This is a genomic window from Bacillus zhangzhouensis, assembly GCF_000715205.1.
GTDB classification, from domain to species: domain Bacteria; phylum Bacillota; class Bacilli; order Bacillales; family Bacillaceae; genus Bacillus; species Bacillus zhangzhouensis.
Genome location: NZ_JOTP01000002.1, coordinates 1 through 115,343 on the forward strand (window position 1 = coordinate 1; position 115,343 = coordinate 115,343).

At 41.1% G+C, this 115,343-nt stretch carries 110 protein-coding genes; 4 read left to right on the top strand and 106 right to left on the bottom strand.

The window, feature by feature from the left end; all coding sequences use genetic code 11:
- Positions 1-97 precede the first annotated feature (97 nt).
- The 6 genes from BA70_RS01925 to BA70_RS01950 form a co-directional block, all read right to left on the bottom strand.
- A complete protein-coding gene (locus BA70_RS01925) occupies positions 98-313 on the bottom strand; it encodes a hypothetical protein (RefSeq protein ID WP_034317504.1) in 216 nt (71 codons plus the stop codon).
- Complete coding sequence (dnaB, locus tag BA70_RS01930; RefSeq protein WP_034317505.1) at positions 310-1,635, bottom strand: replicative DNA helicase; 1,326 nt, start codon at positions 1,633-1,635, stop codon at positions 310-312. The genes BA70_RS01925 and dnaB overlap by 4 nt, the downstream gene beginning before the upstream one ends.
- The gene (locus BA70_RS01935) at positions 1,632-1,991 is read right to left on the bottom strand and encodes a replicative helicase loader/inhibitor (protein ID WP_034317508.1); all 360 of its coding nucleotides are present in this window, start codon (positions 1,989-1,991) and stop codon (positions 1,632-1,634) included. The genes dnaB and BA70_RS01935 overlap by 4 nt, the downstream gene beginning before the upstream one ends.
- On the bottom strand, positions 1,984-2,754 hold the full coding sequence (locus BA70_RS01940) for a hypothetical protein (protein WP_034317511.1): 771 nt from the start codon (positions 2,752-2,754) through the stop codon (positions 1,984-1,986). Before BA70_RS01940 ends, BA70_RS01935 begins: the two co-directional genes overlap by 8 nt.
- A gap of 10 nt (positions 2,755-2,764) precedes the next feature.
- Positions 2,765-3,175 carry a hypothetical protein gene (locus BA70_RS01945; RefSeq protein WP_034317514.1) on the bottom strand — a complete coding sequence of 137 codons (411 nt, stop codon included), beginning with the start codon at positions 3,173-3,175 and terminating at the stop codon, positions 2,765-2,767.
- Between the two features lie 193 nt (positions 3,176-3,368).
- Positions 3,369-4,136 carry a hypothetical protein gene (locus BA70_RS01950; RefSeq protein ID WP_034317518.1) on the bottom strand — a complete coding sequence of 256 codons (768 nt, stop codon included), beginning with the start codon at positions 4,134-4,136 and terminating at the stop codon, positions 3,369-3,371.
- A 131-nt stretch (positions 4,137-4,267) separates the two neighbouring features.
- Between BA70_RS01950 and BA70_RS01955 the strand changes: the two genes are divergently transcribed.
- Complete coding sequence (locus tag BA70_RS01955) at positions 4,268-4,627, top strand: hypothetical protein (RefSeq protein ID WP_034317521.1); 360 nt, start codon at positions 4,268-4,270, stop codon at positions 4,625-4,627.
- On the opposite strand, the gene BA70_RS01960 is transcribed toward BA70_RS01955, so the two are convergent.
- The 5 genes from BA70_RS01960 to BA70_RS01980 all read right to left on the bottom strand — a co-directional run bounded on the left by BA70_RS01960 (position 4,599) and on the right by BA70_RS01980 (position 6,801).
- Complete coding sequence (locus BA70_RS01960; protein WP_034317523.1) at positions 4,599-4,787, bottom strand: hypothetical protein; 189 nt, start codon at positions 4,785-4,787, stop codon at positions 4,599-4,601. The genes BA70_RS01955 and BA70_RS01960 overlap by 29 nt on opposite strands.
- Entirely contained in the window at positions 4,784-5,134 is a 351-nt protein-coding gene (locus BA70_RS01965) for a hypothetical protein (protein ID WP_034317526.1), read from the bottom strand. Before BA70_RS01965 ends, BA70_RS01960 begins: the two co-directional genes overlap by 4 nt.
- Before the next feature lie 391 nt (positions 5,135-5,525).
- Positions 5,526-6,176 carry a Rha family transcriptional regulator gene (locus BA70_RS01970; RefSeq protein ID WP_034317529.1) on the bottom strand — a complete coding sequence of 217 codons (651 nt, stop codon included), beginning with the start codon at positions 6,174-6,176 and terminating at the stop codon, positions 5,526-5,528.
- Positions 6,177-6,328: 152 nt separating this feature from the next.
- Positions 6,329-6,598, bottom strand: a complete 270-nt coding sequence (locus BA70_RS01975; protein WP_034317531.1) for a group-specific protein — start codon at positions 6,596-6,598, stop codon at positions 6,329-6,331.
- A complete protein-coding gene (locus BA70_RS01980; RefSeq protein ID WP_034317533.1) occupies positions 6,598-6,801 on the bottom strand; it encodes a helix-turn-helix domain-containing protein in 204 nt (67 codons plus the stop codon). Before BA70_RS01980 ends, BA70_RS01975 begins: the two co-directional genes overlap by 1 nt.
- Before the next feature lie 303 nt (positions 6,802-7,104).
- On the opposite strand from BA70_RS01980, the gene BA70_RS01985 reads away from it, so the two are divergent.
- The 3 genes from BA70_RS01985 to BA70_RS01995 are packed head-to-tail and all read left to right on the top strand — an operon-like array spanning position 7,105 to position 9,134.
- Complete coding sequence (locus BA70_RS01985) at positions 7,105-7,524, top strand: helix-turn-helix domain-containing protein (RefSeq protein WP_034317534.1); 420 nt, start codon at positions 7,105-7,107, stop codon at positions 7,522-7,524.
- A gap of 18 nt (positions 7,525-7,542) precedes the next feature.
- Positions 7,543-7,986 carry an ImmA/IrrE family metallo-endopeptidase gene (locus BA70_RS01990; RefSeq protein ID WP_051691105.1) on the top strand — a complete coding sequence of 148 codons (444 nt, stop codon included), beginning with the start codon at positions 7,543-7,545 and terminating at the stop codon, positions 7,984-7,986.
- Between the two features lie 35 nt (positions 7,987-8,021).
- Complete coding sequence (locus BA70_RS01995) at positions 8,022-9,134, top strand: site-specific integrase (RefSeq protein WP_034317537.1); 1,113 nt, start codon at positions 8,022-8,024, stop codon at positions 9,132-9,134.
- A gap of 50 nt (positions 9,135-9,184) precedes the next feature.
- Here BA70_RS01995 and mutL read toward each other — a convergent pair whose 3' ends face one another.
- The 95 genes from mutL to flgB all read right to left on the bottom strand — a co-directional run bounded on the left by mutL (position 9,185) and on the right by flgB (position 115,216).
- Positions 9,185-11,065, bottom strand: a complete 1,881-nt coding sequence (gene mutL / locus BA70_RS02000; protein ID WP_034317540.1) for a DNA mismatch repair endonuclease MutL — start codon at positions 11,063-11,065, stop codon at positions 9,185-9,187.
- Positions 11,066-11,086: 21 nt separating this feature from the next.
- Positions 11,087-13,663 carry a DNA mismatch repair protein MutS gene (mutS, locus tag BA70_RS02005; protein WP_034317542.1) on the bottom strand — a complete coding sequence of 859 codons (2,577 nt, stop codon included), beginning with the start codon at positions 13,661-13,663 and terminating at the stop codon, positions 11,087-11,089.
- A gap of 125 nt (positions 13,664-13,788) precedes the next feature.
- Positions 13,789-14,334: an outer spore coat protein CotE gene (gene cotE / locus BA70_RS02010; RefSeq protein WP_003212450.1), complete on the bottom strand. Its 546-nt coding sequence runs from the start codon at positions 14,332-14,334 to the stop codon at positions 13,789-13,791.
- A 271-nt stretch (positions 14,335-14,605) separates the two neighbouring features.
- Entirely contained in the window at positions 14,606-15,040 is a 435-nt protein-coding gene (ricA, locus tag BA70_RS02015) for a regulatory iron-sulfur-containing complex subunit RicA (protein ID WP_034317546.1), read from the bottom strand.
- Position 15,041: 1 nt separating this feature from the next.
- Complete coding sequence (gene miaB / locus BA70_RS02020; protein WP_034317548.1) at positions 15,042-16,568, bottom strand: tRNA (N6-isopentenyl adenosine(37)-C2)-methylthiotransferase MiaB; 1,527 nt, start codon at positions 16,566-16,568, stop codon at positions 15,042-15,044.
- Between the two features lie 161 nt (positions 16,569-16,729).
- Positions 16,730-17,908, bottom strand: a complete 1,179-nt coding sequence (locus BA70_RS02025; RefSeq protein ID WP_034317551.1) for a glycine C-acetyltransferase — start codon at positions 17,906-17,908, stop codon at positions 16,730-16,732.
- Positions 17,908-18,972 carry an L-threonine 3-dehydrogenase gene (tdh, locus tag BA70_RS02030; protein ID WP_034317553.1) on the bottom strand — a complete coding sequence of 355 codons (1,065 nt, stop codon included), beginning with the start codon at positions 18,970-18,972 and terminating at the stop codon, positions 17,908-17,910. The genes BA70_RS02025 and tdh overlap by 1 nt, the downstream gene beginning before the upstream one ends.
- Before the next feature lie 176 nt (positions 18,973-19,148).
- Positions 19,149-22,193, bottom strand: coding sequence for an efflux RND transporter permease subunit (locus tag BA70_RS02035; protein ID WP_034317554.1), 3,045 nt, complete (start codon positions 22,191-22,193; stop codon positions 19,149-19,151).
- A 202-nt stretch (positions 22,194-22,395) separates the two neighbouring features.
- The gene (gene spoVS / locus BA70_RS02040) at positions 22,396-22,656 is read right to left on the bottom strand and encodes a stage V sporulation protein SpoVS (protein WP_003211281.1); all 261 of its coding nucleotides are present in this window, start codon (positions 22,654-22,656) and stop codon (positions 22,396-22,398) included.
- Positions 22,657-22,858: 202 nt separating this feature from the next.
- Positions 22,859-23,653: a TIGR00282 family metallophosphoesterase gene (locus BA70_RS02045; RefSeq protein WP_034317556.1), complete on the bottom strand. Its 795-nt coding sequence runs from the start codon at positions 23,651-23,653 to the stop codon at positions 22,859-22,861.
- 89 nt (positions 23,654-23,742) lie between these two features.
- On the bottom strand, positions 23,743-25,305 hold the full coding sequence (rny, locus tag BA70_RS02050; protein ID WP_003211958.1) for a ribonuclease Y: 1,563 nt from the start codon (positions 25,303-25,305) through the stop codon (positions 23,743-23,745).
- 492 nt (positions 25,306-25,797) lie between these two features.
- On the bottom strand, positions 25,798-26,841 hold the full coding sequence (gene recA / locus BA70_RS02055; protein ID WP_034317559.1) for a recombinase RecA: 1,044 nt from the start codon (positions 26,839-26,841) through the stop codon (positions 25,798-25,800).
- Positions 26,842-27,018: 177 nt separating this feature from the next.
- Positions 27,019-28,296, bottom strand: coding sequence for a competence/damage-inducible protein A (locus BA70_RS02060; RefSeq protein WP_420834669.1), 1,278 nt, complete (start codon positions 28,294-28,296; stop codon positions 27,019-27,021).
- Positions 28,286-28,867, bottom strand: coding sequence for a CDP-diacylglycerol--glycerol-3-phosphate 3-phosphatidyltransferase (gene pgsA, locus BA70_RS02065; RefSeq protein ID WP_034317561.1), 582 nt, complete (start codon positions 28,865-28,867; stop codon positions 28,286-28,288). Before pgsA ends, BA70_RS02060 begins: the two co-directional genes overlap by 11 nt.
- A gap of 74 nt (positions 28,868-28,941) precedes the next feature.
- Positions 28,942-29,856 carry a helix-turn-helix domain-containing protein gene (locus BA70_RS02070; protein WP_034317564.1) on the bottom strand — a complete coding sequence of 305 codons (915 nt, stop codon included), beginning with the start codon at positions 29,854-29,856 and terminating at the stop codon, positions 28,942-28,944.
- A 23-nt stretch (positions 29,857-29,879) separates the two neighbouring features.
- Positions 29,880-30,671, bottom strand: coding sequence for a DUF3388 domain-containing protein (locus tag BA70_RS02075; protein WP_034317567.1), 792 nt, complete (start codon positions 30,669-30,671; stop codon positions 29,880-29,882).
- Between the two features lie 131 nt (positions 30,672-30,802).
- Complete coding sequence (locus BA70_RS02080; RefSeq protein WP_034317570.1) at positions 30,803-31,060, bottom strand: DUF3243 domain-containing protein; 258 nt, start codon at positions 31,058-31,060, stop codon at positions 30,803-30,805.
- Positions 31,061-31,133: 73 nt separating this feature from the next.
- Positions 31,134-31,862: an elongation factor P 5-aminopentanone reductase gene (gene ymfI, locus BA70_RS02085; protein ID WP_034317572.1), complete on the bottom strand. Its 729-nt coding sequence runs from the start codon at positions 31,860-31,862 to the stop codon at positions 31,134-31,136.
- A 29-nt stretch (positions 31,863-31,891) separates the two neighbouring features.
- A complete protein-coding gene (locus tag BA70_RS02090; RefSeq protein ID WP_034317575.1) occupies positions 31,892-35,011 on the bottom strand; it encodes an MMPL family transporter in 3,120 nt (1,039 codons plus the stop codon).
- Positions 34,989-35,465 carry a MarR family winged helix-turn-helix transcriptional regulator gene (locus tag BA70_RS02095; protein ID WP_034317578.1) on the bottom strand — a complete coding sequence of 159 codons (477 nt, stop codon included), beginning with the start codon at positions 35,463-35,465 and terminating at the stop codon, positions 34,989-34,991. Before BA70_RS02095 ends, BA70_RS02090 begins: the two co-directional genes overlap by 23 nt.
- A gap of 152 nt (positions 35,466-35,617) precedes the next feature.
- Complete coding sequence (gene yfmH, locus BA70_RS02100) at positions 35,618-36,910, bottom strand: EF-P 5-aminopentanol modification-associated protein YfmH (protein WP_034317581.1); 1,293 nt, start codon at positions 36,908-36,910, stop codon at positions 35,618-35,620.
- Entirely contained in the window at positions 36,907-38,187 is a 1,281-nt protein-coding gene (gene yfmF / locus BA70_RS02105; protein ID WP_034317584.1) for an EF-P 5-aminopentanol modification-associated protein YfmF, read from the bottom strand. The genes yfmH and yfmF overlap by 4 nt, the downstream gene beginning before the upstream one ends.
- Before the next feature lie 145 nt (positions 38,188-38,332).
- Positions 38,333-41,449, bottom strand: a complete 3,117-nt coding sequence (locus tag BA70_RS02110; RefSeq protein WP_034317587.1) for an MMPL family transporter — start codon at positions 41,447-41,449, stop codon at positions 38,333-38,335.
- A gap of 315 nt (positions 41,450-41,764) precedes the next feature.
- On the bottom strand, positions 41,765-42,994 hold the full coding sequence (locus BA70_RS02115) for a bacillibactin exporter BcbE (RefSeq protein WP_189318091.1): 1,230 nt from the start codon (positions 42,992-42,994) through the stop codon (positions 41,765-41,767).
- A 103-nt stretch (positions 42,995-43,097) separates the two neighbouring features.
- Complete coding sequence (locus BA70_RS02120) at positions 43,098-43,823, bottom strand: GntR family transcriptional regulator (protein ID WP_034317592.1); 726 nt, start codon at positions 43,821-43,823, stop codon at positions 43,098-43,100.
- 164 nt (positions 43,824-43,987) lie between these two features.
- Entirely contained in the window at positions 43,988-46,357 is a 2,370-nt protein-coding gene (locus BA70_RS02125) for an FtsK/SpoIIIE family DNA translocase (RefSeq protein ID WP_034317595.1), read from the bottom strand.
- Between the two features lie 110 nt (positions 46,358-46,467).
- The gene (locus BA70_RS02130; protein WP_034317598.1) at positions 46,468-46,704 is read right to left on the bottom strand and encodes a YlzJ-like family protein; all 237 of its coding nucleotides are present in this window, start codon (positions 46,702-46,704) and stop codon (positions 46,468-46,470) included.
- Complete coding sequence (locus BA70_RS02135; RefSeq protein ID WP_034317601.1) at positions 46,701-47,429, bottom strand: ClpP family protease; 729 nt, start codon at positions 47,427-47,429, stop codon at positions 46,701-46,703. Before BA70_RS02135 ends, BA70_RS02130 begins: the two co-directional genes overlap by 4 nt.
- 120 nt (positions 47,430-47,549) lie before the next feature.
- Positions 47,550-49,217 carry a ribonuclease J2 gene (rnjB, locus tag BA70_RS02140; RefSeq protein WP_034317604.1) on the bottom strand — a complete coding sequence of 556 codons (1,668 nt, stop codon included), beginning with the start codon at positions 49,215-49,217 and terminating at the stop codon, positions 47,550-47,552.
- Between the two features lie 171 nt (positions 49,218-49,388).
- Entirely contained in the window at positions 49,389-50,255 is an 867-nt protein-coding gene (gene dapA / locus BA70_RS02145; protein ID WP_034317608.1) for a 4-hydroxy-tetrahydrodipicolinate synthase, read from the bottom strand.
- A 30-nt stretch (positions 50,256-50,285) separates the two neighbouring features.
- Complete coding sequence (dapG, locus tag BA70_RS02150; protein WP_034317611.1) at positions 50,286-51,500, bottom strand: aspartate kinase; 1,215 nt, start codon at positions 51,498-51,500, stop codon at positions 50,286-50,288.
- Positions 51,501-51,592: 92 nt separating this feature from the next.
- Complete coding sequence (gene asd, locus BA70_RS02155; protein WP_034317614.1) at positions 51,593-52,612, bottom strand: aspartate-semialdehyde dehydrogenase; 1,020 nt, start codon at positions 52,610-52,612, stop codon at positions 51,593-51,595.
- 139 nt (positions 52,613-52,751) lie between these two features.
- The gene (gene dpaB, locus BA70_RS02160; protein ID WP_034317617.1) at positions 52,752-53,345 is read right to left on the bottom strand and encodes a dipicolinate synthase subunit B; all 594 of its coding nucleotides are present in this window, start codon (positions 53,343-53,345) and stop codon (positions 52,752-52,754) included.
- The gene (gene dpaA, locus BA70_RS02165; RefSeq protein ID WP_034317620.1) at positions 53,342-54,244 is read right to left on the bottom strand and encodes a dipicolinic acid synthetase subunit A; all 903 of its coding nucleotides are present in this window, start codon (positions 54,242-54,244) and stop codon (positions 53,342-53,344) included. Before dpaA ends, dpaB begins: the two co-directional genes overlap by 4 nt.
- Positions 54,245-54,619: 375 nt before the next feature.
- Positions 54,620-54,886 carry a YlmC/YmxH family sporulation protein gene (locus BA70_RS02170; RefSeq protein ID WP_034318119.1) on the bottom strand — a complete coding sequence of 89 codons (267 nt, stop codon included), beginning with the start codon at positions 54,884-54,886 and terminating at the stop codon, positions 54,620-54,622.
- Positions 54,887-54,957: 71 nt separating this feature from the next.
- On the bottom strand, positions 54,958-55,884 hold the full coding sequence (locus BA70_RS02175) for an aminoglycoside phosphotransferase family protein (protein WP_034317622.1): 927 nt from the start codon (positions 55,882-55,884) through the stop codon (positions 54,958-54,960).
- Between the two features lie 73 nt (positions 55,885-55,957).
- Positions 55,958-57,187, bottom strand: coding sequence for a M16 family metallopeptidase (locus tag BA70_RS02180; protein WP_034317625.1), 1,230 nt, complete (start codon positions 57,185-57,187; stop codon positions 55,958-55,960).
- Between the two features lie 33 nt (positions 57,188-57,220).
- Positions 57,221-58,174: a polysaccharide deacetylase family protein gene (locus tag BA70_RS02185; RefSeq protein WP_034317628.1), complete on the bottom strand. Its 954-nt coding sequence runs from the start codon at positions 58,172-58,174 to the stop codon at positions 57,221-57,223.
- A 126-nt stretch (positions 58,175-58,300) separates the two neighbouring features.
- Positions 58,301-60,418: a polyribonucleotide nucleotidyltransferase gene (gene pnp / locus BA70_RS02190; RefSeq protein WP_034317631.1), complete on the bottom strand. Its 2,118-nt coding sequence runs from the start codon at positions 60,416-60,418 to the stop codon at positions 58,301-58,303.
- 181 nt (positions 60,419-60,599) lie between these two features.
- Positions 60,600-60,869, bottom strand: coding sequence for a 30S ribosomal protein S15 (rpsO, locus tag BA70_RS02195; RefSeq protein ID WP_008354438.1), 270 nt, complete (start codon positions 60,867-60,869; stop codon positions 60,600-60,602).
- Positions 60,870-61,009: 140 nt separating this feature from the next.
- A complete protein-coding gene (gene ribF / locus BA70_RS02200) occupies positions 61,010-61,975 on the bottom strand; it encodes a bifunctional riboflavin kinase/FAD synthetase (RefSeq protein WP_034317634.1) in 966 nt (321 codons plus the stop codon).
- An 18-nt stretch (positions 61,976-61,993) separates the two neighbouring features.
- Positions 61,994-62,923: a tRNA pseudouridine(55) synthase TruB gene (gene truB, locus BA70_RS02205; protein ID WP_034317637.1), complete on the bottom strand. Its 930-nt coding sequence runs from the start codon at positions 62,921-62,923 to the stop codon at positions 61,994-61,996.
- Positions 62,924-62,991: 68 nt separating this feature from the next.
- A complete protein-coding gene (rbfA, locus tag BA70_RS02210) occupies positions 62,992-63,342 on the bottom strand; it encodes a 30S ribosome-binding factor RbfA (RefSeq protein ID WP_003210803.1) in 351 nt (116 codons plus the stop codon).
- A gap of 17 nt (positions 63,343-63,359) precedes the next feature.
- Complete coding sequence (locus tag BA70_RS02215) at positions 63,360-63,638, bottom strand: DUF503 domain-containing protein (RefSeq protein ID WP_034317640.1); 279 nt, start codon at positions 63,636-63,638, stop codon at positions 63,360-63,362.
- Positions 63,635-65,746, bottom strand: a complete 2,112-nt coding sequence (gene infB, locus BA70_RS02220; RefSeq protein ID WP_034317643.1) for a translation initiation factor IF-2 — start codon at positions 65,744-65,746, stop codon at positions 63,635-63,637. The genes BA70_RS02215 and infB overlap by 4 nt, the downstream gene beginning before the upstream one ends.
- 19 nt (positions 65,747-65,765) lie before the next feature.
- Entirely contained in the window at positions 65,766-66,068 is a 303-nt protein-coding gene (locus tag BA70_RS02225) for a YlxQ family RNA-binding protein (RefSeq protein WP_034317646.1), read from the bottom strand.
- On the bottom strand, positions 66,061-66,345 hold the full coding sequence (gene rnpM / locus BA70_RS02230; protein WP_008344742.1) for an RNase P modulator RnpM: 285 nt from the start codon (positions 66,343-66,345) through the stop codon (positions 66,061-66,063). Before rnpM ends, BA70_RS02225 begins: the two co-directional genes overlap by 8 nt.
- Positions 66,346-66,360: 15 nt before the next feature.
- Positions 66,361-67,476, bottom strand: coding sequence for a transcription termination factor NusA (gene nusA, locus BA70_RS02235; RefSeq protein ID WP_034317648.1), 1,116 nt, complete (start codon positions 67,474-67,476; stop codon positions 66,361-66,363).
- Positions 67,477-67,508: 32 nt separating this feature from the next.
- Positions 67,509-67,982, bottom strand: a complete 474-nt coding sequence (gene rimP, locus BA70_RS02240) for a ribosome maturation factor RimP (protein ID WP_003211398.1) — start codon at positions 67,980-67,982, stop codon at positions 67,509-67,511.
- Between the two features lie 240 nt (positions 67,983-68,222).
- Positions 68,223-69,353: a glycoside hydrolase 5 family protein gene (locus BA70_RS02245; RefSeq protein WP_034317651.1), complete on the bottom strand. Its 1,131-nt coding sequence runs from the start codon at positions 69,351-69,353 to the stop codon at positions 68,223-68,225.
- Between the two features lie 21 nt (positions 69,354-69,374).
- On the bottom strand, positions 69,375-70,601 hold the full coding sequence (locus tag BA70_RS02250) for an endo-1,4-beta-xylanase (RefSeq protein ID WP_034317654.1): 1,227 nt from the start codon (positions 70,599-70,601) through the stop codon (positions 69,375-69,377).
- Between the two features lie 74 nt (positions 70,602-70,675).
- A complete protein-coding gene (locus BA70_RS02255) occupies positions 70,676-72,784 on the bottom strand; it encodes a glycoside hydrolase family 48 protein (RefSeq protein WP_034317657.1) in 2,109 nt (702 codons plus the stop codon).
- 33 nt (positions 72,785-72,817) lie between these two features.
- Positions 72,818-74,668 carry a glycoside hydrolase family 9 protein gene (locus BA70_RS02260; RefSeq protein ID WP_034317659.1) on the bottom strand — a complete coding sequence of 617 codons (1,851 nt, stop codon included), beginning with the start codon at positions 74,666-74,668 and terminating at the stop codon, positions 72,818-72,820.
- 413 nt (positions 74,669-75,081) lie between these two features.
- A complete protein-coding gene (locus BA70_RS02265; protein WP_034317661.1) occupies positions 75,082-79,395 on the bottom strand; it encodes a PolC-type DNA polymerase III in 4,314 nt (1,437 codons plus the stop codon).
- Positions 79,396-79,468: 73 nt separating this feature from the next.
- Positions 79,469-81,166: a proline--tRNA ligase gene (locus BA70_RS02270; protein WP_034317664.1), complete on the bottom strand. Its 1,698-nt coding sequence runs from the start codon at positions 81,164-81,166 to the stop codon at positions 79,469-79,471.
- Between the two features lie 80 nt (positions 81,167-81,246).
- Positions 81,247-82,512: an RIP metalloprotease RseP gene (rseP, locus tag BA70_RS02275; protein ID WP_105927476.1), complete on the bottom strand. Its 1,266-nt coding sequence runs from the start codon at positions 82,510-82,512 to the stop codon at positions 81,247-81,249.
- Positions 82,513-82,518: 6 nt separating this feature from the next.
- Positions 82,519-83,670 carry a 1-deoxy-D-xylulose-5-phosphate reductoisomerase gene (gene dxr / locus BA70_RS02280; protein WP_034317670.1) on the bottom strand — a complete coding sequence of 384 codons (1,152 nt, stop codon included), beginning with the start codon at positions 83,668-83,670 and terminating at the stop codon, positions 82,519-82,521.
- Positions 83,671-83,709: 39 nt separating this feature from the next.
- Complete coding sequence (locus BA70_RS02285; protein ID WP_034317673.1) at positions 83,710-84,504, bottom strand: phosphatidate cytidylyltransferase; 795 nt, start codon at positions 84,502-84,504, stop codon at positions 83,710-83,712.
- A 12-nt stretch (positions 84,505-84,516) separates the two neighbouring features.
- Positions 84,517-85,299, bottom strand: a complete 783-nt coding sequence (locus BA70_RS02290) for an isoprenyl transferase (RefSeq protein WP_034317676.1) — start codon at positions 85,297-85,299, stop codon at positions 84,517-84,519.
- Between the two features lie 129 nt (positions 85,300-85,428).
- Positions 85,429-85,986 carry a ribosome recycling factor gene (frr, locus tag BA70_RS02295; RefSeq protein WP_034317679.1) on the bottom strand — a complete coding sequence of 186 codons (558 nt, stop codon included), beginning with the start codon at positions 85,984-85,986 and terminating at the stop codon, positions 85,429-85,431.
- Position 85,987: 1 nt separating this feature from the next.
- Positions 85,988-86,710, bottom strand: coding sequence for a UMP kinase (gene pyrH, locus BA70_RS02300; RefSeq protein ID WP_003210919.1), 723 nt, complete (start codon positions 86,708-86,710; stop codon positions 85,988-85,990).
- A 134-nt stretch (positions 86,711-86,844) separates the two neighbouring features.
- Positions 86,845-87,726, bottom strand: a complete 882-nt coding sequence (tsf, locus tag BA70_RS02305) for a translation elongation factor Ts (RefSeq protein ID WP_034317682.1) — start codon at positions 87,724-87,726, stop codon at positions 86,845-86,847.
- A 91-nt stretch (positions 87,727-87,817) separates the two neighbouring features.
- Positions 87,818-88,552 (bottom strand): 30S ribosomal protein S2, encoded by a 735-nt coding sequence (gene rpsB / locus BA70_RS02310; protein ID WP_034317684.1) that lies wholly within the window; start codon positions 88,550-88,552, stop codon positions 87,818-87,820.
- A gap of 154 nt (positions 88,553-88,706) precedes the next feature.
- Positions 88,707-89,246 carry a hypothetical protein gene (locus BA70_RS02315; RefSeq protein WP_034317686.1) on the bottom strand — a complete coding sequence of 180 codons (540 nt, stop codon included), beginning with the start codon at positions 89,244-89,246 and terminating at the stop codon, positions 88,707-88,709.
- Positions 89,247-89,267: 21 nt separating this feature from the next.
- Complete coding sequence (locus BA70_RS02320; RefSeq protein WP_034317687.1) at positions 89,268-90,035, bottom strand: FliA/WhiG family RNA polymerase sigma factor; 768 nt, start codon at positions 90,033-90,035, stop codon at positions 89,268-89,270.
- A gap of 24 nt (positions 90,036-90,059) precedes the next feature.
- The gene (locus tag BA70_RS02325) at positions 90,060-90,560 is read right to left on the bottom strand and encodes a chemotaxis protein CheD (protein ID WP_034317688.1); all 501 of its coding nucleotides are present in this window, start codon (positions 90,558-90,560) and stop codon (positions 90,060-90,062) included.
- Positions 90,560-91,186 (bottom strand): chemotaxis protein CheC, encoded by a 627-nt coding sequence (locus BA70_RS02330; RefSeq protein ID WP_034317690.1) that lies wholly within the window; start codon positions 91,184-91,186, stop codon positions 90,560-90,562. Before BA70_RS02330 ends, BA70_RS02325 begins: the two co-directional genes overlap by 1 nt.
- A 12-nt stretch (positions 91,187-91,198) precedes the next feature.
- Positions 91,199-91,660: a chemotaxis protein CheW gene (locus BA70_RS02335; RefSeq protein ID WP_034317693.1), complete on the bottom strand. Its 462-nt coding sequence runs from the start codon at positions 91,658-91,660 to the stop codon at positions 91,199-91,201.
- A 24-nt stretch (positions 91,661-91,684) separates the two neighbouring features.
- Positions 91,685-93,715, bottom strand: coding sequence for a chemotaxis protein CheA (locus BA70_RS02340; RefSeq protein ID WP_034317696.1), 2,031 nt, complete (start codon positions 93,713-93,715; stop codon positions 91,685-91,687).
- 5 nt (positions 93,716-93,720) lie between these two features.
- The gene (locus tag BA70_RS02345; RefSeq protein WP_034317702.1) at positions 93,721-94,794 is read right to left on the bottom strand and encodes a protein-glutamate methylesterase/protein-glutamine glutaminase; all 1,074 of its coding nucleotides are present in this window, start codon (positions 94,792-94,794) and stop codon (positions 93,721-93,723) included.
- The gene (locus BA70_RS02350) at positions 94,791-95,696 is read right to left on the bottom strand and encodes a MinD/ParA family protein (protein ID WP_034317705.1); all 906 of its coding nucleotides are present in this window, start codon (positions 95,694-95,696) and stop codon (positions 94,791-94,793) included. Before BA70_RS02350 ends, BA70_RS02345 begins: the two co-directional genes overlap by 4 nt.
- Positions 95,693-96,808, bottom strand: coding sequence for a flagellar biosynthesis GTPase FlhF (flhF, locus tag BA70_RS02355; RefSeq protein WP_034317707.1), 1,116 nt, complete (start codon positions 96,806-96,808; stop codon positions 95,693-95,695). Before flhF ends, BA70_RS02350 begins: the two co-directional genes overlap by 4 nt.
- The gene (flhA, locus tag BA70_RS02360) at positions 96,808-98,841 is read right to left on the bottom strand and encodes a flagellar biosynthesis protein FlhA (RefSeq protein WP_034317709.1); all 2,034 of its coding nucleotides are present in this window, start codon (positions 98,839-98,841) and stop codon (positions 96,808-96,810) included. Before flhA ends, flhF begins: the two co-directional genes overlap by 1 nt.
- Before the next feature lie 29 nt (positions 98,842-98,870).
- Positions 98,871-99,959, bottom strand: a complete 1,089-nt coding sequence (gene flhB / locus BA70_RS02365) for a flagellar biosynthesis protein FlhB (RefSeq protein WP_034317712.1) — start codon at positions 99,957-99,959, stop codon at positions 98,871-98,873.
- The gene (fliR, locus tag BA70_RS02370; RefSeq protein ID WP_034317716.1) at positions 99,956-100,735 is read right to left on the bottom strand and encodes a flagellar biosynthetic protein FliR; all 780 of its coding nucleotides are present in this window, start codon (positions 100,733-100,735) and stop codon (positions 99,956-99,958) included. Before fliR ends, flhB begins: the two co-directional genes overlap by 4 nt.
- 6 nt (positions 100,736-100,741) lie before the next feature.
- A complete protein-coding gene (fliQ, locus tag BA70_RS02375; RefSeq protein ID WP_003211206.1) occupies positions 100,742-101,011 on the bottom strand; it encodes a flagellar biosynthesis protein FliQ in 270 nt (89 codons plus the stop codon).
- A gap of 16 nt (positions 101,012-101,027) precedes the next feature.
- A complete protein-coding gene (gene fliP, locus BA70_RS02380) occupies positions 101,028-101,693 on the bottom strand; it encodes a flagellar type III secretion system pore protein FliP (RefSeq protein WP_007499580.1) in 666 nt (221 codons plus the stop codon).
- Positions 101,686-102,345 (bottom strand): flagella biosynthesis regulatory protein FliZ, encoded by a 660-nt coding sequence (fliZ, locus tag BA70_RS02385; RefSeq protein ID WP_034317719.1) that lies wholly within the window; start codon positions 102,343-102,345, stop codon positions 101,686-101,688. The genes fliP and fliZ overlap by 8 nt, the downstream gene beginning before the upstream one ends.
- 18 nt (positions 102,346-102,363) lie before the next feature.
- Positions 102,364-102,726, bottom strand: a complete 363-nt coding sequence (locus tag BA70_RS02390; RefSeq protein ID WP_007499584.1) for a response regulator — start codon at positions 102,724-102,726, stop codon at positions 102,364-102,366.
- Positions 102,727-102,753: 27 nt separating this feature from the next.
- Positions 102,754-103,878, bottom strand: coding sequence for a flagellar motor switch phosphatase FliY (gene fliY / locus BA70_RS02395; protein WP_034317721.1), 1,125 nt, complete (start codon positions 103,876-103,878; stop codon positions 102,754-102,756).
- Positions 103,868-104,866, bottom strand: a complete 999-nt coding sequence (gene fliM, locus BA70_RS02400; protein ID WP_034317724.1) for a flagellar motor switch protein FliM — start codon at positions 104,864-104,866, stop codon at positions 103,868-103,870. Before fliM ends, fliY begins: the two co-directional genes overlap by 11 nt.
- A gap of 32 nt (positions 104,867-104,898) precedes the next feature.
- Positions 104,899-105,327: a flagellar basal body-associated protein FliL gene (gene fliL / locus BA70_RS02405; protein WP_034317727.1), complete on the bottom strand. Its 429-nt coding sequence runs from the start codon at positions 105,325-105,327 to the stop codon at positions 104,899-104,901.
- The gene (swrD, locus tag BA70_RS02410; protein ID WP_034317730.1) at positions 105,324-105,539 is read right to left on the bottom strand and encodes a swarming motility protein SwrD; all 216 of its coding nucleotides are present in this window, start codon (positions 105,537-105,539) and stop codon (positions 105,324-105,326) included. Before swrD ends, fliL begins: the two co-directional genes overlap by 4 nt.
- A gap of 37 nt (positions 105,540-105,576) precedes the next feature.
- On the bottom strand, positions 105,577-106,368 hold the full coding sequence (gene flgG / locus BA70_RS02415) for a flagellar basal body rod protein FlgG (RefSeq protein ID WP_034317733.1): 792 nt from the start codon (positions 106,366-106,368) through the stop codon (positions 105,577-105,579).
- A gap of 21 nt (positions 106,369-106,389) precedes the next feature.
- Entirely contained in the window at positions 106,390-106,833 is a 444-nt protein-coding gene (gene flgD / locus BA70_RS02420; RefSeq protein WP_034317736.1) for a flagellar hook assembly protein FlgD, read from the bottom strand.
- Positions 106,833-108,155: a flagellar hook-length control protein FliK gene (locus tag BA70_RS02425; RefSeq protein ID WP_034317739.1), complete on the bottom strand. Its 1,323-nt coding sequence runs from the start codon at positions 108,153-108,155 to the stop codon at positions 106,833-106,835. Before BA70_RS02425 ends, flgD begins: the two co-directional genes overlap by 1 nt.
- A complete protein-coding gene (locus BA70_RS02430; protein ID WP_034317742.1) occupies positions 108,156-108,842 on the bottom strand; it encodes a MotE family protein in 687 nt (228 codons plus the stop codon).
- A 12-nt stretch (positions 108,843-108,854) separates the two neighbouring features.
- Entirely contained in the window at positions 108,855-109,298 is a 444-nt protein-coding gene (gene fliJ, locus BA70_RS02435; RefSeq protein WP_034317744.1) for a flagellar export protein FliJ, read from the bottom strand.
- Between the two features lie 7 nt (positions 109,299-109,305).
- Complete coding sequence (gene fliI, locus BA70_RS02440) at positions 109,306-110,622, bottom strand: flagellar protein export ATPase FliI (protein ID WP_034317747.1); 1,317 nt, start codon at positions 110,620-110,622, stop codon at positions 109,306-109,308.
- Positions 110,619-111,383, bottom strand: coding sequence for a flagellar assembly protein FliH (gene fliH / locus BA70_RS02445; protein WP_034317750.1), 765 nt, complete (start codon positions 111,381-111,383; stop codon positions 110,619-110,621). The genes fliI and fliH overlap by 4 nt, the downstream gene beginning before the upstream one ends.
- On the bottom strand, positions 111,376-112,392 hold the full coding sequence (fliG, locus tag BA70_RS02450) for a flagellar motor switch protein FliG (RefSeq protein ID WP_034317753.1): 1,017 nt from the start codon (positions 112,390-112,392) through the stop codon (positions 111,376-111,378). The genes fliH and fliG overlap by 8 nt, the downstream gene beginning before the upstream one ends.
- A gap of 11 nt (positions 112,393-112,403) precedes the next feature.
- Entirely contained in the window at positions 112,404-113,996 is a 1,593-nt protein-coding gene (gene fliF / locus BA70_RS02455; protein ID WP_034317756.1) for a flagellar basal-body MS-ring/collar protein FliF, read from the bottom strand.
- A 49-nt stretch (positions 113,997-114,045) separates the two neighbouring features.
- On the bottom strand, positions 114,046-114,363 hold the full coding sequence (gene fliE / locus BA70_RS02460; protein WP_034317759.1) for a flagellar hook-basal body complex protein FliE: 318 nt from the start codon (positions 114,361-114,363) through the stop codon (positions 114,046-114,048).
- 11 nt (positions 114,364-114,374) lie between these two features.
- Positions 114,375-114,827, bottom strand: coding sequence for a flagellar basal body rod protein FlgC (flgC, locus tag BA70_RS02465; RefSeq protein WP_024424179.1), 453 nt, complete (start codon positions 114,825-114,827; stop codon positions 114,375-114,377).
- Entirely contained in the window at positions 114,827-115,216 is a 390-nt protein-coding gene (gene flgB / locus BA70_RS02470) for a flagellar basal body rod protein FlgB (protein WP_034317762.1), read from the bottom strand. Before flgB ends, flgC begins: the two co-directional genes overlap by 1 nt.
- Positions 115,217-115,343: the final 127 nt, after the last annotated feature.

Below are 115,343 nucleotides of genomic sequence, written 5' to 3' on the forward strand. Positions count from 1 at the left end.
TCCTTAATTTATATACATGATCGCTAAAGCGGACAGCGATCCGAACACAATATAAAAGATTAGTAGTCGCTTTGTCATTGATGCACCTTCTTTTGATTCATATGCCCGATTCCTCCAATTGAATTTTTGTATGATAAATCTTCAAATGCTCATTCATCCTTGAATGGAATTTCGGTTGTAAGTAAAAGAGTAACTTCTCTTCTTGATCCGTCATTTTTAACACTGCCTTTTCGTATACAAGAAATTCGATCAGCAATATCAAGGCGTATTGATTGAACTTTATCGCCTCTGCGTACCAATCTTTCACCGTCATGAAGGACCATGATCCAAGTTGACAAATTTCCCAAATTCCTTGATGAAAGCCAGTGACACAGTACCGACGGGACCATTCCGCTGCTTTGCTATGATAACTTCAATTATGTTTTTGTTCTCTGACTCTTTGTCGTAATAATCATCACGATAGAGGAACCCGATAACATCAGCGTCTTGCTCGATCTGCCCCGACTCTCTGATATCTGACATCATAGGGCGTTTTTCCTGACGTTGCTCGACACCTCTTGAAAGTTGACTCAATGCTATGACAGCAATATCCAATTCTCTTGCCATTTGCTTGAGCATACGGCTTATTTCTCCGATTTCTGCTGTTCTATTTCCTCTGTGGACTGGATTGCCAACGATCAATTGCAGATAGTCAATAATGATCATCATATCCTTGCCTTCAAATTCCCTTTTCATCTTGCGTGCCTTCGCCCAAATGTCATTGACAGTCATTCCGGGTTGATCAAATATTCGTAAAGCGGCACTATCTAAGACACCGTTCACTTTGCTAAGACTGCCCCACTCATCAACGTTTAAATTACTAGCTCTAATGGATTGAGCGTTAATGTTACCTATGCTAGACTGCATTCGTTTAAGTAAAGACTTGCGACCCATTTCAAGCGAAAAGATGCCAACCGCTCCACTCTTATTTAAATTGATTGGGCTTTCCATAAAGTTTTTGGCAACATTCAAACAAAAAGCGGTTTTCCCTACAGACGGACGAGCAGCAATAATAATTAATTCTTGACGCTGAAAACCTGACGTCATTCGATCCAATTCAGTGAAGCCGCTTGGCATTCCAGTAATATCACCTTTTGGCGTTTCTAACTCTTGATAGATTTCAACAAGATCATTATTGATAGACCCGTCATCGTCCGTGCCTGTCGCATCCTCTAAACTCATGAGAGAGCTAATGCCTTCTTGAATAACTTGACTTGTGTCCTCACTTTTGGATGATTCTTTAAGGTCAGCGGCTATTTTTGCGATCTCTCGTTTTTGCCAATATTCAATGATCACATTTTCAAAGAAGGATTGTCTTGAAGTAGTGGCTGCGGTGTTCATCAGCCCGGATAAATATTCTCTGCCGCCGATACTTTTTATATTTTCACGTCCAACATGTTCAATGATAGCGACTAGGTCAATAGGTTCGCCGTTCTTATCAAGCTCTTGAAGGGTTTTGAAGATGGATTGATTTTGTTGTCGATAGAAATGCTGCGGCTTGAGTTGGGTATATTTAATTAAATCAGGATCTTGTAAGATAGCGCCTAGATATTGCTGTTCTGCTTCGTCGTTGTAATAAAAAATATTTCCTGTCATGATGGATCACCTATCCCAAGCACCTTTCGTATCTCCGCTTTATGCCGCTCGATCTGTTCTTGTTCTTCCTCGGTCGGTTCAGCCTTGTCCATTTCAGAAAGGTAACTATGAGTTTCCTCTACATTGGGTATAGCTGCGGACCGATCTGTTCTTGTTTCTTTCGCTTTGATTAGATCAGCAACTTTTGGCGGAAACTGATTGTATTTCACATAAACGATTAAATTCGCCTCGATCTTCTCGTAATTTTCAGGCTTTAAGATTCTTGCCCATGCGTCTAGCTTTGTTTGATCAAACTCAAAATGTTCAAAGTATGTCTTGATCAATTTAAGTAGCTCCAATGTCTCTGCTTTAGTCATCAGTCAAATCAAACTCCTTTTCATTCACAGCCGATTTTCTCTTTGCTGCTTCTCTATCGCTTTTAATTTTTACGGTCAATTTATCGAATTGTTTTCTAAGGCTTGCAGGACTCAATATATTTGATTTCCAAAAGCTATCTTTTTGCGTCCAATTAATCAAATACTTCACCTGTGCATCCGTCCGCTTATCGATCTGCCTAATCAATCTAAAATCACTCGCCCATTTTTCCAGGTTCGGTTTTTTAGCTTGCGGATTATTTTCAAGTATTTTTTGATAAAGCAAATTGGCATTCTCCATGTCACAAGGTTCGTACTTGTGACGAGAATTATTTAACTTCTTTTCATTCTTTACATTCTTTACATTCTTGTTTGTATGTTTTTGTGTTCGGTTCGTGTCTTTTTCGTGTTCGATTTGTGTCTTTTTTTCATTTTCCGAATCATGATAAACCCCATAATTGACAATGGTTATAAGCGTCTTTTTTGTGTCTTTTTTATATTCGATCATCCCGTCGCTTTTTAACAGGTCGAGAAACTGCGAAACCTTTGTATTTGACCAAGACCAATGAATACCAAGTTTGCGAATAGAAGTAACTAGCTCGCCCTTTTTCAATTCGTGCAAGTCATTACCTGACACGAATTTATAATCTTTATGACTGGCTTTCATAAGTAAATCGAGCCAAGCTTCATATTTAGAAAACTTCCTTTTTTCTTGGTATATCCAATGATCTTGTATGCTCCGATGAAGCTTAATCCAACCAATCATCACAATCACCTTACTTTAGAAAATTTACGTTCTTGCTGTATGCCGCTTCATCCATCAAGTAGCGGAAACCTGCTACAAATCCAGTTACAAAAGCATCTTCAATCTCAAAATTTGCCTTCGCTGCGTGTGCTGAATCAAGGTCTTGCAATAGCTTCGCAAGATCATTTGAATTAGATAAAAACCCTTCTAGCTTCTCGTATAATTCGTTTACGGTATGTTGTGTTTCTAAAGACGAGTCAGACCACTCGATTTCTGTTGTAAGCGCCCCTTGAGGACCATAAAGGATTTTGGCAGCAACAAATTTTAAGACTGATACCATGCCCGCATCATACATATGAGCCTCTTTTTCATCTTGACGACCGATATGCTCTAGCTTCGCTCTTGCTTTAAAAACTTTTGAAGGTGTCCCCATTAATTTCATTTTAAAAATCCCCTTTTTATCTCAAATTTGATTATTGTATTTTTTTGTTAATCATGTTAAAGTCGATTCAATATCGGGAAGTGTAGGAGCTTCCCGATACCCTTCCTTACTTGCATGACCCTATAATGATGACAAGTAAGAAAATGGGCTGATTCTGATAACTTTGACCTATCTCTAGATCAGAATCAGCTTTTTAATTTGTTCTACTCGACTTAACTTGATCTAACTTATATTTGTCATATCTTTGAACCGCTGCCTCAACATTAGTGTGTGAAAGGATTGTAAAAAACACGTCATTGTTTTCATCTTCTAACACCCAATCATGAACAAAGTGACAAAACGTATTAAAATCGACTTTTGCCGGAATAGAATCAATGTGACTTTTCACTTCTTCCGCTCTTTCTTTACTGTGATCAATTGACAGCAATGACAAGAAGTCGTTTTTAGTCATTGTGAAGAAGCACATTTCTATAAGATAAGCAATGTCCGAAACCCGTTGAGGTCTCAAGAAAATGAGGTATGTCACTTGGTGCATCAACTCAAAGACTTTTCTAACTTTTTTCTTTTCGTTATTCTTTCTATACGCTTCCTCTAATTTTTCAAGCAAAGAATGAATTTTCCATAAACGATTTCGATAATACCTAATGACTGCATCCTGCTGATCCAGTTCTCTTTGAATACGTTTAGCCCAAATCAAAGCATTGAATTTGCTGTATTTCTCCACTGGAAGAATATCATCCCACTCAAACACATCTAGTAACTTTGGACCCAATAATTCAACGGCTTCTTCCTTTGGCACTCCTGCCATAATCTCTTTCAAGTTAGCCTGCATGATCTTTTTCACACCGTGCGAATACATGCTTTCATACTGTTTGATAGCAGCGGTTAAGAGCGGTTCAATTTCCTTTACCTCTGTGTAAACTTTCTTTAGTCTCTTATTCCATGTCGTGATAGTTGTCATTTGTTTTTTCCTCCTGTTTTAACCGCCCCAAAATTGGGTTGGTTTGATTAGAAAATATTTCAATTCTATCTTTTTGCTAATCTCTTACACTGGTATAATGTTCCTATCTGTTTAGATAGGGGGTGAATTAAATGGTTGATACACAAAAACTTAAAACGATAAGCTATTTCGTTGTATCGGGGTGGCACAAGATTGAACGGTGCTATGAATTGATTGAAGAAGAGAAACACACAATAGCTGTTGCTTACCTAAATCAATCAAGCGCCCTAATTCAAAATGCTTATAGTGTATATAAACAAAACTTTGAAGATGGTGAATCGCAAGAGTTTGAAAGTTTCTATGCTCAATTTGACATTTTTAACGATGAAGTTTTAGATTCTGTTGCAACTGATCATGGCGATCATTACATCTCAATTTATTTTGAAGAAGTAAAAGAGAGATATGAAAATCTGCCTACAGTCTTTAAGACGATTTCTGATTCGAATTCTTAATTAGATATTTTAAGTGTTCAATAGCAACTGACATTTCGGTTATTTTTTGTTCGAGTTTGATGATTTTTTTCGACTGCCATAAAATTTCTTTTTTTAATAAATCATTCTGATTTTCAACCTCTGTTGCCGCAGGGGTTGTTTTATTATGCTTATCGCTCATGCCGTTACCTCCTGTGTTTCGATATTTCCCAATGAAATTGCTGGTTCTATCGGAATATACGCCCCTTCGCCTTGAGCTTTCAATTTTGCCTTGACGTCTAGTATTTCTTCTACTGACGCTTCTCTCAACCGCAAGACACAGGGAACGCCGTTCACATTGAAGCTACTAATAGCGGCGCCACGCTCATGATGAACCTGTTCCACAACTTCAAAGATAGTACCGTTGTTGTTGCTTTCCGATTTATAGCATAGGACGAAACCTTTTAATCTAATAACAGATTGAATGTTTCGGATAAAGCTCTCACGGTCTACTGGATCGGGACAAATGTTTTCTATCAACAATTCCATTTGATTTACCTTCTTTCCGTTTGTTTTGACTTCACAACTTTGAGGAGTGAGTCTTGCATCGTTTAAAACTACGGTGTGTCATTTGAGATGACATCAGCTCATAGCTTCTTCATAATTTGACGGCTCAAATTTGAGCTGTGAGATTTAATCAACATTTGACGGCGCAAAATTGCGCTGTGAGGGTGTCACAAATGGTACTTCAAAAGTCGGAAAATGCGACCTTTGAGGGTGTCGGTTAAAACTACTCCCTATGTTCAACATAGTCCGTCATCTGCGGTAAATGAATACACTCATTTGAAATGAGAGTAATACGAGTACCATTTTGGTACTTGAGCCGGGCTCAAATTTGAGCGGGGCGAAAATGCACAAAGCTCAATTTTGAGTAATGCGATTAAATCAACGGTCTCCACGTGCCAATCCATGAAATAGCTTCCTCGAAGTCTAGCTTTCTTAAATCCTTGTATGTCGGTACTGCAAAAGCGTCCCTAAAATTGCGGTGAATGCTCGAAAACATACGACGTTTGCCTTCTGCATCTTCTCCATATCGCTCTACAAGCTCATACACACGTTTGTTAATTCGCTTTTGAATGACCGTTTGTTGATACGCATTGATACCTAGATTGTTTTCTAGCTTGCCGATCCGTTGATCTGCTTCGTTCTGTTTTTGCTCAAGACAAATCATTTGTTGAAGCTGAGGACTAAGATTGGAAAAGTTTTGTAGGTTCTGTTCCATCTGATTGAATTGGGTAACGTAAGCAGCGGTGAACAATACACCCTTCTCGCCAGTCATTTTGTTGGCGACCATTTCACAACCTTGTTTAGTTAGAAGGTAATGAGGTCTTACTTCGCCTTTGTTATCCTCATAAGTTGAAGAAACGAAGAAATCTAACGAACGCAATTTTGCGTCGGTTAAAATCGTGTCAATATAACCTTTAATTGTTCTAATTAAATCCGAGTGACGCTTTCCAGTCATTTCAGCTACTTCCCGACTATCGACTAGATATTGTCCATTCTGCTCAATTACTTGTAAATTGTTATTCATGTTGTTCCTCCTATTGAAATAATGTCTTAATTCATTTGATTCAAAACTTACCCGTACATAAGAAAGAGTGACCAATCAACAAAACGAGTTGCAGCGAATTTGAAAACTCTTTAATTTGCGACTTTCCCCGTTTTTGGGGAACACTCCAAACTCTATCCCCTGGATTGTTCTTTCAACCAAGTTATTAAAAACTGTTCACATTCTTTTGCAGGAAAAAGCCATTTTGTGCCGACTCGATATTTTGGAAATCTCGGATCATAAAAAAATGTTTCTTTTATGAAGTTGAGACTCATATTTGTTTGCTTACACAATTCTTTTGTGTCCCAAAATGTAACCCTGTGTTCAATCGCTTCAAGTCGTTTTGAAAGCTCTTTTGAAACCTGTTCTTCTAAGAGGTTTTGATCAATTTCAAAAGTGATCATTAATCCCATCCACCCCTCTCGGATATCCCTAATATTTTGCAAATGTGTTTAGCGTGTTCTTGTGCTTTTCTTCCCGTTTTTTTACCGTTGATGATGTCGCTGATATAAGGGGCAGACACACCCAACATTTCTGCTAACTGCTTTTGCGTCATACCTTGCACATACATTTCTGACTTAACTCTAGCGGCTGTGAGAAATTGCATTTAAAGTCTTGCCTCCTTCCAAAAAATATAAAAAGCTAATTAATTAGCTAAATTCCATTGACCTTTTTATGCGTATAGTTTAATATATACCCATAGCTAAATAAGACTTTAAAAAGCCTGTAATTGTACATTTCATTGCTCCCCAGCGTCTAAAATGTATTATTCGTAGGTCGTATTTTTTATTGTCTTTTAGCTAACTAATTAGCTTATGTCACCAATATTAAACTATAAGCATAATTTAATCAAGTGTTTTTTTATGCTTAAAATTTAATTTTGTTTGACTAGCTCATAAGGATGGTTGATATGACGGTTTTTGACAAAGTGAAAGAGTTATGTAACGAAAGGAAAATTTCAATCAATGAGTTAGAAAATTCTTTAGGATATTCAAAGAACACACTATACAGATTAAAAACTCAAATTCCTGGGGCTGATAAACTCCAAAAAATTGCAGACTATTTTGACGTATCAACTGATTACCTATTAGGACGCACCGAAATTAAAAGAAGTATTGAATTAACGGAAAAAGATGAGAAAGACATACAAAAGGAATTGCAAAACATTATAAACGGACTTGAAGGAAATAGTTATGCTGCTTTTGACGGTCAAACCATTGATGACATGGAAGAAGAAGATAAAGAGCTTTTAATCGCAAGTCTTGAGAACACTTTGAGAATAGCAAAAAAAATAGCAAAACAAAAATACACTCCTAAAAAATATAGATAAGGAATGATATTTTAAATCATGGGCGATATTACTGAAACTGTTTCAACATTACAAAATAAATTTAAGTCATCTGATCCTTTTTTCATTGCTAATAAACTAGATATTATTGTAATTCATGAAGATTTAGGGAATACCCTGGGATACTATAGCAAACATTTCCGTACTAAATTCATTCACATTAATGAAAAGGTGAGTGAAAAATCTAGTTTCTTCGTTTGCGCTCACGAGCTAGGACACGCTTTGCTTCATAGTAACTCTAATACTCCATTCTTGAAAAGAAACACTTTCTTTTCAACTGAAAAAATTGAACTGGAAGCAAACTTTTTCGCAATGCATTTATTGTTTTCTTCCGTTCAAAGGAGTATCACTTATTGTGAATTCAATGATTATGGCATTCCGAAACAACTTGTACAGAATTACCGTAGTATTTTTTTAAACAAAAAATCGAACAAATGTTCCTGAATAGATCTAAAAATAAAAGCAGGGAGTGAACTATCTTGGCTAGCTTTAGACAACGGGGTAAGAGTTGGGAATACCGTATTATCTTTACTGACTCTAAAGGAAAACGAAAAGAAAAAAGCAAAGGAGGATTTAGAACAAAGAAAGAGGCACAAATTGAAGCAGCAGAAATTGAAAAACAGATTTATTTAGGTCAACATGAAATAATCCAAAGTAAAGAGGTATTATTAAAAGACTGGTTATATGAATGGCTTGATGTTTACGGTTCTCAATGTCAGCCTAGCACCTTAAAGAACCGTAAGTTGTATATTGAAAAGAATATCATCCCCCATCTCGGACAGAACAAATTAGGTCAATTAAAAAGAGTTGATTACCAAAGATATATCAACAATCTATTAAACAAGTATGCTAAATCTACAGTTCAAACCATACATTCAATATTTTGTTCAGCAATAAATAAAGCAGTAGAACTTGAAATGTTAACGCATAATAAGTATTCAAATATTTCTATAAAAAAAGATAGTAATGTAAATGATGACAAGATAAATTACCTTACAAAAGATGAGGTGAATATATTTATTAATGCTGCAAAAAAGTCCCGTTTCCATCATTACATCATTGCATTAATTTTATTAAGAACTGGGATAAGAAAAGGAGAGTTGATCGCTCTTCAATGGGGTGACATTGATTTTAACCAAAAGACGATACGGATTAATAAATCAAGAAATGAATATGGGGTAAAGATACCTAAAACAAAGTCTAGTATTCGTACAATCGCAATTGATGACACATTAATAACTGAACTAAAAAAGTATCGTACATGGCAAAAGAAAAACAAAATTAAATATGGGGTTGCATATCAAGAACCTAAATTTTTGATAGCCTCACCCAATGGAAAAGATATAGGAACGTTTGGTATTAATAAAGCTATTGACTCGATCCTATCGAAAACAAATTTACATCATCTTACTCCTCATGGGCTAAGACACACTCATGCAATTATGCTTCTTGAAAGTGGAGTCGATATAAAAACAGTGAGTGACCGCCTCGGGCATGCTACCATCAACATGACAGCGGATGTTTATCTTCACGTTACAAAAAAACACGAAACAGAAAGCGTTTTGCGTTTTGAAAAGTATCTTGAAAATTAATCGGTGGGCAAATGGTGGGCAAACCTATTCACCCACCATCTAAAATACTGCTACATCACCCGTTTAAACATTTTCTCCATTTCATATGTGGAGTGATGAATGATGATCGGCCGGCCGTGCGGACATGTGAATGGGTCTTTCGTTTGCCGGAGTTCATCTAATAAGGCTTTGATTTCATCATGACGCAAATGGCGATTTGCTTTAATAGAGCCTTTACAGCTCATCATGATCGCCGCTTCTTCTCTCAGTTTTTTTATATCTACACGCTTCTCATCCAGCACTTGTTGAATGATCTCTTCGATCAGTTCAGCTTCTTCTCCTTTTGGAAACCACTGCGGATGCGATCGAACGATGTAGCTTCCTGATCCGAAGGGTTCTAAGAAGACGCCCACTTTTGCTAAAATATCTTTATGCTCTTCAATAATCAGCATGTCGTTTTTAGAGTAGTGAAATGTTAATGGAACGAGCATTTCTTGTACTTCCTGTTCGATCTCTCCTACCTTCTCACGATAATACTCGTATTTGATTCTTTCTTGAGCCGCATGCTGATCTACGATATAGAGCCCTTGTTCATTTTGAGCCAAAATATACGTGCCGTGCATTTGCCCAATCGGATACATCACTGGGACTCGCTCGTTTTCTGAAATGTTTTCGCCTACATCTTCTTTTAGCACTGCCTCATCATATTCAAGAGAAGCCGCCGGTTCCTCTACATGAACACTCGCAGCTGGCTTTTCTTCATCCGTACTTTCCAGTACAGGCATCCCGTATGTTTCATTTTGATTTGTCTCATATACAACCGATTCGATCGGGACCGGCTGATAGGATATAGGTGTTTCCATTCGGCCTGTATTTGCTTGTTTTGATTCGAAGGTTAAGGATTGCTGCTCATTTTTCACGGCTGGTATTGGTGCTTTTTTCGGCACCGAAGCACTTGGTATGAGCTGCTGCTTTTGAAACACTTCCTTAATTCCTTGTTTGAGTAGCTCATGAAGTTCCTGTTCTTTACTAAGTCTCACTTCAAGTTTTGACGGGTGCACGTTCACATCCACTAGAATGGGGTCCATCTTCATCTCAATAAATGTAATTGGATGGCGACCGATCGGCAGCAACGTGTGATACCCTTCATGGATGGCTTTCACAAGCGGGAAATGCTTGACATATCTGCCGTTTACAACAGAAGACATATAATTCCGCGAGGCTCTCGTCACTTCTGGTAAGGAAATATACCCTTTCACTTCAAAATCAAGTGATTGTACGTGAAGTGGCAGCATTTTTTTCGCCACAGCCGTTCCATAAATGGCCGCAAGCACATGCCTCACATCTCCGTTTCCATTTGTCTGAAGTAAGACTTTCCCTTGATGACGCAAACGAATCGATACTTCTGGATGAGCAAGTGCAATTCGGTTGACGACATCCGATATATTACCAAGCTCTGTATGAACGGTTTTCATGTATTTTAAGCGGGCTGGTGTATTATAAAATAAGTTGGTGACCACAATTTCGGTGCCGCGCCGGCCAGAGGTTTTTTGCTCTGAAATGATCTTCCCGCCTTGGAGAGCTAAGTGCGTTCCAGCTCCTTCACCGGTACTTGTTTTCATTTCTAAGTGAGAGACGGACGCGATACTTGGCAGCGCCTCTCCCCTAAAACCTAGTGTTCTGACACGGAACAAATCATTTTCATCTTTGATTTTACTCGTTGCATGGCGCTGGAAGGCGAGCTTACAATCTTCAGCATCGATTCCAACACCATTATCAATGATTCTAATAGAAGAAAGACCTGCTTCTTCTACATCGATTTCAATGACTGTACTACTTGCATCGATCGCATTTTCCACAAGCTCCTTTACGACAGAAGCCGGCCGTTCGACCACTTCACCAGCAGCAATTTTATTTGATAGGTCATCGGATAACTGAATAATCTTTGCCATTTCTGCTCACCTCACCTTACATTATAATTTCTTTTGCAATTCATATAGCTTTGTCATGGCTTCCAGTGGTGTCATATCCATTAAGTTAAATGACTTTAATTCGTCGATCACCGCTTGATCTTTGTGTTTAAGAACAGCCTTGGCTTGTGGTTTTTCTTCCACTTCAAAGAAAGAGAGCTGTTGTTTCTCCTCGGATTTTTCTATTTTTGGAGATGCAGCCACATGCGGAATCACTTCATGTGATCCGCTCTCAAGTTCTGTTAAGATCGTCTGGGCTCTATCAATGATGGCATCAGGCAATTCAGCAAGCTGCGCTACATGAATGCCGTAGCTTTTGTCAGCTGCACCTTCTTTGATTTGATGTAAGAAAACGACCGTTCCTTCATGCTCTTCAGCTCGTACATGGACATTCTTCAGCTCAGTTAATTGGGATTCAAGTACCGTCAGCTCATGGTAATGTGTGGAGAAGAGGGTTTTGGCACCAATATGATCATGAACAAATTCAATGATCGCCTGTGCAAGAGCCATTCCATCATAGGTGCTTGTCCCGCGTCCAATCTCATCAAATAAAATCAAACTGTTTTTCGTTGCATGCACCATCGCATTTTTTGCTTCGAGCATCTCTACCATAAAAGTACTTTGGCCAGAAATCAAATCATCTGCCGCACCAATACGTGTAAAAATTTGATCGAATATCGGAAGGGTCGCCTTTGATGCCGGCACAAAGCAGCCAATTTGCGCAAGAATTGAGATGAGCGCCATTTGTCTCATATACGTGCTTTTCCCTGACATATTCGGGCCAGTAATGAGTAAGGTTTGTCTGCCTCTTCCCATATAGCAGTCATTCGGCACATACTCCTGGTGATCCAACACTTTTTCAACGACAGGGTGACGGCCATCAATGACATCCACCTCATCCTCTGAGAATTCCGGACGGACATAACGGCGCTTTTCACTAACAGTCGCAAAGCATTGCAGCGCATCCAGCTCACTCATTTGTTTTGCGAGCAGCTGTAATCTAGGAATATATGTTTTCACTTGTTCCCTAAGAGCTGAAAATAGTTCATATTCCAACTCGCTAATATTGGATTCTGCCTCAAGAATAAGGGCTTCTTTTTCTTTCAAGTCAGGCGTAATATACCGCTCTGCATTGGTAAGAGTTTGTTTTCTTTCATAACGGCCCTCTTCCAGCAGATGCGTATTCGCCCGGGTTACTTCGATATAATAACCAAATACTTTATTAAATCCGACTTTTAAGGAACGAATGCCCGTATATTCTCTTTCTTGCTGTTCAAGCCGTGCAATCCAGTCCTTACCGTTTCGGCTGGCATCACGATATTCATCTAATTTTGCATTGTAGCCATCTTTAATCAAATTGCCTTCTTTTAACGTCATCGGCGGATTCTCATAAAGAGCATCTTCTAATAAATCAAGCAAGTCACCACAAGGGTCAATATCATTCGCTCTTGATTTCGCCATTTCCTCTGGCAGTGAATGGACGAGTTCTTTAATGGCCGGTACTTGTTTTAAGGATTCCTTCAGCTGAATGAGATCACGGGCATTCACATTTCCAAATGCCACACGGCCCGCTAGACGCTCAAGATCATATACTTGCTTTAATCGTTCACGCAGATCCTCTCGTTCAAAGAAATGATCCATGAGAATTTGCACCATTTCTTGGCGTTCCTTAATTTGCGAAAGGCGAATGAGCGGCCGATCGATCCATTGCTTAAGCAGTCTTCCGCCCATCGCTGTTTTTGTTTCATCTAGCAGCCATAATAAAGAGCCCTTTTTGCTTTTTGAACGGATCGTCTCTGTTAATTCAAGATTTCGCTTTGAGTAAAGATCAATTTTCATCGTTTGTTCAAGCTCAAACACTTGAACTTGCTGAAGATGATCAAGACTTCTTTTTTGCGTTCTTCTTAAGTAGGCATATAGCGTTAAAAATGCTGATCTCAGATTTTCGTCAAGATGGGAAACAAGCGGTTCAGCCTCATCCATTAATTCGCCGCTGTCTTCGTATGAAATCGTTGCATGACAGCGTTCTTTAAGGGTCTTCACTGTTTCCTCATCCAGCTGCTTTGAAACCACAATTTCCTTTGCACCGACAGAATAAATTTCAGACACTACCTCATCTAATCGATCGATGAAAGCAGCCATGTTTTCCCCTGTTGATAAATCGGAAAGTGCAAGGCCGTATCCATTTTGAAAGCTGGAAACAGACGCAATAAAGTTGTTCTCATTTTCACTAAGCCCTTTGCCATCCATGACCGTACCTGGTGTAATCAGTTGAACAACTTCTCTTTTGACCACACCTTTTGCCGTTTTAGGATCTTCCACCTGTTCACAAATAGCGACTTTGTAGCCCTTTGAAATCAACTGTTCTATGTATGCAGAAGCAGAATGATAAGGGACGCCGCACATTGGGATCGTCCCGCCGTCTCTGCTTGTTAACGTAATTTCTAGTTCTTGTGCCGCTTCTTTTGCGTCATCAAAAAACATCTCATAAAAATCGCCTAAGCGAAAAAATAAAAAGGCATCTTGATAATCTGCCTTGATCTTTAAATATTGCTGTATCATGGGCGTATAACTTGCCATATTTCTAATCCCTCACTATATCACTTTCGAATTCATACCATCTTACATTATAGCATAAAAAAGTACCTTTTTTCCCCTAGATCGAGGCACAAAAAAACTAGGGGGATATGCGCCCTAGTCATCAATTACTCTTCTGGATCACCTGCTAGGAATTCTGGATGAATATCCTCTAACTCCTCATCCACTTCTTCTTCCCACTCGTGATCATCTTTTTCTTTCCAGCTTGAATTGACCTCTACAACAATTTTTGTTTCTCCTACCACTTCAGCAATGAATTCACGCTCTGCCTGAACGATAATTTTATTGCCATTTGGAGAAATGGTCACCTCTAAGCAGTTGGGCTGCTGCAACACTTTCGCAATCACTTCGTGTTCATCATCAAGGAAATTCTTATCTTTATATCTCAGTTTGATGATGTCTACATATTTCACACGTTCTGTGACCACTTCTGTTTTTGTGTTGTCAGCATATGAATACCACACGTTAATATCAAATGTTCCTTCAATTTCAACAGTTTTACCGACCTTTTCAGCATCATACTTATGATTAATGATCCAACCACCTAGGATGCTGGTTGGTTTTTGCGATGGAGAAATGGTGTGTGTGCTTTGGGTGAATTTCCTCCCTTTTGCAACCACCGCTTTTGTAATAATCTCTCTGTATTCAGACATTCCGGCATGCCTCCTTGTTCTTGATCGTTTTATCTTATGCTGGGCATTCGTCTAGTGTGTCACGATTTTGAGCTTCATGTTCAATTAAATTCATTTCTGTTTCAGTGTATGCATGGTCGCCCATAAACTTGCCTTGAAAATTGGAAAAGTTGGAGAGTGAAAGATTGGGGGTTGATGGAGCTTTGATGTAGAGCGGGGAATTCAAATTTTAAATTGTTTCAGAAATTAAATATCGTAAGGTAACAAAAAACCCCGCAGATGCGGGGTTTTCTCATTTAATGGAGCAACTTGGTGATGAGTTTTTCACTTTTGAACCAGTTTCTCCTAATAATAGGTCACCGCCGGTTGAAAGAATGATTTCATCCGTTACTTGATTAGAAATCGTGTGCGCTACAAGCTGAAGCAGGGAATTGACCTCAATTTGTGATTCTTTGAATTCTTGAATCACTGGGATGTCATCCAGCTCTTCTTGCAGGGCATCGATTTTTTCTTCGACTTGCTTTAAGGCTTCGTGTTTGCCGTAATGCTTTAAATTCACAGCTTGTTTTTGAAGCGCCTTAATTTGATTAATGATCGTCGAAATTTTTGTATTTTCATTGATTTGTGCTTCTGCTTTTTTGAAGAAATCAACTTCTTCTGTTTCAGAAATCATTTTAGCGAGCTCTCTTGCGCGCTCGACAATCTCTTTCTTTGAATAAAGTGTCATTTTAATTCACCTCGATAGCTTCTTCAACCATTTCTCCGTCAAGAGACCAAGTTTTCGCTTGTGTGATTTTCACTTTGACGATGTTGCCAATCGCTTCTTTTGGTGCTTTAAAATTCACAAGCTTGCTTTTACTTGTATAACCGGCTAGGACCTCAGGGTTATTTTTACTTTCACCCTCTACTAATACTTCGACAGTCTGCCCTTCATATTCCTTCATTTTTTTCGCGGAAATTTCATTCACGAGTGCATTCAGGCGCTGAAGGCGTTCTTTTTTCACACGCATTGGCACATTGTCTTTCATTTTGGCTGCTGGTGTTCCTTCTCTTGGAGAGTAAATGAACGTATAAGCTGCATCAAACTCAACCTCACGATAGAGGGTAAGGGTTTCTTCAAACTGCTCATCTGTTTCATTTGGGAACCCAACAATAATGTCTGTTGTCAGGGAAGCATTTGGCATCGCTTCTTTGATTTTGCGCACAAGATCAAGGTAACGTTCACGGTCATATTTTCTCGCCATTAGTTTCAGCACAGAAGAACTTCCTGATTGAACTGGTAAGTGAATATGATCGAGCAAGTTGCCGCCCTTTGCAAGCACCTCAATTAAATGGTCATCAAAGTCACGCGGATGACTTGTTGTAAAACGGATACGCGGAATATCGATTTTACGTAGCTCATCCATGAGATGGCCAAGACCATATTCCATGTCTTCAAAATCTTTTCCATACGCATTCACGTTTTGACCAAGAAGGGTGATTTCCTTATATCCTTCTGCCGCTAAACGTCTTACCTCTTGAATAATTTCATCTGGCCGGCGGCTTCTTTCCTTACCGCGTGTGTAAGGTACGATACAGTATGTACAGAACTTATCACAGCCGTACATAATGTTCACCCAGCCTTTGATTTTACCTTGGCGGGCTCTTGGAAGGTTTTCAATGACATCCCCTTCCTTCGACCAAACCTCAATGACCATTTCTTTTGAAAGATAACATTCAGATAAAAGCTCCGGCAAGCGGTGAATGTTGTGCGTTCCGAAAATCAAGTCAACAAATGGGTGTTTTTTCAAAATACGGTTGACGACAGATTCTTCTTGTGACATACATCCGCAGACACCTAAGATCAAATCTGGCTTTTCGCGTTTTAAAGCTTTTAGATGACCAAGCTCTCCAAACACTTTGTTTTCAGCATTCTCACGAATGGCGCAAGTGTTTAATAGGATGACATTCGCATCTTGAGTAGAGTTTGTCGGTTCATAGCCTAGCGCCATAAAAATACCAGCCATCACTTCTGTGTCATGCTCATTCATTTGACAGCCATAAGTGCGAATATAAAACTTGCGGCCGTTCCCTAACCCTTGAAACCGCTCATCAATTTGAAATTGATTGTATTCAACTTCTTCTTTACCCCGTTTTTTTGCATCTTTTAAGGAAGGCGGAATGTAAACAGCTTCAAAATATTGGCTGTAGTCCTTCTCGGATTTTTTGTCCGATGAACTTACTTGTCCGCTCGCTTTTCTCTGTTCTTCATTCATGAATTTGTACTCCTTTCAAACCAAGCTCCACCCTACAGTATAGACTATTTTGTTATGAATTGAAAATAAATTCATATACGGTTTTTCTATGAAAAATGCCTATTTAGCAGGACAGTCATAACCATTCTCTTTATAAAAAGAAAAAGAGAGCCCGCGCTCTCTCAATCAAGTATGTTCAGTTTTTTCGCTTCTTCTTCAATGATTGTCAGTGCACGATCAAGTTCTTCTTTTGTGTGCTCTGCTGTGATGATGGCTCTAATTCTTGCTTTTCCTTTCGCCACAGTTGGGAAGGCTATGCCCTGAGCAAAGACGCCTCGCTCTATTAATGCCTTTGAAAAACGGAAAGTAAGTGCCTCGTCTCCAATCATTATCGGAATAATCGGTGTCTCTGTTGGTGCAACCTGAAATCCCAGACTGATAACCTTTTCTTTAAAATAGGCAGCGTTTTCCCAAAGCGTATCAATTCGCTCTGGTTCGTCTAAGAGTACTTCAATCGCTTCTTCACACGCTCTTGTCACAGCTGGTGGATGTGAGGTACTGAATAAAAACGGTCTTGCTTTATGCTTTAAGTAGTCGATTAAAACTGCAGAACCAGCCACGTAGCCGCCAAGCACACCGACAGCCTTACTAAGTGTCCCAACCTGAATATGCACTCTGCCGTCGAGTTTAAAATGGTTGACTGTCCCGCGTCCGTTTTCACCAAGCACTCCTGACGCATGTGCATCGTCAACCATTACAAATGCGTCATATGCTTCTGCGAGTCTCACAATCTCAGGAAGCGGTGCAATATCTCCATCCATCGAGAATACACTATCTGTTACGATAAGCCGGACGCGGTAATTCATAGATTTCTTTAAAATTTTCTCAAGCTCTTCCATATTGGAATGAGCGTATACTTTTTTATCTGCCTTTGTTAATCGAATGCCATCGATGATCGAGGCATGATTGAGCTCATCTGAAATCACAATATCATCTTTTGTTAAAATACTTGATAAAACCCCTTGGTTGGTCGTAAAACCTGATTGAAACACAAGGGCTGCCTCTGTCTTTTTAAATGCAGCGAGCTTTTTTTCAAGACGTTCATGCATCGTCATTGTACCGGCAATGGTTCGTACAGATCCTGTCCCAGCACCAAACTCATCAATCGCCTCTTTCGCTGCTTTCATCAGTCTTGGATGTGAGGTGAGGCCTAAGTAGTTATTTGAGGAGAGTTGTATGACGGATTGGTCATTTAATGTGACCGTGGATGATTGTTTTGAGTCGATCTCTTTAAGCGTTTGGTGGGTGCCTTGCTGCTTCATTGCTTCTAATTCATCTTGTAAATACGTGAATTCTTTCATCATTTCTTCCCCCTTTGATATGATGGCATCATAAGTACGACCTTTCCGCATGTACCATTTCTCATGAGTTCAAACCCCTTTTCGAAATCTTCAAATGGTAGCGTATGGGTGACAACCGGCTGTACATCAATTGTATTCGTTCTTAAAAGCTCTGATACTTGACGCCACGTTTCAAACATTTTTCTCCCCGTGATCCCTTGAACAGTTAATCCCCTAAAAACAATTTGATTCGTAATATCAATTGTCACTGGCCGTTCTGGCAAACTCAGTATATTGACTTTCCCTCCATTTGCACAAGCTTCGAGTGCTTGATTAATCGCAACTGGGTGTCCTGACATCTCACACATCACGTCTGCCCCTTCCATTCGCGTGAGCTGCTTAATCATCGCAACAGGATCATCTTTTCCGATATCCACGATATGGTCTGCGCCCATTTTCCTTGCAAGCTCAAGCCTGTATTCGTTTTTATCAACGGCAAACACTTGGACAGCCCCGGAGGCTTTTGCGACTGCGATCGCCATTAAACCAATTGGTCCGCAGCCAAAAATCGCCACTGATTTACCTGAAACAGATGTGTGCAAAACCGTATGAACTGCATTTCCAAGCGGCTCTTGAATGGACGCAAGCTCTACAGGCATTTGGGCTGGATTATGCCACACATTTTGTTCAGGCACCTTCACATATTCAGCAAAGCAGCCATCAATGTCTACCCCTAAAATCTTTGTTTCACTGCACAAATGCTGCTGGCCTGTTAAACACATATAGCATTGATTACATACAACATGCGTCTCTGCCGATACAAAGTCCCCTATTTTTGCGCGTGAGACTTGCTTGCCCACTTTGACAACTTCCCCAGTAAATTCGTGTCCGAAAATGTAAGGTGCTTTGACTCTTCCCTTTGCCCAATCATCCCAATTATAAATATGCACATCTGTTCCGCATATCGATGTGGCTTTCACCTGGATCAATACTTCATGATCATTGATTTCTGGAATCGGCATGTCTATCAACACCGCTCCGTAAGCGCTTTCTTTTTTAACAATCGCTTTCATCGTTCCACACATGACGTACAACCCCTTTGTTAAAAAACTTCTCCCAATCAGATTTTAACACGTCTTATTTTAGTCGTAAACACCACTGTCCACTAGATAGAGACAAATGAACACTCCACATATTTTTTAGGATATTTTTTTAATAGAAAAAAGCAAATCTCCGAATAGAAGGAGATTTGCTTTAGCTGTCAGCGTTTTTTTGAAACGGCAACATATAGGGCCGGCACAATTAATAGTGTCAGAATTGTTGAGAAAAAGACACCTGACACAATGCAGATTGCAAGCGGCTTAAAGAGTGGATCATTACTTAACGCAACAGGCATAAGGGCAACTAGTGCTGTAAATGCCGTTAATAAAATGGGTCTAATCCTTGCTCTTCCCGCTTCAATCACTGCTGTCCGTTGATCAAAGCCTAGTTTTCGCCGCTGTTCAATAAATTCGAACAAGACAACCGCATTTCGAACCACGATGCCAGCTAATGATACAATCCCCATTGTCGCCATAAAGCTGAACGGCGTTTGCGTGACAAACAGCCCGATAATAGCTCCTGATATCGCTAAGTAAACGGTTCCTAGCACTAAAAGCGGAAGCATCAATGAATTGAACTGGAAGGCGATCGTCACATAAATGAGCAGCAAGACAACCCCAAATAAAAGACTAATTTCAATAAAGAATTGGGTCTGATCTTCATTTTCTCCACCTTGAGAAATGGTCAAATCCTTCGCTGTATCACTTTTTTCGACTTGATTGACGACTTCTTTCATATCGTCTTTAAATGTATCTGACGTTCCAGGGTACGCCTTTAACGTGATGGTTGGAATACCATTTTCATGTGGAATGCTCTCGTATTGCTCTGTTTCTTTTTCTTTCACATATCGGCTAAGTGGCTCCAGCGAAGGCATACCACCCTCATTTGTATTCACAGGCACTTTGATTTCCTTTAGCTTCAGGCCATTTTGATGTGCATCCATATCCTGTTTGACCACTAAATCAATGTCATTTGTTCCTTGTTTAAAGGTACCTAATGGAATTCCTTCTGTCACAAGACCAAGCTGTCTGCTGACAAACTGAGCGCTGAGTCCGTCCTCTGCCATACGGTCACGGTTTAATTCAAATGAGATGGTTTTTACTGGCTGATTGACATCGTCCGTGATCAAGCTTGCCCCATTTTCTTTCATTTCTTTTGTAAGCGTTCTTTTGACATCAATTAGTTTTGAAAAAGAGTCACCCGCAATGGTTACAGTCACAGGCGCTCCGGTTGGCGGCCCTTGAACAATGGTTTTCATAAAGATATCAGCATCTTTAAATTTCTCTCGCAAAGGCTCTGTCATACGGTCAATCAATGCCTTACTTGTCATCTGATCATTGTCTACTCTCACGACAATCTGACCCGTATGGTCACTTGCATTTGAGATGCTTTCATTAAACAAGTTCGGCAAACCACCGCCTGCAAAAATGGCCGTCTCTTCAATGCCTTTTTGCTGTTTGATCTCTTGTTCTATTTTCTCTAGTGTTTCATTTGTTTTGTCTAATGTCGTTTCACTTGGAAGTGTGACAGTGACAACAACCTCTTTCTTATTCGCCGCAGGGAAAAATTCAAATGGTGTGACGAAGATAAGTAAAAAGGCAAGTGTTGCAACAAGCAAACCACTTAATCCAATGAGAAGTGGACGCCTCACGATTTTTGTCAGCACGCGGTCTGCATAAAAATCTGCTAATTTCTTTAATGGAGTGCCTAAGAATCCCGGCTCCTTTTGAATCTTCTTGTTCTTTCTTTTCCGGTTCGCTGTATATTGATAGACTGGGACAAGTGTCAAAGAAATGACCATAGACGCAAGCACAGTTGTCACTAGAACAGACGGTAATGCTCGAATAAATGAACCGTTCGCACCAGATAGGAAAACAAGTGGCAAGAAGGCAAACACAACCGCAAGTGTTGATGTCAAAATGGACCCTGCGACCTCTTTCACCCCTGCAATGGTTCCTTTGAGCGGACTTTCGTATTTTTTCATCTGCCTCAAAATATTATCGTTAACGACAATGGCATCATCCACAAGTACCCCTAAGGCAATGATAAAGCCAATAATTGAAATTTGATTAAGGTCCACTTGTAAAAATGGCAGCGGAATGGTTCCAATCGTGATCGATAACGGGATCGCTAGTGAAACGATAAAGGCACCGCCAATGGTGAGACCAAGTGTGGTGACGATAATGACAGCAATGACTGCAACGATGGCTTCTTTGATTAAATCGTTAAAAATGGCATCTACTTCACTTTTTTGCGAGTAGTAGTCTACCCATTCCACACCATTTGGCAGCTGTTTCTCTTTTTCAACGACATCACTGACTTTGTCATACATTTTAGGAATATCAAGCCCTGGTTTTATATTGACTGTAAACGAATAGGCGGGCTTTCCATTATATGAAACAATATCACTTTTCTCTTTTTCTACTTCTTTTAAGCTGCCAAGCTGACTAATTGTGACTGGCTCTCGATTCGTTTTTGAGAAAAGCTCAATCTTTTTGACTTGATCTAAGCGGTCATAGGCATCAATGGACAGCTTGACCTTTTCTCCGTCTGCCTGAATGTCACCTAGTGGAGAAGTGTCAAATTCCTGCTTGATGGCATTTGTGACATCGGTCACATTTAATCCCTCATCCTCAAGCTTACTTGAATCTAAGTTCAATACCGCTTGTTTGTCATTGAAGCCTTTGATGACGACACCGTCAACACCTTTGATGTCCTCTACTTTTTCCTTCAACGCACGCAGCGATTCCTGACTTTTTGTTAAGTCAGATGACTTACTCGACACAATCATGTATGAACCAACCGGCACGTTGCCAAACTCATCCTTTACATCTGGCTCCATCACACCGTCAGGAAAGGAAGATGCTGCACTCGTGGTTTCATTTTTAATTTGACCTGCCACCTTTTGAAAATCGGCTTGATCATCAATTTCAAGCACAATATTTGAAAAACCGACGGCAGAAACAGAGCTTGTTTTCTCTACACCATTGATATCAGAAATGGCTGATTCCAGCTTATTGGTTACATCACTTTCTACCTGTTTTGCATCAGCACCAGGAAAAACAGTGGAGATAGTCACGATATTCGCTTGGAGTTCTGGCAGTTCTCGTTTAGGAAGCTGCGTAAAGAGATAGCCTCCGGCAATAAGAACGATAAAAAATAAAATAAAAACAAGCTTTCCTCTTTTCAAAAAAGCTTCAATCATTATTTCACCTACTTAAATATTTATTTTTGATGAAGTATTTTCAACTTAATCTTAATTTATCATCATGGTGAAAAAATGCAAGCTCTAATATGTAGTTTTTATCTATTTCACGAACTGAATATGTTATATAAGAAATGTATAGTGGTAAACAAAAACAACCTGCTTACATGATGTAAGCAGGTTGAAAATAATAAAATTAGAATTATCGTGGCTCAACAATCAGTTTGATTGCTGTTCTTTCTTCTCCATCGATAAGAATGTCAGTAAAGGCTGGAATGCATATCAAATCCACTCCGCTAGGCGCCACAAATCCCCTTGCAATGGCGACAGCCTTGACCGCCTGATTCAGCGCTCCAGCACCGATTGCTTGTATTTCTGCTGCACCGCGTTCACGTAAAACGCCAGCTAATGCTCCTGCTACTGAATTCGGATTTGACTTTGCTGAAACTTTTAAAATTTCCATTTCTGCTCCCCCTTAAATTTACAATGGATAAGTGAGTGTTCATTAGAACAATCTTTGTTAGATGATGCTATTTTTTTGAAAATCCATCCCCAAAATGTTTTTCAAAAATAGCAGGCTACCTACCATTTTTACTATATTCACGATAGAGGGCGCATATTCCTTCTTTCTGATTAATATTTTTCTGAAATAAATATGTGAACAATTATTCAAAGAAAATATGGTCATCATTTATCAAAATTCGATCAATTTTGACAGCTTTTTTCGACTGTTCGTCAATTTCTACGATCACAGCACTTAATGTAGTGCGTCCTTCTGCAATGTCAAAACGGACAGGAAGGCTCGTTTTGAATCGTTTAATGATGGTTTCCCGGTCTACCCCTAAAATTCCATCATATGGACCTGTCATTCCAACATCTGAAATATACGCAGTTCCTTTTGGCAATACGCGGTTATCTGCTGTTTGAACATGTGTATGTGTACCAACAACACATGATGCACGACCATCTGTATACCAGCCCATTGCTAGCTTTTCACTTGTGGCTTCACCATGAAAATCAATAAAAATAAATGGTGTACGTTTGGATGCTTCTGCAATTAATTCATCGACTTTTTGAAATGGACAGTCAATTGGGGGTAAAAAAGTACGTCCTTGTAAGTTGATGACAGCCAATTCTTTTCCTTGCTTTTTAATGAAGGTGAGGCCTTTCCCAGGCGTACCTTGCGGGAAGTTGGCTGGACGAACAATATTGGCTGCATCATCGATGAAATCGAAAATGTCTCTTTTATCCCATGTATGGTTCCCCATCGTGAGCACGTCAGCTCCTGTTTGCAGCAGCTCGTGATAGATTTTCTCAGTGAGGCCTTTCCCATGAGCCGCATTTTCTCCATTGACAATTGTAAAGTGCGGCTGATATTTTTTCTTAAGCTTTGGCAAGTATTCTTTCAGTGTATCTCTGCCAGGTGAACCGACGATATCTCCAACAAATAATATTTTCATGCGTTTTGAACCCTTTCTCTTATAAATTGATCTTCCTATCAGTGTTGCATATTTACACAAAAAAATAAAGCGGCGCTAAGCGCACCGCTCTATTTTGCATACTCTACTGCGCGAGTTTCTCGAATGACCGTCACTTTAATGTGACCAGGGTAATCGAGCTCGTCCTCAATTCGCTTACGAATATCCCTTGCTAGACGGTGAGCTTCAAGATCATTAATTGAATCTGGCTTCACCATAATACGTACTTCACGTCCAGCCTGTATCGCAAACGATTTTTCAACACCTTCATAAGATTCAGAGATATCTTCTAATTTCTCAAGTCTCCGAATGTAATTTTCAAGCGTCTCACTTCTTGCACCAGGGCGTGCTGCAGATAATGCATCAGCTGCCGCAACAAGAACAGCGATAATAGATGTCGGTTCTTGGTCACCGTGGTGAGAGGCAATACTGTTGATGACAACAGGATGCTCTTTATATTTCGTCGCAAGCTCAACGCCAATTTCTACGTGGCTTCCTTCTACTTCATGATCAATGGCTTTTCCAATGTCATGCAGAAGACCTGCTCGTTTTGCAAGCTTTGCATCTTCTCCAAGCTCTGAAGCCATGAGACCTGCAAGATGTGCAACCTCAATCGAATGCTTCAGGACATTTTGTCCATAACTTGTACGGAATTTTAAGCGACCGAGAATTTTGATGAGATCCGGATGCAGACCGTGAACACCGACTTCAAATGTCGTTTGCTCACCCATCTCGCGGATATAATCATCGACTTCACGGCGTGATTTTTCCACCATTTCTTCAATTCGTGCAGGATGAATTCGGCCATCCTGGACTAGCTTGTCCAGAGCTATCCTCGCTGTTTCACGTCTAATCGGATCAAAGCCCGATAATATGACAGCTTCAGGTGTATCATCTATGATCAGGTCAATACCTGTTAGCGTTTCTAACGTACGGATATTTCGTCCTTCACGTCCGATAATACGACCTTTCATCTCATCATTTGGAAGATTGACTACAGATACCGTTGTTTCAGCTACATGATCAGCTGCACAGCGCTGTAACGCAAGTGAAAGAATGTTTTTCGCCTTTTTATCAGCCTCTTCTTTCGCCCGGTTTTCTGATTCTTTCGTCATGACTGCAATGTCGTGGGAAAGCTCATTTTCAACTTGATCCAGAATGATTTGTTTCGCTTCATCTCGAGTTAGACTAGAAATGCGTTCCAACTCGGCTTTCTGCAAACGAATCATATCATCCACTTTGCTTTCCATCTCTTCAATATGTTGTTGTCGTTCATTCAGAGAATGATCTCTCTTCTCCAACAGGGACTCCCGTTTATCTAAAGATTCATCTTTGCGATCAAGATTTTCCTCTTTTTGAAGTAAACGGTTTTCTTGTCTTTGAAGCTCATTACGTCTTTCACGAACTTCTTGCTCCGCCTCTACACGAAACGAATGAATTTCATCTTTCGCTTCCAAGAGTGCTTCTTTCTTCAATGCTTCCGCATCACGCTTTGCATCCTCAACAATTTGTTCGGCCATGTTTCTTGCGCCGGATATTTTTGCTTCTGCAATGGTTTTACGAACAAAGTAGCCAACAACTAAACAGATTAGGCTCAGCAAAATGGAGATGATCGTAAACATCGTAGGCGACATATTTTCACCTCCTCTTGCTATGAACTTGGTTTTACAAATAAAGTGTCGGCATGTACATTGTTTTGTGCCTCAACATACAGGGCCTTCACAGGGAATGAGATCCTCACTGCCCTTGTCAAGTTTAAATTAGTTATCAATCATGTTAAGAAAAACAAGTGATACATTCCCATTGTAATTGTGTCGGAAATACTTGTCAAGCTAGTCAGACTGAGGCGTAAGTCGTTATTTCAAGCGAAGACAGAACTTTTGACCCGCTACTTGTCATGTAATTGTAAAAAAAAGACGCTTTTCAGCGTCTCAGCGTGTAGACAACCCTCGCATTCGGTGTCAGTCCTGCGCGCCGGTGCTCACGAATGTCAAATTCGCTCCGCTCCAGTGCTCGTCCTTCCTAGACTTCAAAGGTTTTCAATCACGCTGAAAAGAAGACAAAGGGCTAAAATAAAGATCATTTTAGCCCTTTGTCAACAATCTAAGACGCTTTTCAGCGTCTTTTTAGTCTTTAAATTCCAATTCTTCTTGTCCTTCTTCTTCGGTTGCTTTCACTCCGTTTGTATCCAAACCGTAGTGTTCTCTGATTTGTTCTTGAATCATGAGAAGGATATCCTTGTTTTCTTTAAGGAATTGTTTCGCGTTTTCGCGGCCTTGTCCAAGACGTTCCTCCTGGTAAGAATACCAAGCTCCGCTCTTTTGTACGATATCTAGTTCACTTCCAAGGTCGATGATTTCTCCCTCTTTTGAGATCCCTTCACCGTACATGATGTCTACTTCCGCAATACGGAATGGCGGTGCAACCTTGTTTTTCACCACTTTAATTCTTGTTTTATTCCCCATAATGTCATTGCCTTGTTTCAGCTGTTCAGCACGGCGCACTTCTAAACGAACAGACGAATAGAACTTCAGTGCACGTCCACCAGGCGTTGTTTCAGGGTTACCGAACATGACCCCTACTTTTTCACGAATTTGGTTAATAAAGATGGCAATTGTTTTCGATTTGTTGATAGCACCTGATAGTTTACGAAGTGCTTGAGACATCAAACGTGCTTGAAGACCAACGTGTGAATCACCCATGTCTCCTTCAATCTCTGCTTTTGGTACAAGAGCAGCTACTGAGTCAATGACAACAATATCAACTGCACCACTGCGGACAAGAGCTTCTGCAATTTCAAGTGCTTGTTCTCCTGTATCCGGTTGAGAAAGTAACAACTCATCGATATTGACACCTAGTTTTTGAGCGTAAACTGGATCTAGCGCATGCTCTGCATCGATAAATGCAGCTTGTCCTCCCTGCTGCTGAACCTCAGCAATTGCATGAAGTGCCACTGTCGTTTTACCAGAACTCTCTGGACCATACACTTCAATAATACGGCCGCGAGGATATCCACCTATTCCAAGCGCAGTATCAAGTGCTAACGAACCACTAGGTACTGTTGAAATACGTGTATCTGTGCGCTCTCCTAGTTTCATAATAGAGCCTTTACCAAACTGTTTTTCTATTTGTTTAAGAGCCATATCTAAGGCTGCTTGACGATCACTCATTCTATTGTTTCCTCCTTTATCAATTCCACTATCTATACTATACCTTGTTTTACGTCATTTGCCAAGAAAAAAACGAACACATATTCGATTTTTTCTTGGCAAATCTTTTAAGAAAAGAGCTGTTTCTATTAGAAAAAACACTCTTTTATAAAGGAGTAAACCTAACAAAAAACAAAATTAACTCTCTTTTAATAATTTGAGCAAATGATGCAGACCATATTTCACAGCGCGTTTCCGAATGCCTGATCGACTGCCTGTAAACATCCATTCAAACACGTCTTTCTGATCTTTAGTGGATAGCCCAATGAACACTTTTCCGACAGGCTGTCCTTCATGGCTAGCAGGTCCTGCCACACCAGTAAAGCTAATACCGATATCGCTTCCTGTCAGCTTTCTAACGCCCTCAGCCAGTTCTAAAGCGCACTCTTTGCTGACAGCGCCATGAGAAGACAACGTTTCCTCCCGGCAGCCAAGCACCTGCTGCTTCACTTGATTTGTATAACAAACCACACTTCCGTTAAAAATCGATGATGCCCCTTCGAGATCTGTCAGCCATTCGGAGAACATGCCGCCAGTCAGGCTTTCAACTGCTGCTACTGTTTTCCCGTGTTCGTGCAAGGCCTTGGATGCTTCACGGACAAGAGATGTATCTCCATATCCGTAGAAGTACTCGCCTACCCGCTCTAAAATTTGTGCTTCTGTTTCTTTTAACAGACGCTCCGTTTCTTTTTCATCCTCGTGCTTGGCTGTGAGTCTTAGTGTCACTTCACCGTCAGCTGCAAGCGGTGCAATCGTCGGATTGGTCTGAGCATCGATTAAATCTTCAAGATCTGTTTCAAGCTGTGATTCACCGATTCCGAAGAAACGCAACACGACAGACACGATTTTTTCCTTTAAGCCAAGTTTCTCAGAAATCAGCGGCTTCGCCTCGTTTTCAAACATCGGGTGCAGTTCACTTGGTGGTCCAGGAAGTAGAACATAAAACGTATCTTCTTCTTGAATAAACATACCTGGTGCCATCCCGAACCGATTCACCAGCACATCAGACCCTTCTAGAACGAGTGCCTGCTTACGGTTGTTCGGTGACATGTCACGTCCGGTCTTTCGAAAGTAGTCTTGAATCGATTCAAATGCTTCTTCATTTAGCACAAGCTCTTTTCCGAGCGTATTTGCAATGGTTTCTTTTGTTAAATCATCTTTTGTTGGTCCAAGACCGCCTGAGAAGATCATAAAATTAGATCTTTCCTGCGCCACTTGAATGGCTTGTTTTAAACGCTCTGGATTGTCACCAACTGCTGTGTGGTAATAAACATTCACACCAATTTCAGCTAGCTGTTTGCTGATGAATTGTGCATTCGTATTCGTAATTTGCCCTAGCAAAAGTTCGGAACCGACTGCAATAATTTCTGCTTTTCTCTCTGACTTCAAAGCGTACACGTCCTTTTTAGTTAGCATTCTTTAAAGCTTCCCAGTTTTTCGCAAAGTAATCCCAGCCCGAGACAACAGTGAAGAACACCGCTACCCACATCGCAAGATCACCGAACGGGAATGATACAAGTTCAAACGGCAGATTATGCAATAGAAGTGCTGAAATCGCAATGATTTGCGCCCATGTTTTCACTTTTCCAAGCATATTGGCCGCTACCACTTCACCGCCTCCGGCTAATACGAGCCTTAGACCTGTTACAGCAAATTCACGGCTAATGATGACAATCGCCATCCATGCCGGTGTGAGGTCATATTGAACAAGTATAATTAAAGCAGCTGACACAAGCAATTTATCTGCAAGCGGATCTAAAAATTTACCAAAATTCGTCACTAAATTAAACTTACGTGCGTAGTAACCATCAATCCAATCGGTTGTCGAAGCCACAATAAACAAGATCGCCCCGACAAGGTGAGTCACTTCGATACTCACATCACCAAAGCGTGCAACACCCCAGTCAAAAGGTGCTAGCATAATGATCATAAAAACAGGGATCAAAGCGATCCTAGAAAGAGTAATTTTATTCGGTAAGTTAAACATGAAATCCAATCCTCCAATAAAGCAATTTTTTTATGTATATAATAGTAGGAACAAAAGAAAAGTCATCTACTTGCTTAAGATGACTTTTCCTTTCCTTTATTCACAATCACAATGTTTTGTGTCATGGTGTCTTTAGGGTCTAATTCGTATTTAAGTTTCTCGTCATTGACCTTGATGTCAATTCCAGTCGCATTCCCGAGGCGGATATCGATCTGAGAAAGGTCTGACAGGTCTGTTTTAAACGATTCGCCATCTTTCAGTTCACCCATCTTCAGCACTTTTCCAGATTCGTCTCTCACGCGCAGCCATGAAGCTTGTGTTGCAGAAATGGTTAACTCCATATCATCTGCACCCGACACTTCATATGTTGTCGTGGACCCTTCTGTATTCGTCGCCTTCAAAGAAACAGCTTCATCGTCTTTTGATGAATCATCCTTTGATGAATCGTCTTTTTTAGATGTATTTTCTTTATTATCTGACGAAGCCTTTTCTTTTTTCTTTTGATCCTTTGCGAGTGATGAATCCTCAGACACTTCGTATTTTGATTCTGATTTCTGAGGAGTTGTCTGATTATTCTTCTGACCGCTATCATGATTGACCGCTTGCACGATCACATAAATGATGGCGATCACCACAAGTATGCCTCCAATGATTAAAATCGTTGGCAATAGCTCCAGCACCTTAGAGGCAGGCTTTGGCAGCTCTCTTTGCGGTTTAATATTTGATAATTTATCAGAGACTTCATCGTTATACGTGCTTGGTACATCTTTACGAAATTCTTCGAACAATTGTTCAGGATTTAGTCCAACGGCTTCGGCATATTGTTTAATAAAAGCTCTGACGTAAAATTTACCTGGAATAATATCATAGTTTCCTTGTTCGATTGCTAGCAAATAGCGCTTTTGGATTTTGGTCGCCGCCTGAAGATCCTCCAGCGACATCCCTTTTTCCTCTCTGGCCTCAATGAGCCGTTTTCCCAATTCAGTCAAAACAAACACCTACCATTACCATATTAAAAATCGAAGCCAGAAAAACCAGAATGATCAAATACTTGTGGTTCTTCAGCGTGCTCGTATGTAATTTCTTCGTCTGCACTATTGCGCAGTTCAATGATATAGTCGAAATCGTCCATTGTATATTCTGAATTTTGAATAAAGATGTCTGGATGCTCGACCACTTTTGTTGCAGGCAGTCTCATAATTTCTCTTAAAAGCTGCAAGTGTTTCTCAGAACCTCTTCTTGTTGACACAATTCCATCAATGATAAAGACATTATCTGGGCTGTATTCATCAGCAATCAGCTGACTGCGGATGGTCTGTTTCAAAAGAGTAGACGATACAAACAGCCATCTCTTGCTTGCACATACACTTGAAGCAACAATTGATTCTGTTTTTCCAACACGCGGCATTCCGCGAATCCCAATCAATTTATGTCCTTCTTTTTTAAACAATTCAGCCATAAAATCAACAAGAAGACCGAGCTCGTCCCTTTCGAAACGGAACGTCTTTTTATCATCAGCATCCCGCTGGATGTATCGTCCATGACGAACAGCTAAGCGGTCACGAAGTTTTGGCTGTCTTAATTTTGTTACTTTTATCGTTTCCATTGTATTTAAAATTGATTCAAGGCGCTTCACTTGATCTGTGTGGTCACAGCGCAAAAGCATTCCGCGTCTTGATACATCAACACCATTAATTGTCACAATATTAATTGAAAGCATCCCCATTAGAGAAGAAATGTCTCCTAACAGTCCGGGACGGTTTACCTGTATCTCATATTCAAAATACCATTCGAGCTTTGCCAAATGATATTACCCCCTTCATTGTGGCAAATTTTTACCTTCCTTTATCATAAAGCATTTTCACATTTTTAGAAAGCACAATGTTGCTAAACGGTTAAAATAAAAAGAGAGGCACAAACGACCCCTCTTTTTCTTTAGTGCGAGCTATTATTTTCAACTAGCTTGACCATCATATTTGCAATGGCACGCTGCTCATCTTCTGATGCAACGCTCCAAAGGTCAGCAAGCACTCTTTCCTGCTCGTTCTTTGCATCCACTTCGTTCGCTAGATATCCGCCAATTTCATACGCAAGGTTGTTGATTGTATCATCTGATAAACCTTTATCCTGCGCATGATTTAAACGGTCACCTAAAAAGTTTTTCCAATGGTCCCAGCTCTCAAGTACAGACATGTCGATTCCTCCATTCGAAAAGATGAATTACAGCCATAGCTTTTGTCATGGAGAGACGAATTATACACGTTTTTTAACAGTACCATCCGCCATTCACAGATAAAATTTGACCCGTGATATAACTTGACTGGTTTGAGGCGAGAAACCAAATGACATCTGCAATCTCCTCAGGCGCTGCAAGCCGGCCGAGCGGAATCTCTTCTTCCAGCATCGCAACGTCTTCTTGCGTGAAGCTTTGCATCATGTCCGTCTGAACAGCACCAGGAGAGACGGCATTTGCTCTAATTCCGCTTGGTGCAAGCTCTTTTGCAAGTCCTTTAATAAATGCATTTTGCGCTCCCTTGACCATGCTGTACAGCACTTCACACGATGCGCCCGTTTCTCCCCATATGGAGCTAACCGCAATGATATGACCTGCTTTTTTCTGAATCATTGCAGGCAAAAGGGATTGGGTGAGCTCATATGGACTTGTGACATGAAGCTGCACCATACTGGCTAGAACTTCTTTTTCTGTATCTGTCACTAAACCGACATGGCTCTTTCCACTATTTAAAACAAGGATATCTGGACATAATGGCAGACGACTGACAAGCTCATCCACTCCGCCCTTTTTAGCTAAATCTGCTTGAACGACGTGCGTCTCTATTTCATATGTCTCTTCCAGATGAGCGGAGAGACGCATGGCTGCCTGTTCATTTTGGTGATAATGGAGCATCAAGTGGCAGCCTTCTTGGGCAAGCTTTTTGGCTGCCGCCTGCCCAATCCCGCCACTGGCACCAGTAATAAGCGCCCAACGACTCATACTTTGTTCCTACTTTCTTTATGAAATGCCTATTCTTTTCGTTTAAATGGGAACCAGTTTGCTGATCCGAACAATTTGACCATAACAGGTACGAATAATGGTAGCACAACGAGTGCATACAGTAAAAGTCCTGTGAGGACAAGTGTTGCAATCTGTAAAAGAGACAGCACACCTGAAGGCAGCATCGCTGCAAATGTTCCTGCCAAAATAACGGCAGCAGACATGATGACAGATCCCATATTCTTCATTGATTCGGTCATTGCAAACTGAATGTCTTTTGTTTTGTATTCATTGAACCGCTCCATTAAGAAAATCGAATAATCTACTCCCAGCGCCATTAATATGACAAAGCCAAAGAATGGAACAGCCCAGTTGATGCCCGGATATCCGAAGAAATGGGTGAAAATAAATTCTGTTACACCTATTGCTGTAAAGTAAGTCAAAATGAGTGAACCAACCAAGTAAAGCGGCATGACAAGCGACCGGAACAGAATCACCAATATGAGGAAAATACCGATCATCATGTAAAGAACCGTCTTATTGAAATCTTGGTCTGACAGCTGTTTTAAATCAGCGTTCATACTTGATACGCCCGAAACGCCAAATGATACATCTTTTAGGTTTGTTTCAGGAAGTGCCCGCTCGACAGAAGCTTCCACTTGCTTAATCGTCGACAAAGCTTCATTGCCATATGGATTTTTTTCTAAAATGACATCAATCTTTGTCATTTTGCGGTCATCCGACATGTATGAATCAAATACTTGCTTGAATGCTTTATTTTTTAGGACGTCTTTTGGAATAAACCAGCCAGCCATGTCTTGATCTGGTGCATTTTTCAGTTCGTCTAAGTAGTCTCCTGCACCCATTAAGCCACTTGAAATTTTCTCAAGTCCATCTACACTCTTGTTCAGACCATCTGTCAGCTTGGTGAGGTCATCACCAAAGCCACCAATCTTTTCTTTCATTTGCTTTTGACCGTTAATGATGTCGCCTGCTCCATTTGCAAGCTTTGGCATACCATCAGCTAACTGTCCTTGCCCTTTTGACGTTTGAGCCAATCCATTTTCAATTTCTTCTAAGCCTGCAATGAGCTGATCAATTTTATTTGTAAACACTTTTTGCTGCTCTGAAGCTTTTGCGATAAAAGCGTCAGCTGCTTCAAGCTGTTTTTTTGCTTCTTTTGCTTGTTTTGCGTAGCTGTCTGCCTGTTTGGCACTTTCTTGTAAGGTAGTAGAAAGTTCATTGTAAGAAGCTTTGATGGCTTGATACGATTGATTTTCTTTCACCTGTGGAATTTGCTCTTCAAGTGTACTGAATTGCTGATTCGCTTGAGTGATCAAAGCTTTAACATCCGCTGCAGCAGATGATGTCGTATCGACTTGTGCTAAAGCTGCCTTTAATTCTTTGGAAATGCTTTTATATAGCGCAACTTGCTGATTCACTTGTGCGACTTGATCCGTTAATTCTTTTTTCGCACCCTTTATTTCCTCTTTAATGGCTGCCACACCTTGTTTGTTTTGGTCGATTCCGTCTTTCAGTTTTCTTAACGTATTCTCCACGTTTTGAATGCCTGTTTGCACGGATTCGGTACCAGAAATCAATTTGTTAATGCCTTTTCCAGATGATTTGATTTGTGGTGTTTGATCCTCAATGGATTTACTCATTGTCGTAAGCCCATCTTGAATTTTTTTCAAGCCTTCATTACTTTTATCAAGTCCATTATTCAGCTCTTTGGCTTGTGACTTCACGTACAGATCACTCAGCCCTTTACCGACAGGACGTGTTGCACTTCTAACTTTACTCACACCATCTGTTTGTTCAATCGCGCGACTTAGTTTTTCTACGGCAATAAGCCCTTCGTTATTGTCAAGGAGATCAGATGATTTCACCACAACCGTTGCCGGGAGTGCTTCCCCTGGTCCAAATTTGTCAGAAATCGTATTGAACGCATTGACGGATTCATATTTATTACCGATTTCATCTAAGCTGTTATAAGAAAGGGTTCCTTTATACATAAAAATTGACGGGAGCGTAATAATCGCTACGATTAATAAACTGAAAAGTGGTTTCTTAAAAGAGAAACGACCTGCCGTTTCCCACATTTTTGACTGCGGGTGGGCAATATCGCCTTTAATCGGCCAAAATAACACTTTTCCTAAAACTGCCATAAAGAATGGGACTACGGTGAGCAGTGCCACGATGAGCACAGCGACTCCAACTGCGACGGCAACCGCTGATTTATAAAGCTGGAATTGCGCTAGACCAATACATGTAAAGCCGATAAGGACAGCGATTCCGCTGAATAAGACCGTCTTTCCTGCTGTTTTATACGTAATAAGAATGGCTTCAATTTTGTCTTTTCCGTGCGCAAGCTCTTCTTTAAAGCGGCTGAGAAGTAGAATACAGTAATCTGTTCCAATTCCAAACATGATCGCGACCATAAAGATCTGGGTAAAGGTCGAGAGCGGAAAGTCGAGATATTTGACTAAGTAAGCTACGATGGATTGACTGACCAAGTAAGAAAGGGCCACTGAGACTAAAGGCACGAACGGTGCCACCGCTGATCTAAAGACAAGCACAAGGACAACTAGGATAAACCCAATTGTAATGAACTCCGTTTTCTTCAGGCCTTCTTGCGAGCTTGTGATCACATCATCATCGATTAACGGCTGCCCTGTCATTTCAAATTTCAGGTTCAGGCTCTTAAGCTTTTCATTGACTCTTTCTTTAAAATCGGATGCTTTGATTTTGTTCGAGTCGTATGTAACTGGAACAAGGAGTGTCGTTTGATCTTTAGAGAGCATTTGTTTTTTGATATCTTTGTTCGCTTCAAAATAAGAAGTGATGTCTTCTACGTGAAGATCTTTATCCTTTTCTAAAATCTCCATTGCCTTTTTTAAAGATGTTTCTCTTTCTTTGACAATGTTCTTTTCTTGAAAGACAATGACGATTGATTTTTCTGTATCTCCGTTTTCAGACATTTTCTTTAATAGCTGATCGGCATATGAGGACGGATAACCATCTGGAACAGAAATTTGCCCTTTTTCTTTTGTTAATTGCGCCATATTAGGAGCGGTGATAAGTAACACTGCCGCTAATGCGACCCAAAGGATCGTGATAAGCCATCTACCCTTTATGATTGCTCTCATTAGTACTTTGTGCCTCCTCTTCGATGATAATCTGATAAATCTTTTCATAAGTTTGAATAAATGATTCCATTTCCTTTTCTTCCAGCTTTTCAAAATAAGATCGAACAAGACCTTGAAGCTGTTTTTCCATTCGGCTGACCACATCTTTGCCCTCTGGAGTTACGTACAGATGCACATTTCTTCTATCGGCTTGATCGTGCTCACGAACAATATAGTTCTTTGTGAATAGACGGTTTGTCATTGATGTCACAGCACTTTTATTCACATTACATACATTAGCTAGGTCTGTTGATGTACACCCTGGATGTAAATTGATGTATCGAAGCGAGTAATACTGATCAAGGGTAAGCTCTTTATCAAGCTTTTCTGTGATCATACTCGATACTTTTTTCTCCAACATGAGATAGACGTCTGCATACCTCTGAATGAGCTGTGCAATTTTTTTTTGTTCCATACGCTGCTCCTTTTTAGTTTAAGTGTTTAACTATTAAAGAGTTTAACTAATAAGCAAAACAATTGTCAATCATTATCTTCACAAAGCATGCGCTTCCTTCAATTGAACATAAAAAAGACAAACTCATTTGACCTGAGTTTGTCTTTTTTCATTTATTTTGTTTTCGGGACGACTTTGAAAACAGACATCCGCTCTTCATCAATTTCTTCCTCTAATATCTGCTGAATATCTGTTAATTGAATTTGCTCAAGCACTGGCACGACATCAAATAAGCTCATTTCTAAGAACGCATATCTAGTGAATTGATTGGCAATGTATTCTGGAGAGTTCATGGCTTTCAAAAAGCTGCCAATTTTTTTCTTGCGCGCGAGCTCAATTTTTTCTTCTGTGATCAGGCTCTTTGCTTGAAGGAGGGTTTCTTTTAATTCCTTTGCCAGTTGATCAGGATCGTTCGTATCCCCACCAACTGAAGTAAAACCAAAGCCGCCCTCTTCCGTATAATCGTAACTGAATGTCTCATCAGTCAAGCCTTTTTCATACATCCGCTCATATTGTAAGGAACTTTTTCCAAACAGCGTCTCTAAAATCAGGTTCATCCCAAGCTCATGCTTGAGAAGCTGCTTTCCTTTTTTATGCGGGTTTTTTGTTTTCAAACCGAACATACATTTAGAGCCTTGTACGTTCATTTTCAGTTCGTATTCTTTTCGGTACACGCTTTCAGGCTCATTGATTTCTTTTCTCTTGATCTCAGGCTGGTCTGTAAACGGTTTTTTCGCTTGATTCGCTCTTACTTGATCTAATATTTGCTTCGGGTCAACAGGACCGACAACAAAAAGGAGCATATTGCTCGGGTGATAAAACGTTTCATAGCATTCATACAAATGGTCTTTTGTAATTGGAGCAATACTCTCTACTGTTCCAGCAATATCAATTCTCACCGGATGCTCTTGATAAAGATTTTCAATCAAACCAAAGAATAAACGCCAGTCCGGATTGTCATCATACATATTAATTTCTTGACCAATGATGCCCTTTTCTTTTTCGACCGTTTTTTCAGTAAAATAAGGTTCTTGCACAAAATCAATGAGTGTCTCAAGGTTTTGTTCGACATTTGCGGTGCTTGAAAATAAGTAGGCCGTTCTCGTAAACGTGGTAAAAGCGTTTGCGGCTGCCCCTTGTTTACTAAATGTATGAAACACATCACCATCTTCTTTTTCAAACAACTTATGCTCTAAGAAATGGGCAATTCCGTCAGGCACCCTGATCATGTCTTCTTTGCCAAGCGGCACAAATTCGTTATCGACAGAGCCATACTTTGTTGTGAAGGTCGCGTATGTTTTATTAAACCCTTGCTTCGGCAGCACATAGACGTCTAGTCCGCTTTCCATTTTTTCATGATACACCGTCTCTTGCAGCTGATCGAATTGAATTGTTTTTACTGTCATGAAGCACCCTCCGTTCCTTTAAGAAAATAGGTCGTATCCCATTCGATTTTTTGACCTACTTTGATGATGTCTTCTTTTGTCACTCGGTCTAACGCTTCTAAAAAGGAATCAAGGGTCTCGTCCGTTGGCACGACTGCATGCTGATACAAATATTCCGCAGTCCCATAAGACGTATCAATCGTTTCCAGCAGCTGATTTTTGACGACTGCCTTTGTTTGATCAATCGCTTCTTCTGAAAAATCGCCTTTTTGCATCGCATCAAATTGTTCTTTAATGATGTCTACTGCCTGCTGGTAGTTACCGACTTCAATACCTGACATGACCATCATCAAGCCTTTAAAGCTCTCAAGTCTAGACACAGCGTAGTACGCAAGACTTTCTTTTTCCCGAACATTAATGAATAGCTTTGAATGCGAGAAGCCGCCGAAAATGCCATTAAACAAATGCAGCGCTGGATAATCTTCATCTGCAATCGTTGTATGCGTGCGAAAGCCAATATTCAGCTTTCCTTGTTTTACGTCTTCTTCATCAATGACTTCTTTTGGTTCTTTTTGTGACCTTGATGATTCGGTGTTTTGTTTGATCGGCTCTCTTTCAGTTGTTTTGAAGTATTGCGAGACCATTCGGTTGATGTCTTGTTCGTCAACATCCCCCACAACATAGAGGTCAAGCTGATTTGATTGAAGTGCATGCTCGTAAGCTTCAAAGAGCGTGTTTGCTGTAATATTCTCGAGGTCTTCCATTTCACCATTGACGTGGAGTGCATATGGTTCACCTTTACACATTTCCTGCACAAGCCTTAAGTTCGAATAACGCATTTTGTCATCATACACTGCTTGAATTCGCTGTTTTAATGTACGTTTCTCTTGCTCTACATATAAATGACTAAACACCCCATCTTCAACGTGCGGATGAAATAATAGGTCAGATAGCAAGGCAATCCCTTTTTCTAGTAAAGGTGTTTGATCCTTTAAATATTTTTCATTCGCCATTTCAAGGCGGAATGTAATGATGTGATTCTCTCCTTTTTTCGCCATGTCAGCCGAAACTGTTGCTCCATAGAGCTCATCAAAATAAGCACGCAACTCTCCTGTTTTCGGCATTTTTTCTGTCCCTCTTAACAGCACATGGGGGAAAAGGGATCGCATGGTGACGTCATCTTTTGATAGAGGCGCAAGCATTTTAAAAAGGATTGTCACTGTTTTAAATTTTTCTGTTTTGACAATATGAGTATGAAGACCAGGTGTGTCCAATGTCTTCTCTTGTAAGTACGTCATGAGAAACCTCCTTTGTTCATCCTATTTATTATGTATTAGAACATAGCTGATATATACGTGAAACAGCCATTTAATAGTCATTATATCAATCAGAGGAAAGGATAGGAAATAAAAACGCCTCTGCTATAAGCAGAGACGCCTGTCGTTATTTCATTCTAAAAGGCCACCAATTCCATTTACCGAAAATACGAACCATGACCGGGATAAAGAGCGGAAGAACAACAAAAGCATATAATAATAATCCAATGAGTACGACCGTTGCAATTTCAACAAGTGATAACACACCCGATGGCAGCATAGCGGCAAAGGTCCCTGCTAAAATGGCAACTGCTGAAATAATGACTGAGCCCATATTTCTCATCGCTGATATCATTGATGCTTGAACATGCTCTCCCTTCCATTCATTAAAACGGTCCATAAGGAAGATCGAATAATCAATGCCGAGTGTGACAAGAATGACAAAGCTGAAAAATGGGACAGCCCAGCTGACACCGTCGTAGCCAAAGAATGTTTTAAATATCCATTCTGTTAAGCCGATGGATGTAAAATACGTTAAAATAAGTGATAATGTTAAGTATATCGGCATGACGATTGACCGTAATAATAAAATTAAAATAAAGAAGATGCCAATTAACATAAAAATCACTGTTCTGATAAAATCACCGTCAGACGTTTCTTTTAAGTCAACATTTAAGCTTGAGATACCAGATACACCGTAATTGGCATTTTTCAGTCCACTTACAGGTAAATATTGATCAAGGGTGTCCTCGATTTTCGCTACACCTTTCATCGCTTCATTGCTGTATGGATTCACGTTTAAAATGACTTCAAAGGTTGTTAATTTACGATCTGGAGACATATACGTATCAAATATTCTCTTAAACTCTTGGCGTTTTAATACTTCTTTTGGGATAAACCAGCCCGTTATTTCTTCATCTGGCGCTTGCTGAAGCTGCTTTAAGTAGCTGTCAGCCTCAGTGAAGCCACTTTTGACTTGCTCAAGCCCTGAAATACTTTCATCTAAACCATCTGTTAATAATGTCATTTTTGATGATAGCTGGTTAAATCCTTTTTTGATGGCTTTTTGGCCATCTGTCAGCTGATCTGCGCCATCTTCGATTTTAGGCATTTCTTTGATTAATTGTTTTTGCCCTTCATTTGTTTCATCCAGACCATTATAAATTTGATCCAGACCTGTCATAAGCGCTTGTACTTGACGCTTTACTTCTTTTTGCTTGCTTGATAAGGTTTCAATGACTTGATCTGCTTTCTTGATCTTTTGTTTAAAGGCAGATGCTTCATCTTCATATAAACTCATTTGATCTCCAGCTTGATCAAGCATTCCTTTCGTGTCTTTGAATACTTTTTTGATTTCCTTATATTCATCCATATCTTTTACTTCTGGAAGCCGATTTTCAAGTGCTTCAAATGATAAATTCTCATAGGATTGTTTTACTTTTTTAATAGTTGTCATCAGCTGTTGATTCGATTTCGCGTGACGTTCCAGCGTACTCACAACTTGTTCAAGCTCTTGAATCATGGCTTCACTGCTGCGATATTGTTGTTCTAATTCTTTTTTCGCTTCTTTGATTTCACTACGAATGGTGCCTACTCCATCTTTACTGCGTCTGACCCCATCTTCTAAAGAAATCAGGGATTTCCTTACTTCTCCGATACCGCTTTTGATAGCTTTTGTACCATCAATCAGCTGGTCAATACCTTTAGCAGATTCTTCAATTTTTGGTTTTTGTTTGAGAAGGGCTAGGTTTGTTTCGGTCAAGCCATCAGAAATTTTCCCGATTCCTTCATGACCTTTGCCTAGCTCTCCTCCCAGCTCTTTCGCTTGAGAGGTGACGTAAAGCTGACTTAACCCGTCTCCAACAGGACGAGTGACACTGCGAACCGCTTTTACTTCCTCAATGTCATTTAATTTACGGGTCAGTTTTTCAATCGTGACAATCTTTTCTTGATTATCTAGTTCATTGTCACTTTCGACGAGCACATTCAGCGGCAACGCTTCACCAAAGCCAAATTGCTCTGATATCTTATTAAATGCAGACACTGACTCATACTTTGTCCCAATCTCATTTAAACTGTTATAAGAAAGGGTGCCGTCATACATCAGGATAGGCGGTACAGTGATAAGTGCGACTAAACCTAAGCTAATTAGCGGCCTTTTAAATGAAAAACGCCCAGCCCATTCCCACATCTTACTTTGTGGATGTCGAATGTTTTCTCGTTTAGATGGCCAGAAAAGGGATTTTCCAAAGACGGTCATAAAAAAAGGAACAATTGTGACAAGGGCAATTAGCAGGATGCCAACCCCTACGGCCACACTGACGGCTGACTGATACAATTGGAATTTAGCAAAACCAATACTTGAGAAGCCGACTAATACGGCTAAGCCGCTGAAAAATACCGTTTTCCCTGCACATTGATACGTGATGATAATCGACTCTTTGACATCACGTCCTTGACCAATTTCCTCTTTAAAACGACTTAAAAGCAATATACAATAATCCGTTCCTATACCGAACATAATGGCTACCATAAAAATCTGAGTAAAATTAGATAGAGGAAATTGCGTATATTCTACAAGAAAAGCCACAATACACCGACTGACGGCGTAAGAAAAGCCAATCGTAATGAGCGGAACAACAGGTGCCAATATTGATCTGAATACAATTATTAAAATAAAGAAAATAAAAATCATCGTAATAAGTTCAGTTTTCTTCAAACCTTGTTGAGAGCTTTTAATGACATCTGCATCCACAAATTTTTGACCCGTCATTTCATATGAGACGTCGTAGGGCTTTAAGACTTTCTCAATTTGTTCTTTAATCTTCACAGCTTTTGTTTCGTAGTGGTCGAATTTGAATGGAACAAGAAGTGTACTTTTATCCTTTGATAAAAGTTGTTTTTGAATGTCCTTTTCTACATGGAAATACGAAGTAATTCCGTCAATGTGGAGTTCTGGGGCATGTGTCATGAGTGCAGCTAAAGCCTTTTTTAATTCCTGCTCTTTCGCAGGGAACAGATGTTGTTCGGAGAATACAATCACACCAGTATCTTTTTTCCCGTTATGATCTGATAGCTTATCCAATAAGTGAAGTGCTTCAGCTGTTGGTGTCCCCTCCGGAACCTTTAATTGACCTTTTTCTCTTGTTAATTCCTCTAAATCGGGCGCAGTAATAAACAGAATAACAGCTGTTATCATCCACACCACTAATACAATCCATCTTGCTTTAATAATTTGCAACATAGCTGCTTCAAGCTCCTTCTAGTTCATCAATCAATTTGCTGTATTTGAGCGTGTCTGAAGTGCTGGCATCGTCTCCTTCAACGTGCTAATGGCAGGATGACCTATTCAATTGTCCGTTCGTGTTGAAGAAACACATATCCATCATCAGCCACGAGCTCAATTTCTGCCTAAAGAAAGACAGAAAATGAATATTTTTCACACCTCCTATTTGGGATAATTTAAAAGATATTACTATACATTAGTTTAACTATCAAAATTTTACATGTCAATTTATAAAAAAGAAAAAAGATGGAAAAATACCATCTTTTTCTATGTTTAAACCGTTTTCAATTGTTCACTTTCATCCTTTTCATCCGGCTGGATGAAAAAGAGCACTAAAAATAATGAAATGAGACTGCATATGGTCGAGAGAATAAAAACGATTGAGTCTCCTTTATCCATGAGATAGGCGTAAATCGGAGGACCTAAAGCGACACCGATAAACCGCATACTGCTATAAAATGACGTAATGGTTCCGCACTGCTCTTTTTCAATTCCTTCTGTAATTAGAGCATCAAGCGCAGGAAGAACCATCCCAATCCCCACTCCACCAATGCTTAAACAGATAAATAAGACATAAAAACTGTGATTCCACCATAAAAAAATATAGGAAATTGATAAAAGGGCCATACCTACGATTAGAAAGATTCTCATTTTCCCCTTTTCTTTTCCGATCGTCTTCCCAGCAATGTAGGAACTTATCGATAAAAAAAGGAGCGGGATACTAAGCAGCAGCCCTTTTTTGACCCCCTTTATTTGATACGCCACCTCTAGGTTATCAGATAAGTAAAAGAGCACACCAAAAAGAAGAAACATAATAAAACCGCCAATAGCAAAAATGGCATAAAGCCAGCGTCCCTCATGCTTAAAAATGGTCTTTGTTGATTTTAAAAATTCTTTAAATGTAGGCGGTTCCTCCTCTTTTTTCGCAGACTCAACCATAAACAGCACCATGAGAAAGCTTATGATCGAAAAGAACGGAATGAACCAAAATGGCACAAACCAAAACCATGAAGCAAGAAGTGCCCCAATAATAGGACTTAGTACCTTTCCAGCTGTATTTGAGGTTTCTATGGCGCCGAGGCCCGCACTTACCTCTTCATCATCATGAAACAAATCTCCTATAAACGGCATGACAACAGGTGCCGCTCCAGCTGAGCCAACACCTTGAAGGACTCTGCCAAACAGAATCCACATGTAGGGTTCTTTCATGATGGTTGAGGCAACAGCTGCCACAGCTCCCCCAAGTCCTGCAATTAAGAGGCACGGCAGGAGAACCTTTTTCCGCCCAATCCGGTCAGATAAATAACCAGCAATTGGTATACACAAGATCGCTACAACGGAGTATACCGTAATAATGAGTGAGACTTGAAAGGAAGTGATCGAGAGTTTCTTTTCTATCTCAGGCAATACTGGTATTAACATCGAGTTCCCAAGTGTCATGATTAGAGGCACTGATGATAATGCAATAATATTCTTTTTACTGACTGTATTCTCGCCCAACATCATTCACCCAATTCTATATACTGTTACGTATTAGTGTGGCAAGTTTTACGGGATTTATGTATGGACAAACAAAAAGCAACCGCCTGTGGTAGCGACTGCTCTGTTAAAATCGTTTACGTATGACATGAAAGCTGAATTTATCCGCTCGAAAGTAATTGAGTGAGTATAAGACCGGCTGATCATCCTGATCATAGTGTATTTGTTTCAGTAATAGTAACGCCGTTTCAGGATCACATTCTAGTATCGGTGAGATCTGATCGTGATAGCCAATCGGTTCGATGTCAGCAACTGCATATTTAATCCCGCTGTGTGGTTCTCTTCCAAATAGCTCAAAAAGTGACTCTTCTTCATGAGTAAAAGAAGCAGGAAGATGCTTGACCGGAATCTTATCTAAACAATAGACGACTGGCTGTCCATCTGCCGTTCGAACCCGTTCCATTGAAAAAATCTCATCAGATTCATCACACTGAAAACGAATGACATCATTCTCTGTTGGCTCCCCTTCTTGCGAAGATAAAAAAATGGTACCTGGCGTCATATTGACCTGCTCAATCATTTTCGTGACACTTGTCAGCTGTTCAATACCTGTTGAAAAAAGAGGTCTTGAGTTGACGAAAGTTCCCACACCATGCCTTCTAATTAAATACTTCTCTTCTTCTAATATACGAAGGGCCTCACGCAGTGTCGCTCTGCTCACACCTAAAAGCTTTGAGAGCTCAAACTCTGAAGGCAGTTTTTCTTTTTCGGCATATACGCCTGTTTGAATATCTTCTTTAATACGGTCAATCACTTTCAAATATAAATGGCGATTGTCTGTTTTGGTCGACATGTTTTCCCTCCGTCTAATCAATGCAAATGATAAGATGAGAAATCTCTATTCCGAGATAAGATGAACATAACTATATCACGTTTTTGTAAATAAATAAATAGTCTGACATCCAGTTAACATAATCATTATATCGTTCACTTTATTTTAGGAAAGCTCTCTTCGATTTATGAAGAGAGCTCGTCATATTGTTCTTTTGAGAGCAGAACTTCTCTCGGTTTACTTCCTTCATATGGGCCTACAACCCCTCGCTCTTCCATTGCGTCAATCAGACGTGCCGCTCGTGTATAACCGATGCGGAATCTTCTTTGAAGCATAGAGACAGAAGCTGTCTGCATGCCGATGATCAGTTCAACTGCTTCATCATATAAATCGTCATCCACAGACGCAAGCTGATCCTGAGGTTCTTCACTTGGTATCATTTCTTCTTGATATTGCGCTTTTTGCTGTGTGATGACATGATCAACGACATGTTCCACTTCTTCATCGGATAAAAATGCGCCTTGCACACGGACCGGCTTATTTGCTCCAACAGGTAAAAATAGCATATCCCCTCTGCCGAGCAGTTTCTCTGCGCCTCCCATATCTAGGATCGTCCTAGAATCTGTTTGGGAGGAGACACTAAAGGCGATACGGGATGGGATGTTGGCTTTAATGACACCTGTAATGACATCGACAGAAGGTCTTTGTGTTGCGATAATTAAATGAATACCTGCAGCACGAGCCATTTGGGAAAGTCTTGTAATGGAATCTTCCACATCAGAAGAAGCAACCATCATTAAATCTGCAAGCTCGTCTACAATGACGACAATATAAGGAAGTTCTGGCTGCTTTGCCTCTTCTGATTGATTCATTCGTTTAATGTAATCATTGTATCCTTCAATATTTCTTGTCCCTGTATGAGAAAACAATTCATAGCGGCGCTCCATTTCACTGACTACTTTTTTGAGTGCCTGTGAGGCTTTCTTTGGATCCGTTACAACTGGAGCTAAAAGATGCGGGATGCCGTTATAGACATTTAGCTCTACCATTTTCGGGTCAATCATCATCATCTTCACTTCATGAGGTTTCGCTCTCATGAGAATACTTGTGATAATGCCATTGATACATACACTTTTTCCACTTCCGGTTGATCCTGCAACAAGCAAATGGGGCATTTTATTCATTTCAGCGAGCACGGCTTCACCGGAAATATTTCGGCCAAGTCCAATGAGCAGTTTTGCATTTGGACGGTCATTTTGCTTCGATTCTAAGACCTCTTTTAAAGAAACCATAGCAATTTCTGCATTAGGAACTTCAATCCCGATGGCTGATTTCCCAGGAATCGGCGCTTCAATCCGAATGTCTTTTGCTGCTAAGGCAAGAGCTAAATCATCACTTAAGTTGACAATCTTACTTACCTTGACGCCGACATCTGGGTATACTTCATATTTGGTCACGGCCGGCCCTAAATGAACCTGAGTGACTTTCGCCTTTACACCAAAGCTTTGAAACGTTTTTTCAAGCTTCCTTGCATTTTCGTATATATTTTTCTTATCTGTTTGCTGACCTGAATGCTGCGGCTCTGCCAAAATATCAAGAGACGGCAATTCGTAATCTTTGTTTTCAAGTTCGGTAAATGTCATAGGCGGCACTTCTTTTGGTTCATCAGCCATATCTTGAGATGATGCACTTTGCACGGGCTTTTGAAGCGGTTCTGATTCTTTTATTACCTGCTCTTTTTGAACCGGCGGGGTGAGAATGTCATCCCTGTCTGCAAAGCTTGAGATAATGGGCTGACTATTGTCAGAAGCCGGTGTTTCCTCCTCGATCAAGATATGATCACCTTCGTCATCTTCTTGAATGCGTGAACGTTTTTTCTTTTCACCTGTTTTCTGAGAGGGTGCGCTCTTTTTCGCCTGCCTGATCCCCTTCATATCTTGAACAAACGCCTTCCACTGCCTCACCATAAATTGTGATACAGGGAGTGTCACTTTTTTGACCATTTCTTGCAGTGATCGATTTGTGATCAGAACAATTCCAATCAGCATGAGAACAATCGCCATGATTTGAGAGCCTGCTTGTGCAAATAAGAAATACGAAGCAGCAAATAATACGGCACCGATCATGCCGCCTCCTAAATCAGGCGACCCAGTCTCGCCTTTCATGTCCATTAAGAAAAGCTCAAACGTATTTCTGATCACACTTTGAGAGCCTATGACGCCTGCAGATGACAGGTGCTGAAAAAGCTTCACATGTGACAACAGCAAGATACTCGCAATGATGCAGTATAGACCTGCTTTTCTTCTTGTCAACATATCTGGGATTTGTTTTTTCCAAAAGATCGTCACACCAAAAAGAAATAATCCGATAAGGCAGAGAATAAACCATTCACCTGCAAAGAATCGGAATAGATGTACAAAGGTTTGTCCAACAACACCTAGCTGTAAAATGGCAATGATCGCTATGGCAATACAGACTAACCCATTTAATTCATATTTCAGTTTTAGCTGTTTATTTTGTTTTTTTCTCGTTTTACGTTTCCTCTTTTTAGCCATACTCATCACCTTACTACGAAAGAAAATATAACCTACCGAAAGATCAGAAAGAAAGCAGCCTGGTTTTGGCTGCATCTTGTTGTAAGTTTTCCCTTTATTATAGCATAGAATCATTCATATGAGTCGGTTTGATTGGTACCTAAATGTAACTTCAATCGCTTGCCTGGTGCAAGCTCTTGATTCAAAAAGTCCATTGGATTGGTGCTCATCACTTGGACAATTTCTGCTTCATCTTCTTTCATTTCAACCATCACTGGCACGCCTTGAATGTTTACCTGCTGCAGTTTGCGGTCTCCTTGGTCCTCAGCGTAAATGGCTTCATAGGGCATAGGTGTATATAAAATCATTGGATCAGCCCCTCATTTTGAGATGCCCTGTCTCCAATGAGCTCGTTCAACTTTTTAATCGCTTGTCCTACGCCGCCTACTTCATTCATAAGTCCGTATTCTGCTGCCTCATGACCAACGACATTTGTTCCAATGTCTCTTGTCAAATTGCCTTTTGAGAACATCAGCTCTTTAAACTTTTCTTCTGTAATGTCTGAATGACTCGTGACAAAGTTAATGACCCTTTCCTGCATTTTATCTAAGTATTCAAAGGTTTGCGGGACACCAATCACAAGACCGGTTAAACGCACAGGATGAATGGTCATAGTGGCTGTTTCTGCAATATACGAATAGTCACACGATACAGCGATTGGGACACCAATTGAGTGGCCGCCGCCGAGCACAATCGATACAGTCGGTTTCGATAATGACGCCAGCATTTCCGCAATGGCTAGACCTGCTTCTACATCGCCGCCCACTGTGTTTAAGATAATTAAAAGCCCTTCGATTTTTGGGTTTTGTTCAACTGCTACAATTTGCGGAATGACATGTTCGTATTTGGTTGTTTTATTTTGTGGCGGAAGCTGCATGTGACCTTCAATTTGTCCAATAATGGTGAGGCAATGTATATTTGTATCCTGTGGCAACTGTGGCACTGCTGTTTCACCAAGCTGTTGTATTTTGCTCATAATGCTATCTTTTTCTTCTGGCTTTCGCTCAGACTGCTGTTCATTCTTTTCGTCCATTTGTCTCCATCCTTTCCTAAAAACTCTCCTCCTATTATGGACAAGAGGGTCGTATTCCATCCGCTTTCCTAGCGCCACATCAAAAAAGCCCAAAGAGCTTATGCTCCTTGGGCTTTCTCATCACACTTCCATAATAATTGGTATGATCATCGGCTTACGTTTTGTTTTTTCATATAGGAACTGATTTAATACATCGCGCATGGATTGTTTCAATGTTGACCATTCAACAATAGAATTTTCCGTTTGCTCTTTGACAATTCCTTTTACCATCTCTGTTGCTTTCACAATCAGCTCTTCGGATTCTCTTACATAAACAAATCCTCTTGTGATGATTTCAGGTCCAGAAATTAATTGTTTCTTTTGTTTGTCGAGCGTAATGACCACAATTAAGATTCCATCTTGAGACAATAGGCGTCTATCGCGTAAAACAATGTTACCGATATCTCCAACGCCAAGACCATCAATCAAAATGTTACCTTGGTGAACTTTTTCACCGATCTTTACGTTCTGTCCTCTGAATTCAACAACATCCCCTTTATCAATCAAGAAAATGTCGCTACGTTTCATTCCCACTTCTTCAGCAATACGAGAATGTGCTTTTTGCATACGATATTCACCATTCACCGGAATTAAATACGTCGGCTTTAGTAAGTTCAGCATCAGTTTTAACTCTTCTTGACAGCCATGTCCAGATACATGTACGCGCTTTTGAGCAAAAATGACCTGTGCTCCGCTTCTTGTGAGGAAATCAACTGTTTTTGAATACGTCAGTTCTTGTCCTGGAAGAGGTGTAGACGCAATCACAACAGTGTCACCTTTTTCAATATGAAGCTGTTTGTGATTTTGTTTGGCCATTTTTGTTAAAGCAGCAAGAGGCTCACCATGGCTTCCAGCAGTCAGGATGACCACATCGTTTTTCGCCATTTTCTTCACTTCTTGTACTGGCACAAATAATTCTTCGTCTGCTGTGACGTAACCGAGCTTGATTGCCAACTGAAGAGTTGTCATCATATTCTTTCCTGCTACTGCAAGCTTACGGCCATTTTGAATGGTTGCATTAATGATCTGCTGTACACGGTTAATATTTGATGAAGATACAGCGACTATCACACGATTCTCAGCATTGTACATCGCATTTGAGATTTCGTCTTGGACGATTGCCTCAGATGGTGTATAGCCTGGTTTTTCAGCATTCACACTATCTGAAAGAAGGGCTAAAACGCCATTGTTTCCGATTTTCGCAATCTCTCCGATGTCACAGGCTTGGTTAAGCGCTGGGGTTTGATCAAATTTAAAATCACCTGTGCATACAATTGAACCAAGAGAGGTTTTGAAGCTGATCCCGACTGAATCAGGAATACTATGATTCGTTCTAAAGAATGATACTTTTGTTGTTTCAAATGTAATAACCGATTTCGCATGTACTTCGCGCAAATCAGCTTTTTGGTTGAAGCCATATTGCTTTAATTTCTCCCGAAGTAACGCAAGGGTCAGCTTCGTTCCGTAGACTGGTACAGACAATTTACTCAAGCAATGGAATACGCCTCCGATTGCCTCATCATGTCCGTGGGTAAGAAAAATTGCTTTCACCCGATCAGCTCGTTCAGTTAAATAAGAGATATCAGGAATAACCACGTCAATGCCCAGCATTTCGTTTTCTGGATGCATTAAACCTGCATCTACAACATATATGTCTGAATCAATTTCAATGACATATAAGTTTTTCCCGATTTCTCCAACACCTCCCAGTGCAATAATTCTTACGTTCTCTGTATTTTTCTTTTTCAAAATTCTTATCCTCCTAGTCTCAAGCCCGTCCATCATCGCTTAATGCTATTATAACTGAATCTAATTTTAGAAAACAAGATGCAGTCACATTTTAAGAAAGTGTTTATGTATAAAAAACGGTCATACTCAGGGACATCTGAGAATGACCGCTTACGAAATTTTTTGTTTTGATCAGCTATTTAATACGCTGCTCAAATCCAGTCTCTCTTCTTCTGACAAAGGCAAAAGAGGGAGACGAACAGATCCGACATCTAGACCTTTCAGTTGAAGGGCTGTTTTGACAGGCGTTGGATTTGGCGCTGTGAAAAGCTGTTTCATGATTGGAAGAAGCTTTTGATGGATCAATGCTGCATTGGCTGTTTGACCTGAAGCATAGCTTTTCAGCATTTGCTGCATATCAAGTCCTACGATATGAGACGCCACAGAGACGACTCCCTTTGCACCAACAGCTACAGCAGGAAGTGTTAAGCTGTCGTCACCTGAATATACGTCGAAATCTTCTGGCGTCTCTGCAATGATTTTTGTCATGGCATCTAGATCGCCGCTTGCTTCTTTGATCGCGACAATGTTTGGTATTTGCGCAAGCTTAATCGTTGTTTCTGGTGCTAATGAAGCAGCCGTTCTTCCTGGTACATTGTAAAGCATGACAGGAAGAGATGTAGACTCGGCAATTGCTTTAAAGTGTGCATACATGCCTTCCTGTGATGGCTTGTTGTAGTAAGGTACGACAAGCATCACTGCATCAACGCCCGCTTCTTCTGCTTTTTTCGTTAGTTTGATAGACGCATTTGTATTATTACTGCCTGTTCCTGCAATGATTTTACAACGACCATTTGCTAATTTCACCGATTGCTGAAAAAGAGCGACCTTTTCTTCAGTCGATAAAGTTGGCGATTCGCCTGTTGTACCTGCAACGACTAAAGAGTCACTGCCGTTTTTTAACAAGTAATCAATGAGAATTGATAGCTTTTGGAAATCAATGTTGCCCTTTTTATCAAAAGGTGTAATCATAGCTGTTGCGATATTTCCGAAATTCATTTTTTTCACCTCATCATGATTCAATCACATTTATCTTGAAAGTTCAAACACTTCATGCAGGGCATTGACAGCCGCTCTCATGTTTTCTTCGTGCACTAGCACCCAAATGGTCGTATGACTGTCAGCTGATTGTAAAATCGGAATGTTTTGCTCTGATAGAGCCGATACAATTTTAGATGTGACTCCTGGTACACCCATGATGCCTGCTCCAACAGCTGATACCTTCGCGCAATTGGTTGTCACAATCGGTGTATAGCCGAGGTCTTTTAATATCGACGTTGCCTTTTCAGTCATTGCACCTGTCACTGTATACACAATTTCACTCGGTGTAATGTTGAAGAAATCAACACTGATTTGTGCGTTTGCCATTGCTTTGAAAACCTCTGTTTGCACGCTGTATTGCCCTTCTTTTGCCGGGACTTTGATTTGCGTCACATCATTGACATGTGCAATACCCGTAATGAGGCGGTCATACACATCATGACTCATTTTATCTGAGTAGTGTGACGTCACAAGTGTGCCCTCATCATCAGAGTATGTTGAGCGGACCCTCATTGGTACTTTTGCTTGCATGGCAATTTCAACAGCCCTTGGGTGAATGACTTTCGCCCCTTGGTATGCGAGGTTGCAAATTTCAGTATATGTCACGACTCTCAGCGGTTTTGCATTTTTTACAATGCGGGGATCTGCTGTCATCACCCCTTCTACATCTGTAAAAATATCGATAAAATCTGCTTGCAATGCAGCGCCTAACGCAGCAGCTGACGTATCACTGCCACCTCGTCCAATCGTTGTCACGTCTCCATTTTTCGCAGCTCCCTGGAACCCAGCGACAACAACCACATCATTCTCAGAAAGTGCCGCCTCAAGGCGTTCACACTTCATGTCAATAATTTTCGCATTTGTATGTTCTTTATCCGTCACAAAGCCTGCCTGTGATCCAGTCATCGCAACAGCCTTTAGCCCGTTTTCATTCAGCATACTTGAAAACACAACAGCTGAAATATTTTCGCCGCAAGAAACGAGTAAATCTTTTTCTCGATTCGTCATATGCTGGGCGCTGCCATAAAGCAGTCCAAGCAGCGTATCTGTCGCATAAGGATCGCCTTTTCGTCCCATTGCCGATACGACAACAACCGATTTATAGCCTTTCTCTTTTGCAGATAAGATATGTGCAAGTGCCCGTTTTCTTCCTTGATCATCTTTGACAGATGTACCGCCAAATTTTTGGACAATTATTTTCACTGTTTTCACTCCAAGTTCATTCTGACGTAACAGAAGAGAGCAGGCGAAAGATGCCTAACTCTCTTCTGTTCGTCCTCATCATCCATTGAATGTTAAACTAATTTTAAAGCTTTTAAGCTTTCTGCAATTTGAACTGAATTCCATGCAGCGCCTTTCAGCAGGTTATCAGATACAATCCACAAATGGAAGCCATTTGGACGGTCCAAATCTTTCCGAATGCGGCCGACAAATACGTCATTTTTTCCAACAGCCTCTGCAGGCATTGGATAAATTTGCTGAGCCGGATCATCTTGCAACGTAATACCTGGTGCATCTTTTAGAATGGACTTGATGTCATCAACCGTTGCGTCATTTGATTCTAGTTCAACGTAAACGGATTCTGAATGACCCGTTTCAATTGGAAGTCTCACACATGTTGCCGCTACTTCTAGCTCTGGCATATGCATAATTTTTTTCGTTTCGTTGATCATTTTCATTTCTTCGAATGTATAGCCATTGTCTTGGAATTTATCAATTTGTGGAATCGCATTAAATGCAATTTGATAAGGCATGACTTCTGGTGTTACATCTTCTTTATTTAAAATGGCTTGCGTCTGGCTGTATAGTTCGTCAATGGCTTCATGTCCTGCACCTGATACTGCCTGGTATGTGGACACAATGACTTTTTTCATTCCATACGCCTGACGAAGCGGTTCTAATGCCGCCACCATTTGAATCGTTGAACAGTTAGGGTTTGCAATGATCCCTTGATGGTCATGCAAATCTTTTTCGTTTACCTCTGGTACGACAAGAGGGATATTTTCGTCCATACGAAAAGCACTTGTGTTGTCTACAACAATCGCACCTCGTTTGACTGCTTCAGGAGCTAGCGCCTTGGAAACATTTCCTCCGGCACTGAATAGTGCAATGTTGACCCCTTCAAAGCTTTCAGGTGTTGCTTCTTGAACAGTATACGCTTGACCTCTGAATGTCACTTTTGTACCAGCAGAACGTTTTGAGGATAGTAGAGTAAGTGTATCCATTTCAAAATCTCTGTCAGCTAGTGTTTTTAACATTTGTTGACCGACAGCTCCAGTCGCTCCAACTACAGCTACATGCAATCCTCTTCCCATCAGTAAAACTCCTTCCGACCCATCCATGATTCTTTTCTTTCGGATGGCCATCCTATGACTTTTTACATTTTATTTTACCATAGAAAAGCAAGGCTTGAAGTATCTTTTTTGAATCTTTCATGATTTTCTAGTGAATCTATTATTCGTTTGGTCCAATTAAAATCGGTTGAATTTGTCTATGATGAAGCGCCTCTTCTACTGTTTGAGAAAGAAGGTTCATATTTGCTACCATAGAAGTCGGCTTTTTGAATGGATCATCTTGACCAAATGGAATAAAGAAAATGTTCTTTGTCGACATCAGCCTCATGAGATTTGTACCATTTAAGCCTAATGCATCGTTTGTCGAGATGCCTAGAACGACGGGACGATGATTTCGAATGGTTGCTTTTGCAGCCATTAAAACAGGGCTGTCTGTCATGGCATTTGCGAATTTCGCCATTGAATTTCCTGTTAAAGGAGCAATGACCATACAATCGAGTGGAAGCTTAGGTCCGAGCGGCTCTGCTTTGACGATTGAGTCAATCGCTTGAAACCCCGTCAGTTTCTCAATCCGCTCAATCCAGTCGGCTCCTTCTCCGAATCTCGTATTCGTGTTTTGCACCGTATACGACACCACAGGACGCACCTCTGCCCCTTCTTTCACAAGTGCCTCGATTTGTGGAAAAACGGCTTCATACGTACAGTGGGAACCTGTTAAACCAAAGCCGATTCTTTTTCCTTTTAATGTTGTCATGATTCCATCCCCCTCTTTTCCTCCGCAAGTTCACATAATAGCCCGGAAAGCACTTTTGCAATGATCTGCCCTGCTGTCTTTGGTGCAACAATCCCTGGAAGTCCTGGTGCAAGAAGCGCCTTCACTCCGTGCTTTTGTGCAAAGTCAAAGTCTGTTCCACCTGGGCGGGAGGCGATATCCAAAATGAGTGTCTTCGGTGTCATGCTGACGATGACAGACGAGTCTAATACAAGGCTTGGAATCGTATTAATGATGATATCAACATCTGTTACTTCTTCCTTTAATCGGTCCATTGAAAACGGGTCAAGTCCCATCTCAAAGGCTCGCGCTAAATGGGCTGTATCTGCAGCACCTACTTTCACATCCGCTCCTAGCGCCCGAAATGTGCGGGCAATGGTGAGCCCTGTTCTTCCAAGCCCGAGAACAGCCACATGTGATCCATGAATCGTATAGTCCGTTTGCTGAATGGCCATCATGATAATCCCTTCAACTGTTGGAATAGAGTTATATATGGCAATATCATCACGCTCAAACAGCTTCACAAGCTTCCGGTTCACCTGCTTTGCCAGATTGTCTAAGTACGTATTAGAAATACCTGAGTACAAGGTACAATGTGCAGGGGTTCTTTCTAAATATTCTGCTTCCAGCACAACCTGCTCATTTGAGAAAACTGTGGCAACGACGCCTTCATCTGTTGCACCTGATACCGGCAGAATCATACTGTCTACCTGTTCAAATGGAAGTTCTGACATTTTAAGCTTTTCAGCACCGATAAACCCATGATCCAGCTGATCAAATCCGACCAAAAACACTTTGGCATGCTGCTGTGACAGCTTGCGAATGATTTCAAGCTGCCTTGCATCTCCCCCGATCACCGCAACCGTTAAACCGCTCAACATACTGACCGTTCACCTTCTTTATTTAAAAAAGTCTGTAATATTTTCTGAATCTCCCTTTCAGCATATGAGGAGAGGATTCAGCCTGTGAACAAATCAGGGAGAGAAAAGAAAAAGAGCACCCTTTTATGATGGGTGCTCTTTCAAATTGTTGACAGAGGGCTAAAATGATGTTTATTTTAGCGCTATGTCTTCTTTTCAGCGTGATAGAAAACCTTTGCAGTCTAGGAAGAACGAGTACCGGAGCGGAGCGAATTTGACATTCGTGAGCACCGGCACGCAGGACTGACACAGAATGCGAGGGTTTGTCTACACGCTGAGAGCACCCTTTTATGATGGGTGCTCTTTCAAATTGTTGACAGAGGGCTAAAATGATCTTTATTTTAGCCCTTCCCCGTGCGGCTGAAGTTCTTCAGGCACATCGAGAATGATCATATCTGATCCTATTTTTTGAATGTGATTCCACGGAACGCGGATGTCATTTCCTTGTTTTCGCAATCCAAACCACTTGACGGAAGGTATGATGAGTGCTGTAATCTGACCGTTCTGTTCATTTATTTCAAGGTCGGTTTGTCCCAGCACGCCAAGCCGCTCCGCTCTTTTGATATCGACGATCTCTTTTCCTGACAGCTCACTTAGCCTCAAAATGGCATCACTTCCCTTCCATATCATATATGCAGCAGGAAGGAGAAATAGACCGTCCTGCTCGTTACATGTCATGACTGATGCCAATTGCTATACCAAGTCGGCATCAGTTGATTAAAACGCTCATGGTCTGTCAGCATTCTATCCACTCGGTCAACCATGTCTTTTACATGTGCCGGGTCAAAGGTCAGCGTCCAAACAATAGACGAAAAAAAACTCATTGCTGTGTAGATGGAAAAAAGAAGCCAGAAATCGTCGTTTGTGGCCTGCGTACTCAAATAGTGATCCAATTGTCCAACTGAAAATGGAATGCTGTTCTCTCGACTAAATAAAGACAACTTATAAAAATCATGAATGGGGTCTCCCCAGTCGAATTGATCGAAATCAATCACGCCAGCATATTGATTGCCTTCTATGATGATATTCCCTAAATGAAAATCATCATGCTGGAACCGGTTAGGTCGCCCTTTGACCACATCAGCATGCGACTTGATAAAATCCAATACGAACTGATCATGGTTAAAGGTCACTCCACTTGATCGATAGGCATGTACATACCGTTCATTTTTCGCCATCACTCGCTCATCCCACGGCACTTCAAGAGAAGGCGCAGGATATGTATGCATGAGACTCAGCTCTCTGCCTGCCCGTCTCCCGATTTCATACTGCTCTTTGTTTGTGAGCAGATGGATGGATGCTCTGGCATTTTCTCCTTCGATAAAAGGGAGAATACGATAGGAACAGCTTTGTTCAACACTCATTCCGATCTCAATGACTTCAGAACAAAGAATTCCTCTTTCTTTCAACTTACGCAGAACTGACGCTTTTTTTCTTAAGCGGGGATACTCTTGTATGTCTGATAGCTTGAGCACCAGCTTTTCGCTAGATGACGTTGTGACCAAAAATATGCGGTCTCCCGAAAATCCAGATGTCATCGGCTGGAAGGAGATGGCTTGTTTCAGAATCGGGGAGAGCTGTTTCAGTTGTTCATTTTTCATCAAAGCAGGACCCCTTTCTTCTTCATATACAATAAACGGCAGACCTCATGAGAAGCCTGCCGTGTTGTTTACATTATGATGGCTGATCACCCGTTGGACTAATAAGCGAGAGCGCATAATCTTCTGTAAAGATTCGTTTAGATAGATTATTCACGCCGTCTAATGTGACGTGATTAATTTCATCAATAATTTCATCGAGCGTACGATGTTTGCCAAGGAGCAATTCATTTTTACCATTTCGGCTCATCTTGCTGTTTGTGCTTTCAAGACTGAGCATGAGGTTGCCTTTCATTTGCTCTTTAGAGTTTTCAAGTTCTTTCTGCGTAATTCCCTCACGTTTTAAGACGTCTAATGTTTGTAAGATGGTTTCAGAGAGCAGGTTTAACTGCTTTGCTCCAGTCCCGCCATAGATCGTCAGCATGCCATTATCTGCAAATGAACTGTGATAGCTGAATACAGAATAAGCAAGTCCTTTGTCTTCTCTTACATCTTGGAACAAACGGCTGCTCATGCTTCCGCCAAGAACATTATTTAAGACGATTAAGTCATAGATGCCTTTATCTCCAGCAGGAAGACCATTAAAGCCCATGCATAGATGCGCCTGTTCAGTTTCCTTTTTGCGAGTGAGCTTCTCATAGTGGAATTGCGGAGCTTCTACAGGCTGCTTTTTCCCTTTTCCTTCATAAGAGCCGAACAATTTTTCGACCTCGCCAATGAAGGTGTCATCTACATTCCCTGCAACTGAGATGACGACGCGATCCGGCGTGTAGAATTCATCCATATATGCTCTAAGGGAGTCACCATTAAAGGTAGAGAGTGTTTCCTCTGTTCCTAAAATCGGGTACCCTAATGAATGATCACCGTAAATGGCTTTGCTTAAGAGATCGTGAACGATATCATCCGGTGTATCCTCATACATTTTGATTTCTTCATACACAACATTTTTTTCTTTTTTCAGCTCATTTTCATCAAAAGCGGAGTGAAAGAACATGTCGCTTAATACATCGAGGGCGTAACCAGCATGTGAATCAAGCACCTTTGCATAGTAGCAAGTGTATTCTTTTGACGTAAAGGCATTCACTTGACCACCAATGCGGTCAAAAGATTCTGCGATATCACGTGCAGATCTCGTCTTTGTTCCTTTAAAGAACATATGCTCTAAAAAGTGTGAGATCCCGTTAATTTCTGGTGTCTCATGTCTAGAACCAGTTCCAATCCAGACGCCAATTGCGACAGATCTCACAGTGGGATTGTTTTCAAGTACAATTCTTACTCCATTTTGGCATGTATACGTTTTGACCAAGTTTTGCTCCTCCTATTCAACAAACAGATCGCATCACGGATGTCTTTTTTCACTTAGGAGGTCAGAAACCGTTCCTAATTCATATCCTCTTTCCTTGATTTGAGTGATAAGTGCGTCAAGACTTTTCGCCGTTGCATCTGTTGGGTGCATTAATATCATCGCCCCATTGTGAATTTTCCCAAGCACCCGTTTTTGTAAAATGTCTGGTGACGGTTTTTGCCAGTCGATGGTGTCTACCGTCCACATGATGGTTTCCATTCCTTCTTCTGCGGCAAGCTTGACTGTTTCTTCTTTAAAGCTACCGCTTGGAGGCGCAAACCACTTCGGTTTTTTTCCAAGGGATTCTTCAATTTGACGATTTGTTTTGGTAATCTGCTCTAATGCTCTTTCTCTTGTCAGTGTGCGCATATCCGGGTGATTATATGAATGATTTCCAATTTCATGACCATCTGCCACGATTTTTTTGGCAAGGTTTGTGCTCTTTTTCACCCATTTGCCTTCTAAGAAAAAGGTCGCCTTCACTTGATGCTTTTTTAGCGTATTCAACATCTTTGTTAAATGCTCGTCACCCCAAGCCACATTGATGAGGAATGCATTCATTTTTTTATCTGGATGCCCCTTATAAATGGGCTCAGCACCAAGTTCATGTAAATGAATAGATGGTTTTGTTTCATTAAAAACAAGCAGCTTTTCATCGAATGCCCCAAGTTTCTTCATTTTTTCATAAGAAGCATCGATATCAACAGTCTGTCCATTTAAACCAGGCATCTTTTTCCACACTTTATCAATCTTAGCATTTTGCGCCTTTACTTCATAGTCAGAAGACTTCGATTCAATCTCTTGATACAAAATATCTTTCGAAACAGATGCAACCTCAGCATGCTCTTTCATTGATTCAATATATGTAACAGCAGCCGGCTGCTTCATTGTTTGGTATGACACGAGCAGTAAAAATACAAACACAATGATTGGTATCGTTTTTTTCAATGGTTGTCCCTCCCCTTTACCACAAAATATGATGGGGAGAAACAAGCTAGAACTATTGTTACCCGCAAGAAAAGAAAGAAGCCTGGCACGAATACCTGGCTTCTAACACATTTTATTTGTTCTCACTTAAGACTGCTCTTCTTCTTTTTCCTTTTCTTCACGTAAAACAGCTTTGCGAGAGAGGTTCACTCGGCCTTGTTTATCGATTTCAGTGACTTTGACGAGTAATTCGTCGCCAAGCTTCACGACATCTTCTACTTTGCCAACACGCTCAAGCGCAAGCTCAGAAATATGAACAAGTCCATCTTTGCCACTGAAGATTTCAAGGAATGCACCGAATTTTTCAATGCGTTTTACTTTACCTAAGTAAAGTTGCCCCACTTCAACTTCTCTGACAAGATCTTCAATGATTTTCTTCGCTTTTTGGTTCATGTCTTCTTCTGTAGAAGATATAAAGATTGTACCGTCTTGTTCGATATCGATTTTCACACCGGTATCTTCAATGATTTTATTGATTTGTTTACCGCTTGGTCCAATGACATCGCGAATTTTATCAGGATTGATCGTCATCGTTAGGATTTTTGGTGCATAACGTGACAATTCTCCTCTAGAAGCTGGAATCGTTGATAGCATGCTATCTAAAATTTCCATTCTTCCTTTTTTCGCTTGTTGAAGAGCTTCTTCTAAGATGTCTTTTGATAGACCATCGATTTTAATGTCCATTTGAAGCGCTGTTACACCTTTTGATGTACCTGCTACTTTAAAGTCCATATCTCCAAGTGCATCTTCCATTCCTTGAATGTCTGTCAGCACTGTGTAGTAATCACCAGATTTAACAAGTCCCATTGCAATCCCTGCAACTGGAGCTTTAATTGGAACACCTGCATCCATCATTGCAAGTGTGCTTGCGCAAATACTTGCTTGAGATGTAGATCCGTTTGATTCTAATACCTCTGAAACAAGGCGAACCGTATAAGGGAAATCTTTTTCGGATGGGATCACTGGTTCTAATGCACGTTCACCTAGCGCACCATGTCCGATCTCACGGCGACCTGGACCACGCATTGGGCCAGTCTCACCAACACTGAATTGAGGGAAGTTGTAATGGTGCATGAAGCGTTTAGATTCTTCAACACCTAGACCATCAAGAATCTGTACATCGCCAAGTGCACCTAATGTACAAATACTGAGCGCCTGTGTTTGCCCTCTCGTAAATAATCCTGAACCGTGCGTTCTTGGCAGAAGTCCTACTTCTGAAGAAAGTGGTCGGATTTGATCTACACCGCGTCCATCTGGACGTATTTTCTCTTCAGTGATCAAGCGGCGAACTTCGTTTTTGACAAGCTTATTTAGTACATCCTTCGCTTGTTTGATCGTCGCTTCGTCACGCTCTTCTTCTTCAAATTTCTCAACCACAGCTTTTTTCACAGCACTGATCGCATTTTCACGAGCATGCTTCTCATGTACTTGAATCGCTTTCAGTAGGTCAGCTTCAGCAAGTTCTTTTACTTCATCTGCTAACGTTTGATCCACTTCATATAGAGGAATATCGATTTTTTCTTTTCCGACTGCTTTGACAATTTCTTCTTGGAATTCGATTAAGCGTTTGATCTCTTGATGACCGTACATGATGGCTTCAAGCATCGTTTCCTCTGGCACTTCATCTGCACCAGCCTCTACCATGTTGATCGCATCTTTTGTTCCAGCCACAACAAGGTTGATGTCACTTTGTTCAAGCTGATCAACATTTGGGTTGATGATCAGCTTTCCATCAACTCGTCCTACTGTAACGCCAGCGATTGGTCCCTCAAATGGAATGTCAGACACACATAATGCTAAAGATGAGCCAAACATTGCAGCCATTTCAGATGAACAATCTTGATCCACACTCATGACAATACTAATGACCTGTACTTCGTTTCTAAATCCATCTGCAAATAGTGGACGAATTGGTCTGTCAATTAAGCGGCTCGCAAGGATTGCCTTTTCACTTGGGCGTCCTTCTCTTTTAATGAAGCCACCAGGAATTTTACCTACTGCATATAATCTTTCTTCGTAGTTCACAGTGAGCGGGAAAAAATCAAGTGGTTTAGGTTCTTTAGAAGCGGTTGCTGAGCTAAGCACAGCCGTATCCCCGTAGCGTACGAGGACCGCTCCGTTTGCTTGCTTTGCAAGCTGGCTAGTTTCAACTGTCAGTTGACGTCCAGCCCAGTCTATGGTGAAGACATGTTTCTCTTGTCCCATTCTGAGAAAAACTCCTCTCTTGTCGTAAAATTTTAGGTTATTTCTTATTATGAACAAAATGATTTTCACATATCAATGTGAAAGCTGTATGTAGAAGGGTTTTGCCATTCTTTCAACATTTTAACCATAAAATATTAGTGATTATACGATAAAAAAGCGGGAATCCTCCCGCTTTTTACGATTATCGACGTAAGCCTAGTTTGTTAATTAACTCACGGTAACGAGTTACGTCTTTATTACGTAGATACGTAAGAAGATTACGACGTCTACCGACCATTTTCAAAAGACCGCGACGTGAGTGGTGATCTTTCTTATGAGTACGTAAATGCTCGTTTAAGTTGTTAATTGATTCTGTTAGGACAGCGATCTGAACTTCTGGAGATCCAGTATCAGATTCGTGTGTTTTGAACTCATTAATTAATTGAGTTTTACGCTCTTGAGTAATAGCCATCCTGTTTCACCTCCAAATCATGTTAGCCCCATCTACCTCGCAACCGTCGGTGAAGTCGGCCTGCCAAGTAAGTGGTTTTAAAGCTACAGGAATTATCATACTAAAAAAATGCTGAATTTGCAAATGGTAGAGCCGTTTTTCTATGATTTTTTTGTTTGGTTGAGCTGATCTTGAAAAAATTGAATCGCTTCTTCTTTATCTAGACTAATTTGAGCCGTTAATTCCTGGATTCCGTTAAATTTTTGTTCACTTCGGATACGCTTGTACCATTGTAATTTAATCGGTTCACCATAAATTTCTTCGCTAAAATCAAAAAGATTCACTTCGATGGCAGGCTGATCCGGACGCTTTTCATAGAATGTTGGTTTGTAGCCAACGTTACAAACGCCGTCATACACTTTGCCTTTCACTTCTGCTCTCACTGCATATACGCCGGTTGGCGGAATAATGTATTCAGCAGATAAACCGACATTGGCTGTTGGAAAGCCGATCGTTCGTCCGCGTTTGTCTCCATGGATGACAATGCCGCGGAGCTGATAAGGTTTTCCTAAAAGCTCACTCACATATTCAACGTCTCCATTTTTTAATGCGGAGCGTATGAGGGTAGAGCTGACTTTCCGGTCTTGATTGGACAGCTTAGACACGATGGTTGCCGATATACGCCCTTTGCCGTATTCATCGAACGTCTCCATTGTGCCTGCACCAAACCGGCCAAACGTAAAATCAAAACCAGCTACTGCATGTTTCACATTCAGTTCGTCCAAATATTGATCTACAAACTCCTGAGGGGACAGCGCTGCAAAGCTTTCGCTGAATTGCACAATGTATAAATAGTCAGCGCCCAGCTTTTCAATGAAATCAATTTTATCCTCAAGCGGAGTAATTAAGTCTTTTGGTTCATGTGCTTTTTGCAGAACATGAGATGGATGCGGATGAAAGGTCATGACAGCTAAGGCCAATCCTTCTTTTTTCGCAATGCTTTTCGCTGCGTCAATCACCTTCTGATGTCCGAGGTGAACACCGTCAAAATACCCTAAAGCCATCACAGACGGGGCTTGATCCTTATGATTCAATGTATGTGGGTGTGAAATATGTATAGTCTTCACGAGATGGTCACCTTTTCTTTAAGATTGCTTGTCCTGAGATAAGATCTTCGCCGGCTTCATCAGGTTCTGTTTGGTCGGATGCTTCATATAAATGGCCATGCAACGACCTGAAGGAGCAAAGACAGCGACACGATCCTCCTCTGCAAAATGAGCAAATTCATCAGGCATTGGCAGGACTGCACCGTTTTCCACTTTACTTGCTAATGTATCATTTATCTCCCATTTCGGCAAATGATTGAGCGCACGCTCGATCGGCACAAGGTGCTCATTTATCGTCCCTTCCTCGCTCATATCACGAAGCTCGTCCAGGGTGATACATTCATCTAGTGTAAAGTCGCCTGATCCTGTGCGAATGAGGTGTGACATGTGAGCCGGAAACCCTAGTTTTTTTCCGATATCAACCGCTAAGGTTCTGACATACGTACCTTTTGAGCAAAGAACAGTGAATCTGAATGACACGTTTCCATCTTCAAATGTGACAGGTGTAGTCCGCTCGATGCGGTGAATGGTAATTTCACGGCTTGGCCGCTCAATTTCAATTCCTTCTCTCGCATATTCATAGAGCTTTTTCCCGCCAATTTTCACAGCAGAAAACATTGGAGGAACTTGTTCAATGGTTCCTTCAAACTGTTTCAGCGCAGCATCAATTTCTTCTTCTGAAATCGGTGTTTGTACCTTTTTTTCTTCAACCACTTCACCAGTTTGGTCTTCTGTCGTCGTAGAAAAGCCAATCGTGATTTCTGCATCATACGTTTTCGATTTATCTGTTAAATACTCAACGATTTTCGTCGCTCTTCCAATACAAATGGGCAGAACACCTGATACTTCTGGGTCGAGGGTTCCTGTATGTCCGACTTTTTTTGTGTGCAATATCTTTCTCACTTTGAACACACAGTCGTGAGAGGTCATTCCTCTTTCTTTATGTAATAAAAGAACACCATTTATCATCTGCGTTCTCTCCTTTCATAAACGATGAAAAAGGACAGACGATCATCGCCTATCCTTATTTCAACGTCTTATTCGTGATCTTTTGTGTTTAGTTCAGCAATCAGGCTTTCAATTCGGTTACCGTAATCAACGGATTCATCGAATTCAAAGTGTAGTTCAGGTGTTTTGCGAAGTCTAATTCGATTGCCAATTTCAGAGCGGATATACCCTTTAGCCTTTGCTAGGCCTTTTAAGGTTTCCTCTCTTTTCTTCTCGTCGCCAAGAACAGAAATGTAGACTTTGGCAATTTGCAAATCACCGGTCACTTCGACATCGGTTACAGTCAAAAAGCCGATTCTTGGATCTTTCAGCTTTCTGCCAAGGATGTCGCCCAATTCTTTTTTCATTTGCTCACCCACACGGGTTGCTCTCATACTCATGATCTTATCACCTCTAATTAAAACCACTCAGTTTTCGTGATCGTACGTTCAATTTCAGGAAAAGAATCAATAAAGCTTAATACACGCTGAAGTTCCTTTTCCACTTGAACCCGAGATGAAGAAATCACGGCGATTCCAATTGATGTACGCTGCCATGTATCCTGATAATCCATTTCAGCAATGGTCACATTGAATTTATGGCGCGCTCTTGTCAATATACGCTGAAGAACCGCACGTTTTTCCTTCAGTGAGGATGCATCATAGATGATGCATTCACATTCGGTATAACCGATCATTTTCTTTCGATTTCTTGCATAACGAATGATTCCAGAACATCGCCTTCACGGATATCATTGTATTTCTTAATGGTAATACCACATTCATAGCCTTGTGAAACTTCTTTCACGTCATCCTTGAATCGTTTTAATACGTCGACTTCGCCTTCAAAAATGACGACGCCATCACGGATTAATCGGATACCACTATCTCTTGTGATCGTTCCTTCAGTGACATAGCCACCAGCAATTGTACCGATTTTAGATACTTTGAACGTTTGACGAACTTCAACTTGACCAATGACTTTTTCTTCATATTCAGGGTCAAGCATCCCTTTCATCGCAGCTTCAATTTCATCGATGACTTTATAGATAATGCGGTGCAAGCGGATATCTACGTTTTCTGTTTCAGCTGTGCTCTTCGCATTTCCATCAGGACGTACGTTAAATCCGATCACGATCGCATTAGAAGCACTTGCTAAAATGATATCAGATTCTGTAATCGCTCCAACACCCGTATGGATGATTTTCACTTTTACGCCTTCTACTTCAATTTTCTGAAGAGCTGCCGTCAGTGCTTCAGCAGAACCTTGTACGTCTGCTTTCACGATCAGGTTGATATCTTTCACTTCGCCTTGTTTGATTTGCTCAAATAGGTCATCTAAAGATAATTTCGCTTTGTCTGAACGCTGTTCATCAAGCTGTTTTGAAGCACGCGCTTCACCTACTTGACGAGCTGTTTTTTCGTCTTTGAATACGAGGAACTGATCGCCCGCATTTGGTACATCATTTAAACCAGTGATTTCAACAGGTGTAGATGGTCCTGCTGTTTTCACGCGGCGTCCGATGTCATTGACCATTGCACGTACACGGCCAAATGTATTTCCAACAACGATTGGGTCACCTACTTGAAGTGTACCAGTTTGAACAAGAAGGGTTGCAACAGACCCTCTTCCTTTATCAAGCTCAGCCTCAATGACAGTTCCTTTAGCCGCACGATTTGGGTTGGCTTTCAGTTCTGCTACTTCGCTGACAAGAAGGATCATTTCGATCAATTCATCGATGCCTTCACCTGTTTTAGCAGATAGCGGAACGAAGATCGTTTCGCCGCCCCAAGCTTCTGGTACAAGGCCATGTTCAGTTAGTTCCTGCATCACACGGTCAGGGTTAGCTGTTGGTTTGTCAATTTTATTGACAGCGACAATGATTGGTACCTCTGCTGCTTTCGCATGGTTAATGGCTTCAATCGTTTGCGGCATCACGCCGTCATCTGCTGCAACGACTAGGATTGTTGTATCAGTTACCTCGGCACCACGTGCACGCATAGTTGTGAATGCTGCGTGTCCAGGTGTATCAAGGAACGTGATTTTCTTGCCGTTTTCTTCAATTTGGTATGCACCGATATGCTGCGTGATTCCACCAGCTTCGCCTTCAACGACTTTCGTTTTACGAATGCTGTCAAGAAGGGTTGTTTTCCCGTGGTCAACGTGTCCCATGATCGTAACAACTGGAGGGCGTACTTGCATATCTTCTTCTTTATCTGCAACTTCATACTTTTCAAGTTCAGTTTCTTCTAAAATGATGACTTCCTCTACTGGAACACCATATTCAGAAGCGATTAATTCAACTGTATCTTTATCAAGCTCTTGGTTAATAGTTGCCATCACACCAAGCATCATCAGCTTCTTGATGATTTCAGCTGATTCTTTTCCAAGCTCTTCGGCAAGCTGGCCAACTGTCATTGAATTTGTAAATTCAATTTTTTCAGGAAGCTCTTTTTTAGGCTTCACAGGTCTAGCTTGCTGATGCTGTGACTTGTTGCCACCGCGTTTGTTTTTGTTTTGGTTGTTGTTTTTTTTGTTTTTATTAAATTGATTATTCTGCACGTCATTCTTCTTTCTATCATTGATTTTGTTAGATGATTGGTTTTTTTGTTCTGCGGGTTTCTCGTTAGCTGTCTCTTTTGCTTTGGCTTTTTTATATTTAGCGTCTAGCTTTTTCACAGTGTCGTCTTCAAGCGTCGCCATGTGGTTGTTCACTTCCACGTTCATATCCTTAAGCGCTGCTATAATATCTTTACTTGAAACATCTATGGCTTTTGCATATTCATATACTCTCACTTTAGCCATTCGTTCACCCCCAAATAAATTAATCGAGCAAGCTTATGAGCTTCTTAGCGAAGCCTTGGTCAGTGACAGCGACAACTACGCGAGCTTCTTTCCCAATAGAACGTCCGAGAACGGAACGGTCTTCAATTTTTCTAACCGGAACATTATAAAATTTGCATTTGTCAGATACCTTTTTCTCTGTGTTCGGTGAGGCATCTGCTGCAAGAAGAACCAGCTTAGCACGCGCATGTCTAACTTCTTTGATCACCAGATCTTCTCCTGACACGACTTTACGAGCTCGATTTGCTAGACCAAGCAAAGGATACCACTTAGATTCAGTCATTTGGTTTTTTCACCTTTTCAGCTAGTTCTAGTAATTCTTCAAATATGTGTTCGTCAATCTGTGTCTGAAATTGCTGCTGTAAACTGCGTTTGTTCTTTGCCGCAAGAATGGTTTCTTTATCGAGAGAAAGGTAAGCTCCGCGCCCGTTCATTTTTCCGGTTGCATCAACAGACACTTCACCTTCTTTAGAACGAACAACACGAATTAACTCTTTCTTTGGTTTCATTTCTCCCGTCACGACGCATTTTCTAAGCGGGATTTTTTTTCGGCTTTTCACCTTTTATATCACCTCTTATTCGTCAGATTCCTCAGCTACTGGTTCAGCCTCTAAGAAAAGAGATTCAGAGTCTTCAGTTCTTGGGAAAATACCGAGCTCCCTTGCATCTGTTTCGCTTTTAATGTCAATCTTCCAGCTAGTCAGCTTCGCTGCAAGGCGCGCATTTTGACCTCTTTTACCAATGGCTAATGATAGCTGATAATCAGGAACAATCACTGTTGTCGCTTTATTTTCTTCATTAACAATGACATCAAGCACTTTTGATGGGCTCAATGCATTGGCAACAAATTCAACCGGATCATTAGACCAATGGACAATGTCAATTTTTTCGCCTTTTAGCTCGTTGACAATTGCTTGTACACGCTGGCCTTTTGGCCCAACACAAGAACCAACTGGATCAACATCAGGATCATCTGTGCGAACAGATATTTTAGAACGGTCTCCAGCTTCTCTAGCAACCGATTTAAGCTCTACAGTACCATCATAAATTTCTGGCACTTCAATTTCAAATAAACGCTTTAAAAGACCTGGATGTGTTCGAGACACATAAATTTGTGGTCCTTTTGTTGTTTTTTCTACTTTGGTAATGAACACTTTAATGCGGTCATGTGGTTTGTATTCCTCATTTGGCATTTGTTCGTTGACCGGAAGAAGGGCTTCGATTTTGCCAAGTGACACGTAAATGAATTTACTGTCAATTCGCTGAACGATTCCCGTCATAATGTCTTCCTCGCGATCGATGAACTCAGTGTAGATCACACCTCGCTCTGCTTCTCTCACTCGCTGCGTTACAACTTGTTTCGCTGTCTGAGCTGCAATACGTCCGAAATCTTTTGGTGTGACTTCAATCTCAACCACGTCACCTACCACGTAATTCGGGTTAATGCTGACTGCATCCTCTACAGAGATTTCAAGGCGAGAATCATACACTTCATCTACCACATCTTTTCTTGCAAATACTCGAATCGTTCCCGTTTCGCGGTTTAAATCAACACGAACATTTTGCGCTTGATTAAAATTACGCTTATATGCAGAAATGAGTGCAGCTTCTATCGCTTCAATAATAATCTCTTTACTAATACCCTTCTCTTTCTCAAGAACAGTCAGGGCATCTAACAACTCACTACTCATTTTTATGGTTCCCCCTTATATCAATGGAAAGGTTAATTGAACGAAACTGCTAATCTTGCGTTAGCTATTTTTTCGTATGGAATATTGATCTCTTTCTTTCTTGTCTTGATCTTCACTGTCACTGTTGCAATCTCACCATCAAAGCTTGTAAGCTCACCTTCAAACGCTTTTTCACCATCAATTGGTTCATATGTTTTCATGAAAACATTTTTTCCAAGTGCTTTTTCAAAATCAGCTTTTTTCTTTAATGGGCGCTCCGCTCCAGGAGAGGACACTTCAAGAAAGTAGTTTTGGCTAATCGGATCTGCCTCATCAAGCTTTTCGCTCAAGGCTTCGCTCACTTTGGCACACTCTTCGATATCGACGCCTTTATCAGAGTCAATAAACACGCGAAGGAACCAGTTTTGACCCTCTTTGACAAATTCAACATCAACGAGTTCAAGCTGTAAGCCATCTAAAATTGGCTGCACCATTTCGCTTACGACATCCACTACTTTTTTGCTCATTCTCTTCCTCCTTGTGCTTTCGATAAACGCTCTTATCAATCATTCTGCATAAAAACCCTGCTTTATGTGAGCAGGGGGAGCAGAAAACGGATGAATAATGTCGAGACAAAAATTGCCTGTTCAATACAAAAGAGCGGGTTTCCCCACTCTTGTCTCGGTAATCGTTAGCATTTCCATAAAAACTATACCATATCCAATTTTTTTATGCAAATGAAGTTCCTTATATACAGGCATTCGTCATCAGTTCTTTTCGTTCATTCTTTTGGCGTGTTCACTGATGACTGTTGCCTCTTTGCTCTCCTTTATGATTCGGAAACCGTCATAATCAGGATAGAGCGAGTCATCGTCTTGAATGCTTGTTAATATCCAAAATTGACTGCCAGCTCCTCCGAGTCGCTCAATCGTTAATAGCCAGCTTTGGTATACATCAGGACGCGCTGATTGATTTTGATAACCAAACTCTTCTAACACAACAGGTTTTCCTATCGCCTCCCCGCGGGTGATATGGTCTTCAATCCATTTCACTCCCCAAGCGGCTGACTTGTTCCAGTGATCTGGGTATAAATGATAGGTTCCATAATCGATATTGGGCAGAGCGGTCAAACGGTCCCAATCCACGCCTTCTCCGCCTCCATACAACCAATCATCATGTCCTGTTATGCGAAAGAATCCTTCATCTCCTACTGCGACAAGATGATGCCGATCTATCGATTTGATCCATGTACTCATTTCATTTGCCCAATTTACTAATATATTCCCTGTAGGATCCGACTGCACACGGGGCTCATTGGCAAGCTCCCATGTCATAATAGCAGGATCGTCTTTATATTGAACACCTGTATACGTATTAGTTCTCTCTAATACATAGCGCACATAATTTTTGTAAGCATTTTTGATATGAGTATCTGTATAAAAGGCATCGTGTGAGCCTGCCTGAAACCACTTAACGTATTGATTCATTCCGCCAAAATCATCCCAATTGTTGACTAGCGGGATGACTAGCTTTATGCCTTCCTGCCCTGCTTTATGAATCGCATAATCTAGTTTTCGAAAACCCGATTCTTCATAAACCCCTGGACTAGATTGCAAAACTGAGTTCTCTTGAGGAGCTCCATCGTGAAATCCCCAAATACGAATGACCTTTAGATTCATTGCTTTCATATCGTCAAAAACAGCATCTACCATCTTTTTTGATTTGTAATGAAAGTAATAGTTGTTTGTGCCAGCAAAGTAAAATGGTTGATTGTTCAACAAAAATTGTGTACCAGACGTTTGCACAAAAGAAGCGGCCTTTACAGTAAGAGAGAACCAGCCAGCCCATACAGCTATCACGAGTATGATACAAGGTACCGTTTGAGCCCATTTTTTCATTCAAATTCTCCTCACAATCTATCATTCTGCAGGAACGATAACATTTAGTTGAAGCGGTGTTTGTTCATTTGAATCAAGTTCAATCGTTTGCTGCTTTAACATCTTACTTTGTTGCCCAATTCGAACCTCATATGTTCCGTGAAACGCAGGACATGCCACTTTTCCGCTAGCATCTGTTTTTTCAATTCTTTGTGTCGTCCACTCTTTTAGAAGATTTTCATACCGTTTTCCTGCTTCATTTAAAGACCAATCATAATTAACGATGGCTGCATGTTCACCCCGCCAGTGGGCACCTGCCCAAAATCCCCACATTAGCACACCTTTTACCGCTGGATGACTGAAAGCAACGCGATATAAAGCCTCTAAGTTATCTGCTCGTCTATTAGCATCCGGGTGAACAGAGTCGTACTCTGTGACCCAAATGGGGAGACCAAGCTCAGCTAGTACATCAAGTCTTTCTTTTACAATGACTGGATCCACCCGGTCTCCAAAGTGTCCTTGCACACCAATTGCCTCAACTGGTGCTCCTAACTGACGAAGTTCATTGATATGCGCTTTATAAGCATGATGCTCGCCATATGAGATCACATTATAATCATTCACAAACAGCAGCGCTTGAGGGTCAATTTTTTTCGTTTCTTCATACATCCACTTCCAAATATTTTTCCCGAAGCGGTCTTTAAAAAATGAACCGTGCATCATTTCGTTATTCACATCCCAATGACGGAATCTTCCTTTGAAATGATTGCCCGCATGCTCAAGCCGTCTTTTCATGGCTTCATATACTTCATGATTTGGTAGTGACCTAAGCCAGCTTGGATTCGCATCCTCTACTTCCCAAAATAAAGCATGACCCCTGACAGGCAGTTGATGCCTATCTGCAAACTGAAGCATGGCATCTGCTTTTTCATAGGTGATTTTCCCTCTTTCTGGCTCATTCGCGTACCATTTTGCCTCATTTTCAAAAACAGCCCAATTAAAATACTTCACAAAGAAATCGGCGTATGTTTTGTTCAATAACACTTGATCATTCATCGCTGAACCAAAAGCGAATTCATGTCTGATTTGCTTGATTTCAACCTCTATGCCTGCCACTGGCTTTTTTTCATCATTCGTTACGTTGATCACAAGCTCTCTTTGTCTATGTTGTAAGATTCGATCATTCGCTTCTTTTCTCCAGCTTTGATTTTCTTGTTCTTGTGAACCACCATTCAATGGCTGGTGACTAAAATCTCTTTTTTTGTCCATGATGAAATCACCTTTACTTTCACTTGAGTTTTCTTATCAGACTGCCGGCTAAAGAAGCCGGCAGCTTCATTCGCTTACTCGTTAATCAGACGATGATATTCTGCATAGGCAGTGGCCATATCAACTTGCGACCAGAAGCGGTGGTATGTGAAAACCGGCGCTCCATTATCCCATGTACCTGTTGATTCATTAAACGATGCTTGATATTTACTCTCAAGTGCAGACCATGCTGGATCTTGTTTTATTTTCGGACGAAGATCTGCAAAACTCGTATAGACTCCGCTTCCTCCCCGCTGTGGATCAGACGGGGTGGTGTTAGCACCAGGGATTTGATTCCCTTGACCAAATGTTCCGGTCCACCCATTTGGGAAATATACTTCTTTTTTAAAGAAGCGATGGTAGTCTTCTCTTTCTTCCTCTGTGACGATTCCAATGCCATCATTGTAATTCCACGCAACATCAAGAAGCTGTGCGGCTGTATCTTTTGCTCTTATGCCAAGGGCTGTATAGTTACCTGTCTCTTTCTTTGTGGCAGCAGCAAAGAATGTTAAGGCTTTGACCAGACTACCTAGTACGCCAGTATCTTGAGTTGGATCTTTTGTTACAGCCGTTAAGTTTGGATTTCCAGTTGCGGACTGGAAACCGTTCCAAGTGTCAGGCTGGCCGCTCCATGCTATATTTCCAGGAATCCAAAACTCGCCTGGTGCATTCGTTGTAGCAACAGAAACATTCGTCCCTCCTAGAATCCGTTGTCCCTGACCATTTAAAAAATAACCCTCTTGATCTGTCACCGGACGTTTGTCAATAAAAATGTAATCTAATGTATAATTGATCCATTTTGTCATAACAGATTTGGCCATTTGGAAATTTTCGGATGTTTCGTCCCCGTCTTTTGCAAAGATATAATAAAGCTCCGCTACGCGCTCGATCGGCCATGCCTGCATCCCAAACCAGTTATTAGACGGCGGATCATGGTAAACAGGCGCATCTTCATATGCCATATCGTAAAATGTGCTTCTTCCTGCAGGATAAGCACTATAGTCGCCATTCCAGCTGTTGGTTGCGCCTCCTGCAATCGCTCCCTCTTTTGATTGAAGCCATACGTAAAATTCAAGCTGTCTCTTTAACGTTTTTTCCCAATCGCTTGCACCAGTAGCTGACGATGGCTTTAAGCCTCCTTTATCTGAGGATAAAGCATAAGCAGCGACGGGGTTTTGATACCCCTGGTGACAATGACTGGCACCGATACGCCATGACCAGTTCGCATAATCTCCAAGTCCTCCGCCCCATGAGGTATACCATGCCATTAAGTAGTGACAGGCACTCTTTCCATTACCAGGAGACGGGTTGCCCTGCTTCGCACTTCCAATCGTTTGAAAGTATTTATCATACATGCCATAACGAAGAAAATCGCCCATTTTTTTCGCTTTATCGAGATAAGTTGTTTGATTGTAGCCAAGCTCCTTCGCCCAATACATCGCCTGTACAGCACGCGCATCAGCGTCTGTCGCATTTGTATAGCGCCACTGGGCTGCTGGCGCTTGATTTTCTTTTGTAAATAAGCTCATAAAGCCTTCATTCGGCCTCCCCAACGATTTATCATCTTGTGATGGATGAGGGATGGCCTCCCATACTGATTCCTGTGGACCTCGCTGAAATGTGTTTACATAAGCGGCTGTATGTGATGGATTGAGTAAATTTCCATAGCTATACCAGTTGTCTACATCAAGGAGCCAGTGCATTAAATACGTTTCATTCGTCCCATACGTTGATTTCAGTTCGTTATCAAGCGGATCTTGACCAGCAGGACGAGCGCCGCTCAGCTGGCTAGGATATTGATCTGGATATGGTTTTTCTGAAGCGTATGTGGCTGGACTTGACGGATTGTAAGAGTTCATATGTGGCTGTTCGTCATTTCCGTCTTCATTTACTGGGATGATGAATTTCTCCATATTGTCCCAAGCAGCTTCTAACTTGCTCCAATCTCCTGTGTAATAGCCATATAAAACTTCAAGCCATAGCCAGTAGCTATATGCCTCTGAAGTCGTCATATGCCCATAATCAGGTGCCTCACAAATGAGCGTCTCGATTGAGTGATACGGAATACCCTCTTTTGAAAAATATCCATTGGCATCGTTTTTCAATTGATGATAAAGCGTTAAAAACCGTTCTTTGTTTGTCATGTCCCTCACCCTTTAAATTGATATAGTTGATTTTTATTTGTCTGGAAGCGTGCCAAATACTAAAGCGCCATGATCAAAGACAGGAATCCTCTCTGTTTTTTGCATACTGGATGTTAACCCTTGAAAGGAATAATCATTTGAGGCATCCCATATATTCGCTTGATTTGTCGCGGATAATCGAAACTGTATTTCCTTCTTATGCTCAGACTCCCCGCCAGGAAAAATAGATACGCCAGTAAAATCGATTTCTGTAAAATATACATGGGATGATGCGTCATATACCGTTAACGGAGATAGGGAAGCGCCTTCATTGTAGGCTGACGTCACCTGAATATCTTTTTCAGTGAATCCCTTTGCAAATACCTCGCTAAGATTGACGTAATATCTAAAAGAAAGTGTTTGACTACTTCTCGCCGGCCAGCCTGATCGGTTGTATAAAATCGCTTTTACCTGAGTAGATGTTGTATCGTTATTCATTACAGCAGCCTCTACAAAAAATTCATCCTCCACCTTTTCTTTAGGCGGAAAATTCGGTAGCTTTGACTGTCCTTTACCAAACAGTTGCACCATTTTGGCTATATTTCCAGTAAAGGCTGCATTATAGTCAGTCGCCACCTCGTTTGATACATAGTCAGAGATGTCATCGACATATTGATCCTGTGCATTTGGCCCCCCAACAAGCGCTCCATAAAGTGTGTGCCGATGATATGAAGGGTTTGTCAGCTGGTTGGACCATGAGCCATGTGCAGTTCGATGATGTGGATGCATAGGCGAATTGTGACCAAAACCAACGACATAGCTCCTATTTTGAGGATTGTCACCTAGCATATAATGCGTTTGCTTGATCGCAAACGATTGGTATCGATTCTTTTTTTCTTGATCAGAAATCCAATCAGCGTACACAAAGGCAAGAAATGCTGCATTTGCTGTGTAGCGAAGCGACCCCCATTGATCAAGCCACGCAAGACCGCCAGGCGTATATGTGATTCTTTCTACTCGCCCATTTTGAACAAGGCCCGTAGACCAGTAATCGAGATTACGTTCAGTCGATTCAATAAACCTTTGCTCCTTCGTGATTCTTGCGAGTAAGATTTGTGAAGCAAAGAAAGTGTTATCCCACGACATGGTAAACTTATAGTCCCAATCCTTCGGCCATTCGTCTACCGCCTTTAGCGCTTGATCTAAATAGGACTGTTCATTTGTCGCCAAGTACAGCCATATCCCTCCCCAAATGAGCTCGTCAATGTAGCCGCTCCATGAGTTGTAAAAGGGCTGAGCATTGGTGACACAATCTGTATACTCGCCTCGATATTGATCAGCAAATGCATAAAGCTGTTTTGCATGTGTGAGAAGCTTTGCTGCATATGACGCATCAGTCTCTTTAAAAATGATAGAACCTACTGCTAAAGCTGCCGCAGTTTGTGCGGCTACTTCTGTCCCTGGACAATGTTCATCAATTTTAAAAGCTGGCCGGCTCATTGGCATCACTTCTGCTGGTCCCCACCAGCCATGATCAGCGTTCCCATCACCTACTTGCGCCCAAAATTCGTTCGGACCTGTATGTGCTTTCAAAAAATAATCGGTCGCCCACTTGATTTGATCTAACATATCATCAAGTAAGTCTGCCTCTTCATAAGCTTCTCGGTATTCATAAACTGTCCATGCCAGCACGGCTGCAGAGTAAGCCATCGGAAGTCCAAATTTCACGTGATCGCCTGCGTCATACCAGCCGCCTGTTAAGTCATGGCCAACATCCTTCCCATCCTCTAGTCCAGAATCACCGCGCCAGTTGAGACGGTTGCTATTAGGAAGCCTTCCAGACCTCTGCGCTTCGTAGAACAAAATTGATTTTTGAAGAACCTCTACATAGTTATAAGATGACATTTCCCTATTGCTCACCCCTTCTTTTTAGTGCTACTGAAACAACCACCTCCTTTTTATTTGGTGCGTGATCTGTACAGTTTTGAAAAGAATCAAACATGTTTCAAAAATAAGCATAGTAAACAGCAATCAGCTTTACGCTCATCGAAGGTTTTCCCTTGATTCTCCTTGTGACTGTACCCAGAATGATCATATGTCGGATGAGAACATTTCAGACGGCGAAATTCTCTTTTTTGCTCTATTTGGGTAGAAAGAATGACACACAATCGCTTCTCTTAAAACATCACGTTAAATCAAGGTATATGAAGGATTAAGAAAATAATTCCAATTGATAAAAATGTTTATTAGTTAACATAATAAAATTATCGTATATAATAAAAAGAACGCCCCTTTAAGGGCGCTCTTCATTTATCACATTAAAACAAAGAAAGCTGGTTTTGATCAGGCAGTGCTTCTAAGCAGCCCTGACGATCCAAATATTCAAGAATGGTCTTAGAGACTTTCCCGCGTTTTTGTAGATCTTCTTTTGAAAGGAATTCACCATCTTGACGTGCGCGTACAATATTTAGCGCAACGTTCGTTCCAAGTCCAGGGATTGAATTGAATGGCGGAATTAATCCGTCTCCATCAATGATAAACTCTGTTGCACTTGAGCGGTAGAGGTCAACTTTTTTGAAATGATAGCCTCTTTCGCACATTTCAAGTGCAAGCTCTAGTACAGTTAATAGGTTCTTTTCTTTCGGTGATGCATCTAGACCTTTTGAGTTAATATCGTCCATGACAGCTCGAATCGCATTCGATCCTTTTGTCATAGTTTCGATATCAAAGTCATCCGCACGAACGGTAAAGTAAGCCGCGTAGTACAGAAGTGCATGATGCACCTTGAAGTAAGCTATCCGAACAGCCATTAATACATAGGCAGCCGCGTGGGCTTTAGGGAACATGTATTTGATCTTTTTACAAGAAGCAATATACCAATTCGGTACATGATTATTCTTCATTTCTTCTTCCCATTCAGGAGGAAGTCCCTTCCCTTTACGAACAGATTCCATGATTTTAAAGGCAAGTGATGGGTCTAACCCTTGATAGATGAGATAGACCATAATATCGTCACGGCAGCCAATCACTTCGCTTAGTTCACACGTTTTATTATGTATGAGCTCTTGCGCGTTTCCGAGCCATACATCTGTACCGTGTGATAGACCAGAGATCTGAACGAGCTCTGAGAAGGTTGTTGGTTTCGTATCCTCAAGCATTTGCCGAACAAATCTTGTCCCAAACTCTGGGATTCCGAGTGTTCCTGTTTTACAGCCAATTTGCTCTTCTGTTACACCAAGAGGCTCCGTCCCTTGGAAGATTTTCATGACTTCAGGGTCGTCTGTCGGAATGGTTTTAGGATCGATTCCGCTTAAGTCCTGAAGCATACGAATGACCGTAGGATCATCGTGCCCAAGTATATCTAACTTCAGCAAGTTATCATGGATCGAATGGAAATCAAAATGCGTCGTTTTCCATTCGGATCCTGTCGCATCAGCTGGATATTGAATAGGTGAGAAATCGTAAATGTCCATATAATCCGGCACAACGATAATACCACCTGGATGCTGGCCCGTTGTCCGTTTTACCCCTGTACATCCTTGCACAAGCCGGTCGATTTCTGCGCCTCTCATATGAAGATTATGATCTCCTGCATAGCCTTTCACGTAACCATATGCCGTTTTTTCTGCAACGGTACCGATTGTGCCTGCGCGGTATACATACTCTTCACCGAACAGCTCTTTTGTATAGTTATGCGCATGCGGCTGATATTCCCCGGAGAAGTTCAAGTCGATATCAGGGACTTTATCTCCTTTAAAACCTAAGAACGTTTCAAACGGAATATCATGTCCGTCTTTTTTATACGGCGCACCACATTCTGGACAGTCTTTATCAGGAAGGTCAAAACCTGAACCAACAGATCCGTCATTAAAGAACTCAGAGTGCTTACAACTTGGGCATACATAATGCGGTGCGAGTGGGTTCACTTCTGTAATTTCTGTTAATGTCGCAACAAGGGATGATCCGACAGATCCCCTTGAACCAACTAGATAACCGTCATCTAGTGATTTCTTTACGAGCTTATGAGAGATTAAATAAATGACGGCGAAGCCATGACCAATAATACTTTTTAATTCCTTCTCAATACGGTCTTCTACGATTTTCGGTAATTCATCTCCGTAGATGCTGCGCGCCATTTGATAGCTCATTTCCCGTATTTCTTCATCTGCACCTTCAATTTTTGGTGTATAAAGATCATCTTTGATTGGTTTAATGCTTTCGACCATCTCAGATACTTTTTTCGTATTCGTCACGACGATCTCTTTTGCTTTCTCGTCTCCTAGGAAAGAGAACGCTTCTAGCATTTCATCTGTCGTTCTAAAATGAACTTTTGGCAGTTCATGACGATTAAGCGGATTCGCACCACCCTGTGATGAAATTAATATTTTTCGATAAATTTTGTCTTCTGGATGCAGGTAGTGCACATTCCCAGTCGCCACCACAGGTTTATTCAGCTTTTCACCAAGCTTCACAATATTTGTGATAATTTCTTTTAATGCACGTTCATCTCGAACAAGCTCTAGCTGTAGTAAATGCTGATACACTTCTGGCGGATGAACCTCTAAATAGTCATAAAATGCTGCAATGTCTTCCACCTCATCAGGTGACTTTTGCATCATTCCTTCAAAAACTTCACCCTTATCGCAAGCCGACCCAACAATCAAACCTTCTCGATATTTCTCAAGCTGTGAGCGCGGTATGCGAGGCACCCTATAGAAATAATGAATATGAGAAAGTGAAACAAGCTTGAATAAATTTTTGAGTCCCGTCTCATTTTGCGCAATCACTGTCGCATGGTAAGGACGTGAGCGCTGGTAAGCATTGGACTGACCCATGTTCTCATTCAGTTGATCATGGTAGGCAATCTCTTTTTCAGCCGCATCTTTTAGCATCTTCAGCATCAGGTAGCCTGTCGCTTCTGCATCATAAATGGCGCGGTGATGCTGCGTAAGTTCAATATCAAACTTTTTACAAAGTGTATTCAACCGGTGATTTTTAAATTCCGGGTAAAGGAATCGGCCGAGTTCAAGTGTATCAATGACAGGATTTGATGCTTTATCTGTTTTTAACAGGCGTTTATACGCTGCATTTAAAAAGCCCATATCAAAGCTCGCATTGTGCGCAACAAGGATATCTTGTCCAATCCACTCTTTGAAATCCCGAACAACATCGACAACATCTGGTGCGTCTCTGACCATGTCATCGGTAATACCGGTTAATTCAATGGTTGTTGCTGATAACGGGTGATGAGGATTTGCAAATGCCTCAAAGCGATCAATAATTTCCCCGCCTTTGATTTTCACTGCTGCAAGCTCAATGATCGTGTCATAAACAGCAGAAAGCCCGGTTGTCTCTACGTCAAATACGACAAACGTCGCATCCTCTAACAAGCGGTGCTCTGGGTTATATGCAATCGGCACCCCATCATCGACTAAGTTGATTTCCACACCGTACATCATTTTGATGCCATGCTTTTTACTGGCTGCATACGCATCTGGAAAGGACTGCACAACGGCGTGATCTGTCAGGGCAATCGCTTCATGTCCCCATTTTTTTGCTTGTTCAACAAGCCTGCCGATGCCAGTGACAGCATCCATTTGACTCATAGGGGAATGCAAATGAAGCTCGATACGCTTTTCACCCTCAGGTGCTGTATCTTCTTTCAGCTGAGGTTTCATTTCATTGACATCATTGGCGATCATGACAAGATCTCTGACAAACGTATCGTTTTGAATGCTTCCTCTTGCTTTCACCCACATCCCTTTTTTCAAGGATTTCATGAGCTGGGCATCTTCTTTTTCTCTCGCAAACATTTTGATCAAAATACTGTTTGTATAGTCCGTGATCTTAAAGATACAAAGCGTTCTGCCGCTTTTCAATTCACGCGTTTCTGCATCAAACACGTAGCCTTGGACGGTGATTCTTCTTTCCTCGTCCATAATACTATCTAGCGTACGAATTTCTTCATTGTCTTTGATTTGATAACCAATCATAAGAGGGCCGGATGGCGCTTCCTCCTGATCCTCACTTTCTTTCTTCTCCATCTCAGTGAGGGCTTGCATGGCTCTTTCTTGGTCTTCAGCGAGCTTTTGTTCTCTGAACTTCTGAATCTCTTGATCTGATACGAAAATTTCTGTATCAAATTGCAGCTCAGGAAAACCAACTTGTTTAAATGCAGCCTGGAGCATTGGGCTATACTTCTTCTTGATCGCCAAAGCCTCTGTTTCGCTTTTCGTTTTGATGATGATTTTATGCCCAGACAGCGCCGGTTTTTGCTGTTGAAGCAAGCTGATGATTGGGGGAGAAATTCCTTGAAGCTCTTCCACACAATGTGACCAATACGATTGCACGAGCTCCTCAGATATGTGCGGATCATTGACTTCAATCGTACAAGTGACTTGTGCAATATGAGAAAATGCATTTGTCAGCCTGCTCAGAAACATTGCATATACCTTGTAAGGCAGAAGTGCCTTAAATTTAAAAAGGAAATGCCACGTTTTCGTCGCCTTATGCACCGTCAATTTGACGATTTCACCTTCTTCAAAGTAACGACTGAGGTCATCATCTGTCATTTGAATCTGATTGAGTAATATATGAAATTGCCGTCGGGTGATCGGTAATTGTTCATCCAAGACAGGACCCTCCTTTTGTAAATCAGAAAGGTACCTCTTTTCTACAGGAGGTACCTTCATTTTTTTGTTCGTTTTATGCTTGGCGTATAAATGAAATCAGTTCATCAACAGATACTTCATGTGATTCACCTGATTTTCTAAACTTCACTTCTACAATACCTTCTTCTGAACGTTTCCCGCAGCTAATGCGAACTGGCAGGCCAATTAAGTCACTGTCTGCAAATTTCACTCCTGCACGCTCCCGGCGGTCGTCAAAAAGTACGTCAAAGCCCTCATCTTCTAAGCGCTCGTATAACGTTTCAGCCAGTTCTTTTTGTGCATCATTTTTCATATTTAATGCAAGGAGATGAAGGTCATATGGTGCAACTGTTTCCGGCCAGATAATGCCTTTATCATCATGATGCTGTTCAACAATAGCTGAAAGGGTTCTAGAGATACCAATGCCATAGCAGCCCATGATCATTGGCTGCGCACGTCCATTTTCATCGAGGTACGTTGCATCCATGGCCTCAGAATAACGTGTGCCCAGCTTAAAGACTTGTCCTACTTCAATTCCTTTTGCAAATTGGATTGTGCCTTCTCCATCTGGAGAAACGTCTCCTTCTTGAATTAAGCGAAGGTCGGTGAATTCTTTCACTGTCACATCACGTGCAGGGTTGACATTGACATAGTGATAATCAGATTCGTTTGCACCTGCAACTGCATTTGCCATTCCTTTTACAGCGAGGTCTGCATAAATATCGACTTCTGCTTCTAGCTTAACAGGTCCAACAAATCCAGGCTCTGTTCCAATGACTTCTAGCACTTCTTCGCGTGAAGCAAGCTCTACAAGCTGTGCTCCTACCAAGTTCTTTACTTTCACATCATTTACTTCGTGATCACCTCTAGTGAGGACAAGAACATACGCCTCGTCTGCTTTAAACAAAACAGACTTGATACATGCCGATGGGTCTACTTCTAAGAATGCAGCCACGTCTTGAATCGTTTTTACTTGGGGCGTGTGTACTTTTTCAAGTTCTTTAAAGTCCGCAGGATTTGCTTCTTTTCCTTGATACACAGCCTCAGCCATTTCAATGTTCGCTGCATAAGAAGAAGTATCAGAATAAGCGATTGTATCTTCTCCTACTTCTGACAGCGCCATGAACTCATGAGTATCTTTTCCTCCCATTGCACCAGAATCTGCAATGACTGGTCTAAAATTAAGACCCACTTTGGAGAACACATTAGAGTAAGCCGTAAACATTTTGTTGTATGTGTCATCAAGACTTTCCGGTGAAGAGTGGAATGAGTAAGCATCCTTCATAATAAATTCACGTCCTCGCAGTAAACCAAAGCGAGGTCTTTGTTCATCGCGGAATTTTGATTGAATTTGATAAAGAGTCAAAGGAAGCTTCTTATACGATTTCACTTCACTGCGTACTAGTGATGTGATCACTTCTTCGTGCGTTGGGCCAAGCGCGAACTCGCGGCCATGACGATCTTTCATACGCATGAGTTCTGGACCGTATGTATACCATCTTCCTGACTCTTGCCACATTTCTGCTTGCTGCAACACTGGCATTAACAGCTCAGCTGCTCCTGCCTTTTCCATTTCCTTGCGAACAATGGTTTGAATATGCTGGATGACTTTATGAGCCAGCGGCAGGTAGTGATAGATTCCACTTGTATTTTGTCTAATGAATCCAGCTCTTACTAATAGCTGATGACTTTTTGCTTCAGCATCTGCTGGCACCTCTCGAAGAGTTGGAATGAAAGTCAGGGATTGTCTCATGTCGTTACACCTCATTTATTAAATAGAACTTCTCACAAAAACTCTTGTTTCCCAAGATGAGAAACAAGAGACATTGGTTTTTATAAAAATAATCGCTGGATGTCATTCCACGTAACCACTAGCATTAACAGCATGAGGAAAGCAACACCGATGAAGACAACAAGTGCTTCTTTCTCACGATTAATTGGTTTACCGCGAATGGCTTCAACAAATAAGAAAAGTAAACGCCCTCCGTCTAATGCAGGAATCGGTAATAAATTGACGATTCCTAAGTTGATGCTGAGGAACGCCGCAAACTGCATTAATGTTAACACACCTTGTTTGGCTACTTCTCCTGTCATGTCATAGATCCCGACAGGACCTGCCAGCATATCTAATGAAAATTGTCCTGTGACAATTTTTTGCAAGTTCGTTAAGATCAGACCTGCCGTTGATATCACAGTCGTTCCTGAAGATGAAATGACTTTTAGAAATCCATTTTCTGTTGGCGGATATGATCCAAAACGGCCAATGTTTTTCCCGTCTGCTTTCACAGCTTCTGGTACAACCTGCACGGTGCTTTCTTTGCCGTCTCGGTCAATGACGACATTCATTTTTTTCTCGGGGTTTTTTTGAACCGTTTGAACCACGTCTGTCCAAGAATTCATTTTATCCCCATTAATCGAAACGATTTCATCCCCCTGCATGAGACCAGCTTGCGCCGCTCGGCCATCTTTCGTGAGCTTACCGAGCACAGGATCATCTACGGTTACACCTTGAATAAAACCTAAAGCGACTAATATCACGTATGCCAGGATAAAGTTCATGATCGGTCCAGCTGCGATAGCTTTAATACGCTGCCATACCGTTTTTGAACCAAATTGACGATTGTATGGTGCGATTTGAATTTCTTCACCATCTGCAATATAGAAGCTTGTTTGACTTACATTGTAACCAGTCAGAATATCTTCATTTCCAGCTTCATATCCTGAGATTCTCATGGCATGATCTAAATCTATCTGCTCGACCTCGATGACAAGTGCATCAGGATATTTCTCTTTATCATTTAAAATGATTTTTTCTACTTCATTTTGCTCGTTGAATAAGAGCCCCACTGTATGACCTGGTTTAATTTCAATGACTTCAGGGTCCTCTCCAGCCATTTTGACAAATCCACCGATAGGTAGAAGTCTAATGGTATAAACGGTTTCTTTTCGTTTAAAGGAGAAAATCTTCGGCCCAAAACCAATTGCGAACTCGCGGCATAAAATACCCGCGCGCTGCGCCATAATTAAATGGCCAAGCTCGTGGAAAAAAACGAGCGTTCCAAAAATAATAATAAACGCAATCACTGTATTCACGAACATACCACCTTATGTGAGGATTGATTGAACAAAGTCTCGTGTATCTTTGTCCACTTCATGGATATCTTGCAAACTAGGTTTTGAAATCACATGATGTCTCATTAGTGCCTTTTCAATCAATTCTTCAATTTGCAGGAACGTCACTTTGCCTTTTAGAAATGCATCCACGGCGATTTCATTTGCTGCATTGAGCACAGCAGGCATTGTCCCTCCTATTTTACCTGATTCATAAGCAAAATGTAAGCAGCGATACCTGTCAAAATCCGCTTTTTGGAAATTCAATTGTCCAATCTCCCAAAGGTTCAATGATTTCGCTTCTTTTAATGGCGCCCTGTCAGGGTAAGTGAGTGCATATTGAATGGGCACTCTCATATCAGGTGTACCTAACTGAGCCATGACGCTTTTGTCGTGAAATTCCACCATCGAATGGATGATGCTCTCTTTATGTAACAGCACATCAATTTGATCATATGGTATATCAAACAACCAATGCGCCTCGATCACCTCGAGCCCTTTATTCATCATGGTCGCTGAATCAATTGTAATTTTTGCTCCCATTGACCAGTTTGGATGATTCAGCGCTTCTTCAACCGTAACACCTTCAAGTTCAGTTCGTTTTTTATCTCGGAAACTACCACCTGAAGCTGTCACGATTAAGCGTTCAATGTTTTTAGCTTGTTCACCTTGCAGGCATTGGAAAATAGCGGAGTGCTCACTATCGACAGGAAGTAAAGGTACATCATATTTTTTGGCGTACTCTTTTACTATATGACCAGCTGTCACAAGTGTTTCCTTATTTGCGAGTGCAATCGTCTTTTTTTGTTCAATGGCCTTTAATGTTGGAACAAGCCCAACACTTCCTACAAGTGCATTGACCACAACGTCCACTGCATCATAGGTCGCTGCCTCGATGTTGGCTTCATCACCTGCAGCCATCTTGACATCGTATTCAAATGAATGACTTTTTAGCGTGCGATAGGTCTCTTCGTCTAAACACCCGACGAATTCAGGCTGAAAATGCTCAATGATGGGAATAGCCTTGTCTACATTTCTGCCAAACGTCATGGCTTTCAGCTTAAATTTGTCTTGGTGCTGCCTGATCACATCTAATGTTTGTTCTCCAATTGATCCTGTTGCGCCTAATAGCGAAATATATTTCAAATTGCCACTCCTTCTCTCGTTCAATAAGTTTCTATGAGGTTAGCTAGCAAACGTGGCCAGCAATAAATATAAAAACGGCAGAACGAATAAAAAGCTGTCAAACCTGTCTAAAATCCCGCCATGGCCAGGGAGTATTGTCCCTGAATCCTTCACATGATAATGACGCTTTAAAGCAGATTCCACAAGGTCGCCAAGTTGTCCAAAAATACTTAACAAAAGGGTAATAAACATAACAAGCAGATATGATGGCAAAAATCCTGTAACCGCCTGAAACACAAGTGACAACACGACCGCTGTGACGATTCCACCGATAAATCCTTCTACTGTTTTGTTTGGGCTGATCTCAGGCCAAAGCTTTCGTTTCCCCATAGATTTCCCAATAAAATAGGCACCTGAGTCAGTGGACCAAATAATCACGGCTGCGAAGAAAATCGCACTCATGCCATATAAGCCTCTAATTTGGATAAAATAATAGAAACTGACGCCAATATATAATGTGGCTAATATAACAAAAGCAACCTCATCGAATGTGAAAGAGTTTTTGCTCAAAACTGTATAAGTTAAAAGTATTAAGATTGCAAATAAAGCAATCTGCATTTTTGATGCGTCTACGTTTGGGAAGAAGCTATTCTCTCCGCCCATTAAAAGCCAAAGCAATATTAAGCTGACAATACCAGGAAAGCTGAAAATCGAAATCTTTTTCATTCTCAGAAGCTCAAAGAGAGCGACACTTCCCATTAAATAAATCAGCAGGGTAAATGGCATCTGTCCATAAATAACAGCAAGTAAAAACACTGCAGCTGCCAACACACCCGTCAAAATTCTTTGTTTCATCTGCACCACCCTCTAAATTCCACCGAACCTCCGGCCGCGGCGCTGGTACTCTCCGATAGCGCCTATAAGATGCTCATCAGAAAAGTCAGGCCAAAGCACATCCGTAAAGACAAACTCGCTGTACGCAATTTGCCAAAGCATAAAGTTGCTTAATCTAATTTCTCCACTCGTGCGAATAAGCAAATCCGGATCTTGAAGAGATTCTGTCATTAAATAAGCTGAAAACATCTCTTCTGTGATGTCTTCTGCTCTAAGCTTACCTTCTTTGACTTTTTCAGAAATTTGTCTGCATGCTGAGACGATTTCTGTTCGCCCTCCATAATTGAGCGCAAAGTTTAAAACGAGTCCGTCGTTATTCGCCGTACTCTTCTCTGCGTTCTCTACCGCTCTTTTTGTATGCTGCGGGAGGCCGTCTGGATCACCTGTTAAACGTACACGAACATTTTCCTCGATGAGTTCAGGCAGATAGATGTTTAAAAATTCTTCAGGAAGCTTCATTAAAAAGTCTACTTCTAGTTTTGGACGTTTCCAATTTTCCGTAGAGAAAGCATACAAAGTCAGCACTTTGACATTCAACTCATTTGCAAGCTTTGTCATGCGCTTGACGACTTTCATTCCTTCATGATGTCCTGCTACCCGTGGAAGAGCGCGTTTTTTCGCCCATCTTCCGTTCCCATCCATGATAATGGCGATATGTTCAGGAATTTCTCCATTTACTATGTCTTCTTTTGTCAGGCTTTCTAAGTTGGAAGCTGCTGTTTGCTGATTCTTCCAATTTTTGAGTATATTGAGCATGAGATTCCTCCATCACCCAAAAAGGTTGCGTTCCCGCTAATAATATAGTCATCAACAGTATTAACAAAAAAACCCCCTGTAAACATGAAGAGGGTCTTTTCACTATTATCTATTGTACATAGTTTTTTCTTAAACTTCCATGATTTCTTTTTCTTTATCTTTCGTCACGTCATCAATTTTAGCGACATATTCATCTGTCAATTTTTGAACATCCTCTGTAGATGATCTTAATTCATCTTCAGTGATCTCCCCATTTTTCTCTAGCTTTTTCAGATCATCGTTTGCATCACGACGAACGTTACGAACAGCTACTTTTGCTTCTTCTGAGTATTTTCTTACAACTTTCACAAGCTCTTTACGTCTTTCTTCTGTTAGCGCAGGGATCGCAATGCGGATCACATTTCCGTCACTTGTTGGCGTGATGCCAAGATCAGACTTTTGGATCGCTTTTTCGATATCACCGATCGCTGTTTTATCGTAAGGTGTGATAATCAGCATACGTGCTTCTGGCACTGTAATTGACGCAATTTGGTTGAGTGGTGTTTGTGCACCGTAATAATCAACTGTCACTTTATCTAGTAGTGAAGCATTTGCTCTACCAGCGCGAACAGTTGCTAGTTCACGTCCGTATGCTTGAACGGCTTTTTCCATTTTTTCTTTTGTTTGGTTCAACACTTCTTTTGACACGTTATTTCCCCCTCACGATCGTTCCGATTGATTCGCCATTTACGGCACGTTTAATATTTCCTTCTTCCATAATGGAGAATACGATTAATGGAATGTCATTGTCCATACATAATGAGGACGCAGTAGAATCCATTACAGCAAGCCCTTCTTTTAGTACATCAAGATATGAAAGCTTATCATATTTTACTGCATCCGCATCTGTACGAGGATCAGCACTGTAGACACCATCTACATTATTTTTCGCCATTAAAATGACATCTGCTTCAATTTCTGCTGCACGAAGTGCTGCAGTTGTATCTGTAGAGAAATAAGGGTTACCAGTACCTGCAGCAAAAATCACGACACGTTTCTTTTCAAGGTGACGGATCGCTTTTCTTCTTATGTATGGCTCTGCAACCTGTCTCATTTCGATAGAGGTTTGCACTCTAGACTGAATGCCAAGCGTTTCTAGGCTGTCCTGTAATGCCAGTGAATTCATCACTGTTGCAAGCATGCCCATGTAGTCTGCTGTTGCCCGGTCCATTCCTAAGTCACTGCCTGTCTTACCGCGCCAAAGGTTTCCTCCGCCTACAACGACTGCAACTTCAACATCAAGTTCTGCAATTTCTTTTACTTGCTTTGCAATTGAATGAATGACAGTTGGGTTAATTCCATTTCCAGCATCACCTGCTAGTGCTTCGCCACTTAGCTTCAGTACAATGCGATTATATTTCGGTTTGCTCATGATAACCTCCAAGTGTAAACTATACCGTCTCTTATTATGCGTAAGAAACTGCCTTTTGTAAATCAATATCCTCTAAAAAATAGGGAACACAGTGCTTGTGCTCCCTAAAAAAGCCCCAGAGAGCTTTTCAAACATTATTTTTTCACTTGGCTCATCACTTCTTCAGCAAAGTTTTCTTGACGCTTTTCAATACCTTCGCCCACTTCATAGCGAACATAAGTTTGAACAGTTGCGTTTTTCGCACCTACAACTTGTTTCACTTTTTCATCTGGGTTTTTAACGAACGCTTGGTCAAGTAAGCAAATTTCTTCGAAGAATTTGTTTAGACGGCCTTCTACCATTTTAGCTACGATGTTTTCAGGCTTTCCTTCTTGAAGCGCTTGTTGCGTTAATACTTCACGCTCACGGTTTGCTTCTTCTTCTGACACCTGGTCACGAGAAATGTATTTAGGATTGACAGCAGCGACGTGCATTGCAATGTCTCTTGCAAGCTCTTCATCAGTTGTTCCGTTAAGAACCGCTAATACACCGATGCGTCCGCCCATGTGCAAGTAAGAACCGAATGCTGCGTTATCTTCTTTCGTGATGACAGAGAAACGACGTAGAGTGATTTTCTCTCCGATTTTCGCAATTGCAGATGTGATATGCTCTTCAACTGTTGAACCGTTTTCCATTTTAGAAGCATGAGCTTCTTCAATTGTTGCAGGTTTAGCAGCAAGTAAATGATCAGCAAGTTCGTTAAGAAGTGCTTGGAATCCTTCGTTTTTCGCAACGAAATCAGTCTCAGAGTTCACTTCTATGATAACGCCTGTGTTGCCGTCAGTTTTGATAAGAGTTAATCCTTCTGCCGCAATACGGTCTGCTTTTTTCGCAGCTTTTGCGATTCCTTTTTCTCTTAGAAGATCAATTGCTTTTTCGATGTCACCATCAGTTTCTGTTAACGCTTTTTTACAATCCATCATACCTGCACCAGTTTTTTGACGCAGTTCTTTTACTAATTGAGCAGTAATTGCCATTTTACATTTCCTCCTTCTATGTTAAAACACGGATTACTAGGTGAAAAAAAGGTGATAAAAGGCATTTCCCTCTTATCACCTTTTGAATAGGTTACGCAGTTGTTGTTTCAGATTCTGTCGTTTCTTCTACAACAGCTTCTTCTTCGCCTTGTTTAGACTCAAGAATCGCATCTGCCATTTTAGCAGTTAGAAGTTTTACAGCACGGATTGCATCATCGTTTGCAGGGATCACAACATCAATTTCGTCTGGATCACAGTTTGTGTCAACGATACCGATGATTGGGATATTCAGTTTACGAGCTTCTGCAACTGCAATACGCTCTTTACGAGGATCGATAATGAAAAGTGCATCCGGAAGACCCTTCATGTCTTTGATTCCGCCTAAGAATTTTTCAAGACGCTCTAATTCTTTTTTCAGTTGAACGACTTCTTTCTTAGGAAGAACTTCGAAAGTACCGTTTTCTTGCATTTTTTCAATATCTTTCAAACGCTTGATACGTTTTTGGATTGTTTCAAAGTTTGTTAAAGTTCCACCAAGCCAGCGTTGGTTTACATAGAACATACCAGAACGGATTGCTTCTTCTTTCACTGAATCTTGTGCTTGTTTTTTCGTACCAACGAAAAGGATTTTTCCTCCGTCAGCAGCAAGGTTTTTCGTGAAGTTGTAAGCTTCCTCTACTTTTTTCACCGTTTTTTGAAGATCGATGATGTAGATACCGTTACGCTCTGTAAAGATGTAACGCTTCATTTTTGGGTTCCAACGGCGAGTTTGGTGACCGAAGTGAACACCAGCTTCTAGCAATTGTTTCATAGAAATAACTGACATTTTGTTGCCTCCTAATATAATGGTTTTTTTTCCTCCGCTTAAGTCATGTTCACATAAAACTGCGCCATGCAGCACCTTCATCTGAATCATCAAGCGTGTGTATTTAACACCAAGAAATAATATAACACATGATGGACTGACAATCAAGAATCCTTTACAGCTTTCCGCTAAATTTTAATAAAAGCTCGATTTCTGTCTTACCAGTTTTCAATTCTTTCGCTATTTCTTCTAGTGATCGCCCTTGATCATATAAGGCCTTTACTTGATCTTGAAATGTTTCTTCTATTTCATTTTCAGAAGGCTCAGGAGCTTCTGTTTCAAGATTTGGAACGGGTTCGTTTACCTTCTCTTCCTGCACCTCAACCTCGCTAAGGAGAGCCGACAGGTGCTCTGGTACTGGATCTTCACTTTCTACCGATTGCTGGGATTCAGTTGGTGGTTGTGGTTGCTTTGGTGTCTGAAGATCCGATTTCAGCTCTTCAGCAAAAAAATCAGGGGAAGCGGCTGCAGCTTTTGATAGTTTGTCATTCTCTTCTTTGACTTCCATCAAAAATGCAGCCAGGGTATTTTCCGTTTCTTCTAAAAGCTCTCGCTGCTTTTGTTCAGTTGCCTTCAGCGAATTCATTCTTGTGTATAAAATGATCACAAAATAAATAAGTGCAGCATGAAGCATAAAGCTAATCAGCCATAACATATTTTTTCACTCACTAACTCTTTAAGATTGAATGGCTTTATCAAGCAGATGCTTAAGCTTGAACAATGCCTTCGAATGAATTTGTGAAATGCGCGAGGTGGATAAATTAAGCACTTGACCGATTTCTGTTAATGTCAGTTCTTCTTTATAGAAAAGACTGATCACAAGCTTTTCTTTTTCCGAAAGCTCAGTAATTTTTTCAGCAAGCTGTTCAATTAATTCATCTTTCAGCATTTTCTCCTCAGGTGTCACAGACTTTTCGTCGCGAATCATGACTTGGACGTTTTCACCGTCTTCTTGATCATGCAGCTTCTCGTCGATTGAGAGCAAATTCGCAAAGAAACCTTCATTCATCGTTGTGACAACATCCTGTTCGCTCATGCCGAGTTCCTCGGCAACCTCTGTCGGTGTCACATTTCGCAAATAACGCTGTTCAAGTTTTTCAATTGCCGCTTCTACTTTTTTTGTTTTTTCTCTTGATGTACGAGGCAGCCAGTCCTCTTTACGAAGACCGTCGATGATGGCCCCGCGGATTCTGAAGGATGCATATGTATCAAACTTCAGATCTCTTCCGGGGTCAAATTTTTCAAGGGCATCATATAAACCGAGCATCCCTAGACTGATCAAGTCTTCTTTATGCACTGACTTCGGGAGACCGATGGAAATTCTTCCAACATGATATGTGACGAGCGGCATATAGCGGCGCATAAGATCATCTCCAGCAGCTGGGTCTTTCCACTCTTTCCATCTAGCCCATAGCGCCTGATCTTCGTAATTTAAGGATTGCATCTTTCTCCCCCTATACTTCCTTAGTTATATCTTCATAATGCCATGCTTCACAGTGCGGATCTCAAGCTCTGTCGTAAGCGGATCGAATTCAATCGTACGCCCATTGTTCCCGCCCGTGTCCTCACTAATGATCGGGATATGATGAAGAGACAGATGTTCTTTAACAGCTGATACGTTTCTAGGTCCAATTCTCATCAGGTCATTGGTTGACTTAAACTTAAACATTTCTGCGCCACCAGCAAGTTTCGCCTTTAGCGCATGTTTGCGCGCTCCTTCTTTTAGGAGCAGATCAATTGTATGCTTGACACCTGTATCTGCATATTTGGCCAAGTTCTCCACCGCCCCTTTTGCAAGGGATGAGTCTGGAAGCATGACATGGACAAGACCTGCCAGTTTTTTTTCTTTGTCAAACAGGACAAGCCCTACGCAAGAACCAAGACCGGATGTCCGAATGCGGTCCGGTGTTTTCACAAGCTGAACATCCGCTATACCAACCTTTACAACTGCCGGAATCTTCACGTTCATTATAGGTTACCTAATGCTTTGAACAGTTTGTCAAACGATTCAAAGTCTGGTAATAGAAACATATTTCCTTTCAGCTCTTGCTTATTTTGATCATCAAAAATAGATGTATCAATCACAATTGCCTGATCGCCGAGAGGACTGAACTGCATTAACCCTTCACTAATGACAGCACCGAACATATCAAGAGTGACATCTGGAACACTTGGGTAAAGCTTCAATTTTGTTAGATCGGCAAGGGCTGATAAATAAGAGCCTGCTAAAATATTTCCTAGCTCATGAAGTGCTGACGTCCCTAGCACGTGTTCATGAATGGTATCAATATCAAATGCCGGGTCCTGTACAAGCTCTCTTACAAATTGCTCTGCTTGCTCAAACGGCATAATGAAAAAGATGGAGCCGGATAAATCTCCTTCCATTCGCAGAAAAATGCTTGCAACTGGAAGATCTGCACCGCCAAAGAAATCCATTAGATCTTCAAACGAGAGAACTTTGACAAAAGGAACAGCCATATCTATTTTGCGATCTAATAGATTGGCAAGAGCAGACGCTGCATGGCCTGCTCCGATATTCCCAACCTCTCTTAATACATCTAACTGTTCATCTTTAATTCCACTGAAAATGTTCATTTCACATCCCCCTTAATGAACAGGTGCATCTTGAACGCTCTTATCGAGGACAGCACCAGCATGAATGATATTAAATAGACGCTGATCATGCTTAATGATACCAATCACCCATGATTGTCCTTCTTTTTCAGCTGAATCAGGAGAAGATTCTACTTCTTCCTGATGGACTGTAATGACATCATTTGCTTCATCAACAACCCAGCCGACTTCAATGTCACCAACCTGTACAATAATCATTCTAGTTTCATCTGTAATCTCGTTGTCAGTAGATCCAAGTCTAACTCTAAGGTCGATGACAGGTGTCACCACACCACGCAGATTAATGACGCCGCATATATAAGGGGCAACGCCAGGAATTCTTGTCGGCTGCTGCCATTTTTCAATGGACTTTACTTCTGATACTGAAATGGCGTATTCTTTTTTGTTTACGATAAACACAATCATCTTTTCGCCAGTTTTGATATCTGTACTCATTTCAGACCGCTCCTCTATTGTTTTTTACTTGATCAGTGCATTACAGTCAACGATGAGTGCAACCTGACCGTCACCTAGGATTGTTGCGCCCGATATCGCAAACACGTTTGGTAAATAATCTCCTAGTGATTTCAATACAACCTCTTGCTGACCAATGAATGAATCGACCACAAATGCTGTCAGCTTGTCTCCTTTACGAACAACGATGATGTGCAGTTCTTCCTCTAATTCATTCGCATTTGGTACGTGGAATTGTTTCTTCAGGTACACAACCGGTACGATAAATCCGCGGAAATCAATTACTTCACGATCATGCGTTTGAAGGATGTCGCTTTTCTTAATCACAGCCGTTTCAATAATAGAAGAAATCGGAATCGCAAATGTTTCCTCTTCCAGTTTCACAAGAAGAACGGAAATAATTGACAATGTAAGCGGAAGCTGGATAGAGAACAATGAGCCCTGTCCTTCTGTTGAGTTGATGCTCACAGAACCTCCCAATGATTCCAGCTTGTTTTTCACGACGTCAAGACCTACACCGCGGCCTGAGATGTCAGATATCTCATCAGCTGTAGAGAATCCTGCTGCAAAGATCAATGAATCAATTTGATGATCTTCAATGGTTTCTGCTTCTCTTTCTGTAATAACACCGCGCTCTAGTGCTTTTTCAAGCACCTTTTTACGGTTAATCCCACCACCGTCATCTTCTACTTCAATGAAGACGTGGTTTCCACTATGATAAGCCTTTAATAGAACGGTTCCTTTTTCTGGCTTGCCTTTTTTCACACGTTCTTCTGGCGATTCAATCCCGTGATCTAGACTGTTTCTGAGTAAGTGTAAGAGCGGATCTCCAATCTCGTCGATCACTGTTCGATCAAGCTCAGTATCAGCGCCTTCAATGATCAGTTCAATTTTTTTATTGAGCTCTTTCGTCAATTGACGAATCATACGCGGGAACCTGTTAAACACAGTTTCTACAGGTACCATTCTCATGTTCAGGATGATCGATTGCAGGTCGCCTGAAATACGTGTCATTCTTTCGACCGTATCAGTGAGTTCGTTATTTTCAAGCTCTTTGGCAATCTGTTCTAAACGTCCTCTATCAATAACCAGTTCTTCAAATAGATTCATAAGAGAATCCAGACGATCAATGTTGACACGAATCGTTTTCGTGCCGCCGGCAGCTGCACCGTTATTGCCATTTGCTTTTGGCGCATCGTTTGCTGACGCTTTAGCAGCAGGCACGGATACTTCTTCTTTTTTCTGTTCAGGTTTTGCTTCTAGTTTTTCAGCTGGGACAGCTTCTTCAAATGCGGAGCCTTCAGAGATCTCAACATTTTCAACCTCTGAGATCGCCATCACGATTTTCTTCACTTCGTCCATCGGCTGTTTAGATAGATAAGAAATACTGAATTCGGATTCGAAATCTTCTGATTCTAAAAGTTCTGCATTCGGAACCGTTTTGACGACCTCGCCTGCTTCATTGAGTCTTTCAAAAATCATATAGACACGAACTGCTTTTAATAAGCATGCTTCGCTTAATGTCACAGTCAGCTCATAGCATTTAAAGCCTTGTTCTCTTGCTTCATCAAGAACTGTTCGTTCAAATTCATTATAGTCTAAGTCGTTAGCGGCAGGAGCTGATGCATCAGCTGTCTCAACGCTAGAAGCAGCCTCCGCATGGCTTCCTGTCACGTCTAGCTTTTTACTAATCTCTGTGACATCACGTTTCCCGTCCCCGCCTTCTGCAATCGATTGAACCATTGCTTCAAGGTGGTCTAGTGCTTCAAACATCGTATCCATTGACTCAGGAGTAACAATCATTTGTTCATTTCTGATGGCATCAAACATGTTTTCTAAGTGATGCGTCAGCTGAGCCATATCAGCATAGCCCATCGTTGCACTCATGCCTTTCAATGTATGAGCCGCTCTGAAAATATCATTCACCAACTGCAGGTCGGTTGGGTTCTTTTCTAATTCGAGAAGTTTTTCATTACAAGTTTGTAAGTGTTCTCTGCTTTCATCTAAAAAGATATCTAAGTATTGGTTTACATCCAACGTGTTCACGCCCTCTCTTTTTTCATGGAGCTTATAATTGCATGTGCGATGTCATCCACATGCCTTGTTTCATGTGCAAGACCTGCTTTAATGACTGATTTAGGCATTCCGAAAACAACACATGATTCTTCTTTTTCTGCAATAACTTTTGTATGACCGCTTGCGACCATTTTTTTGACACCTTCTGTGCCGTCACTACCCATCCCCGTCATAATGACAGCAATTTTCTCGTAACCTTTTATGTTACTGATGGATTCAAATAAATAGTTAACAGAAGGTTTGTGCCGGCTGTCAGTGTCTTCTGGGGACAGCCTGATCACTAAAGACGCTCCTTGTTCATGAAGTGACATATTCATTCCACCAGGAGCTATGTAAGCCACTCCATTTTTAGCGATGTCTCCATCTTGTGCTTCTTTAATCGAAATTTGTGATAGCTGGTCTAACCTCGTAGCAAGTGATGCCGTAAATCCTGCCGGCATATGCTGCACTATCAAAATCGGCGCCTCTATGTCCTTTGGCAGCTTCGTGACGACTCGTTGAAGCGCCCTTGGCCCTCCCGTAGATGTTCCGATTGAAATAATCTTTCGAAGTGAGCCGCTTTTTACTTCTTGCAGACGGGGAACAGCCACTGGACTTGGCGGCTTCATGACAGGCTTAGGAGAAACCTGTTTCTCAGTGCGTTTCCTAGACAGGCCTGCTGCAAGTACCCGCTCTACAATTTGACCTCTTACTTTGTGTAAATCGAGCGAAATACTTCCTGAAGGCTTTGTCACGAAGTCAAAAGCACCGAGTTCTAAGCAATGGATGGTTAAGTCCTTCCCTTGCTTTGTCTGGCTTGACACCATAATCACGGCAAGGTCGTGTTCAGCCAGAATTTGTTTTAATGCTTCTGTTCCATTTAAAACAGGCATTTCCACATCTAATGTGACAACATCTGGATTCAATTCCTTGATCCGTTTTAAGGCATCTTCCCCATTTCGCGCCGTTCCGACGACTTCAATTCCTTGCTCGGCACTTAGGAAATCACTAATGAGCTTTCGCATAAAGGCCGAGTCATCTACTACAAGCACTCTAATCATGAGTCCACCTTCCTCCTTCTAAAAAAAGAGGACAACTTATCTATAAACGTATGCTGCTCTCTCCGTGCCTCTCTTATCTGCTGATGATACAGTGTTTCTGCCAGCATTTTAATTGTTTTACTCAGCCTTGAATGAGGCTGCTTGATATAAAACGGAATTTGTTCCGCTACTGCTTTAGGAACCGCAGGATCATCAGGCACAGCACCAGCAAACACAAGCTTTCTGTGTAGAAATGATGTAACCACTCCTGCTAATTTCCGGTAGGTTTCAGAACCTTCTGACGGGGTTTTACACCGGTTAACAATGATTTGCACTGACTGCTCAAACTGATGAATGGCTAAGTGTTTAATCGCGCTGTAGGCATCCATGATGGATGTTGGTTCTGGTGTTGTCACGACCACTACTTCTCCTGCCGATAAGACAAAAGGCAGTTGATCTTTTGACAAGCCTGCACCCATATCAAAGAATATACAATCGAAATCACGCATCATTCTCTCCATCTCCTCCAGAAAGAATGACCATTGGTCTTTATCTAAAGAAAACAGCTGTTCAAGTCCACTTCCGCCAGAAATGTAATAAAGATTGTCAGTTCCTTTTGTCATGGCCGCTTGGAAAGATTTCTTCCTGACGAGAACATCTAATATAGAGCTAGTCGATGTTTTCCCTAATAAAATATCAATATTCCCCATGCCAAAATCAAGGTCGATGACTAACACTCGCTTGCCTGCACTAGCAATAGACAGTGCCATGTTCAGCGTCAAATTCGATTTGCCTACTCCGCCTTTACCGCTCATGACTGCAATGGTTTTTGCCTGTCCGCTTACGCTAAGAGGGGCCAGTGTTATCGTTTGACTCTGTTGAACAAGTTTTCTTAGACCTTCCGCTTGGTCAGGCTTCATCATTGTAAGACCATCCTTGTTAATTCAAGAGGAGAGCCCTCAAGAATATCCTCAGGTACATTTTGACCATTTGTTAAAAAGCCGAGCCCAATTTGGGATTCTGCAATGATTTGAAAGATCGTTCCCATCGTGTCTGTTTCATCTACTTTTGTAAAAATGAATTGATGAATTGGAACATGTTCAAAACGTTTGACCATGGCGTTCATGTCCTGATACTTCGACGTCGCACTCATGACGAGGAAACTTTGAATGCTTTTATCAAAAGGAATAATATCTGTCAGCTCTTTGATATACGCTTCTTCTTTAAAGTTACGGCCTGCTGTGTCTATGAAAATATGATCATAATCTTTAAAGGTCTGCTGCGCTTTCACAAAATCCTCTCTTGAATAGCAAACCTCAAGCGGCGCATTCAGCAGTTCAGCATATGTTTTCAGTTGTTCGATCGCTGCAATTCGGTACGTATCCGTTGTAATAAAAGCGATGTTCTTTTGCTGTTGAATAGCCGTTTTGGCAGCCAGCTTTGCAATCGTTGTCGTTTTACCAGCGCCCGTTGAACCAAACAGCACAATATATTTCGAACGAATCATCGGCTCATCAGAGGTGTGAGCTGGCAGCATCTCTGTGAGCAGTTTTTCAAGTTCTTTTTTAATTTGATCTTCCTTGACAGCACCCTTCGTTAAAAGACCCTTTAAGCACTCATCTCGTATCGCATCATCAAGACCTTGATCCTTTAGCTTTCGATCGACTGCCATAAGAGAATCAGGTAAAATCCCAGCATGCCGCTCGTTTCTTGCATATTCTAAAGGCTGAGAATGAGGGGGAACTGCTTTGACTGCCTCAGGAGCAAAGGATGGCTCTTCGGGCTGCTTTTGAACCGGCTCCTTTTTCGGTAACACCGGGATAGGAGCCGGTGGGTTTAGGCCTTTACCAGCTCTTTCTTCAAAATCTTGATCCAGCACCGCAATCACTTCGACCATTTGTTGTTTTTTTAATCCGAACAGCTTTCGTTTGACAACGGTTTTCGAATTTAAAATGACGGCATCTTTCCCAAGCTGCTGCCTAATTTGAATCGTTGCCTCCTGCATAGAATTCGCTGTGATTTTTTTCATTTTCATTAGATATCCACCACTCCGATGCTCTGTACTTCCACATTTGCTTCTAGTTCGTTATATGATAGTACCGGTAATTCTGGAAAATATCTTTCTAACAACTGCTTGACGTACATTCTTATAGGAGGTGAGCATAATAGAACCGGCGTTTCCTGACGAAGCGAAAGCTGTTCAATTTCTCTAGCCACTGATTGAATCACACTTTCAGAGGACTCTGGATCTAATGATAAGTAGTTACCGTGCTCTGTCTGCTGTACGCTGTCAGCAATCACCTTTTCAACTCGGCCTGAGCATGTCACGACTTTCAATGATTCATTCTCTCTTGCATACTGTGCAGTAATCTGTCTTGCCAGTGCCTGTCTGACATACTCCGTTAACAAATCTGTATCAGTCGTTAATTTTCCATAGTCTGCAAGCGTCTCAAAAATGGTCACAAGGTTTCGAATAGAGACCTTTTCTTTCAACAGCTTTGCCAGTACCTTTTGGATATCACCGACTGCTAGCGGATTTGGTGTCACCTCATCCACTAAGACAGGATAACTTTCTTTAAGATGATCGATTAATTGCTTCGTTTCTTGGCGTCCGAGCAGTTCGTGTGTGTTTTGTCTAATCTTCTCTGTGATGTGAGTAGATACAACAGATGCCGGATCCACAACCGTATAGCCAAGCATTTCAGCCTGGTCTTTTTCTGCTTCTGATATCCATTTAGCCGGCAAGCCAAAGGATGGTTCGATCGTTTCAATTCCTTCAATCGGATCATCATCAGGCGTAGGGGACATCGCTAAGTAGTGATCAAGCAGCAGCTCACCTTTTGCCACTTCGTTCCCTTTAATTTTCAGCCGGTATTCATTTGGGTTAAGTGCAATGTTGTCTCGAATTCGGACAACTGGAATGACAAGGCCTAGCTCGAGGGCAAGCTGCCTTCGGATCATCACAATTCGATCTAGCAGGTCACCGCCCTGATTTGCATCAGCGAGCGGAATCAGACCATAGCCGAATTCAAATTCAATGGCATCCATTTGCAGAAGATGAATGACGCTTTCTGGACTTTTCATCTCTTCTACCTCAGCCTGTTCCTCCAGCACCTCTTCAATTTCTTCTTGATCCTGTTTGTTTTTCGACATCATGTATGCCCCGAGTGCAAGTAAACCTGCGATTGGTCCTGTCAAAAGTATGCCAATAGGAGTAAACAAACCAAGAAGGAAGATCGTGCCTGCTGTGACGTAAAGCATAGCTGGGAATGCAAAGAGCTGACTAGTAATGTCAGAACCAAGGTTTCCGTTAGAAGCAGCCCTCGTGACGACAATCCCTGTCGCTGTTGAAATGAGGAGTGCAGGAATTTGTGAAACAATCCCGTCCCCTACCGTTAATAGCGTAAAGTGGGAAGCTGATTCTTGAATCGACATTCCTTGCTGAAGCATCCCAATAATGATTCCAAAAATAATATTGATAATGACGATGATAATACCTGCGATGGCATCCCCTTTGACGAACTTACTTGCACCATCCATCGCACCATAAAAGTCTGCCTCTCTCGATACTTTTTCACGGCGATTTCTCGCTTCACTTTCAGTCAGCATTCCTGCATTTAAATCTGCGTCAATACTCATCTGTTTACCTGGCATCGCATCAAGTGTAAATCTTGCAGCAACCTCTGATACACGCTCAGCCCCTTTTGTGATGACAATAAACTGAATGATGATCAAGATAAGGAAGACAACCAGACCAACGAGTATATTTCCTCCAACAACAAATGAACCAAACGTTTCTACAACCTTTCCAGCATCTCCTGTTGATAGGATAGAACGTGTTGTAGAGATGTTAAGCCCTAAGCGAAACAGCGTTAAGAGCAAAAGCAATGATGGAAAAATCGAAAATTGAAGTGGTTCTTGCATGTTCATTGTGGTGAGAAGCACGATAAGCGCAAGAGAAATATTAATAATGATTAAAATACTTAATAGAATGGGCGGAAACGGTATGACCAGCATCGCCACAATTAAAATAACACTGAATAAAACAGATAAATCTCTTGCTGACATGCCTGTTCTCTCCTTTTAAAACCAAAAATTCATAAAATCTTTTGTTTCGTTTTATATACGTAAGCTAAAATTTCTGCGATGGCCTTAAAGTATTCTTCTGGCACCGCTTGATTAATATCGACCTGATCATATAGTGCACGAGCTAGCGGCCGGTTTTCTACGGTCATGATATCGTGCTCTTTCGCAATCGTTCTAATTTTCATAGCCAAAATATCTGTTCCCTTTGCCACAACAAAGGGCGCATCCATCTTTTCTTCGTCATATTTCAAGGCAATTGCGTAGTGGGTTGGGTTTGTAATGATGACGTCCGCTTTTGGGACTTCCTGCATCATCCGTCTCATGGCCATTTCCCGCTGGCGCTGTTTAATCTTTGATTTTATGAGAGGGTCACCCTCTGATTTTTTATACTCATCTTTGATGTCTTGTTTAGACATCCGTAAGTTTTTTTCATAATCAAATTTCTGATACATATAATCAAGCCCTGCTAAGACCAGAAGAGCACCTGCTGCATATAGACCCATAATCAAGGTCATATTTGCGACGAAATGCAGGGTTTCCTCCGCTGTTAATAGAGGGAGCCGCAGGATTTCGTCAAAGTGCATCCAAAGTGCAATAAATGTCGCAAAACCAATAAAACCAATTTTCAGAATGGATTTTAATAGCTCTACGAGGGCTCGAATACTGTATATTCGTTTAAACCCTTTGATTGGATCGAGCTTTTCTAATTTCGGTTTGATTACTTCTGGCGAAAAGAGAAATCCGACTTGTAAATAGTTACTGAGGATACCCGCCAGCATACCAACACCAAGAATCGGCATGAGGAGGAGTCCTGTTTCTTGAAGCAATTCCAAGAATAGTTGATGAATATTAGATGTGCTAACCTTCATTAGCATTGTTGTTGAATAAAAACGTTCAATGAGCGCAATAATACGCTCTTTCATAAAAGGCCCAATAAAAAAGAATGATAAAAAGATTAGTAGAAATGAGATGGCTGTATTGACGTCGGTACTTTTGGCAACCTGCCCTTTTTTACGCGAATCCCGTCTTTTTTTCGGTGTAGCTTTTTCTGTTTTTTCACCTGCGAAAAATTGTAAGTCTAGTCTAAGCTTTGTCATCATGACGATCCACCGACCAATGCTAAGAAATTCCTCATGGTGAGCACAATCGTTTCAAATGTATTTTGGACGACTCCGAAGATTACGCCCATACAGATGATGATCATAATAAAACTCACACCCATTTTAATAGGAAGTCCGACAACGAATACGTTCATTTGTGGAACCGTACGTGCTACAATCCCTAATGCCAAATCGACTAAAAACAAACTTGCCACAACAGGTGCCGAGATTTGAAAGGCAATGATGAACATTTCGTTGAAGCTCTTTGCGATAAAGTAAGCAAAGGATTCACTGCCAAAATTCAGCGCGTACTGATCAACTGCAATATATTGAAAGCTGTAATATATCCCATCAAGCAGCAGGTGATGTGCATTCGTCGCAAGCATCAATAGCAGTGTGACCGTATAAAAAAACTGCCCCATCAGCGGCGTTTGCGCCCCTGTTTGCGGATCAATAATATTGGCGATCGCAAAACCCATTTGAAAGTCAATGAACGAGCCGGCAATTTGAACAGCGGACACCATGATATATGCAATCAGCCCAAGAAGAAGTCCGACCATTGCTTCTTTCACCGCAAGCATCATATAAAGACCGTCTATGTCGAGCGCTGGCGGTTCTTTAATCGTGCTAAAACTGATGACAGCTAAAAACAGTGAGAAGCCAACTCTGTGTACAGCAGGTATCGCTCTATGCGCTAAAAGCGGTACTGTCACAAAAAACGCGGTGATCCGAATAAAAACGAGAAGAAAAGCAGGGAATAATTCTATGATTGACATCGCTGTTTAACCTGCAAATCGATCTAAATTCGAGAACAGCTCTGTCGTAAAGGACACAATTGTTGAAAGCATCCACGGACCAAACACAACAAGCCCAATGAGCACTGCAACAATCTTAGGAATGAACGCAAGCGTTTGTTCTTGAATTTGGGTTGTCGCCTGAAACACACTGACAATCAGTCCCACAATTAGTGCGAGCGCTAGAAGCGGCCCGCTGACAAGCAATACAACATACACTGATCTTTCAGCCATCGTAATGACAAATTCTGAACTCATGTTTTAAGCACCTACTCTAAAAGCTTTGCAGCAAGGATTTTACAATCAAATACCATCCATCGACTAAAACAAATAACAATATTTTGAAAGGGAGCGATATCATAACCGGCGGAAGCATCATCATCCCCATTGACATCAGGACACTTGCGACCACCATGTCAATAATTAAAAATGGAATAAAGATCATGAAACCAATTTGAAATGCCGTCTTTAATTCTGAAATTGCAAAAGCTGGCACCATCGCCGTTAATGGAATATCTTTAATCGATTCAGGTGTATCCATTTTTGCGTAACTAAGAAATAAAGCCAAATCTTTCTGTCTCGTATGTTTACTCATAAACTCTTTGATTGGCACTTCGGCTTTTTCATATGCCTGGTTTAACGTAATGTCATCATTTAAAAGCGGCGTAAGTGCCTCTTTATTTATCTCTGAGAACGTAGGTGCCATAATAAAAAATGTGAGAAACAAAGCAAGTCCAACAAGCACTTGGTTTGGCGGCATTGAGTTGGTTGCAAGTGATGTTCTAACGAATGAAAGGACAATCACAATCCGTGTAAAACACGTCATTAAAATGAGAATGCCTGGTGCAACCGAAAATACGGTCAAAAGTAAAAGAAGACGGACAGACGTGCTGATATTCCCTGCACCGCTGGAATTAAATAAATCGATAAACTCATTCATCTTGTTTCGGGCCTTTCTTTCTGACTTCTGATTGGGTCTTTTTCAATTCTGCTAGCTGCGCCTTTAAATTGGCTGAAAAAGAAGAAGTGGTTGTCTTGTCATGTTTCTTCACCTGCGATGTGAATTTTTGAACTATTTTTGGAATATCCGTCTTGCTTTCCATCGCTTCTTCGTATTGTTTCACAATCGCTTCACATTCTTGTTCATCATCAATTTCTTTTAGCAGCTGGATTGAGTCTGCTACGCCGACAACTAGTACGCGCTTGCCCACTTTGATAAGCTGGACCGAACGGTTTTGGCCAACCGTGGTTCCACCAATATTTTCAACATAGCGAAATGGTTTGAGTAAGCGATTTTGCTTACCAACAAATCTCACCAGTCCATAAATGAGCAGGATGACAAAAAGTAAGGCACCAATCATTTTGACAAAATCCATAATGGAGACAGAAGAAGAGGGAACTTCTTCTGCCGGATTCGTTTGATTGTCAGTGGTTTTCTTTTCTGTATCCTTTTTGCTTTCTTTCTCATCTTTGAGCCAGTCATTCACTGTGCCATTTTCAGGATCTTTCGTTTCAGCGAACAGTGAGGTAGGCTGCATCGTCAAGAAAAGCATAAAACTGATCATTGCTATACATATCAAACGTTTTTTCAACAAGTCTTACACCCTTTTTTAGCCTAACGTTTTATTAATTGCTTCAAGTACACGGTCTGCTTGGAATGGCTTTACGATAAAGTCTTTTGCACCTGCTTGAATGGCGTCAATAACCATCGATTGTTGTCCCATCGCAGAACACATAATGATTTTTGCAGAAGCATCAATTTGTTTAATTTCTTTTAACGCAGTAATCCCATCCATTTCTGGCATTGTGATATCCATTGTCACAAGATCAGGAGATGTTTCTTTATATTTTTCAACAGCTTGTGCGCCGTTTTCTGCTTCTCCTACTACATCAAATCCGTTTTTTACAAGAATATCCTTAATCATCATTCTCATGAATGCTGCATCATCTACGATTAATACCTTAGTAGCCATTTACTTATTCTCTCCCTATATGTTTGTTTATTTTAAATTAGATAGTCTTTCTGACTGACTTAATATATCAGTCACACGAACACCAAAGTTCTCATCGATCACAACGACTTCCCCTTTGGCAACGATTCGTTTGTTAACCAGAATGTCGACTGGCTCACCCGCAAGTTTGTCCAGTTCAATGACACTTCCAGCTGAAAGTTCAAGTACTTCTTTCACACTGCGCTGGGTTCTACCAAGTTCCACCGTAATGGAAAGCGGAATATCCATCAGCATATCGAGATTTCCTAGCTGGCTCGTTGTATGCTGAGGCTCACTGAACGCTTCAAATTCAACTGGCGCCACATTTACAGGTGCTGCTGGCTTTGGCTTCGCCTGTCTTTTTGGCGGTGCCGCTTGCTGCACAGGAGCAGACTGTGCTTGCGGAGCTGCCTGCTGAGGTTCAGGTGTGCTCACTGGTGTTTCTTGAACAGGCTCTTCTTCTTGCGTCGGGACTGTTAATTCTGCGATTAAATCCTTCGCAAATGTAATAGGGTAAAGCTGCATAATATTTGAATCTATGAGTTCACCTATCGTTAATCTAAAGGACACTTTGACAAGCATTTCTTCAGCTGGAATTCTGTCTGTTCCTTCTCCTTCTTTCACATCGAGTAATTCGACGCGCGGCGGAGAAATATCAATCTTTTTATTAAAGACTGTCGACATAGATGTCGCTGCAGAACCCATCATTTGGTTCATCGCTTCTTGCACTGCACTTAAGTGAATTTCACTTAAAGACGGATCAGCATTTGTTCCATCTCCGCCCATCATTAAGTCTGCAATGACTGCCGCATCTGTTTGCTGGATGACAAGCAGGTTACTTGCACTAAAACCTTCCGTATAATTCACTTCAATAGCGACATACGGATGAGGAAACTCCTCATTCAGCTTGCTTTTTTGAATCACTGTGACAGTTGGAGTCGTAATCTCCACTTTTTGATTTAATAGGGTTGAAAGTGCTGTTGCAGAGCTACCAAATGAAATATTTCCGATTTCCCCAATGGCATCTTGTTCCATTGCAGAAAGGAGTGTATCAGGCTCTATATCGTCATTGCTGCCTCCTTTAAGGAGCGCATCGATTTCATCTTGTGATAATTTACTTCCGTTATTCTCCATCTTCTTCACCTCTTATGTCGTGATCTAGAATTTGAATCGCCTGTTTCCGATTCACGCGGCCGGCCTGTCCCAAGAATTTCGGTTTATTTCCGACCATAACAGTAAGAGGCGCATTTACTGGTTTGTCCAAGGCAATACAATCACCAATTTCCAAATTCAAAAACTCTTCCACCGTCATTTCCGATTGTCCAAGCTCTGCGACTACCGGTATTTTTGCCGTCATAATCCGTTTTTCAATGGCCTTTGTTTCTTCTTGTTTCGGTTCATTTCGTTCAGACTGCATCCAGTAGTGTACAGACAACTTCGGAATAATAGGCTCTAATACAACGTGAGGAATACATAGGTTAATAACCCCGCTCACCTCACCAACTTGTGTATTAAGAGAAATGACGACAACTGTTTCGTTTGGTGACACCATTTGAACAAACTGGGGATTTACCTCGAAATCTGCCATCTCTGGCTCGATGTCGGTTATGGACTGCCACGCTTCTCTGTAATTTTCCAAAGCTCCCTCAAACATGTTTGAGATAATCTTTGTTTCGATTTCTGTCAGTGATTCTGTCTTATTATGACTAATGCCAATCCCGCCCATCAGCCTGTCCATCATGGCATAGCCGATTGTTGGATTCACTTCAAGCATAATTCTTCCTTCAAGCGGGCTGACATAAAATAAGTTTAATAATGTCATATTAGGAATCGAACGAATAAATTCTTCGTATGGTACTTGGTCAACCGAGCTGACAGAAATTTGAATATATGATCTTAGCTGCGCTGAAAAATGCGTGGTGAGCAGTCTAGCGAAGTTATCGTGAATCCTTGTTAAACTTCGAATCTGGTCTTTTGAAAAGCGAAGTGCACGCTTAAAGTCATACACCTTCACTTTTTTCGTCGTTTCTTCTTTTTTCAGCTCTTCTGCATCCATTTCGCCTGTAGATATGGCGGATAATAATGCGTCGATCTCATTCTGGGAAAGCACTTCTCCTGACATTTCTTCACCTCCATCGTGTCAATTAATCGCCTCTATTGCAGATTAAAGGAGGTTATATAAACTTCTTTCACCTTGCCATCTTGCAAATAGTTATTCACTTTGTTTTTGACTAGTGTTTTAAAATATTCTCTGCCTTTTTTGCCATCAAGTTCATCTGCATTCGTGTCTGATAAAATGTCGATCACGGCATCCTTCACTTGGAAACTTCTTTTTTCTAGCTCTTCTTTTGCTTTTTCAGAATCCGTTTCAATGTTTAGTACAAGTTTGACGGCATTTCCTTCAGACTTTAAATTTGTAATAATCTCAGGAATTTCAATAGAAGCTTTTGCGACTTCATCTGCTGTCGGCTCTTTTTCTGCTTTTGCTTCGTCTGACCCATTCAGTAGAAAAAAGATGCCAGCTCCAATTCCGACGATGGCAATAATCATGATTAGCATTACTACGACTAATTTCTTCTTCATTCAAATTCCTCTATTCCTTGGTTCAATGAAATGACTTGGATTTTTCTGTAGAAAGAAATGATTTTCTCCTGAATCTGCTTCTCATCTTCTTTCACAACGAATTTCTTTCCATTGGCTAATGTAATGGTCGTGTCTGGAAAGCTTTCGATTTGCTCGATATGGAGAGCGTTCAGCATAAATCCTTTGCCATTTAATCTTGTCACTTCAATCATATTAAGCAGAGAAGCGATAAATCGCTCCCCCTACCTCCTATCGTTTCAGATTCACAAGCTCTTGAAGGATTTCATCAGATGTTGTGATCGTCTTTGCATTCGATTGGAATCCGCGCTGCGCGATTATCATTTCAGTAAACTCGTCTGTTAAATCAACGTTTGACATTTCAAGTCGACCTGTTTGAATGATGCCCGTTCCTTGTTCACCAGGAACGATAGGATTACTTGGTGCACCCGAGCTTAACGTTTGGCGGTATAGGTTATCACCGACTTTGTCTAACCCTGCTGCGTTACTGAAAGATACGAGTGAAACCTGTCCAACATTTCTAGATACGTTGTTTTCAACAACAGATATTGTTCCATCTGGACCAATACTTACACTTGAAATGCCATCTGGAATCGTTATCTTTTGTCCATTCATTCCAAGCACGTAATTTCCGTCAGAAGTGGTTAAACTTCCCTCTGAATCCCGATTAAAGTTCCCTGCTCTGGTATAAAGAACTTCTCCTTGTTTTTCAATACGGAAAAATCCATCTCCATTGATGTAGAAATCATAATCTTTATCCGTATTTTGAGAAGCTCCTGCTGACATGATTTTATCAATAGAAGATAAAGATGATCCTAAACCAACTTGTTTTGAGTTGATTGAACCAGAGTTGTTCGTCGGTCCACCAGAACTTGAAATGGTTTGGCTGACCATATCTTTAAAAGTGATACGGCTTTTTTTGTATCCGTGTGTATTGACGTTGGCTACGTTATTGGCTACAACATCTAATTTCGTTTGGAAGTTTTTCATTCCGCTAATTCCTGAGTAAAGTGAGCGTAACATTAATTTTCCTCCTCGATTTGCTTACGATTTTTCTCCAACAGTTGTAACGTCCCAAGGGCTGATTTTCGTTCCATCCTCTAGATATAGGAAATATTCATTGTTTATGTTTTTAACAGACTTCACAATACCAGATATATCTTTATCATCTTGTTTGCCCGCTACTTCTTTACCAATCCAGCCTACATACGTAGTAAACGGATCTTGGTGTGCAACAAATGTAGACATGACCTGATTGAGCTGAGTGATTGATTCGTTCATATTCATTTGCTGTTCTAAAGAAGAAAATGTTGCAAGCTGTGTGACAAATTCACGGTCATCAATTGGATTTGTCGGATCTTGGTTTTGAAGCTGCGTGAGTAATATTTTCAAGAACTGATCTCGGCCGAGTGTGTCTGTTTTCTTTGCTGCACTTGAAGAAGTGTCTGTTGTTGCGGTTGTTCTATTAGTAGAATCAACGGTTGCCATTAGATCTCCTCCTCTTCTTCATCTGACCCAACAAGAGCGTCCAATACATCCTGGAATTCCGCTTCCTGTTCATCAGGCTGCTGAGAATTTTGCCCTTTTGACTGGTGCTGCTTGTTTTCTTCACTAAACTGTCCAAATAACGGCTGTTCATTTGATTGAAGCGGTATATGGAAACGGTCCACTTGAACCGACATATTCGGAAGTGCCTGTTTGAGCTGCGGCAAATGATGCTCTAACAGCTCTTTTGCTGCTTGCGTCGAGGCTGTAATTTTACTCGCATACACACCGTTTTGTTTCGTTAGTTGAATGGTGATAAACCCAAGATTTTCTGGATTTAACCGAACTGTAAAGCGTCCACTTGAGTTGCCAAATGGCGTAAATTTCATTTGCTTCCACGTGTTTAAAATTTGCTCATCAACCGTACCTGGTTTTGCATCAGATGTTTGTGTCTGCTGCACAGGAGCAGTTGATTGCAGTTGAAAGAACTGTTTATGACCTGGCAAAAGCGTATGGGTCATTGTTTTTTCAGAAGCAGGCGTGGCGGTGCTTTGTCCTTTGACGATTTCTTTTTTGATGAGCCATTCAAGTGATGCCGCACCTTTTGCTGGAGATGCGAGGGAAGATTCTTGTTTTGGAGAGACCAATTCTTTTAACTCTCCTAGAGAAATTTTCCACTCTTTATCTGATCCTTTCGCATTCGCCATCATATGATCGATTAACTGATTAAAGTGTTTCAGCTCACTTTGAGACATAGAGTTCAGCTTTGGTGCTGACCCCTGTGAGAAGAACTGCTCTTTTACTTGCTGAATGAGCTTCTCATCGGCAGCGTTTTTCGAAAGAAAATGGATGAAGTCTTGACCTTTTTCCCCAATATCCTGTACAAGTTTTGTATCAAGGCTAAGCGGCTGTTGGTTTAGCAATTCATATAAGAAAAAGTGGACTTGTATGAGCTGTTCACTATGTTCAGCAGCTGGCTTATCAGCTTGATCACCATAAATAGATGCTTCCATTTTTTGAAATAACTCTTCAAGTGACTTTAGATCAGTTGGATCTAGTTTTTGACCTTGAAGCGTTTGAAGCGCCCTAAGAAGATCTCCATCGATCCCATCTTCAGGTGATTGCATCCATTTTTCAATGACTTGCATTGCATCATTGATGGAAAGAGAGGCTCCCGCCGGCTCAGAATTGACTGGCCCGCTTTGAATGCCTGCACCACTAAGCAATTGTTTAAATAAACCTCGTGCAGATGCTGCACCGCTTCCCTTTAGTCCCGAGAGACCTTGAGAAGATTGCTGTAAGGCTCCAATATCCAATAGCTTCACTTATTGTCCACCCCCATTTTCACTTTCTTCTTTTTTGGCAAGCTCCTTCGTAAACGTTGCTGCCTTCTGAGGTGTCAGTTTTGCTAATATGTCCGTCAGCTTGTTTTTACTCAGCTCTTCAAGGATCTTCAAAGCCTCTTTATCACTTAATTCTGATAAAATTTTGGCGGATTTCCCTGCATCCATGCTTTCATAAATGCTGGCAACCTTCCCTTTTGATTGTTGATTAGAGGATGCCGCCGTATCAGAGGACGTCTCTGCTGAGTTATTACTTGACGTACTGTTTGATGAACTGTCATTTGCTGACGTATTATCTGCATTATTTTCAGTTGTTTTTTCAAGGGAACTGATTTTTTGGTTCAGTCTTTTAATCTCTTCATCACTTGTTTTCAAGTCTTTTTGTGCAATTTCGAGTTCATTGTTTTGCTCTTTAATGGTCTTTTTCAATTCTTTCAACTCTTCATCACGTTGATCATTATGTGAAGATGACGTTTTTGAGCTGTCATCTGAACCAACCAAGCTACTAATCACTGGAATGTTTTGGAGCGGTTTCTTTAGATCATAACCCGCAATATAAAGGATTGTGCCACTCACAATGACAAGCACAATCAATGGGATGATGACAATAAACAAGATCCATTGAAATTTTCCGCCGCTTGATTCCTTCGCTTTTTCCTTCTTAGGCATTCATCTCGACTCCTAATGTCCTTGAAACATGAATTGGCTGATAGAGATATCATCCATTTCTTTCATTTCAATTGCCTTATGTTCAAGGGAAAACTTTTCAAATTGCTTTTCTTTCATTTTTTCAAACTTTTTAAACTCAATGTTTTTTTCAGTTAAATCAGATTGTTTTTCATTCATTTGATGACGTTTCATGATCACAAGTTGCTGATAATGCTGGATAGTGTTATCTAAGTTGGTCACAAATTGCTGGTAATGACGCATTTCTTGGACACTCATTCCACTCCTCAGCTTGTCTTCTTTGCTTTTTTCCATTAGCTCTTTTTTACTCATATTTTCATAGAGTTTTTCAGCGACTTGCTCAAATGCCGAAACGGATTGTTGATACGCTGCGAGTGATTTGTCTTTTTCACTTTCTTTCAGTTCCAAGAGCTTTTGAAATTTGTATTGATATCTCACTTTTTTGTCAATCCTCTCTATTCATCAAACTGAGCAATAAATTCACACTGTCTTCAATAGATACAGCCTCTTCTACATCCTGTTTCAAAAATGAAATCAGATGAGGATAAGCCTGCATGGCCTCATCAATATCCTTAGAGGAGCCTTTTTTATATGCTCCAATGTTAATGAGGTCTTCAGCGTTTTGATAAGTGGATAAAAGCTGACGGAACCGACTGGCCGCTTCCTTGTGATCATGACTTGCTATATTACTCATGACACGGCTGATACTTTTCAGAATATTGACAGCGGGAAATTGTCCTTTGTTTGCTAAAGCACGATCAAGTACAATGTGCCCATCCAAAATTCCCCTGACTGTATCAGCGATCGGCTCATTCATGTCGTCACCATCAACAAGCACTGTGTAAAACGCTGTGATGGAACCAAGCTGATTCGTTCCAGTTCGTTCAAGCAATTTTGGCAGTATAGCGAACACTGAAGGTGTATATCCTTTTGTAGTTGGCGGTTCGCCTGTTGCAAGACCTATTTCTCTTTGTGCCATGGCGACCCTCGTGACAGAATCCATCATAAACATGACATTTTTGCCTCTGTCTCTGAAATATTCCGCAATGGCTGTCGCTGTATAGGCTGCTTTCATTCTCGTCAGCGCTGGCTGGTCAGAAGTTGCGACGACAACAATTGAACGTTTCAGCCCTTCAGCACCTAAATCCTTTTCGATAAACTCACGAACTTCACGACCACGCTCTCCAACAAGAGCAATGACATTTAGATCCGCTTCCGTCTGCTTAGCAATCATTCCCATTAAGGTACTTTTTCCAACACCACTTCCAGCAAAAATCCCGATCCTTTGACCAGTGCCAACTGTGAGCAGACTATCGATCACTCTGACACCAACACCCATCTTTTCTCGAATCGGCGGCCTGTCCATCGGGTTTGGAGGAGACTGTTCTGTCGAAACAGGTGCAAGTCCCTTTGGAAGCATACTGCCGTCCAGTGGATCACCGAAGGCGTCAACGACTTCACCAATTAAGCCAGTACCTACTTTGACCTTTAACGACTCACCGGTCGCTTCAACTAGACTTCCTGGTGAGATATTGGACGCTTCAACATAAGGCATGAGCAGAATGTTTTCATCTCTAAAACCAACGACCTCTGCTTTGATCGGATGGCGTTTACTTCCTTTTTTGTGAATGAGACACACATCTCCGATAGAGCTCTCTGGCCCCTTGGACTCGATCATCAGCCCAACAACTCGATTGACTTTGCCAAATCGTTTATAAGGATCGGCGGTTTCAATCGTTTCTTTCAACACATCTAGGTTCATTTGTGATCACCTGAATCAATGACTTCTAATAGTTTTTCTTTTAACTGATTCATTTGTGTATCAACACTCGCTTCCATTTTTCCAAAGCTTGTTTCTACGTAACAAGTCCCTTTTGGTGCTTTTTCATCCGAGTAAATGGCAAGATGTGTATCCTTTTGAAGAATTCTGATCAATTCGTCTTTATATTCCATGACATGCTCATAATGTTCCGGGTCGACATAGATGGAAATATTATCATATTCTTTCACTTCTGAAATGACCTGCTTCACAAGAGCCAAAAATTGATCTTTCGTGTCCTCAGCTGCATACCAAACTCGTTTGGCGAGTTCGAAAGCCAGTTCCACAATTTCTTCAGCAGAGCTTTCAATTTTTTCTTCATAGTCCTGCTTCGCAAGACTGACAATCTCATTTGCTTGATCAAGAATAGATTGGTACTGCATGTTCGCATCTGCCTCGCCCTTTCGGAAGCCTTCTTGATAACCTGTTTGTTTCGCTTCTTCAATGAGCTGCATTCTTTCAGCTTCAAAATCAGCTCGGCGCTGATTGATTTCAGCCATTGTTTTTTCTAGCTCTCTGTTTGCTTGTTCTAGAATACGGCTTGCTCGATCTTCTGCATCACTTAGGACAAGCTGTGATGCTTCCGTTTCATTGACAAGCTCTTCTTCGTGATGTTCTTTTTTAAACTCCACTTGCTGCAAAGGAATCGTTTGCCGACCTTGCGCAGGAATAACAGATGTTTCATGTTTGATGATTCTAGACAATGATATCGTCTCCTCCGCCTCGAGCTATGACGATTTCTCCAGCTTCCTCGAGTCGTCTTACGATGCTGACAATACGGGTTTGTGCTTCCTCGACATCTCTAAGCCGGACAGGCCCCATAAACTCCATTTCTTCTTTGAACGTTTCGACCATCCGCTGGGACATATTGCGGAAGACAATTTCTTTGACCTCTTCGCTTGCCACTTTGAGGGCGAGCAATAAGTCATCATTTTCAACATCTCTAATGACGCGCTGGATGGCTCTGCTATCAAGAGTGACAATATCTTCGAAGACAAACATACGTTTCTTAATTTCATCAGCAAGCTCAGGATCTTGAATTTCAAGTGTGTCTAAAATGGTCTTCTCCGTTGCACGGTCTACACCATTTAACACTTCCACAACCGCTTCGACCCCGCCCGTTTGGGTATAGTCTTGCGTAAAGGTTGAAGAAAGCTTTTGTTCAAGAATGCGTTCCACCTCATTGATGATCTCAGGAGATGTGCGGTCCATTAAGGCAATTCGTCTCGCAACCTCTGTTTGTACATCCTCGCCTAACTCAGATAAAATTTGCCCAGCCTGTACTGGATCTAAGTAGGAAAGTATGAGCGCAATGGTTTGTGGATGCTCGTGTTGGATAAAGTTTAAGATTTGCTCCGGGTCAGCCTTTCTAGCAAAATCAAATGGTTTCACTTGAAGAGAGGATGTCAATCGGTTTAAGATGCTATCCGCTTTGTCCTCACCAAGCGCTTTTTCAAGCACTTGTCTTGCGTACATAAGACCGCCTTGTGATATGTAGTCCTGCGCGATGGCAATGCTGTGAAACTCTTCGATGACTTCATCTTTTTTAGCAGTATCTACACTTCTTACATTGGAAATTTCTAATGTTAATTTTTCTATTTCGTCTTCAGACAGATGTTTGTATACAGATGCTGACACGTCTAGCCCTAAGGAAATCATTAGGATTGCTGCTTTTTGTCTGCCTGTTAGTCGATTTGGATCTTTTCTCGACATGTGTATTCCTCCTAATCCTCGGACAGCCAGCTGCGTAGCAATTTAGCAAAGTCTTCTGGTTTTTCTTTTGCCATTTTTTCAAGCTGATTTTTTCTCACCATTTCTTCTGTTTCTGGTTCAGTATCGATATCAGGAACATGGATTGGTGTACGTTCATCGAGCTCAAACTCTTCTTCCTCTTCTTTTCTGCGCTTACGCACAAGAAGAATAATGAGAGCGATAATTGCAAGTAGTAGCACACCGCCTACAATATAAACCCAAATCGGAATATTGTTTGAAGGGCTTTCTGCTGCAGTTTGCTGTTTACCGTCTAATTTTGATACAGATAAAACGATTTTGTTATCTAAGTCAGCTTGAGTGAGCGCTTGACCATTTGTGTATTCTTTATCAATCGATGTGCTAATGATCGTTGAAAGAATCTTTTTGATATCATCTTGCCTTTCAGCAGTTAAAGAGTTCGCATCGTTTGCAGTTGGTGGTTCAACCAATGCTTGAATGCCCACGTCTCTAATTTTATAAGGACTTTCTTTGATATCTTTATGAATGCGGTTTACCTCATAATTGATACGATCTTCGCTCTTTTCGTAATCTCCGCTTCCATTCGCTCCATCGGCACCTTGATAATTTGTGACATCATCGTCACCTGTTCCAGCAGTGCCTCCAGCTGCTGCGCCATTACCTGAATAGGTTTCAGCAATCTTTTCAGCGCTGACAGCGATACCTTGCATGTTTTCTTTATCAACTGGTTCTACTAAATCTTCTTTTCTTTTTTCTTCAGTGAAATCAATGTCTGTTGTGACCGATACGGCAACTTTCTCTTGACCCATCATCGTTCCGAGCAGCTGTTGAATTTTTCTTTGAAGGTTCTTTTCAATCTCTTCTTTTTTCTGCTGCTGTGCATCCATTCCACTTGCATAGGAATCAGAGCTGCTGTTTAAGTCGTAGTAGTTGGAATCTTGGTCCATAATGACAATGTTTTCAGTTTTTAAATTCGGCACACTTTTTGAAATAAGATGATAAAGGCCTTTTACTTGTTGCTGAGTAAGCGTGTAGCCAGGCTCAACTTGCAACACAATTGACGCTGATGCATTACTTTGCTCTTCTCCAACAAAAACGGAATCTTTTGGCAGGTTAATCATAACTTTTGAATCTTTAATCCCATCAATCGTGTTGATCAGATTGGATAGTTCTGTCTGAGTTGCGTCTACTTTCAGAACATCAAATTCATTATCTGTTAAACCGAAGCCGGAGTTGTTCGCAAAGAAGGAATAATCAATATTTCCCGTTTTAGGAAGCCCTTCTGATGCGAGAGTTACTTTTAAAGAATCTGCTTGCTTTTCTGGAACTAAAATCGTTGTTCCATTATTCGCGAGTTCCGATTTGACGTTTTTGCCATCCAGTTCCTGCTTAATTTGCCCTGCTTCTGCCTCAGACAAATCTCTAAATAGCGGAACCATTTTTTCAGAAGAAGCAAAGATGCTAACAACCGTAATAATGATTGCTAGGGCAGCAACGCCGCCAATCATGAGTATTTTTTGTAATTTTGATCGATTTCGCCAAAACTCAACTGTTTTTGTTCTTAATTGCATTAAAGTACGATTCATCTTAACCCCCGGTCATTCCATTCAGTCTTTTTTTGTCCGTCAGCACCTCCTACATCTGCATTCTCATAATCTCTTGGTACGCTTCGACTGCTTTATTTCGAAACTCCGTCGCTGCTGTGAGTGTCACACTTGCTTTTTGCGAAGCAATCATGACTTCATCGAGATTGACTTCTTTACCTTGTGCAAGAGCATTTGTATACTGGTCTGATTTCAGCTGTGATTGATTTAATGCTTCAATGGAATTCTTCAGCACATCAGAGAAATTCGTTTGGCTTTTAGGTGCAGTCGCCTGCACAGACGATGCATTCGTCAATTCACTTGCTTGCTGAGCGGTTTGAAGCTGGAAAGGAGATATTGCATTAACCAATTCTTTTCACCTTACTTTCCTATTTCTAAAGCTTTCATCAGCATGCTTTTATTCGCATTTAGTGCAGTCACGTTTGCTTCATATGACCTTGAGCTGCTGATGAGATCAACCATTTCCTTTAATGGATCAACGTTTGGTGTTTGAACATATCCATTTTCATTGGCATCGGGATTTGTAGGGTCATATTGAAGGTTGAATGGAGTTTCGTCTTCTGTAATCTTCGTTACTTTGACGCCGTTTCCTAATTTGCCGCTCGAATTCATGCTTGAGTTCAATATAGATGAAAATGATTCACCTGACGGCTGTAATGTGACGAGCTTACGTCTATAAGGCTCCCAGTTACCATCAACCTGTTTAGCTCTTGTTGTATCCATATTTGCAAGGTTAGAGGATACAACGTCCATTCTGAGCCTCTGTGCTGTTAATGCTGAGGCCGAAGCGTTAACGCCTGAAAAAATCGACATCACTTACCTCCTGTCAAAACTGTTTTAAGAGAATTGAACTTTCCGCTCATTCTTTCAACCAATGCATTATACTGAATTTGGTTTTTAGCAAGTTCACTCATCTCTTGATCAATATCGACATTATTTCCGTTTTCTTGATAAGAAGTACGGTTACTTGAAACAACTGAATAATTAGACCCTGTTTTAGAAAAATCAATGTGACCTTCGTATGTTTTTTTGGCGTCTAATTTGAATGTCGCGTCATTTAGCATATCATGGAATGCGACGTTTTTCGACTTGTAGTTCGGTGTATCTATATTCGCGATATTATTGCTTATGACTTTTTGCTTAACATTCGCTCTGCTTAAGGCATTCTCAAGGTTGCTTATCGTTCCAGAAAATATATCCAAAACCATATACCTCCAATCATATGTATTTCATTCCATTTAATCATGTCGAGATTTGTAAAACCATATGTTCATTGTAAGAAATAATAGGATTAAAGTCTATGATGTATCTGTAAAAAAAACTCGTAAT

What these genes read in the sequence shown, in the direction of transcription:
- BA70_RS02290 (WP_034317676.1), bottom strand. Translation starts at nt 85,299, where the DNA reads ATGCTCAATATACTCAAAAATTGGAAGAATCAGCAAACAGCAGCTTCC.
- BA70_RS01985 (WP_034317534.1), top strand. Translation starts at nt 7,105, where the DNA reads ATGACGGTTTTTGACAAAGTGAAAGAGTTATGTAACGAAAGGAAAATT.
- fliM (WP_034317724.1), bottom strand. Translation starts at nt 104,866, where the DNA reads ATGTCAGGAGAAGTGCTTTCCCAGAATGAGATCGACGCATTATTATCC.
- truB (WP_034317637.1), bottom strand. Translation starts at nt 62,923, where the DNA reads ATGATAAATGGTGTTCTTTTATTACATAAAGAAAGAGGAATGACCTCT.
- BA70_RS02285 (WP_034317673.1), bottom strand. Translation starts at nt 84,504, where the DNA reads ATGAAACAAAGAATTTTGACGGGTGTGTTGGCAGCTGCAGTGTTTTTA.
- pgsA (WP_034317561.1), bottom strand. Translation starts at nt 28,867, where the DNA reads ATGTTTAACTTACCGAATAAAATTACTCTTTCTAGGATCGCTTTGATC.
- BA70_RS01960 (WP_034317523.1), bottom strand. Translation starts at nt 4,787, where the DNA reads ATGAGCGATAAGCATAATAAAACAACCCCTGCGGCAACAGAGGTTGAA.
- rbfA (WP_003210803.1), bottom strand. Translation starts at nt 63,342, where the DNA reads ATGAGTATGAGAGCAACCCGTGTGGGTGAGCAAATGAAAAAAGAATTG.
- BA70_RS01935 (WP_034317508.1), bottom strand. Translation starts at nt 1,991, where the DNA reads ATGACTAAAGCAGAGACATTGGAGCTACTTAAATTGATCAAGACATAC.
- BA70_RS02225 (WP_034317646.1), bottom strand. Translation starts at nt 66,068, where the DNA reads ATGACTGAATCTAAGTGGTATCCTTTGCTTGGTCTAGCAAATCGAGCT.
- dnaB (WP_034317505.1), bottom strand. Translation starts at nt 1,635, where the DNA reads ATGACAGGAAATATTTTTTATTACAACGACGAAGCAGAACAGCAATAT.
- BA70_RS01950 (WP_034317518.1), bottom strand. Translation starts at nt 4,136, where the DNA reads ATGACAACTATCACGACATGGAATAAGAGACTAAAGAAAGTTTACACA.
- BA70_RS02330 (WP_034317690.1), bottom strand. Translation starts at nt 91,186, where the DNA reads ATGAACATTTTCAGTGGAATTAAAGATGAACAGTTAGATGTATTAAGA.
- BA70_RS02315 (WP_034317686.1), bottom strand. Translation starts at nt 89,246, where the DNA reads ATGTTATGGCTGATTAGCTTTATGCTTCATGCTGCACTTATTTATTTT.
- recA (WP_034317559.1), bottom strand. Translation starts at nt 26,841, where the DNA reads ATGAGTGATCGTCAAGCAGCCTTAGATATGGCTCTTAAACAAATAGAA.
- fliL (WP_034317727.1), bottom strand. Translation starts at nt 105,327, where the DNA reads ATGAAGAAGAAATTAGTCGTAGTAATGCTAATCATGATTATTGCCATC.
- BA70_RS01955 (WP_034317521.1), top strand. Translation starts at nt 4,268, where the DNA reads ATGGTTGATACACAAAAACTTAAAACGATAAGCTATTTCGTTGTATCG.
- BA70_RS02115 (WP_189318091.1), bottom strand. Translation starts at nt 42,994, where the DNA reads ATGTTGGGCGAGAATACAGTCAGTAAAAAGAATATTATTGCATTATCA.
- asd (WP_034317614.1), bottom strand. Translation starts at nt 52,612, where the DNA reads ATGGGAAGAGGATTGCATGTAGCTGTAGTTGGAGCGACTGGAGCTGTC.
- rpsB (WP_034317684.1), bottom strand. Translation starts at nt 88,552, where the DNA reads ATGTCAGTTATTTCTATGAAACAATTGCTAGAAGCTGGTGTTCACTTC.
- ricA (WP_034317546.1), bottom strand. Translation starts at nt 15,040, where the DNA reads ATGACACTTTATTCAAAGAAAGAGATTGTCGAGCGCGCAAGAGAGCTC.
- flgG (WP_034317733.1), bottom strand. Translation starts at nt 106,368, where the DNA reads ATGTTACGCTCACTTTACTCAGGAATTAGCGGAATGAAAAACTTCCAA.
- BA70_RS02390 (WP_007499584.1), bottom strand. Translation starts at nt 102,726, where the DNA reads ATGGCTACTAAGGTATTAATCGTAGATGATGCAGCATTCATGAGAATG.
- BA70_RS01980 (WP_034317533.1), bottom strand. Translation starts at nt 6,801, where the DNA reads ATGCAATTTCTCACAGCCGCTAGAGTTAAGTCAGAAATGTATGTGCAA.
- flhA (WP_034317709.1), bottom strand. Translation starts at nt 98,841, where the DNA reads ATGTCAGCAAGAGATTTATCTGTTTTATTCAGTGTTATTTTAATTGTG.
- yfmH (WP_034317581.1), bottom strand. Translation starts at nt 36,910, where the DNA reads ATGACAGTAAAAACAATTCAATTCGATCAGCTGCAAGAGACGGTGTAT.
- BA70_RS02260 (WP_034317659.1), bottom strand. Translation starts at nt 74,668, where the DNA reads ATGTCATCTTATAACTATGTAGAGGTTCTTCAAAAATCAATTTTGTTC.
- dpaA (WP_034317620.1), bottom strand. Translation starts at nt 54,244, where the DNA reads ATGTTGAGCGGTTTAACGGTTGCGGTGATCGGGGGAGATGCAAGGCAG.
- BA70_RS01940 (WP_034317511.1), bottom strand. Translation starts at nt 2,754, where the DNA reads ATGATTGGTTGGATTAAGCTTCATCGGAGCATACAAGATCATTGGATA.
- BA70_RS02270 (WP_034317664.1), bottom strand. Translation starts at nt 81,166, where the DNA reads ATGAGACAATCCCTGACTTTCATTCCAACTCTTCGAGAGGTGCCAGCA.
- rseP (WP_105927476.1), bottom strand. Translation starts at nt 82,512, where the DNA reads ATGTTCGTGAATACAGTGATTGCGTTTATTATTATTTTTGGAACGCTC.
- swrD (WP_034317730.1), bottom strand. Translation starts at nt 105,539, where the DNA reads ATGATTGAAGTGACAAGATTAAATGGCAAAGGATTTATGCTGAACGCT.
- BA70_RS02335 (WP_034317693.1), bottom strand. Translation starts at nt 91,660, where the DNA reads ATGAGTACAGATATCAAAACTGGCGAAAAGATGATTGTGTTTATCGTA.
- flhB (WP_034317712.1), bottom strand. Translation starts at nt 99,959, where the DNA reads ATGATGACAAAGCTTAGACTAGACTTACAATTTTTCGCAGGTGAAAAA.
- BA70_RS01975 (WP_034317531.1), bottom strand. Translation starts at nt 6,598, where the DNA reads ATGATCACTTTTGAAATTGATCAAAACCTCTTAGAAGAACAGGTTTCA.
- fliF (WP_034317756.1), bottom strand. Translation starts at nt 113,996, where the DNA reads ATGAATCGTACTTTAATGCAATTAAGAACAAAAACAGTTGAGTTTTGG.
- flhF (WP_034317707.1), bottom strand. Translation starts at nt 96,808, where the DNA reads ATGAAAATGAAAAAAATCACAGCGAATTCTATGCAGGAGGCAACGATT.
- fliP (WP_007499580.1), bottom strand. Translation starts at nt 101,693, where the DNA reads ATGAATGAGTTTATCGATTTATTTAATTCCAGCGGTGCAGGGAATATC.
- BA70_RS02175 (WP_034317622.1), bottom strand. Translation starts at nt 55,884, where the DNA reads ATGAAAAATGAACAACTGAAACAGCTCTCCCCGATTCTGAAACAAGCC.
- BA70_RS02090 (WP_034317575.1), bottom strand. Translation starts at nt 35,011, where the DNA reads ATGAGAGCAATCATAAAGGGTAGATGGCTTATCACGATCCTTTGGGTC.
- fliQ (WP_003211206.1), bottom strand. Translation starts at nt 101,011, where the DNA reads ATGAGTTCAGAATTTGTCATTACGATGGCTGAAAGATCAGTGTATGTT.
- tsf (WP_034317682.1), bottom strand. Translation starts at nt 87,726, where the DNA reads ATGGCAATTACTGCTCAATTAGTAAAAGAACTGCGTCAAAAAACTGGT.
- ymfI (WP_034317572.1), bottom strand. Translation starts at nt 31,862, where the DNA reads ATGAGTCGTTGGGCGCTTATTACTGGTGCCAGTGGCGGGATTGGGCAG.
- fliY (WP_034317721.1), bottom strand. Translation starts at nt 103,878, where the DNA reads ATGGAGAATAACGGAAGTAAATTATCACAAGATGAAATCGATGCGCTC.
- cotE (WP_003212450.1), bottom strand. Translation starts at nt 14,334, where the DNA reads ATGTCTGAATACAGAGAGATTATTACAAAAGCGGTGGTTGCAAAAGGG.
- infB (WP_034317643.1), bottom strand. Translation starts at nt 65,746, where the DNA reads ATGGCTAAAGTGAGAGTATATGAATATGCAAAAGCCATAGATGTTTCA.
- dapA (WP_034317608.1), bottom strand. Translation starts at nt 50,255, where the DNA reads ATGAATTTCGGAAATATCGCAACAGCTATGATTACACCTTTTGATAAA.
- fliR (WP_034317716.1), bottom strand. Translation starts at nt 100,735, where the DNA reads ATGTCAATCATAGAATTATTCCCTGCTTTTCTTCTCGTTTTTATTCGG.
- miaB (WP_034317548.1), bottom strand. Translation starts at nt 16,568, where the DNA reads ATGAATGAAGAACAGAGAAAAGCGAGCGGACAAGTAAGTTCATCGGAC.
- BA70_RS02130 (WP_034317598.1), bottom strand. Translation starts at nt 46,704, where the DNA reads ATGATTTTATATACACCTATGCCCTATGAAGCCATTTACGCTGAGGAC.
- BA70_RS02215 (WP_034317640.1), bottom strand. Translation starts at nt 63,638, where the DNA reads ATGATCGGTTATACCGAATGTGAATGCATCATCTATGATGCATCCTCA.
- BA70_RS02110 (WP_034317587.1), bottom strand. Translation starts at nt 41,449, where the DNA reads ATGTTGCAAATTATTAAAGCAAGATGGATTGTATTAGTGGTGTGGATG.
- mutL (WP_034317540.1), bottom strand. Translation starts at nt 11,065, where the DNA reads ATGGCAAAGATTATTCAGTTATCCGATGACCTATCAAATAAAATTGCT.
- BA70_RS01990 (WP_051691105.1), top strand. Translation starts at nt 7,543, where the DNA reads ATGGGCGATATTACTGAAACTGTTTCAACATTACAAAATAAATTTAAG.
- BA70_RS02320 (WP_034317687.1), bottom strand. Translation starts at nt 90,035, where the DNA reads ATGCAATCCTTAAATTACGAAGATCAGGCGCTATGGGCTAGATGGAAA.
- BA70_RS01925 (WP_034317504.1), bottom strand. Translation starts at nt 313, where the DNA reads ATGACGGTGAAAGATTGGTACGCAGAGGCGATAAAGTTCAATCAATAC.
- nusA (WP_034317648.1), bottom strand. Translation starts at nt 67,476, where the DNA reads ATGAGTAGTGAGTTGTTAGATGCCCTGACTGTTCTTGAGAAAGAGAAG.
- BA70_RS02125 (WP_034317595.1), bottom strand. Translation starts at nt 46,357, where the DNA reads ATGGCTAAAAAGAGGAAACGTAAAACGAGAAAAAAACAAAATAAACAG.
- BA70_RS02120 (WP_034317592.1), bottom strand. Translation starts at nt 43,823, where the DNA reads ATGTCGACCAAAACAGACAATCGCCATTTATATTTGAAAGTGATTGAC.
- fliG (WP_034317753.1), bottom strand. Translation starts at nt 112,392, where the DNA reads ATGTCGAGAAAAGATCCAAATCGACTAACAGGCAGACAAAAAGCAGCA.
- BA70_RS01970 (WP_034317529.1), bottom strand. Translation starts at nt 6,176, where the DNA reads ATGAATAACAATTTACAAGTAATTGAGCAGAATGGACAATATCTAGTC.
- BA70_RS02060 (WP_420834669.1), bottom strand. Translation starts at nt 28,296, where the DNA reads ATGCTAACTAAAAAGGACGTGTACGCTTTGAAGTCAGAGAGAAAAGCA.
- BA70_RS01965 (WP_034317526.1), bottom strand. Translation starts at nt 5,134, where the DNA reads ATGGAATTGTTGATAGAAAACATTTGTCCCGATCCAGTAGACCGTGAG.
- rpsO (WP_008354438.1), bottom strand. Translation starts at nt 60,869, where the DNA reads ATGGCTATTACTCAAGAGCGTAAAACTCAATTAATTAATGAGTTCAAA.
- BA70_RS02245 (WP_034317651.1), bottom strand. Translation starts at nt 69,353, where the DNA reads ATGAAAAAATGGGCTCAAACGGTACCTTGTATCATACTCGTGATAGCT.
- fliI (WP_034317747.1), bottom strand. Translation starts at nt 110,622, where the DNA reads ATGAACCTAGATGTGTTGAAAGAAACGATTGAAACCGCCGATCCTTAT.
- pyrH (WP_003210919.1), bottom strand. Translation starts at nt 86,710, where the DNA reads ATGAGCAAACCGAAATATAATCGCATTGTACTGAAGCTAAGTGGCGAA.
- BA70_RS02350 (WP_034317705.1), bottom strand. Translation starts at nt 95,696, where the DNA reads ATGATGAAGCCTGACCAAGCGGAAGGTCTAAGAAAACTTGTTCAACAG.
- BA70_RS02025 (WP_034317551.1), bottom strand. Translation starts at nt 17,908, where the DNA reads ATGAAAGAATTCACGTATTTACAAGATGAATTAGAAGCAATGAAGCAG.
- spoVS (WP_003211281.1), bottom strand. Translation starts at nt 22,656, where the DNA reads ATGGAAATTTTAAAAGTTTCAGCAAAGTCAAATCCGAATTCAGTAGCA.
- BA70_RS02255 (WP_034317657.1), bottom strand. Translation starts at nt 72,784, where the DNA reads ATGACAAACAAAGAACGGTTTTTAACGCTTTATCATCAATTGAAAAAC.
- rimP (WP_003211398.1), bottom strand. Translation starts at nt 67,982, where the DNA reads ATGAGCAAAAAAGTAGTGGATGTCGTAAGCGAAATGGTGCAGCCAATT.
- BA70_RS02135 (WP_034317601.1), bottom strand. Translation starts at nt 47,429, where the DNA reads ATGGACGAAAAGAATGAACAGCAGTCTGAGCGAAAGCCAGAAGAAAAA.
- yfmF (WP_034317584.1), bottom strand. Translation starts at nt 38,187, where the DNA reads ATGACGTACTTACAAGAGAAGACATTGGACACACCTGGTCTTCATACT.
- BA70_RS02035 (WP_034317554.1), bottom strand. Translation starts at nt 22,193, where the DNA reads ATGATTGAAGCTTTTTTGAAAAGAGGAAAGCTTGTTTTTATTTTATTT.
- BA70_RS02080 (WP_034317570.1), bottom strand. Translation starts at nt 31,060, where the DNA reads ATGTCTGTACTTGAGAGCTGGGACCATTGGAAAAACTTTTTAGGTGAC.
- BA70_RS02045 (WP_034317556.1), bottom strand. Translation starts at nt 23,653, where the DNA reads ATGAAAATATTATTTGTTGGAGATATCGTCGGTTCACCTGGCAGAGAT.
- tdh (WP_034317553.1), bottom strand. Translation starts at nt 18,972, where the DNA reads ATGTGTGGAACGATGAAAGCGATTGTTAAAAAAGAAAGCGCTTACGGA.
- BA70_RS02095 (WP_034317578.1), bottom strand. Translation starts at nt 35,465, where the DNA reads ATGGAACAAAAAAAAATTGCACAGCTCATTCAGAGGTATGCAGACGTC.
- BA70_RS02250 (WP_034317654.1), bottom strand. Translation starts at nt 70,601, where the DNA reads ATGGACAAAAAAAGAGATTTTAGTCACCAGCCATTGAATGGTGGTTCA.
- flgC (WP_024424179.1), bottom strand. Translation starts at nt 114,827, where the DNA reads ATGTCGATTTTTTCAGGCGTTAACGCTTCGGCCTCAGCATTAACAGCA.
- dpaB (WP_034317617.1), bottom strand. Translation starts at nt 53,345, where the DNA reads ATGACAACATTAAAAGGAAAAAGAATCGGCTTTGGTTTAACAGGTTCC.
- BA70_RS02325 (WP_034317688.1), bottom strand. Translation starts at nt 90,560, where the DNA reads ATGAACGTGAAGATTCCGGCAGTTGTAAAGGTTGGTATAGCGGATGTT.
- mutS (WP_034317542.1), bottom strand. Translation starts at nt 13,663, where the DNA reads ATGGCAAGTTATACGCCCATGATACAGCAATATTTAAAGATCAAGGCA.
- BA70_RS02430 (WP_034317742.1), bottom strand. Translation starts at nt 108,842, where the DNA reads ATGCCTAAGAAGGAAAAAGCGAAGGAATCAAGCGGCGGAAAATTTCAA.
- flgD (WP_034317736.1), bottom strand. Translation starts at nt 106,833, where the DNA reads ATGGCAACCGTTGATTCTACTAATAGAACAACCGCAACAACAGACACT.
- BA70_RS01945 (WP_034317514.1), bottom strand. Translation starts at nt 3,175, where the DNA reads ATGAAATTAATGGGGACACCTTCAAAAGTTTTTAAAGCAAGAGCGAAG.
- BA70_RS02345 (WP_034317702.1), bottom strand. Translation starts at nt 94,794, where the DNA reads ATGATTAGAGTGCTTGTAGTAGATGACTCGGCCTTTATGCGAAAGCTC.
- rny (WP_003211958.1), bottom strand. Translation starts at nt 25,305, where the DNA reads ATGTCGCCTACGATGTTTACGATCATCTCCATTTTGCTGAGCCTAATC.
- pnp (WP_034317631.1), bottom strand. Translation starts at nt 60,418, where the DNA reads ATGGGACAAGAGAAACATGTCTTCACCATAGACTGGGCTGGACGTCAA.